The organism is Conexibacter arvalis, from assembly GCF_014199525.1.
Classification (GTDB): domain Bacteria; phylum Actinomycetota; class Thermoleophilia; order Solirubrobacterales; family Solirubrobacteraceae; genus Conexibacter; species Conexibacter arvalis.
On sequence record NZ_JACHNU010000001.1, the window covers coordinates 1,294,414 to 1,405,499 of the forward strand.

The following is a 111,086-nucleotide window of genomic DNA, read 5'->3' on the forward strand; positions in this document are numbered from 1 at the left end:
CGAGAGGTAGGCGAGCGCCGTGCCGGTGCCGGAGGTGACCACCTGCCGGGTGAGGTCGCGCAGCTGGTCGACGATCGCCGGCTGCAGCGGCGTCCCGTCGCTTCTGGGGGCGTCGGAGACCAGCCGCGGCGCCCGCCAGCTGCCGTCGGCGACGGTCGCGATCACGCCGGCCATCCCGAGCGGGCTGGCGAGGATCCGGTCCTGGCCGATCATCGCCGCCGCCGTCGCCGCGGTGTCGCGCGGCTCCGGCACCTGGCCGCCGTAGGCGGGGACCGGCAGGTCGAGTCTCTCGCCGAGGCCGAACAGCCTTCCGGCCTCGGGCAGCGCGTTCGGCGCCAGCCTGTCGGCGAAGGAGACGAAGGCGGTGTTGCACGACTCCGCGAAGGCGTCGGCGAACGGCTCCTCGCCACCGCCGCCGCCCTCGAAGTTCTTGAACTCCCGCCCGCCGACGTTGATCGTCGTCGGGCAGTCGACGGTCGTCTCGGGCGTCACGAGCCTGCCGGCGAGCAGCGCCTGCGTCGTGACGATCTTGAAGGTCGAGCCGGGCGCGTACTGGCCGTCGAAGGCGCGGTTGAAGCTGTCGTCGATCGGCCGGTTGGCGACCGCGAGCACGTCGCCGCTCGACGGCTGGACCGCGACGAGCGCCGCTCTCTGGTCGTCCTCGAGTGTGCCGAGCGCCGTCTCGGCGGCTGCCTGCACGTTGGCGTCGAGCGTCGTTCTGAGGTTCCTCGATCTCTCGCCGGCGACCGACAGCAGCTCGTCGGTCGGGGCGCCGTCGACGCGGATCACGACGGCGCGGCTGGGCGTGCCGGCGAGCTGTCGCTCGAACGCCGCCTCCAGGCCCCACTGGCCGCCCGCGTCGCCGACGGCGTAGTCGCCACCGAGTCTTCTCAGCTGCTCGGCCGACAGCTCGCGCACGTCGCCGAGCAGCGCGCGGCCGAAGGCGCGCGTCGGCGCCAGCTGCGCGGTCGCGTCGAGCACCTTGATCCCGGGGATCGCGCTGAGGGTCGCCGCGACCGCGTCGTAGTCCTCGGGCCGCAGCGTGATCGCCTCGACGAACTGCTGTCTGCCGCCTCCGCGGATCGCGCGCTCGAACGGTCTCGGGTCGATGTCGACGGCGGCGGCGATCGCCTGCGCCGTCGCGGCCGGGTCGCTGATCTCGCCGGCGATCACGCCGACGCGCTTCACGTCGCGCTCCTCGACGAGCGCGGCGCCGTTGCGGTCGAGGACCTTGCCGCGCCGCTGCGTCTCGCGCACGGTGCCGAGACGGGCGCCGGTTCTCAGCCGCGGGTGGACGACGGTCGGCGCCCATCGCACCGTCCAGCCCTGGCCGGGCAGATCGGTCAGTGTGACGGTCGTGGCGTATCTGAACGGGCCGATGCTCGGGATCCGCCACTGCATCGTCACGCGCGCTCTCGCCTCGCCGCCGGACTCGCTCACGTCGCCGGCCCGCGCGGCCGTCAGCCGCGCGCCGTCGAGCCCGGCGCGGTTCGCTCTCAGCGCGCCGATGGCGCGGGTCGGCGAGTCGGTCAGTCTCGCCGCCTCCTCGTCGTCGCCGCCGCTCCAGGCCGCGAGGAAGGCGTCGAGCCGCTTGTCGGGCGTGTCCTCGTCACCACCGCCGCCGAACAGCGCCAGCCCGGCGAGCACGACGATCAGGACGACGCCCAGCCCGAGCGCGCCGAGCGCCAGCATCCGGGCCTGTCTCGACGGCGGCTGCGGCTCGCGCGAGCGCGGGCGCGCCGGCGGGCGCCGGGGCGGCTGGTGCGGGAGATGGCTGCGTCTCGGTCGGCGCTCGTCCACGTCAGCAGGCTAGATGATCGATTCCGCCTGGCGCCGTCCGCGCGCTGCTGCGGGCCGGGCTCGCCCGCTACTCGCCGAGCGACTCGCGCAGCGTCGCCAGCTCGCCGCGCAGCTCCGCGAGCTCGCGCTCGAGCGCCTCGATCCGGCTGACGAGCGCGGGATCGGGCGGCGCGGGGGCTGCCAGCGCGGCCGGCGCGGCCGGGGCCGCGGCGGCCGGCTGCGGGGTCGCGGCCTCGGCCGTTTCGGGCGCGGCGGCGCTCGCGGCAGCGTCGTCCTGGTCGCCGCCGAGCAGCTGCTGGAAGCGCTCCTCCTTCTGCCCCGGCCGGCGGGCGAGGCGGGCGACGAGCTCGCGCTCGATCAGACGGTCGAGCGTCTCCTGCACCGCGGCGAGGTCGCCGAACGGGTGGAGCCGCTCGCTGCGCTGCTTGAGCTCGCCGGGCGTCTGGGGTCCGCGCAGCATCAGCACCGCCAGCAGCGCGATCTCGTCGGGCGCGAGAGCGAGCGCCTCGTCGAGCAGGTGGCGGTACTTCGCGGCGCGGCTGCCGTGACCGCTCGCCAGCCGCGTCCACCCGCGCCGGTAGGTCCGCTGCAGCGCGTCGCGGATGACCGCCTCGTCGTATTGCACGACCGGGTCGCGGTTGGTCGACTGGTTGCACGCGAGGCGCAGCGCGTTGAGCGAGAGGGGATAGGCGTCCGGCGTGGTGCGCTGCTTCTCGATCAGGCAGCCGAGCACGCGGATCTCGACGGCATCCGGTTCCATGCGCGGGAGACTACGGCAGCGGTGCGCCGCCCGAGCGCGGACGTCGCGCCGTCGCAGGCTCCGGATCGGTAGCGTTCCGGGAAATGGCTCGACGTGCGCTCCCACTTCTCCTGATCGCGGCGCTCGCGATCGGCGGCTGCGCCTCCGGGACGCCCGCCGACCTCGACGCCGACCAGAAGCAGGCGCGCGTCGAGCTGCTGAGAGCGGCCGGCGAGTTCGACGACCACGAGCTGGCCCGGTTCTGTCCCGGCCTCTACCCGAGAGACTTCCTCACCAACGAGGACGACTACCCGAGAGAGGACGAGGACCACAGAAACCCCAGAATCACGCCCGAGCTGAGAGCGCTCGCCGGGCAGGCCGGCTGCGACGTCCCCAGTCCCGAGTAGCCGGCCCGACGCGCCCGCCCCGATGGACGACGCCACGACGCTCGAACGGCTCGCGGACCTGCTCGTCGGCTTCGGGGCGAACGTCCAGGAGGGGCAGATCGTCGCGGTCAGCTCGGAGATCGGCAAGGAGCCGCTGACGCGCGCGATCGCCGCCAGCGCCTACCGCCACGGCGCGACCTTCGTCGACGTCGCGTACGCCGACCCGTACGTCCGCCGCGCTCGGATCGAGCACGGCAGCGACGCCGCGCTCGGCACCGTTCCGTCGTGGTACGGCGAGCGGATCCTGAGACTGGGCGAGCAGCGCTGCGCGCGGATCGCGCTGACCGGTCCGGTCGCGCCGGGGCTGCTGGAGGACCTCGACCCGGGGCGGGTCGGGCGCGACAGATCGCAGGCGCTGCGCGAGGCCGGCAAGGTCATCAACGACCGGACGACCAACTGGACGATCGGGCCGTGCCCGACGCCGGGGTGGGCGACGCTGGTCCATCCCGAGCTGGAGCCCGACGCGGCGCTCGCGAAGCTGTGGGAGGAGATCGTCCACGTCTGCCGGCTCGACGAGGACGATCCGGTCGCGGCCTGGAGAGCGCGGATGGCGACGCTGGTCGGCGTCGCCCAGCGGCTGACGGACGCGCGCTTCGACGCGCTGCGCTTCGAGGGGCCGGGGACCGATCTGACCGTCGGCCTGCTGCCGAGCTCGAGCTGGATCAGCGCGGCGTTCGAGACGGTCGACGGGATCGCCCACGCGCCGAACCTGCCCTCCGAGGAGGTCTTCACGACGCCCGACCCGCTGCGGACCGAGGGCACCGTGCGCGCGACCAAGCCGCTGCTGGTCGGCGGCGCGACGATCAAGGGGCTGACGGTCCGGTTCGAGGGCGGGCGCGCGGTCGCGATCGACGCCGAGCAGGGCGCCGACACGCTGCGCGAGCTGACGCGCCACGACGAAGGCGGCGCCCGCCTCGGCGAGGTCGCGCTGGTCGACCGCGAGGGGCGGATCGGCCCGCTCGGCACCGTCTTCTACGACACGCTGCTCGACGAGAACGCGGCCAGCCACGTCGCGCTCGGCCGCGGCTTCGACTTCGCCGTCGAGGAGGGTGACCTCGAGCGCGTCAACGACAGCCTCGTCCACATCGATTTCATGATCGGCGGCGACGACGTCGACGTCACGGGCGTGACCGCCGACGGCGCGCGCGTCCCGGTGTTGCGCGGCGGCGCCTGGCAGCTGTGAGCCTTGGGCCCGTCGCGCCGCTCGCGCTCGCCCGCCGGTCCTCGTTCCACGCGCATCGCCGAGCGCGGCGAGCGCAGGGCCTGTACCCTTCCCTGGCCGCACATGCACGGAGAGGTGCCGGAGCGGTTGAACGGGCGCGACTGGAAATCGCGTAACGGGGGTCAACCTCGTTCGAGGGTTCGAATCCCTCCCTCTCCGCTCAGCGCGTTACGGGGCGTCTCGCGTCGGAAGGCGATCTGAGGCCGCGCCCGCGGGATCCCCGAGGCGACCGCGACGGAACCGGCCGGCGCGACCGCTCGTGAGGCCGCGCCGGCGTCGGTCCGTAGGGCAGCCGCGGGCGCCCCGGTCCGCAAAGGGGAGATCGAACCAGGGCGCCCGGTCGCGGCTCGTCGGCGCGCCCGCGTGCGTCCCGCCGTGGGGGACCCGGCGGGAGCTGTGGCGGCGCCGTTCGCTCGCCTCCTGAGCGCACCGACGCCAGCGAAGCTACCTGAGATCCGGAGCGTCGCCAATGGCGATGGCGCCGGCGGCACCGGGGCCGATATCGGTCAACGAGGGATGCGGCGCTGCAACAGCCGCTCCATCCGCTCGACCCGGACGCGCAGCTCGCCGAGCTCGCGCTCGAGCCGGTCGACCTGCGGGATCTGGGTGCTCTGCGCGAGGCGGGCGATCGTCGCCTCGCGGATGTACTGCGCGGTCGCGATCCCGTCCCGCTCGCAGACCTCCTTGAGGTCCCGCCAGGTCTCACCGGAGAAGCGGACGGTCGTCGTGTGCACGCGCCCACGCTAGAGCGTGGATCGCGCTTTCACGAGCGAAATGGCAACCGATGGCGCCTGTCGTACGACAGACGCTATCGGTCGTCGCTGACCCTGCGCGAACCGGTCGACGCGGTGCCGAAGACGTGGTCCCAGAACGGCGCGCTGACGCCGTAGGCCTTGTCGTGCTCCTTGAAGTGGTGGCGCATGTGCAGCTCGTGCAGCTTGCGCGGGATCCACGCTCTCGGCTTGCGGCCGCCGGGCAGGTGGTGGACGTAGTAGTGGAGCATGTCGTAGGCGAGGTAGCCGGCCCAGAAGCCGGCCGACGCGGCGTACGCGGCCGGCGTCCCCAGCACGAGCACGAACAGCCCGAGGAACAGGGCCGCCAGCGGGATGCTGACCGACGGCGGCATCACGAGCCGCAGTGGGTCGTTCGGGTGGTCGTGGTGGACGCCGTGGATGATCCAGTGGAGCCGCGCTCCGATGCCCTGGTCGGGCTCGAAGTGGAAGACGATCCGGTGGAGCCAGTACTCCGTCAGCGTCCAGAAGAGGTAGCCGCCGACCGCGAACAGCGGGACCTCCCACCACGCCATCTCTCCGAACGAGACGACGAGCGCGACCACGATCGCCGGTCCGAAGATGAACGCCGGGACGCTCCAGTGGACGCGCGAGAGCTTGTCGAGCAGGTTCGATTCGAACATCCGCGGCGACGCTTTCAGGACCTCGGACCGTCTCATGCCGGTCAGCTCGTCGCGCGTCGGGTAGCTGGCCATCAGTCGCGCTCCTTTCGTGGTCGCCGGTCAGCTGTGCCGATGAGGGCGCCCTTACGATACTCCTCTGCCACGCGGCTCCCCCGCTTCGCGTCGGTCGGGCCGCGCAGGCGCGCGCCGGGCGAGGTTCGCTCCCGACGTCCGACGGCGAAGAATTCGCCACGGGGCGGCCGGTCGCGGGTAGAGTTGGTACATGCGTGTTTTTCAACCGGTCCGCATCGTCGCGTTGGCGCTCGTCGCCGCCGGATGCGGCCTGCTCGCCCACGCAGGGGCGGCGAGCGCCAGAACCCAGGTCGCCATAACCGGCGGCGTGACCCCGACGATCACCGGCTTCCCGACCAAGCCCAAGAACGTGAAGCTGACGATCGCGGGGCGCATGATCGGCGACGACGTCGAGGGCGTCTTCCCCGCGACGACGACGAAGATCGTCTGGTGGTTCACGCATGGCGCGCGCGTCAACGGCCGGTACTTCAGACATTGCGACCCGCGGCGGCTCGCGGCCGCGCGCGGCAACCCGTCGGCCTGCCCGAGAGCGTCGCGGATCGGCGGCGGCTGGGTCGTCGCGACCGCGATCAGCGTCACCGCGAGAGTCAGAATCGACATCTACAACGGCAAAGGCGGGAAGTCGATGATCTTCTACTTCCAGACCCTGCGGCCGGTCGTCGTCAACGACATGCTGGTCGCGCCGTTCCAGACGCTGAAGGGTGGCAGGCACGGCTTCAAGCTGACGATGAGAATCCCCGACGGCCTGCAGGAGCTGGCGCCGGGAATGGTCACCTCCGTCAGAGAGTTCACCGCGACCGTCGGCGGCATGACGACGACCGCGCGGATCGGGAGACGACGGGAGAAGCGCGGCTTCATCGAGACGATGGCCTGCCCGCCCGGCGCGCTCGTGACGGCGAGAGGCGAGTTCAGCTTCCGCACGATCTCGCCGATCACCGTCGACTCCTACCTTGGCTGCGGGCAGGCGCCGCCGTTCCCGCCGGAGTTCCCGCGCTCGCAGCTCGGCTCCTCCTGAGCCGACGGCGTGCGGCCGGCACCCGTGAGGGCGCCGGCCGCCGCGAGCGCCGCGCCGCCGAGCAGCGCCGCGGCGACCCACGCGGTCGTCCCGTCTCCGCGGGCGTCCTCGTAGCCGGTCAGGAAGCCGAGCAGCTGGACGAGCGCGAGCAGGCCGAAGCAGCCGGCGCCGAGCCGCGGCCACCAGGTCACGCCGGTGCGCGCGAGCAGGTCGCCGGCCAGCACCGGCGTGAACGCGAGCAGCGCGAGCGCGTGGCGCGCGTACGGCGTCTCGCCGGCGGCCGCGCGCGCCGGGCCGTACAGCAGCAGCGCCGCGACCGCGGTCACGAGCGCGCCGCTCCACAGCAGGCGGCGGCCGGCGTCGTCGGTGAAGCGGTCGGCGGCGAGCACGAGCGCGAGCAGCGCGAGCGCCCAGATCACGAGCCCCAGCGGCGGCAGCCGCGAGCCGGCGCCGAAGCCGCCGACGGCGGTCGCGAGCCCGGATCCGAGCGCCTCCCACGCCTCGCCGGGCCCGCCGACGCCGGCGAGCTCAGGGGCGCCGAGCCCCAGCAGCACGGCGGCGAGCGCCGTCGCCGCGAACGTCCACGGCGCCCGCCGCTCGTCGCCTGCGATCCGCGCCGCACCTGCCAGGACGGCGATGCCGGCCGCGAAGACGAGCCCGTCGCCGCCCGCCGCGCCGCCGAGGAAGACGACGCCCGGTGTCAGCGCGACCGCGATGCCGGCGAGCGACAGCGATCCCGCCGCCGGTCGCCAGGCGAGCGCGGTCGCGAGTGCGACGGCGAGCAGCCACAGCGCGAGGTCGTCGAGCCGGTCGGCGCGCAGCGCGCCGTCGGGCGGGCGGCCGCTGAGCGGGTCGGGCTGCGCCATCGCCCACGCCAGCGCGAGCAGCCCGTAGGCGACGACGAAGAGGAGCGGCGCGAGCAGGCGCCGCGACGGCGGATCCGTGCGCACGCGGCGGATCGTAGAGCGCGCGCCGCGGACGGGGCGGAGCCGGCCCCGGAGACACCGACTCCGCCGCGTCGCGCGCATCCCTCCGGCACGCCGCGGCGGAGCTCGCCGCGAGAAGGGCGAAGGGCCGGGCCTCGTTTCCGTGACCCGGCCCTTCAGAGGAGGAGATGGTCGAGATGATGCGGCAGCGCGGCGCCGCGTTCGTTGGCCGCATGGAGAAGGTTTCGCCGCGATCGTGCTCCCGTCGGCCGCCCGGCGCGGCGCGCGGTCCGTGCTCACACGGTTCCGCAGGCGGCCGCTCGGCTCGGCGGTGCGCGCTCAGGCCCGCAGGGGCCGCTCGTCGGCGGCCAGCGGTGCGCGCGCGAGCAGCAGCAGCGCCAGCAGCCATGCACCCGAGCCGACCATCTCGAGCGCCTCCTCGGGAACGATCATCCACGCGTGGACCAGCACGCCGGTGCGGTCGTCCCACTGGAGGTCCTCCAGCAGCTGGGAGATCGCCACGCGCCGGCGCCGGCGAGCCACAGCAGCTTCTCGACCCGCCGGCGGAGCGTCCGCGCCAGGATCCACACCCAGGCGGCGCCGCAGACGGCGAACAGCGGCAGGTAGAGCAGCTGCCAGTCGACGGACGTCAGCTCCTCGGCGCGCTCGTGGAAGCTGAACGCCTCGTCGGCGGCCATGAACAGCGCCAGCAGCGCGAACAGCAGCAGCGGCAGCCCTCGCTGCGGTGACCGTGCGAGGCCGTTGACGACGGCGAGCGCGGCGGTTCCGAGCAGCAGCGACGCCGAGAAGACAGGAGCCGGCGTCCGCTCGGCGTCGAGGCCCCATTTCCACTGCGCCGGCTGCCCGTCGGTCAGGTCGAGCAGCACGAGCGCGACGATCCCGACGGCGATCAGCGCGCCGACGAGCTCGGGTCGCAGCGCCCGCGAGCTTCCGATCCACGCGATCGCCGCAGCAGCGCGTCGACGCGCCGACGCGGCCCGTTCCTCCTCGGCGACCGGCTGAGACACGGCGCGCATCTTCGCAAATCGTTCACAACTGCGAGCCGTCTGCTGGTGCACCCGGAGGGGTGGATGCCGGACGACGAGGCGGACAGATCGCGGCTTACGGGTCCGGCACGCTGTCGGCCAGAGGCGCGTCCGGGCGGCGGGGAAGCTCCCCGCCGTTCCGAGCGGAGATCTCGAACGTGATCGTGCGCAACAGCTTGCTCGTGTCGCCTGCGAGATAGGCCTGCGCGACTCTCGCGAGCTCGTCGGCCGCGGAGACCGGCAGGACGTAGTCGAACACGTGGGCCAGCGCCAGCTTCGAATGCTGCGACCACTCGCCGTCGATGACCAACACCCCGATCAGGTCGCTGTGCCGCCCCTTCCAATTGATCGCCGAGAACATCTTGTCCTTGGCGTAGAGGCTCGAGTGCCGAGCCGAGCTGCGGCGCACCTCGACGAACAGCTTCGGAGCGGTCGCATCCGGTACGACGAAGTCGGCGCGGTGGTCGTACACGACCCCCGCGAGCGCCTTGTACTCCGTCTCGCGCTGGAACGCTACGCCATGACGTCTGAAGGCCGCTTCCACCACCGCCTCGAGGAGGTAGCGGCCGAGCAGGTCGCGCGCCTGGCCCTCGAGCGTCGAGCCAAGGCGCTCGACGAGGCGCTTGGGATCGACGTCGCCCGTGAGACGCGGGAGGAGGAAGTCCACGGCACGAGCGGCGGCACGCGGCGACATGCCGGTATCGGAGATGGTCCCGACCGCCTTCCGCAGCACAGACATGCTGAACACGCCCGCGGCATGCATGTAGATCGGAAGCAGCTCCGGCTCGTCGTGGAGCACATCGGCCTCGAGCGTCGTGAACCCGTCGGAGAGCACCGCCGCGCGTCGGGCGAGCGAGAGCGCATGCGCTTGCATCTCGATGTAGAGCGGTCCGGCCACGGCCGACTGGATGTCGTGGTCGATGGCGCGTCGTCCGCTGTGGAGCGCATGGGCGGCTTGGGCGGTCTCGGGCATCTCGTGCGCTTGAACGCCTTTGCCGCCGAGGAGGAACAACCGCCACTCCCGCTTCTCGAAGTGCGAGGGCCCGACGTCGTCGAGACCGCGCGTTGCTTCGAGCAGCTCCAGGTAGTCGCCGATCAGGCGCAGCGTGGCATCCTTGCCGAACTGGTAGAGCGTCTGCATCAGCGGCGGTTCCGCGGGACGTGCGGCGCCTCTGCTCCGGTGACGGTCAGCGGATGGTGCCTGTCGACGCTGCGCCACTTCGGGATCGGAACCCTGAAGTACGCTCCGCGTTCGTCGCGAACGACCGAGCGGGCAAAGCCGTCCAAGAGCGACTGCGTGCTCTTCGCCCGGCGAAGGCGGAGATAGGCGCGGACGATCATCGGATAGCGGATGACGAGGAGTGGTTCCACGAGGAATCCCTGCGTCATCGCCTGGGACGCGAGCTCGCCCAGCATGAACCGAGGCATCTCCTCGAGCGCCTCCGCATTCGACGCTTCGGGCAGATGGATGCGATAGCGCTTCGCCAGGGACTTCCGGTTGCTGCCGATGAAGCACCGGCGGTACTCGCCTCCGAAGGTCACGAACATCATGGCGTTGTCCTGCGCCATCTCGAGTGCCGGTCCGATCGTGTCGGCGCACGTCACGAACGGGTCGAGGTCGATCAGATCGAACTTCTCGTCGGGCCGCTCCAGGAGTCGGCGCAGCAGCGCACGTCGCGCGGTGTCGATCTCGATCTCAACCCGGCCGGGCTCCGTGATCGCCCCGGCCAATCTGCTGGCCGTCTCGGCGTTCTCCTCGACGGCGACGAACGTCGCCTGCGGGAGCACGTCCATGTACTGGACCGTGCTGATTCCCTCGCCGGCGTATCCGTCGAAGACGCGCTTCGCATGCGTCGCCGTCGCCTGGACGACGGCGACGTTCACGGCGCGCTTGTGGTCGGTGCAGATGGCGAACGGGTTCTTCTTCCGGTGGCCGTAGTCTCTGCGTGCTGCGTACAGGCGCTTCTCGCAGTGCTCGAAGTCGACCTCGAAGATGAGCGCGATCTTCCACGCTGGCAGCCCGGCCGCGAACAGCTCATTGGCGCACGCTTCCGCTTCAGGGGTCCAGTTCGCGGATCCAAGGCTGCGCCCCGCCTGCGTGAAGATCTCGCCGCGTTCTCTGCAGAGCTCGAGGAGCTTGAAGATGATGTCCTGCGGATTGCGGTTGAGCGCAGCGGTGATCGCGTTGAACGTCGCACCGTCGCGCCACTGTTCGAACGCCCACTCCAGCTCGTGCTCCGACCAGCGCCGGGGCTTCGTGTAGCGGCCGCGCAGCGGAACGGGCAGGGGACGGTCGCGGAAACCGTGCCGCTCCAGGATCTCCAGAAACGCCGCGTCGTGAGAGCTGGCCGCTGCACGCTCGAACAGCGCGCCCTGTGACAGGGAGTCAATCACCCTCGGCAGGGTATCCCCGCACACGGTCGGACGGTCTGACGGAGGAGGGAGACGGGTACGGCCGGTCTCGAACCAGCACGTCCCCGGGATCGGTCTCGCCGCAGGAACGCGAAAGGCCCGCCTGAGCGGGCCTCCGGAGGATGGGCGCGGGTGGTTTCGAACCACCGACCTCTCGCGTGTGAAGCGAGCGCTCTCCCACTGAGCTACGCGCCCTCGGCGGACGATTGTACGCGGAACCGCCGCGCGGGGGCCGAAGGGTGGCCGCAACCGCGCCGCGGCGCCGGGCCGACGCGTATGCTTCCGCGCCGATGCAGGCACAAGGAGGTGCAGCGTGAAGCGAGCGATCGTTCTCGCAGGCGGACTGGGCACGCGGCTGCGCCCGTTCACGACGGTCCTGCCGAAGCCGCTGATGCCGATCGGGGACCGACCCGTGCTCGACATCATCATGCGCCAGCTGAAGGGCTCCGGCTTCGAGCGCGTGACGATCGCGACCGGCTACCTCGCCGAGCTGCTGGAGGCGTTCTTCCGCGACGGCGAGGCCTACGACCTGCCGGTCGACTACTACCGCGAGGGCGCGCCGCTCGGGACGGTCGGCGCGCTGGCGCTGATCGACGGCATCGACGACGACGTGCTCGTGATGAACGGCGACGTGCTGACCGACATGGACTTCGGCGCGCTGCTGGAGCGCCACAGAGCGAGCGACGCCGCGGCGACGATCGCGACGAAGAAGCGCGAGATCCAGATCTCGCTCGGCGTGCTCAAGTTCGGCGACGACGGCGACCCGACCCGCCTGACCGACTACGACGAGAAGCCGACGATCGACTTCGAGGCGAGCATGGGCGTCTACTGCTTCTCGCCGCGCGCGCTCAGATACATCGAGCCCGGCGAGCGGCTCGACTTCCCGGACCTCGCGCTGCGGCTTGTCGCGGCCGGCGAGGTCGTGCGGGCGTGGAGATGCGACGACTTCTGGCTCGACATCGGCCGCCACGAGGACTACGAGCAGGCGCAGGAGGAGTTCGAGCGCCTGCGCGACCGCCTCATCCCGTCCGCGTGAGCGCCTGCTCGACGGCGTCGAGCAGGAACCCCATCCCGTCGTCGCCGAGCGCCGCGTAGAGCGGCAGCAGGCAGGTCCGCGCCGCGGCCGCCTCGGCCTGCGGGCGGGCGCCGCCGGGCACCTCGCGGTAGGCGCTGAAGGCGTGCAGCGCCGGCAGCGTCTCGCTCGGCACGCCGAGCTCGTCCAGCGCGGCGGCGAAGCGGTCGCGCCGGGCGCCGTCGGGGAGCGCGAGCGGCAGCGCCGCCGGACTGGCCGCCTCGACCGACAGCGCGTTGAAGACGAGCGCGACGTCGTCGCGCCCCCGCAGGCGCTCGCGAGCGCGGGCGAGCAGCGCCCGCCGGCCGTCGACCTCGCCCGCCAGCCGCTCCAGGCGCGTCAGCGCGAGCGCCGCGCGCGGCTCGTCGAGGCGGAAGTTGTAGCCGGCGTCGACGACGTCGTAGCGCGGGTCGTGGCCGCGGTGGCGGTCCCACGTGCCGCTCGTCATCGCGTGCGAGCGCAGCGATCTCACTCGGGCGGCGTGCGACTCGTCCGCGGCGACGACGAGGCCGCCTTCGCCGATCGCGAGCTGGCGGCCGGCGGCGAAGCTGAAGACGCCGAGCGCGCCCGCGACGCCGGCGCCCGGTGCGCCGAGCGCGCTCGAGCAGTCCTCGACCAGCACGAGCCCGCGCGCGTCGGCCAGCTCCCGCAGCGCGGCGGCGTCGGCGAGGTGGCCGTGGAGGTGGACCGCGACGATCGCGCGCGTGCGCGGCCCGATCGCCGGCTCGACCTGCTTGGGGCCGGCGTGCGGCGCGAGCGGGTCGGCGACGTCGCACAGCACCGGGACGGCGCCGAGCGCGGCGACCGCCGCGGCCGCCGAGACCGGCGCGAGCGCCGGCACGACGACCTCGTCGCCGCGGCCGACCCCGGCCGCCTGCAGCGCCAGCTGGAGTCCCGCCGTGCCGGAGGAGACGGCGAGCGCGTGGGCGGCGCCGGTCAGCTCGCCGAGCCGCTGCTCGAGCGCCTGCGTCCGCGGCCCCATCGTCAGCCAGCCGGAGCGCAGGCAGTCGAGCACCGCCTCGACGTCGGCCTCGCAGCTCGTCTCGTCGACGAGCGAGATCCGCGTCGGCGCGCTCATGCGGCCACCGCCTCGGCGAGCGCGCCGACGACGCGGTCCTGCTCGGCCTCGGTCATCGTCGGGAACAGCGGCAGCGTCAGCTCGGTCCGCGCCGCGTGCTCGGTGCGCGGCAGCGACACGTCCGGGAAGCGCTCGCGGTACGCGGTGAAGCCGTGCACCGCGGCGTAGAGGATGCTCGTCTGGATCCCCTGCTCGCGCAGCCGGCGGCTGACCTCCACCTGTCTGTCCTCCTCGAGCATCACCGGCATCACGTACGCCGAGCAGGTCGCGACGTCGGCGTCGTCGTAGGGGACGAGCACGCCGTCGAGGCCCGCGAGCAGCTCGCGGTAGCGCAGCGTCAGCTCCCGCCGCCGCTCGACGTCGGCGCGCAGCCGTCTCATCCGCGACAGCAGCAGCGCCGCGTGCGGCTCGTCCATCCGGTAGTTGAAGCCGACCCCTTCGACGTCGCGCGAGCCGTCGGCCCCCCGCACCACGCCGAGCGAGCGACGCGAGCGCGCGAAGGCGGCGACGTCGTCGTCGTCGGTGCAGAGCAGCCCGCCCTCGCCGGCCGACAGCACCTTGTTGGAGAAGAAGCTGAAGGCGCCGGCCAGGCCGAACGTGCCCAACGCCCGCCCGCCGAGCGACGCGTCCGGCGCGTGGGCGGCATCCTCGATCAGCGCCAGCCCGCGCTCGTCGCAGAGCGCGGCGAGCCGGTCGGCGGCGGCGGCGTAGCCGGCGAAGTGGACGACCGCGACCGCCTTCGTGCGCTCCGTGATGCGGCGCGCGACGTCGTCGGGGTCGAGGCTCGGGCGCTCGCGGCCGACGATCTCCGCGAAGACCGGCGTCGCGCCGCACTGGAGCACCGCGCTCGCCGTCGCGGCCATCGTGTACGAGGGGACGATCACCTCGTCGCCGGGCCCGACGCCGGCCGCCAGGTAGGCGAGGTGGAGCGCGGCGGTGCAGCTGGAGAGCGCGATCGCGTGGCGGGCGCCGAGGTGGGCGGCGAACGCCTGCTCGAAGCGCTCGGTCCGCTCGCCGAGCGCGAGACGTCCCGAGCGGATCGTCTCGGCGACCGCGGCGAGGTCGTCGTCCTCGATCCGCAGGTCGAACAGCGGGATGCTGGGATTGCCGGTTCCGGAGCTCATCGCGAGGCGCGGAACGCTACCGTCCCTGAGCCGGAGCCGCGTCGCCCGATGATCGATCTGCACTGCCACATCCTCGCCGGACTGGACGACGGGCCCGCCGATCTGGAGGCCAGCGTCGCGCTCGCCCGCCGCCAGGTCGCCGCCGGCGTGGACACGGTCGTCGCCACGCCGCACGTCTCGGCCGCCTACCCCGACGTCGACGCCGCGGCGGCGGACGCCGCGGCCGAGCGGCTGCGCGAGCGGCTCGCCGCGGAGCGGATCGAGCTGCGGCTGCTGACCGCCGGCGAGCTGGCGGCCGATCGCGCCGTGCGGCTCGAGGACGGCGAGCTGGAGCGGCTGCGGCTCGGCGACGGCCCGTGGCTGCTGGTCGAGGCGCCGCTCGGCGTCCGCGAGGTCGGCTTCGACGTCCTCATGCGCCAGCTGCGCGCGCGCGGGCACGAGATCCTGATCGCCCATCCCGAGCGCTCCCCGGACTTCCGCCGGCGGCCGGAGGTGCTGCGCGGGCTGGTCGCGGACGGCATGCGCGTCCAGGCGACCGCCGGCGCCTTCGACGGGCGCTTCGGCGGGCTCGTCCAGCGCACGGCGCGCGGCCTGCTGGAGGCGGGTCTCGTCCACGTCGTCGCCTCCGACGCCCACGACGACCGCGTGCGCGCCCCCGGCCTGGCGAGCGCGCTGGAGGCGGTCGGCGCCGATCCCGACCAGGTGCGATCGCTGACCGAGACCGCGCCGGCGGCGATCCTCGCCGGGACGGAGCTGCCGGCGGCGCCGCGGCTGGCCGCCCGGCGCCTGCGCCGGCCGGGCTGGCTGCGGCGCGGCTGACTCAGCGCAGCGCGGCGCCGAGCGCGAACGGGCCGCCGCGTCTCAGCGGCGCCCCGAAGTAGTCGGCCGGGCCCGGGGCGCCTGCGTCGACCCCGGCGCCGCGGATCGGCGACTCGGGGCGCGGCCGGTAGGCGTCGAGCTGCGTCAGCCGGCGCGGGTCGTCGATCGTCGGGCCGCCCCCGGCGTCGACGAGCAGCGGGTCGGCGAAGCGGCCGACCGCGCGCCCGTCGACCCGCTCCTGCCCGGTCGCGGCGCGCCACGCCTCCAGCGACCCGTGGCGGCGGCCGGCATCGGTGACCGAGAACGGCTCCCCGGCGGTCCAGTAGAGGTTGCCGCGGAAGCGCAGCCCGGGCTGGTCGGCGGCGGCGTCGACCAGCGGCAGCCCGCCGGTCGTGTAGAGCACGTTGTTGGCGACCAGCGCGCTCGTCGTGCCGTAGACCCCGATCGCGGCCGGTCTGCCGCCGGGCGGCGGCGACAGGTAGACGGTGTTGTTGTGAACGCGCGTGCCGGCGTTGGAGCTGCCGTCGTTGCCGACGAGGATCGCCGGCAGCCCGCCGCGCCGCGAGTCGTCCTGGCTGATGTTGAAGCGCACGACGTTGCCGCGGACCTCGTGCGGCGCGCCGGTCCAGTTGTAGACCATGAAGCCGGCGCCGTCGTTGTCGTGGCTGTAGTTGTGCTGGACGACGCAGCCGATCGTGCCGCCGTCGAGGTCGAAGCCGTCGCCGTCGCGGCCGCCCGGCCCCGATCTGTTGCGGTAGGACTCGTTGCGCTCGATCGTCACGTCGCGCGCGATCGCGGCCCAGATCCCGACCGGCCCGCAGTTGCGGCAGGCGTTGAGCGAGCCGTTGTCGTGCGCGACCGAGTGGGTGATCGCGCCGCCGTCGACGTTGCTGAGGAAGATCCCGCTGCCCGAGTGGTTGGCGGTGAAGCGGGGATCGCCGTGGTTGTCGTACGCGCGGCAGCGGTCGATGCGCGCGTCGGCGTTGGCGAACCGTCTCGTGCGGCGGTCCTCGATCCCGCCGACGTAGACGCCGTAGCGGCGGTTGTCGTGCGCGACGCAGTCGGAGATGCGGATCGTGCGGAAGCCGCTCTGGGAGCGGTCGGCCGGCCGACCGTGGACGGCGATGCCGGCGACGCCGAAGCCGCTCGCCTCGACGCGCGCGATCGAGATCCCGGTCAGGCGTCTCGCGCGCGGGAGCGTGTTGCGGAACTCGACGCCGCTGCCGCGGTTGTCGAGCGGTCCGGAGCCGACCAGCCGCAGGTCGCTCACGCGCACCCGTCCGGCGTTGAGCACGAGCACGGCGGAGGCGCGGCCGGAGCGGATCGTCGCGCGCCCGCCGCCGTAGGAGCCGATCGCGACCGCTCTGCCGCGCGCGCCGGCGTCGTCGGGCCCGAGTCGCAGCTGTCCGCGGAACTCGGCTCCGCCGCGCAGCAGCACGCGGTCGCCGGGGCGCAGGCGCGCGCGGTTGACGCGCGCGAGCGAGCGCCACGGCTCGCTCGCGGTCCCGGCGGCGCGGTCGTCGCCGTCGGGGCTGACGTGGAAGGTGCGAGCGGCGAGGGCGCCGTCGCAGCTCACGAGCGCGACCACCGCCGCGAGCGCGGCCAGCGCGGCGACGACCAGCGGGACCGCGAGACGGCGCGGGGGAAGGGCGACGCGCATGCGGGGAGGATCGCAGGTGTCGCGCTCGCGCTCGACCGGCGCTCAAGGCGACCGGCCCCGACGGCCGATAGCATCCCCAGGCGCGGCTGCGGCGGCGCCACGCTCGCACCCGACCGGAGTCGATCCCGTGCCCTCACCCAGAATCAGCATCCTGCCGGACGGCACAGGGTTCGCCGGCTTCGACGCCCGTCCGCTGCTCGCGGGCCCCGCGACGGCGGCCGAGCGTGACGCGACCGTCGCGCACGGCGCGCTTCCCGCCGGCGACCTGCCCCGCGTCGTCGTGCTCGCGGCCGAGCAGCTGGCCGCGCCGCCGCTGGGCGCCGATCTGTACGTCGTGCCGGCGGCCGCGCTGCCGCCGCACGCGCCGATGGCGGCGCTGAAGCGGCTCAAGCGTGCGGTCGCGCCGGCGCCGGTGGCCGGTCCGCCGTCGGTCGACGGCGCCTACGACCGCTCGCCGGTCGACGCGCTCCTGTTCGAGCCGGCGTCAGACGCGGAGGCGACCGCGTGGGCGGCGCTGCGCGCCGGCGTGCGCGCCGAGGGCCGGCCGGTCGTCCTCCACGTCACGGCGCCCTGCGACGCCGACACCGTCGTCGCCGCCGTCGACGCCGGCGCCGCGGCGGCCGTCTTCGACTCCGGCGAGGCGGAGCGCGACGCCGCGCTGCTCGCAGACGTGCTCGAGGCCGAGCGCCGGCGGCTCGACGACGCGCCGCTGATCACCGTCGCCGTCTGCAACCGCAACGGCGCCCGCGATCTGGAGGAGTGCTTCTCGTCGCTGACCGCGGTCGAATACCCCCGCTTCGAGACGCTGCTGCTCGACGACGGCAGCACCGACGACTCGGTCGCGGTCGGTCGCCGCCACGGCGTCGAGGTGGTCGAGCTCGGAACGGTCGGTCTCGGGGGAGCGCGCAACGCCGCGATCGAGCACGCGCGCGGCGAGGTGATCGCCTTCCTCGACGGCGACGCGATGGGCGAGCCGCAGTGGCTGACGCGCCTGTGGCGGCTGCACGACCGCCTGCGCCCGGGCGCGGTCGGCGGCCCCAACCTGCCGGTCGCGAACCCGAACTGGCAGGAGCGCGCGATCGCCGGCGGCCCCGGGACCGCGATGCCGATCGTGCGCGCCGACGGGCGCTGCACCCACATCGCCGGCTGCAACCTGTCGGTGCGGACCGACGTCGCGCGCGCGACGATGTTCGATCCCGACATCGTCTACGGCGACGACCTGATCTTCTGCTATCGGATCCTCGACGCCGGCCACGACCTGCTGCTCCATCCGACGGCGATCATCCGCCACCATCGCCGCCGCAGCTTCAAGGCGTACGTCCGCCAGATGCGCAACTACGGACGCTGGGCCGACATCGTCCACGAGGGCTACGGCAACCGGCTCGTCGACATCCCGATCGAGCTGACGGTGCTGGAGCGGCTCGACCCGCGCCGGCCGCATCCCTGCTTCGTCGGCCCGCAGGCGGAGCAGCGCTACAGCCTCGCGGCCGCGCCGCTCGCCAACGGCTTCCCCGGGAAGGTGCTGGCGCTGACGCTCGCGCTCGGCGTCGCGCTGGCGCCGCTCGCGCTGCTCGGCCGGCGCGGCAGAGCGTGGGCGCTGACGGTCGCCGCGGCGCTGCTCGGCCAGTTCGCGTACGTCGCGGCGCGCACGCCGGCGCAGCAGGAGGGGGCGTCGCTCCCGGGCCGGGTCGCGAACCGGCTGCTGACCGCGGCGACGTGGTACGGCGGCCCGTTCGCGGTCGCCGTCGGCCGGCGGATGCCGCCGCCCGACACGGCCCCTGCCGCGCCGCCCGCGCCCGCGACGGCCGAGGAACCCGCCGCCGTTGACTGATCGGCCCGTCGCCGGCGAGCCGGAGCAGGAGCGCCGGTCGACGGTCGGCACGCGCGCGCTGCGCGGCGTGCCGTGGACGCTCGCCTCCTTCGGCGGCAGCCGGCTGATCTCGCTGGCGGCGACGCTGATCGTCGCGCGGCTGGTCGCGCCGTCGGAGATCGGCGTCGTCGCGACCGCGCTGATCGTCGTCTACTCGCTCAACCTGCTGGCCGACAACGGCCTCTCGATCTCGCTGGTCGTGCGCGAGACGATCGACCAGCCGCTGGTCGACACGGTCTTCACGTGCATGGTCGCGATGGCGGTCGTGCTGGCCGGCGCGGCGGCGGCGCTGGCGGGGCCGATCGCCGCCGCCTTCGGCGAGCCGCGGCTGGCGAGCGCGCTGCCGGTGCTCGCGATCACGGTCGTCTTCAGCACGATCACCTGGCTGATCTCGAACCTGATGCAGCGCGAGATGCAGTTCAGACACCGCTTCTACGGGCAGCTCGTGCTCGCCGCGACCTACACCGCGATCGCGATTCCCTGCGCGATCGCCGACCTCGGGCTGTGGGCGCTGGTCGCCGGCCAGGTCGGCTCGACCGCGGCCAGCGCGCTGACGCTCTACCTGCTCTACCCGCGCCGGCTGCGCTTCCGCTGGGATCCGCCGCGGGCGCGGATCGCCTTCCGCGAGTCGCGCGCCTTCGTCTCGCAGTCGGTCACCTCGTTCTTCAGCGAGAACCTCCACATGATCGCGGTCTCGGGCATCCTTGGCGCCCGCGCGATGGCGCTCTACTCGACCTCCTACCGGCTCGCCGTGATGCCCTCGCAGGCGCTCTCCGGGCCGGTCTCGGAGGCGACCTTCCCCGCCTACGCGGCGCTGCGCGACGACCACGACGCCCGCGCCCGCGCGCTGCTGACCGCGACGACGTTCGTGCTGATCCCGGCGCTGGCGCCGCTCGCCGCCCTCGGCGTGCTCGCGCCGGCGTTCGTCGACGCGGTGCTCGGGCCGCAGTGGCACGGGATGGCGCTGATCCTCTCGATCCTCTGCGTCTGGGGCGCGCTGTCGGTCACCGCCGAGACGGTCGGCTGGTTCACGAACGCGACCGGCGGGGCGAGCTTCATGGCGCGCGTCAACCTCGTGCGGCTGTTCGTCTTCGCGCCGCTGATCTTCGCGGCGGCGGCGCTGTTCGACTCGCTGACGATCGTCGGCCTGCTGCTCGTCGGCGACATCGCCTACGAGAGCGCGATGCTGTTCTGGAACGCGCACGCGAAGCTGCACGTCTCCTTCGCCCAGGTCGCCCGCGCGGTCGCGGCGCCGTTCGCCGCGGCGGTCGCGCTGGCCGCCATCGCGCTGCTGGTGCGGCTGGGCTGCGAGGCGGCCGGGCTGGGGCCTTGGCCCGAGCTGATCGCCGGCAGCGTCCTCGGCGTCGCCGCCTACGGCGGCGTGCTGCTGCTCGTCGACCGCTCGCTGCTGGAGCGGGCGAAGGCGCTCGCGAGCCGCGCGAAGGGGTCGGCGTGAGCGGCGCGCGCCCGCCGCTCGTCGCGGCGCTGCGGCGTCGCCTGCGGCCGGTGAAGCGCGCGCTCGTCGGGCCGGCCGGCCTGCTGCTCGGCCTGCTGCTGCGGGCGACGTCGCGCAAGCTCGGCGTCGCGCTCGTCTTCCATCGGGTCGGCGACCCGCCGGGCGATCCCGCCGTCGAGCTGGTGCCGGCGCAGGCGACCGCGCTCGTGCGCGGCCAGCTGGCGCTGCTCGCCCGCCACTATCGCGTCGTGCCGGCGAGCGAGCTGCGCGCGGCCGCCGCGCGGCGCCGGCGCTTCGAGCGCTTCCCGGTCGCGCTGACCTTCGACGACGACTGGGCCGGCCACGCCGCCGTCGCGCTGCCGCTGCTGCGCGCGGCGGGCATGCGGGCGACCTTCTTCCTGTCGGGCGCGACGCTCGAGCGGCCGTTCGACTTCTGGTACGAGCGGCTGCAGCAGGCGGTCGACGCCGGCATCGCCGTCCCGCCGCACGTGCCGTCGACCGCGCGCGAGCGGATCCACGCGCTGGCGGCGGAGGTCGAGCGGCTGCCGGCGGCCGAGCGCGACGCGCTCGTCGCCGCGATCGCCGAGCGGCTCGGGCCGCCGCCCGCGGAGGGGCTGCCGGCCGCGGCGGTCGCCGCGCTGGTCGCCGACGGGCACGAGATCGGCTTCCACACGCGCCGGCACGACACGCTGCCGTTCCTCGACGACGACGGTCTCGCCGCCGCGTTGCGCGACGGGCGGGAGGCGCTCGCCGCGGCCGTCGGCCGGCCTGTCGACACGATCGCGTACCCGTCGGGCAAGGCCGACGCCCGGGTCGTCGCGGCGGCCGCCGACGCCGGCTTCCGCGAGGCGTGGACGACGATGCCGACCGCCGTCGGGCCCGACAGCCCGCCGCTGTGGCTCGGCCGCGTCTATCCGCCGCAGGAGGAGCGCGGGCGGCTCGCGCTCGTGCTCGCGCGGGCGCTGCTCGACGCGCGAGGCGCCTCCGCGACGCCGCCCGCCCCGACCGCTCAGCTGACGACGGCGGCGTAGTCGACGAGCCAGTCGGGCGCCGGCGGAGCGGCCGCGGCGGTCGGCTCGGCGGCCGGCGCGCGGCGGCCGGCGAGCAGCGCGAGGCCGTTGCGCAGCAGCGCCGGATCGAGGTAGCGCGCGCCGGCGTACAGCGAGGCCTGCGCGGCGGCGCGGCGCTCGCCGGCCTTCTCGAAGCGGTTGGCGACCCAGAAGCCGAACATGCGGTCGTCGAAGCGGCAGCCGGCCGCGTGCGCCAGCGCCCGGTTCTTGCGCCGCAGCAGCGCCCACTCCTTGAAGATGCTCTCGCGATGGGTCAGCAGCATGCTGCCCGGGTGCTCGACGTAGGCGACCGCGACCCGCTCGACGACGACGGCGCGGCGACGAGCCGCGAGCCGCAGCCAGATGTCCCAGTCGACGAGCTGGTGGAACTGCTCGTCGAAGCCGCCGATCGCGAGGATCTCCTCGCGCCGGGCGAGGACGTTGGAGCAGCCGGCGGGAACGGCCTGGTAGGCGAACATCCGCGCGGCGATGTCGTCGGCGGAGGGGGTGGGGATCGCGGCGAACGGGCGCAGCTCGGGGTCGACGTGGACGGCCTCGGCATAGCACCAGCCCGCCTGCGCCGCGGTCGCCGCACGCAGCTGCTCGGCGAGCTTCCACGGCGCCCACAGGTCGTCGTCGTCGAGGAACGCGACCCACTCGCCGGCGGCCTGCTCGACGCCGAGGTTGCGCGCGGCCGCCACGCCTCTGCGGCCGCCGCGGAGGTGGCGCACGGCCGGCCGCCCGGTCAGCCACTCCGGCGGCTCCTCGTCGCCGTCGTCGACGACGACGACCTCCAGCTCGACGTCGCGCTGCGCGAGCGCTCCCTCGAGCGTCCGGCGCACGAGCGGCCAGCGGCCGATCGTCGGCATCACGACTGTCACGGCGGGGGAGGTGTTCACCTTGCGCAGGCTCCGGGGTGGGTTGCGACTGCCGCCGATGGGCCTTTCGGCTGCTTTCCCGACTAGACTACGGGACGTGTCGCAAAGACGCTCCTCTTCGCAGGCCGCCGACGCGCTCCCGGAGGCCTCCCGCGGACCCGTGCGCGCCCTCGTCGGCGGCGCCGGTCCGCTCGCCGCCCCGCTCGGCTCGGTGCGCAGACGGCTGCGGCCGCTGCGGCTGCGCCGTCGCATGCTGCTCGGCGCCGCGCAGCGCCATCCGGTCAGCCGGACGTGGGGCTTCGAGCGCGGGACGCCGATCGACCGCGTGCTGATCGAGCGCTTCCTCGCCGAGCACGCCGCCGACGTGCGCGGCACGGTGCTGGAGATCGGCGATCCCGACTACACGCGCAGATACGGCGGCGAGCGCGTCACCCGCAGCGAGGTCCTGCATGCGGTCGAGGGCAACCCGCTGGCGACGTTCGTCGGCGACCTCGAGCAGGGCACGAACGTGCCGAGATCGCACTACGACTGCATCATCCTGACCGAGACGCTGCCGACGATGTTCGACCTGCACGCGGCCGTCCGCAACGTCCACGACGCGCTCGCGCCGGGCGGCGTCGTGCTCGCGACGATGGGCGGGCTGTGCCCCGTCGACCGCGAGGGGCGCGACTCGTGGGGCGACTACTGGCGCTTCACCGACAGAGCCGCCGCGCGCCTGTTCGCGACCGTCTTCGACCCGGCCGACGTCGAGGTGCGCGCCTACGGCAACGTGCTGCTGGCGAGCGCCTTCCTCTACGGCCTCGCCGCCGAGGACATGACGCCGGCGGACTTCGCCGCCGACGACGAGGACTTCCAGATCACCGTCGCGGTCCGCGCGCGCAAGCGCTGAGGCGTCCGCGCGGCCGACGCCCACCAACGAGAAGGAGCGCTGACGTTGCCCACGACCCTGGTCACCGGCGGAGCCGGCTACATCGGCTGCTGCCTCGTCGAGCAGCTGCTCGCCACGGGACGCGGCGTGCGCGTCCTCGACATCCTGCTGCACGGGCAGGAGGACCTCGCCCGGGGGCTGGAGGAGCAGGGCGCCGAGGTGATCCGCGGCGACGTCCGCGACGCCTCCGTGCGCGCACGCGCGCTCGACGGCGTCGACGAGGTCGTCCACCTCGCGGCGATCGTCGGCGATCCGGCCTGCGCGCGCGACCCGGAGGGCTCGCAGGCGCTCAACGTCGACGCCGCGCTGGCGCTCGCGCGCGAGGCCCGCGACGGCGGCGTGCGCCGGTTCGTGTTCGCGTCGACCTGCTCCAACTACGGGCGCATGGCCGATCCGACCGTCCCGATCACCGAGGAGGGCGAGCTCGCGCCGGTCTCGCTCTACGCGACCCAGAAGGTCGAGGTCGAGAGAGCGCTGCTCGGCGGCGTCGTCGAGGGCCTGCCGGCGACCTGCCTGCGCTTCGCGACCGTCTACGGCGTCGCGCCGCGGATGCGCTTCGACCTGACCGTCAACGAGTTCACGCGCGATCTCTGGGCCGACCGCGAGCTGGAGGTCTTCGGCGAGCAGTTCTGGCGCCCGTACGTCCACACGCGCGACGCGGCGCGGGCGATCCGCACCGTGCTCGACGCTCCCGACGCCGACGTCGTCGGCGAGGTCTACAACGTCGGCCGCTCGGGCGAGAACTACCGCAAGCTCGACCTCGTCGAGGCGATCCAGGCGCAGACGAGCAGGGGCAAGGTCACCTACGTGCGCCGCGACGAGGACCCGCGCGACTACAAGGTCTCGTTCGACAAGGTCCGCGCCCGGCTCGGCTTCGAGACCGAGTCGACCGTCCCGGAAGGGATCGGGGAGCTGCTGGAGGCGCTCGACGCCGGCGCCTACCCCGACCCGTGGGACGGCCGCTACCGCAACATCCCCTAGCGCGCGCGACGCCGGCCCGGCGCTGAACGGGCCGGCGTTCGACCATCTGTCCAAGCCGCCGCAAGCACGCTTGCGCCGCGGCTCTCCGCACCCGAAGCAGGGTATGGAACGAAGGGGCGCATCGGCGCCTGACAGCGACAACGGCAAACCCGTCGTGAGGCGGGGACGCAAAGCCACGGGACCTCCCCCGAGAGGTCAGCCGGGTTACCGAAAGGCAGGCTCTCGATGCGCAAAGCGCTCATCTGCGCGATCTTCCTCGCCGTGACGTGCGGCATCTCGGCGCAGGCCTCGGCGGCGGAGTCGGTCGCGGGCCATCTGCGGCTCGCGCTCGAGACGCCGCCGCCGTTCAAGAACGTGCAGCAGTCGGCTCAGCGCCAGTCGACGATCGTGATGCAGGCGTGGGAGATCGACCGGGCGCGCTCGCTCAAGGCGGCCAACCCGAACATCCGGGTGCTCGCGTACCAGAACCTGACGGCGATGATCAGAGGGACGTCGACGAGCGGCATCCGCTCGACCGGCGTCGGCTACGAGGAGGCCGACAGCGCGCATCCCGACTGGTTCCTGCTCAACACCTCCGGGCAGCGCCTCACGCACGCCTCGTGGAACTACCTGTACATGGCCGATCCGGCCAACGCCGGCTACCAGCAGCGCTGGATCGAGAACGTCCAGAAGACGCTCGCGAAGGGCCCGTGGGACGGCGTCATGCTCGACGACACCAACCTGACCGCGAAGTACCACACGGACGCCTCGAAGATCGCGCGCTACCCGACCGACCGCGCCTACCAGCAGGCGGTCCGCTCGATGCTCGAGTACGTCTACCCCCGCCTGAAGGCGAGCGGGAAGCTCGTCTACGCGAACATCGGCGCATGGGTCGAGTACCCCGCGGTCGCCGAGCAGTGGCTGCAGTACCTCGACGGCGGGCTGGAGGAGATGTTCCTCAAGTGGTCGACGACGAAGGGCGAGGGCTACCGCGACGCTGGCCAGTGGAGAGTGCAGCTCGACCAGATCGCCACCGCGCAGCGGCTCGGCAAGCGGTTCCTCGCCGTCACCCAGGCGTCCGCATCCGACGCGCAGGCGATCCGCTACGGCTGGGCCTCGACGCTGCTGGTCGGCGAGGGCCGCGTCGACTACTTCGCCGCCGAGAACTATCGCGACGACACCTGGCATGCCGACTTCGACGTCGACCTGGGCGCCGCGACCGGCGCGGCCCGCTCGGTCTCCGGCGGGGCGTGGACGCGCAGCTTCCAGCGCGGTCTCGTCGTCGTCAACCCGTCGACCAGCACCGTGCGCGTCTCCTTCGGCGGGGCGTACAGCGGCTCCGGCCTGCAGGGCGCGACCGCGGCCTCCGTCGCGCCGAAGAGTGCGCTGATCCTGACCCGCGACGCCGCGCCCGAGCCGGAGCCCAGACCGGAGCCCGAGCCGACGCCGGAGCCGAACCCGACGCCGGAGCCGACGCCCGAGCCGGAGCCGACGCCGACGCCGAACCCGACGCCCGAGCCGACGCCGAACCCGACGCCGACGCCCGAGCCGGAGCCGACGCCCGAGCCGAACCCGACGCCGACGCCCGAGCCGACCCCGACGCCGACGCCCGAGCCGAACCCGACGCCGACGCCCGAGCCGAACCCCACCCCGACGCCGACGCCGGAGCCTACGCCGGAACCCACGCCGCAGCCCAACCCGACGCCGAAGCCGAAGCCGAGCGGGAGACAGCAGAGAAGAGCGTCGAAGCAGCCGAGCCGCACCGCCAAGCAGCAGCGCGGCAACGCGAAGAAGGCGCGCTCCGCCGCCACCCGCCGCGTGCGCGTCACGCGCAGCGCGCGGGTCGTCGTGCGCACGGCGAACGTCGCACAGTGCACGGCCACCCCGCGCCTCGGCGTCACCGACGGGCGGCGCGTGCTCGCCAAGCGCACGCTGCGCAAGCGCGGCTCCTGGGTCCAGACGCAGGTGCGGCTCGGTCGCGGCGCCTACGAGCTGAACGTCTCCGCGCCGGGCGGCTCGGCCCGCTGCGCGAAGGCGCTGCGCGCGTCGATCGCGGTCGACGTCCGCGGCAGCTGACGCGCCCCTCCGCGAACCGAGATCGCCCGACCGCGCCCGTGGCGCGGTCCGGCGATCGGCGCGCGGCGGGTCGCCTGACGGCGCGCCCGGCGCGCGATCAGGCGGTCAGCGCGCGGTAGCGCTCCTCGTAGGCGGAGACCATTCCGTCGAGCGAGAACTCCCGCGCGATCAGCGCGACGCCCTCACGGCCCATCGCCGCGCGTTCGTCCGGCGCCGCGAGCAGCTCGCCGACCCGCTCGCCGAGCGCCCGCCCGTCGTCGAGCGCGACGATCGCGCCGGCGCCGCCGGCGAGCAGCTCGCGCATCCCCTGGACGTCGGTCGAGACGACCGGGGTCCCGGCGGCGAGCGACTCCAGCGCGGCGATCGACAGCCCCTCCCACTCGGAGGAGAAGACGACGAGGTCGGCGCGCGCGATCAGGTCGCGCGCGTCGTCGCGGGCGCCGAGCATCAGCACCCGCCCGGTCAGCCCGTCGGCCTTCACCTGCCGCTCGAGCCGCTCGCGCAGCGGGCCGTCGCCGACGACGAGGAAGCGCGTCGACGGCTCGCGCTGCAAGACCAACCTCGCCGCGGCGAGGAAGCGTCCGTGGGCCTTCTGCGGGACGAGCCGGCCGACGATCGCGACGACCGGCGCCTCCGCGGGCAGGCCCAGCTCCTCGTCGAGCGCCGCGCGGCGCGCCGCCGTCAGCGGCGGGACGACGTCGACGGCGTTGCGGATCACGCTCGTGCGCTCCGCCGCCAGCCCGGCGGCGGTGATCTGGTCCCGCAGGTCGGAGGAGACGCAGGCGACGTGCCGCGGCAGGCGCAGCAGCCGCGCGGCGGTGCGGTACTCGTCGGGAAGGACGCCGTGGAAGGTCGCGAGCACCGGCGGCGGCGCGTCAGGCCGCGCGAGCCGGGCGGCGATCGCGGCGGCCGCGCCCGACTTGACGTTCTGGGCGTGGACGACGTCGGGCGCCAGCCGGCGAATCGCGCGCGCCAGCTCCCAGGTCGCCTGGGCGGCGCCGCGCGGTCCGCGGCCTTCGTCGGTCAGCGGCAGGCGCAGGTGCGGGACGGCGGCGATCTCGGCGTCGCGCATCCCCGGCGGCGCGATCAGCGCGACCTCGTGGCCGCGCGCGGCCAGCTCGGCCACCAGCAGCGCGACGACGCGCTCGGCGCCGCCGACGCCCATCGCGGGGCTCGTCAGCACGATCCTCATCGCGACGCCTCCCCGCGCAGCAGCCGCTCGTAAAGCGCGCCGATCGCCTCCGCGTTGCGCTCGGCGGTGTAGCGCTCCTCGACCCGTCTGCGCGCCGCCGCGACGCGCGCCGCCGTCCCGGCCTGGTCTCCGACGGCCTGCTCGATCGCCGCCGCCAGCGCGGCCGGGTCGCCGGACGGGACCATCCGCGCCGTCGTCTCGTCGACGATCTCGGGGACGCCGTCGACCGCGGTGGCGACGACCGGAACGCCGTCGGCCATCGCCTCCAGCAGCGCCATCGGCGCGTTCTCCCAGTACGACGAGAGGACGTAGACGCGCAGGCGGGCGCGCGCCTGCGGCCCCGGCACGAAGCCGGGCCACTCGATCCGCTCGGCGATCCCCAGCTCGGCGGCGAGCGCCCGCAGCCGCTCGGCGTCGGAGCCGACGCCGAAGGAGGCGAAGCGCCATTCGGGGCGCTCCGGCGCAAGCCGCGCGACGGCGCGCAGGAAGACGTCGATCCCCTTGAACTGCTCGAGCACCGAGAAGGTGCCGATCAGCTCGCCGTCGTGCTCGCGCGGCGACGGCAGCTCGATGCCGTTGGGGATCACGTGCAGCAGCCGGCGCGGGTAGCCGAGCCGCGCGACGAGGTCGTCGGCGACCGCCCGGGAGGGGACGACGATCGCGTCGGCGCGCCGGCAGAGCCCGCCGTCGAGGCCGCGGTAGAGCAGCGTCGCCTTCCAGCCCGGCCGCTCCGGGCCGACCGGCGGGGGATGGTAGGGCTCGGGAATGCCGTGGGCGGTGTAGACGCGCAGCCCGCGCCGACGCGGTCGCGGGCCGATCCGCGTCCACAGCCCGGCGCGGCGGTCGTGGGCGTGGATCACGTCGGCGCCGCGCGCCAGCCGCCAGACGCGCGCGGCGCCGGCGACGTCGCCCTGGTGGCGCAGCGGCACGACCGCGGCCCGCACGCCGTCGACGGCGAACCGCTCGGCGAGCTGCACGTTCGCGCAGGTGACGAGCACCGACGCGCCCTGGCGCGCCAGCCCGCGCGCCAGCAGCAGCGCCTGCTCGATCGGGCCGCCGCGCTCGATCGTGGTGACGAGGACGACTCTCATGCCGCAGGTGCCGAGATCGACGGGAAGGCGCGCCCGAATCCGCGCCGCGGACGGCGCGCGGCGACGGCCGGCTCGAAGGCGGCCGCGGGACGGGCGAGCACGACGGCGAGCGCGCCGAACAGCCAGAACGGCGCCGACAGCTGCACGCTGATGAAGGTCGCGGCGACGACGGCGAACAGGAGCGCGGCCTGCAGCGCCGTCGCGAGCCGCCGTTCGTCGGCGTCTCCGTCGGCTGCGGCCCGGTTCTGGACCCGCCGCAGCAGGCCCCAGGCGCCCGCCAGGAACGCGATCAGCAGCCCCAGCGCCGGAACGCCGCCCTCCGACAGCGTCTCCAGGTAGCTGTTGTGCGTGACCGGATGCGCGAGCGCGATCGGGTTGTTGCGCAGCAGCGGCAGCGCTTCGACCGGATAGCGGCCGGGCCCCACGCCGACGATCGGCCGCTCCGCGGTCAGCAGGAGCGCCGTCTCCCACAGCGACGTCCGCGACGAGGTGTTCGCGGCGGCGATGTGGCGCTTCTGGCCGAAGGCGACGTCGAACAGCGGCCGCCAGACGGTGAGGGCGAGCGCGAGCACGGTCAGACCGGCCGCGAGCGCGGCGCCGAGTACCCACAGCGGCACGCGGCGCGTGCAGACGCCCCACAGCGCGACGACGCCGACGCCGACGAGCGCGCCGCGCGAGAAGGTCGCCAGCATCGCGGCGGCGATCACGACGAAGGCGGCGATCCAGAGGGGGCGGCGCAGCCGGTCCCTGCCGATCAGGTACGCCGCGAGCGGCAGCGTCGAGCCGAGCAGGAAGGCGAAGTCGTTGGGGTCCTCGACCGGGCCCGCGACGCGGTAGTCGGTGCGCGTGACGAGGAACAGCCACAGCGCGTACAGCGCGGCGAGCGCGACCGACGCCGTGAACCAGCGCAGCACCCGGCGCAGCGCCTCACGGTCGTCGACGAGCTGGACGAGCAGGAAGAAGAAGACGAAGAAGAGCGCGTAGCGCAGCGACCCGGCGATCGACTCGGCCGGGTTGGGCGCGACGACGAGCGACAGACCGACCCACAGCCCGAGCAGCGTCACGATCAGCAGCAGCGGCTCCATCCGGATGACGGTGCCGCGGTTGCCGATCAGCCGCAGGACGTACGCGAGCACGAGCACCGCGCCGAGCGCCTTCGTGATCGACAGCGTCTCGCTCGGGAAGCCGAGCATGTTCTCCCACGGCAGCGCCGCGACCATCACCAGCAGCACGAGGTCGGCGCGGGTCACGACGACGACGAAGCCGACGACCATCAGCAGTCCGAGCGCGGCCGCCAGCGGCGCGAACGCCGCGGCCGCCGCCAGCAGCGCGCCGATCGCCACCGCGGCGACGGCTGCTCCGCGATCGCGCTGCAGCGTGCCGAGGCGCATGCTCAGGGTGCGTAGACCGGCCCGGAAGCGGCCCGGGTCGAGGCGTAGCCGGCGTCGCCGGGCTCGTCGTCGTCGGTGAAGTTGAGGACCGTCCCGATCACGCGGCCGTTCGCGAAGCGCAGCTTCTCGAGCGCGGCGCCGACGGTCGAGGCGCGCGTTCTGTGCGCGGCGATCACGAACAGCGTCCCGTCGACGTGCGGCGCGATCAGGCGCGCGTCGCTGACCGGCAGCACCGGCGGCGAGTCGATCAGCACCAGCGCCCCGCTCGCCTGCAGCTCCCGGATCACGTGGCGGAAGCGCACGTGCAGCATCTCCGTCGCGTTCGGCAGCGCCGGACCGCTCGGCAGGACGGAGAGGCCTTCGTAGTCGGTCTCCTGCAGCACCTCGGCGGGATCGGTGTCGGAGACGAGCAGCAGCGTCGAGACGCCGACCTCGTTGGCGACGCCGAAGACGTCGTGCTGGCGCGGGCGCCGCAGGTCGGCGTCGACGATCACGGTCGGTATCCCGAGCTGGCTGAAGGCGATGCCGAGGTTCGCGACGACCGTCGACTTGCCCTGCCCCTGCTCGGCGCTGGTGACCTGGATGATCGACGCCTTCTCGTCGAGCAGCAGCTCGATGTTGGTCCGCAGCGCGCGGAACTCCTCTTGGAGCCTGTCGAGCCGCGGGTCCTCCCAGACGATCGTCGTGCGGCCGCGGTGGAGCGCGCGGCTGCGCTCGATCCGCCCGATCACCGGCGTCTCGGTCACCTCGGCGAGGTCGCGCGAGGAGTCGATCGTCGCGCGGAAGGTCTCCAGCAGCAGCGCGAGCAGGACGGCCGCGATCGCGGCGAGCACCGCGGCGAGCGTGATGATCAGCGGCGGCCGCGGCTGCAGCGGCGTCGAGGAGGGAGCGGGCTCGTTGACGATCGACGCGACGAGCAGGTCGTTGTCGTCGAGCGAGGCGATGAACGCTCTCGCCGTCGCGGTCGCCGTCTCCGCGGCGCCCTCGGGCGAGGTGTCCTTGGCGATGATGTCGAGGATGCCGCTGCCGGCCGCGGTCGAGGTGCTGACCTCGCCCGGGAGCGGCCCGCCGTAGAGCAGCTCGGCCGCTCTCTCGACCCGCTCGGAGGTCGCGATCGTCGCGTAGGTCGACAGCAGCGCCGAGAGGTTGTCCGACGGCAGGTAGTTCTGGCCCTGTCTCGGGCTGGGCGTGAAGGCGATCGTCGCGGTCGACTCGTAGCGCTTCGGCTGCGAGAAGGCGAACGCGGAGGCGAGCCCGACGCAGACGACGAAGAGCAGGGTGACGACCAGGCGCCGCTTCCAGACGACGGCGAGGAACTCTCGGAATTGCATCGGTCGGCGAAGTCTAGGGTCAGTGGGCGACGAGCTCGCCCGTCTCCTCGCGGGAATCGGCGGCGGCCGCGCCGGCGAGCCGGACGTAGATCGCCTCCCAGTCGCGCGCCATGCGGTCGGCGGAGAAGCGCCCGCGGCGCTCCCGCTGCCGCTCCAGCATGCGCTCGCGCAGCGCCGGATCGAGCAGGACGCCGCGCAGCAGCGCGACCGCGTCCTCCTCTGCGCTGCAGACCTGACGCGCCCCGACGATCTCGCGGTTGGCCGGGATGTCGGAGGCGACGACGACGACGTCGGCGGCCAGCGCCTCGAGCACGGCGAGCGGCTGCGCGTCCCACGCCGACCAGTGCAGCAGCGCGGTCGCCGCGGCCAGCTCCGCCGCGGCGTCGGCGTGCGACAGCCAGCCGGTCGCCGGAACGCCGTGGGCGGCGAGCGCGCGCAGGCCCGCGTCGCTGTCGGTGCCTCCGCCGATCCAGCGCACGTCGGCGACGTCCGTCAGGCGCGCGAGGATGCGGCCGGCCGCGTCGGGCTGGCGCGAGGCGTCGGCGCGGCCCATCGCGACGACGCGCGGCCGCTCGCGGTCGGGAGCCGGGCCCGGGGCGTCGAGCGCCGGGATGCCGTTGGCGACGACCGCCACGCGCGGCGCTCGGGCGACGTCGCGGGCCTGGGCGGCCTCGCTCTCGGAGACGGCGCCGACGAGCGTCGCGCGCCGCGCGACGAACCGCTCTATCGCGGCGTACAGGCGGCGCTTGGCGCGCGCGTCGGAGGAGCGGGCGAACGAGTAGCCGTGCGGGGTGTAGACGATCGGCGCGCGGTCGCCGACGGAGAGCACCCCGACGACGCCGGTGAACGACGAGTGGAGGTGGACGACGTCCGGTCTCCAGTCGTCGACGACCTGGCGCAGCATCCGCGCGGCCGCGACGTGCTCGCGCGGCGTGCGCCGGCGCCACGGCAGCGCGAACAGCTCGATCCCCGGCCCGACGACCGCCTCGACGTCGGGCGGGGTCTCCGGCCGCTCGCCGTACGCGAGCGCGACGGCGTGGCCGGCGGCGGCGAGCCGCTGCGACAGCGGCGTGACGACGCCGAGGACCCCCGAGCCGAGCGACTCGGCCACTTCGAGGATGCGCAATTGGCTCACGGATGATCTATCGGCAGCGGGCTGCTGGGGCATGAACCGCCCTCCATGGCGGCGCGACCGGCACGACCTTCATCCCGAAATCGTACGCCGGACGCCGACAGAAAGCACCCCGGGCGACGGTCGATCACCTACCATTACGCGGTGTGTTGGCGTGGTCGCGGCGTGTGGCGCGGGCCTGCGAAGACGGAGGGATGAGCGCATGACGATCGGAGTCGTCGGGCTGGGCTACGTCGGGCTGCCGCTGGCGGTCGCCTTCGCGGAGGCCGGGGAGCGGGTGATCGCGGTCGACGCGAGCACGGTGCGGGTGGCGGCCGTCGCCGCGGGCCTGTCGGAGATCGAGGACGTCCCCTCCGCGCGGCTCGCCGCCGTCGGCGATGCGATCGCGGCGACGACCGACTACGGCGAGCTGACCGCGGCGGACGCGGTCCTGATCTGCGTCCCGACGCCGCTGACGCCCAACCGCGAGCCCGACCTCGGCGCGCTGCGCGCCGCCGGCGCGGCGCTCGCGCCCGTGCTGCGCCCCGGCCAGCTCGTGGTGCTGGAGTCGACGACCTTCCCCGGTACCACGCGCGACCATCTGCGCCCGCTGCTCGAGGAGGGCTCGGGGCTGGTCGCCGGGCGCGACTTCCATCTCGCCTTCTCGCCCGAGCGGGTCGACCCCGGCCGCACCGACCACACGCTGCGGACGACGCCGAAGGTGCTCGGCGGGCTGACGCCGGGCTGCGCGGCGCGGACGCGCGCCGTCTACGAGCTGGTCTGCGACGAGCTCGTCGAGGTCTCCTCGCCGGAGGCGGCCGAGCTGGCGAAGCTGCTGGAGAACATCTTCCGCTCGGTCAACATCGCGCTCGTCAACGAGCTGGCGATCCTCACCGACAGGATGGGCATCGACGTCTGGGAGGTGATCGACGCCGCCGCGACCAAGCCGTACGGCTTCATGCGCTTCGACCCCGGGCCCGGGATGGGCGGCCACTGCCTGCCGGTCGATCCCTTCTACCTGACGTGGAGGGCGCGCGAGTTCGACTTCCAGACCGAGTTCATCGAGCTGGCCGGCAAGATCAACCAGGCGATGCCCTACCACTGCCTCGAACGGGTCGAGCGGATCCTCAACGACGACGGCAGAGCGGTCAACGGCGCCCGGATCGCGATCCTTGGCGTCAGCTACAAGCCGGGGATCGGCGACGTGCGCGAGTCGCCGGCGCTGAAGCTGATCGACCTGCTGCTGCGGCGCGGCGCACGGCTCGGGTACCACGACCCGCACGTGCCCGAGCTCGAGCACGCCGGGCTCGTCTCGCAGCCGCTCGGCGAGCTGCTCGACGACGCCGACCTGGCGGTGATCGTCACCGCCCACCCCGGCGTCGACCACGGCCTCGCGCTCGAGCGCGCGCGCCAGGTGCTCGACCTGCGGGGCGTCACGCGGCGCGGCGCGCTCGCCGGCGCGGCGGTGCTGCTGTAGGGCGGGTCCCGGCACGCGCCGGTAGGGTGTCCGCCGTGCGCGCGCTCGTCACCGGCGGTGCCGGCTTCATCGGGTCGAATCTCGTCGACGCGCTCCAGGCGCGCGGCGCCGACGTGACCGTGCTCGACGACCTCTCGACCGGCCGCCGCGCGAACCTCGACGACGCGCTCGCGCGCGGGGCCCGGCTGATCGAGGCCGACGTCGTCGACGGCGAGGCGGTCACAGCCGCCTTCGCCGCGGCGCGCCCGGAGGTCGTCTTCCACCTCGCCGCCCAGATCGACGTCCGCCGCTCGGTCGCCGACCCGGCGCGCGACGCGCGCATCAACGTCGAGGGGACGGTCAACGTGCTCGCCGCCGCCCATGCCGCGGGCGCGCGGCGGCTGGTCTTCTCCTCGACCGGCGGGGCGATCTACGGCGAGGCCGACGTCGTCCCGACGCCGGAGGAGGCGCCGGTCCGCGCGATCTCGCCCTACGGCCGCGCCAAGCACGCGGCCGAGGGCTACTGCGCGCTCTACGAGCAGCTCCACGGCCTCTCGACGATCGCGCTCCGCTACAGCAACGTCTACGGCCCCCGGCAGGACCCGCTCGGCGAGGGCGGCGTGGTGGCGATCTTCAGCGGCCGGCGGCTTGCCGGCGAGGCGCCGGTCGTCTACGGCGACGGCCTGCAGACGCGCGACTACCTCCACGTCGACGACGTCGTGCGCGCCAACCTGCTGGCCGCCGAGCGCGAGGCGACCGGCGTGGCGAACGTCGGCAGCGGCGTCGAGACGACGGTGCTCGACCTCGTCGATGTCTTCGCGCAGCTCGGCGGCGACGACCCGTTCGAGCCGCGCTTCGAGCCGCCGCGGCCTGGCGAGGTCAGGCGCAGCTGCCTCGACGCGGCCCGTGCTGCGGAGCTGCTCGGCTGGGAGCCGCGGATCGACCTCGCCGTGGGCGTGCGCGACACGCTCGCGACGCTCGCCGCCGCCTGAGCTCCTCCGCGCGCGTCGGCGTCCCGGCCATCCGCCGGCACGGCGGGCGCATCGGCGCTCTTCTCTGGCGGCAGCCGTTCGTCTAGGATCGGGTCGGATGATCGTCCTGATCGTGGCAGAGGAGGCCGCAGGCGTTCAGGCGTTGCGATGCGTCGGGGGCCGCGACGACGTGCGGATCGCGGCGGTGCTGACCTCGCAGGACGACCGTCGCGGCGCCTCCGTCGCCGGCGCGGCCGCGCGGCTCGGGCTGCCGCTGCGCGATCCGCGGCTTGTCCGCTCGCCCGACTTCGCCGGCTGGATCGAGGAGGCCGGCGTCGACCTGCTGCTGAACGTCCACTCGCTCGAGATCGCCGACGCCGCCGTCGCCGCCGCGCCGCGGATCGGCAGCTTCAACCTCCATCCGGGCCCGCTGCCGGAGCTCGCCGGCCTCAACGCCCCGAGCTGGGCGATCTGCGCGGGGCGCGACCGCCACGCGGTCACCCTCCACTGGATGATGGCCGGCGTCGACACCGGCCCGATCGCCTACGAGGCGTGGTTCGACGTCGCCCCCTCGGACACCGGCCTGCGCGTCAGCGCCAACTGCGTCCGGCACGGGATCCCGCTGCTGGAGCGGCTGCTCGCCGACGCCCGCCGCGGCGCCGACGCGATCCCGGCGCGCGAGCAGGACCTCGCACGCCGCCGCTGGCACGGGCGGGAGGCGCCCTACGAGGGGCGGGTGCCGTGGGGGCTGCCGGCCCGCGCCGTCGTCGACTTCGTGCGCGCGAGCGACTACGCGCCGTTCCCGTCGCCGTGGGGGCGTCCCCGCGCGACGCTCGACGGCGTCGAGCTCGAGGTCGTCGGCGCGGCGCGCAGCGGCGAGCGGGCCGACGCGCCGCCCGGGACGATCGGCGCCGCGCGCGACGACGGCGTCCCCGTCGCCGCCGCCGACGAGTGGGTGCTGGTGCAGCGACTGCGACGCGACGGCGAGCGCGCCGCGCCGGCGGAAGCGCTGCCGGCCGGGCGGCGCTTCGCCGTCGAGGACCACCGATCGGTTGACCGCACGAGCGAGGAGGTTGGGCTCCCGTGAGCACGCTTGGGACGAACTCCGGCACGAGAGGGGACGCGGCGCTGCGCGTCTTCTCGACGACCCCGCAGTCGAAGGACCTCGGCCCGGAGGAGTACGCGCGGCGCGTCGCCGACGTGGCGCGCTGGAGCGAGGAGGCCGGCTGCGAGGGGATCCTCGTCTACACCGACAACGGCATCGTCGATCCGTGGCTCGTCTCGCAGCTGATCCTCCAGAGCACCGAGCGGCTCTGCCCGCTCGTCGCCGTGCAGCCGGTCTACATGCACCCCTACAGCGTCGCGAAGATGGTCACGTCGCTGGCCTACCTGCACAACCGCAGGGTGTGGCTCAACATGCTCGCGGGCGGCTTCAAGAACGACCTCGTCGCGCTCGGCGACGAGACGCCCCACGACGAGCGCTACGCGCGCACGACCGAGTACACGCGGATCGTGCTGGAGCTGCTGCGCGGCGAGCGGCCGGTCTCGCTCGACGGCGCCTATTACCACGTCTCCAACCTCAAGCTGACGCCGCCGCTGCCGCCCGAGCTGATGCCGGGCGTGCTCGTCTCGGGCTCCTCCCCGGCGGGGCTGGCGGCGGCCGAGGCGCTCGACGCGACGCCGGTCAAGTATCCGCACCCGCCCGGCGAGGAGGAGCCGTCCGACGGGCGCGAGTTCGGCGTGCGGATCGGGATCGTCGCGCGCGACAGCGAGGAGGAGGCGTGGCGGGTCGCGCTCGAGCGCTTCCCGGAGGATCGCGCCGGCCAGATCACGCAGAAGCTGGCGATGCAGGTCTCCGACTCCCACTGGCACAAGCAGCTGTCGCAGCGGCTCGACGGCGACGGCGCAAGACGCAGCCCCTACTGGCTCGGCCCGTTCCAGAACTACAGAACCTTCTGCCCCTACCTCGTCGGCGACCACGGGACCGTCGCCGACCTCGTCGCCGGCTACCGCGCGATCGGCGCGAGCACGATCATCCTCGACATCCCGCCCTCGCGCGAGGAGCTGGAGCAGATCGAGCACGTGCTCGCGCTCGCGCAGGCCAGGGAAAGGAGCTGAGATGCTGCTCCAGGACCACGCGGCGCGCGCCGCCGAGGCGCGCGGGGAGGCGGTCGCGCTCGCGATGGGCGACGAGCGCCTCGCCTACGCCGAGCTCGAGACGCTCAGCGACCGCCTCGCCGCCCAGCTCGCCGACCGCGGCGTCGCGCGCGGCGACCGCGTCGGGCTGCTGATCCCGAAGCGGCCGTCCGCGATCGTCGCGATGCACGCCGTGCTCAAGGCCGGCGCCGCCTACGTGCCGCTCGACGCCGAGAGCCCGCCGCAGCGGCTCGCGCGGATCGTCTCCGCGGCCGAGCCGAGCATGCTGCTGGCGGTCCCGGAGGCGGCCGGGCGGCTGGAGGGGCTCGCCGGGGAGCTGGCGCTGCCGCCGGTCGGCTCGGTCGAGGCCGATCGGATCGTCGGCGCCGACGGCGCGCCGCTCGGCGTCTTCGCGCGCGGCGACTGGGACAGCCCGGCGGCCGTCGCGCCGGGCGTCCGCGTCGACCCGAGCGAGCCGGCCCACCTGCTGTTCACCTCCGGCTCGACCGGCGCGCCGAAGGGCGTCGTCATCACGCACGCGATGGTGCTCGCCTTCGTCGACTGGGCGGTGCGCGAGTTCGGCACCAAGCCCTCCGACCGCATCTCCGGCCATCCGCCGCTCCACTTCGACCTGTCGACCTTCGACATCTACGCGACCTTCGCGGCCGGCGCCGAGCTGCACCTCGTGCCGCCGTCGCTGAGCGTCGACCCGCGCGCGCTCGCGCGCTTCATCCGCGAGCGCGAGCTGACGCAGTGGTTCTCGGTCCCGTCGGTGCTGACCTACATGGCGAAGTTCGACGCCGTCGAGCAGGACGACTTCCCGGCGCTCGAGCGGCTGCTGTGGTGCGGCGAGGTGCTGCCGACGCCGGTCCTCTGCCACTGGATGCGGAAGCTGCCGCACGTCCGCTTCACCAACCTCTACGGCCCGACCGAGGCGACGATCGCCAGCAGCCACCACACGCTGCCGTCGATCCCGGCCGACGAGACGCTGCCGGTCCCGATCGGCGTCGCCTGCGACGGCGAGGAGCTGCTCGTGCTCGACGAGCGGCTGGCGCCCGTCCCGCCCGGCGAGATCGGCGACCTCTACATCGCCGGCGTCGGCCTCAGCCCCGGCTACTGGCGCGACGAGGAGAAGACGCGCGCCGCCTTCCTGCCCGACCCGCGCACGCCCGGCGGCGAGGGGCGGATCTACCGCACCGGCGATCTCGCCCGCGTCGACGACGACGGGGTCGTCCACTTCCTCGGCCGCGCCGACTCGCAGATCAAGAGCCGCGGCTACCGGATCGAGCTGGGCGAGATCGAGAGCGCGCTGAACGCCGTCGCGGGCGTGCGCGAGTGCGCGATCGTCGGCGTCGACGCCGGCGGCTTCGAGGGCACGGCGATCTGCGCGGCGTACGTGGGCTCCGACGGGCTGGGGCCGCCGCAGCTGCGCGGCGCGCTCGCCAGCGCGCTGCCGTCGTACATGCTGCCGGCGCGCTGGCTGGCGCTCGACGTGCTGCCGAAGAACCAGAACGGCAAGATCGACCGGCCGGCGCTGCGCGAGCGGTTCGTCGCGCAGCAGGCCGAGCAGGCAGCGGCGCGGGCGGCGCGCGCCGGCGGCCGGGAGCGGTCGCGATGAGCGGCCCCCAGGCGCTGGAGCCGATCGTCGGCGACCTGATCCGCGAGGCGATCCAGGTCGACGTCCCGGCAGTCGACACCGACCTGATCGAGACCGGCCTGCTCGACTCGCTCGCGCTCGTCACGCTGATCACCGAGCTGGAGCGGGAATTCGGCTTCCAGCTGCCGCTCGACGACTTCGACGTCGAGCGGTTCCGGACGGTCGAGCGGATCGCCGCGTTCGTCGCCGAGCATCGGCCGGAGGCCGAGGGGAGCGCAGCATGACGCCGATCCGCCCGCTGGAGCGCGACGACCTGCCGGCCGTCGCGCGCCTCTACGAGCTGGTGATCCGCTCGGGCACCGAGCAGCCGCCGGCGGGGCTCGCCGGCTACTTCGAGCAGACGGTGCTCGACCAGCCGTTCGCCGACCCGGAGCTGCCGTCGCTCGTCTACGACGACCCGCGGCTCGGCGTCGTCGGCTTCATCGCCTCCTACCCGCGGCGGTTCGCGCTCGGCGAGCGGACGGTGCGGCTCGCCTGCAGCGGCCAGCTCGTCGCCCATCCCGAGGTGCGCTCGCGCGGCGTCGGGGCGCTGCTGATGCGCGCGTACATGAACGGCCCGCAGGCGCTGACGCTGACCGACGGCGCGACCGACGAGGTGCGCGCGATGTGGGAGCGGCTCGGCGGCGTCACGAACGCGATCGCCTCGCTCAGCTGGACGCGCGTGATCGGTCCGGCCGGCTACGCCGCCGGGATCGCGCGCAAGCGGCGGGGGCGCGACGGCAACCCGGCCGGGCAGGCGCCGGCGGCCGGCGTCTGGTCGGCGGTCGACGAGCTCGTCGGGCGTCCGCTGCGGCCGGCCGCGCCCGCGGCGCGCTCGCAGCCGCTGAGCGCCGACGCGCTGCTGGAGCTGCTCGAGCGGCTGAAGCGCTCGTTCCCGCTGCGCCCGGCCTACGACGCCGCGGCGCTGACGTGGCTGTTCCGGCAGATGGAGCGCGTGACGGCGCGCGGCGAGCTGGTGCGGCGGCTGGTGCGCGCGGCCGACGACCGGCCGCTCGGCTGGTACGTCGCCTACGTGCCCGCCGGCGGTGTCGCCCAGGCGCTGCAGGTCGTCGCCGGCCGCGGCGACGTCGGGCCGGTGCTCGACGCGCTCGTGCACGACGCCGGCGCGCGCGGCGCCGTCGCCGTCTCCGGACGGGTCGACCCGTGGCTCTACCCGGAGCTGGTCGAGCGCCGCTGCATCTTCCGCCGCGCCGCGTGGGCGCTGCTGCACAGCGGCGACGACGAGCTGCTCGCCGCCGTCGGCTTCGGCAGAGGGCTGCTGACGCGGATGGACGGCGAGTGGTGGATGGGCCCGCACGTGCTCGACGCCGGCGCGCTCGAGCAGGCGGCCGCCGGCTGAGCATGCGGCGTCCGCCGGCGCGTCGACGGCGGCTCGCGGCGAGCGCGGCCGCCGTCAGTCGGCCGGCGCCGGCGCGTCGGCGCCGCGCCGCAGGCGGGCGAGCGCGCCGCGCACCTGCGCCCGCCGCTCGTCCGGCAGCCGCTCGAGCCCGTCGCGCGCGAGCCCGCCGAGCTGGCGGGGCAGCAGCAGCGCGCGGTTGAGCGGGTAGCGGCGGTCGCGCGGGACCAGCCCGGCCCAGACGAGCGGTCGGTCGGCGTCGGCGAGGCGCAGCTTGTAGTCGTGGGCACCGCCGCCGAGGTCGATCGACCGCTCGCCCCGCCGGAAGCAGTCCTCGACGCCCGCGAGGATTCCCAGCAGCGACGGCTGCAGGTCGGTCGCGTCGGGGTCGAAGCCGCCGTTCCACGACAGCGCCCGGCCGCCTGCGGCGAGGAACAGCTGCGAGCTGATCGCCCTGCCGTCGACCTCGATCGTCCACAGCCGGAAGCGCTCGGAGGGCAGGAGCGCGCGGCCGGCGTCGCGCAGCAGCTCGCCGACGCGCGGGTCGACCGACGAGCCGCCGCGCCCCCGCCAGCGCGCGTGGTGGAGGCGGACGAAGGCGTCGACGTCGCGGTCGAGCTCGTCCGCGGTGCGGGTCATCCGCACGACGCCGTCGGCCTCGCCGAGCTTGCGCCGGAAGCGGCGCACCTGCTTGCGGAAGTTCTTGCTCTTGCGCATCAGCCAGGCGTCGAAGTCGTCGTCGGACAGCTCCATCACCGGCGCGGGCGCCCGCTTCTGCGCCAGCAGCCACGGCGGGCGGCGTCCGGGCCAGCCGGCGCGCAGCCGCGCGAGGCCGCCGTCGCCGGCGTCGGTGGCGTCGAAGGCGACGTAGCCGGCGGCCGGGCGCAGGCCGGCGAGCGCGGCGGCGGTGAGCGACGCGACGGCGTCGGCGTGCTCGGGCAGCGCCAGCGGCGCGACGCGGTGGGTCGCCGGGGCCCCGAGCAGGCGCAGCTGCGGCTGGCCGCCGCGTGCGCGCAGCGCGAGGAACGGCGCAAGGCCGACGAGCTTGCGGCCCTCGCGGACGGCGACGATCCGCAGCGCGGCGCCGGGCGGCGCGAGCCGTCGCCACCAGGCGGCGTGCCAGCCGCCAAGGGTCGCCGGTGCGCCCGTCGCCTCCGCCAGCTCGTCCCACGCCGGCACGAGCGCTTCGAGCTGCTCGCCGGTCGTCGCGATCTCGCAGCGGAGCGCCATCGCGGAGAGCCTACCCGCGATCGTCCGCGAAGTGGTGCGACGTCGTGTCGGAAGGGGACAAGCGGTGCCGAGTTGGCGCCGCTATGATTGCCGACGGACCGTGCTAGGCGGGGAGGTAGCGGTGCCCTGAACCTGCAATCCGCTCTAGCAGGGCTGAATTCCCTCCCAAGGGTCGCCGGCTCTCGAGGCCAGCGTGCTGTACGGAGGCGTTGATGGTCAGGTCCCGCGCGATGACGACCCGCGAACCAGGTCAGGTCCGGAAGGAAGCAGCCTTAAACGGTCCTCGTCATGCGTAGCGGGAGTGCCTGGCCGGAGTCGATCGGCAGAGGCGCGCTCGGGAACCCGTCTCGACGGAGGGTGCACGGTCCGTTTTTCTGGTCGATTCGGTCGCGATCTGCGATGCTCGGCCGATGCCGAGGCGTTCGCTCGTCGTCGTGCTCGACGGCCCTCCGACGCCGGCCTGGCAGGCGCGCGCGCTGGAGCTGCTCGATCGCTCCCCGCGGCTGACCGTCGCGACGGTCCGCCCGCTCGGCCCCTGCCGCCTGCCCGCCGCCGTGCGGCTGCGCGACCGCGTCGAGCAGCGGCTCTTCGGCGCGGGCGAGGAGGCGCTCGCGCCGGTGCGCGTCGCGGCGCGCGACGGCGGCGAGGCCGAGCTGACCGTGTGGCTGGCCGAGCGGACCGCGCCGCCTGACGGCGCCGCGACCCTGCTGTTCCGCCACGGCGGCCGGATCGAGCCGGCGGAGGAGGCCGTGCGGCGGGCGCTTGGAGACGGCGCGGCGGTGCTCGACAGCGAGCTGCTGCTGCGGCGGGCCGACGGGACGGACGAGGTCGTCGAGGTGACGGTCTCGGGGCTGCGACCGTTCTCGGCGACGCTCACCCGCGATCTGCTGCTGTGGAAGCTGGCCGCCGTAGCCGCCCGCGGCGCCGAGCGGGCGCCGGCGCGCGCCTCCGGCGTCGGCGCGGCGCGCGCCGGCGCGCCGGGTTCGCGCGCGTCCGCGCCGCCGCCCGTGTCGTCCACGCCGCCCGATTCGCCCCCGCCGAGCGACGCCGCGCCCGCCCCGCCGCCGATCGTCCCGGCGACGCTCGGCGCGTGGCTGCGCGGACCCGCGACGCGGCTGCTGTGCGTGCGGCCGTGGTCGATCCGCCTGCGCGAGCGGGGGCCGGAGCCGACGGCCGGCTGGGCGGCCGCGGGCGACGGGCTGGTCTGCTGGGGCGACTCGCCGGTCTACGCCGACCCGTTCCTGTTCGAGCGCGACGGGCGCCATCACCTCTTCTGCGAGGAGGTCCCGGCCGGCGCCGCGCGCGGCGTCATCTCCCACACGGAGCTGCGCTCGGACGGGCGCCCCGCGGAGCCGCCGACGCCGGTGCTCGCGGCGCCGCACCACCTCTCCTACCCGTTCGTCTTCGCCTACGGCGGCGAGCTGTGGATGCTGCCCGAGACCTCCGCCGCCCGCCGCGTCGAGCTCTATCGCGCCACCGCCTTCCCGTACGCCTGGGAGCGCGCGGCGGTCCTGCTCGACGACGTCGACGCGACCGACCCGACGCTGCTCGTCCACGACGGCCTGCTGTGGCTGTTCGCCGGCGTCGCGGCGCGCGGCGCGAGCTCGCTCGACGAGCTGCACCTGTGGTGGTCGGAGCGGCTCTCCGGCCCGTGGCGCCCGCATCCGCGCAACCCGGTCGTCGCCGACGTCCGCGGCGCGCGGCCGGCCGGACCGGTGCAGCGGTGGGGCGAGCGGCTCGTGCGGCCGGGGCAGGACGGAAGCCGACGCTACGGCGGCGCGCTCTCGTTCCGCGCGATCGAGACGCTGACGCGGAGCGACTACGCCGAGCGGGAGGTGGCGCGGCTCGATCCCGCCGACCTCGGCGACGCGCGCGCCATCCACCACTACAGCGCCGACAGCCGCTTCGAGGCGGTCGACCTGCGCCGGCGCGAGCTGCGGGTCGTCCGTCGCGCCCGCGCCGTCGCGCTACCGTTGAGGGGACGGAGCCTCCGGCCGCCGCTCGTCTTCGCCGGCAGGCCCGTCGACCGGAAGGGAGCTGACGGCCGCTGACCCGGATCGTCGTCGTGATCGCCGCGCTCGTCGCGATCGCCTCCGGGCGCGCGGATGCGCCGGGCACGCTGCCCGAGCGGCCGCCGTTCGTCGGCGCCGCCGCGATCGCGCGCAGCGGGGCCGCGGGCGCGGCGGCCTGCGACAGGACGCTCACCGTGCGCGCGGCGCGCCGCCTCGCGCGGATGCGCTCGACCCACGGCGGTCGCGCGGTCGAGCGGTTCGTCAACGCGATGCGACCGGGGCAGACGGCCTGCCTGCGGCGGGGCATCTACCGCGGCGACGTGGCGATCTGGCGCAGCGGCGTCACGCTCCGCTCGTGGCCCGGCGAGCGGGTGCGGATCGTCGGTCGCATCTGGATCAAGCGCCGCGCGCGCGACGTCGAGCTGCACGCGCTCGAGCTCGACGGGCGCAACCGCGCGCGGCTGCCGTCGCCGACCGTCAACGGCGACGGCGCCCGCTTCGTCGGCGTCGACGTCACCACCCGCAACGCCGGCATCTGCTTCATCATCGGCTCGACGCGCTACGGGCGCGCCGTCGGGACGGCGATCGAGGGCAGCCGCATCCACCACTGCGGCCGGCTGCCCGCGCGCAACACCGAGCACGGGATCTACGTCGCCGAGGCCGATGACACGCTGATCGCGGGCAACGTGATCCACGACAACGCGGACCGCGGCATCCAGCTCTACCCGAACGCCCAGCGGACGGTGATCGAGCGCAACGTGATCGACCGCAACGGGCAGGGAATCATCTTCTCCGGCGCCGACGGCCACGCCTCCAGCGGCAACGTCGTGCGCAACAACGTCATCTCCAACGCGCGCATCCGCGCCGACGTCGAGTCGTGGTACCCGGCCGGGAATCCGCGCGGGGTCGGCAACGTCGTCGTGCGCAACTGCGTCTTCGGCGGGCGCACCGGGACGATCGACCTCTCCGGCGGCGGCTTCGTCGCGATCGACAACGTCGTCGCCGATCCCGGCTACGCCGACCCGGCGGCCGGCGACTACCGCCTCGCGCCGACCAGCCCGTGCGCGCCGGTGCTCGCCGGCTCCTAGTCAGCCGCGTTCCAGGAAGCCGGCGAGCCGCTCCGTCTCGGCCTCGAGCGTGTGCGCGGCGACGCGGTCGAGCCCGGCGCGGACAAGCCGTGCTCGCAGCGCCGGGTCGCCGGCGACCCGCTCGACGGCCGCGACGGCCGCGCCGGCGTCCCCGGGCGCGATCAGCAGCGCGGCGTCGCCGACCGCCTCCGGGACGCCGCCGACGGCGGTCGCGACGACCGGGAGCCCGGCGGCGAACGCCTCGAACAGGACCTGGGGCACCCCCTCGGTCCAGGAGACGTGGAGGAAGGCGTCGGCGGCGCGGTACAGCTCGGGCAGGCCGCCGTCGTGCGGGACGTAGCCGCGCAAGTCGACCGCCTGCCCGAGCCCGCGCGCGGCGATCTCCCGTTCGAGCTCGCCGCGCATCGGCCCGTCGCCGACGACGGTCAACCGCCATGCCGGGTCGGCCGCGTGGAGCGCCGCGATCGCGTCGAGCAGCAGCAGCGGGTTCTTCTCGCGATCGAGCCGGCCGACGCTGAGCAGCCGCCGCGGCGGCTCCTGCGCGCGTGCGAGCGCGGCGTCGGCGGAGACGACGCTCGCGCCGGGCACGAGCGAGACGGCGATCTCCAGCACGCTGCCGGCGCGGCGGTAGCGGCGCGCGAGGTCGGGGCCGACGACGACGACCGGGAAGCGGCGCGCGAGCCCCCGGAAGGCGGCCTCCATCGCGTCGGCGGCGACGTGGATCCAGCGCTTGCCGGGATGGCGCGAGCGGACGTAGGTGGGGAAGTCCTGGCGCACGCCCAGCACGACCCGGCGGCGCCGCGCCGCCGCCAGCAGCGCGAAGCCGATCGCGTGGACGTACGGGCCCAGCAGCCAGACCGTGTCGACGTCGTCGAGCAGCCGCCAGAAGCGACGGGCCGAGCCGCCGAGCGAGCGCGCAACGGCGAGCGGGTCGGTCAGGCTCGCGTAGAAGGGGAGGCCGACGAAGCCGATCCCCGGGTCGAGCGGGTAGTGGGAGCGGCCCGGGCGCGCGTCGAGCCGCCCGACGAGCACGAGCGCCTCGACATGCGGTTGCAGCCCCGTCATGAAGCGGACGAAGGCGCGCTCGCCGGAGACGCCGCGGGTGTCGCGCCGGTAGGTGTAGTCGGTGTAGACGGCGAGCCGCATCAGCGGTCGCCCGCGTGCAGGCTCGGCGCCTCGACCGGCCCGGCGTACGGAGCGATCGCGGTGGCGCCGCGGCGGCGCGCCACGTTCGCCAGCGCCGGCCACGGCGTGCCCCATCTGCGGCAGCCGCCGTAGAAGCCGGTGCCATGCGCGAGATGCATCGTCGCCAGCGCGACCGGCACGAGCAGCGCATCCGAGCCGTGCCCGGAGCGGGCGGCGTCGGCGGCGGCCGCGGCGAGCGCGCCGCCGTAGGCGAGCATGCCGAGCCGCGCCAGCCGGCGGGCGCGGCGCGTCGGCGCGGCGACGCTCGCGAGCGCGTCGGCGACGACCAGCGGCGGCAGCAGCCCGGAGCGGCGCAGGCTCGTCGGGTGCCTGACGGCCGTCTTCACCCGGTAGCTGCCGTAGGCGCGGTACTGCCGCCACAGGGCGCGGAGCGAGTTGCGCGGGATGTACTGCGCGGCCATCGCCGGCAGGCAGACGATCCGCTCGCCGGCCGCGAGGAACCGCGCCGCCAGCTCGGAGTCCTGGTTGCGCGGCCAGGCCTCGTCCCAGCCGCCGTGCGCGAGCACGTCGGCGCGGCGCCAGACGCCGCAGAAGACGCCGGTGTCGAGCTCGTACTCGGCCTCCGGCGCGTCGTTGCGCGACCACCGCCGCGAGGCGCCGCGGCCGAGCCGGCTGGAGAGCGCCGCGACGACCGCCCGCGCGACGACGCCGCGCGCGAGCGGCTGCTGGGGGCCGGCGACCCAGGCTGCGCCGCCGTCGCGGAGCCGGTCGACGCCCGCCTGCACGTAGCAGGCGGGGTAGAGCGTGTGCGCATCCATCCGCACGACGTAGGTGCCGCGCGCCTCGCGCAGGCAGACGTTGAGGCCGCTCGCCGTTCCGCGGCGGGGGTTGTCGAAGACGCGGATGCGCGGGTCGTGCGCCGCCAGCGCCTCCAGCTTCGCGCGGGTGTCGTCGGTCGAGCGGCCGTCGGCGAAGAGGAATTCGATCGTGCCGTCGAACTCCTGCGCGGTCATCGACGCGACGGCGTCGGCGATGTCGCGACTCTCGTCCAGGACGGGGACGAGAACGCTGACATCGACGTTGGCGGGTCCTTGACGCGCTGACATGATGGCAATCGATGCACAGGTGGCAAGGCCCCCCGGCCGCCCGTAGTATGCATCAAATAGGGAAACCTGGAGGAACGTTGAACCGCCAACATGATGATTGGCTGCGTCCCAGGGACGACGGGCAGGGAAGTCTGCGATACGGCGCCACGCTGAGACGGTGGTGGTGGCTGATCGCGTTGACGACCCTCGTTGCGCTCATGGCCGCGGCGATCTACGTCACTGCTGCGCCGAAGGTCTACACCGCCGACGCCGAGCTGCTCGTGACGCCGGTCTCCGCCGGCGATCCGGCGACCTCGGGGCTCGGCCTCCTGACCGACTCGACAGACCCGACGCAGGTCGTCTCGACCGCGGCGCGGCTCGTCTCCTCGCCGGCCGTCGCGCTCGCGACCAGAGAACGGCTCGGCCTCTCCGAGTCGCCGCAGGAGCTGCTCGACGACGTGATCGTCGAGCCGGTCGCGCAGAGCAACCTGCTGGCGATCTCGGCCCGGCGCGGCGACGCCGCGGAGGCTGCGCGGCTCGCCAACGCCTACGCCGCCTCCGCCGTCGAGGTCCGCACCGAGCAGCTGCATCAGGAGGTCGCATCTCAGCTTCCGCAGCTGCAGCAGCAGCTCGACGCGGTCCCGCCCGGGGAGCGGACCGGACCCGGGACGCTCGGCGAGCGCGTCAGCGCGCTGCAGGCGCTCGCCGCGGCCCCCGACCCGACGGTGCGCGTCGCGACGCGGGCGCTCCCGCCCTTGGGCCCCTCCTCGCCGCAGCGCAAGCTGGCGCTCGGCGCCGGGCTGCTGTGCGGCCTGATCGTCGGCATCGGCGCCGCCTTCGCCGCGCAGGCGCTCGACCCGCGCCTGCGCCAGGAGGACCAGCTGCGGGCGCTCTTCCGGCTGCCGATCCTGGCGCGGATCCCGCGGCTGCGCAACGTCCAGCGGGGCCCGCTCACGCCGGGCGAGCTGACGCCGGCGGCGATCGAGTCGTACCGCACGCTGCGGGCGACGCTCGCCGCCGCGCTCGACCGCCGTTCGCGCTCGGTGCTGATCACCAGCTCGTCGCCGGGCGAGGGCAAGACGACGACCGCGATCGGCTTCGCGGAGGCGCTCGCGGTCAGCGGCCACCGCGTGCTGCTGATCGAGGGAGACCTGCGGCGGCCGTCGATCGGCGAGGCGCTCGGGATCGAGCCGACGGCGGGCATCGGCGCCGTGCTGCTCAACCGCGCGACGATCGAGCAGGCGGTCGTGACGAGCCCCGAGTACGGCGACAGGCTCGGCTTCCTGCTGGCGGAGCGGACATCGTCCTCCCTCGCCGACCGGCTGTCGCTGCCGACGGCGAGGGCGCTGGTCGCCGAGGCCGAGGCGGTCGCCGACTTCGTCGTGATCGACTCGCCGCCGCTGACCGAGGTGATCGACGCCCTGCCGCTCGCGCAGGAGGTCGACGCCGTCGTGATCATGACGCGGATCGGGACGAGCCGGCTCAACCGCCTGCGCGAGCTGGGCGAGCTGCTGGCGCAGGGCGGCGTGACGCCGGCGGGCGTCGTCGTGCTCGGGCGTGAGCGGTCGGCCGAGACCGTCTACGAGGCCGGCCGGGACGTTGCGGGCGCCCCGGCCTGAGACGACCGCCGCCTGGGATCGGCTCGCCGGCGCGACCGGGCCGGCGATCGTCGGCGCCGCGGCGGTCGCCGCGGTGCTCGCCGGCGCCGCCAGCGGCGCCGATCCGCGGCTCGCCGTGCTGCTGACGGTCGGCGTCGTGTTCGCGGCGGTCGTCTTCGCCGACCTCTTCGCCGGCTTCGCGGTGATGGTCCTGTTCGCCTTCCTGGAGACGCTCTCGATGCTCGGCGGCGTCAGCCTCGCGAAGATGGCCGGGGCGCTGCTGCTGCTCGCGTGGCTGGCGGCGATGACGACGCGCGGCCGCCGCTCGCGCAACTTCTTCGTCGAGCGGCCGGGGCTGGCCTACCTCGTGCTCGCGTTCGTCGGGCTCAACGCGGTCTCGCTCGCGTGGTCGGAGGACGTCGGCGTCGGCATGTCGAGCGTCATGCGCTACGCGCTCAACGTCGCGCTGCTGCCGATCGCCTACACCGCGATCGACGACCGCCGCGACGCCGTCGGCATCCTCGCGACGATCGTCGTCGGCGCGGCGATCGCGGCCGTCTCGGGGATCCTCACCGCGCCCGACGCCTCGGCCGGCAGCTACGTCCGCGCCGCCGGCAGCGTCGGCGACCCCAACGAGCTGGCCGCGGCGCTGGTCGTCGGGCTGGCGCTCGCGGTCGCCTTCGCCGTCAACCGCGGCTTCGCGCCGCTCTGGCGCATCGCCGCCGCGGCCGTGGCGGGGCTGTGCATGCTCGGGGTGCTGCTGTCGCTGTCGCGCGGCGGCCTGCTCGGCGTCTGCGCGCTGGTCGTGATCGCCGTCGCGATCGGCGGCCGCTGGCGCGGCCGACTGCTCGCCGGCGCGCTCGCGCTCGCCCTCGCCGGGGTCGGCTACTTCGCCTTCGTCGCGTCGCTGCCGGCGACCGAGCGCGTGCTGAACGTGGGCGGCGGGACCGGCCGCCTCGACCTCTGGACGGTCGGCGGGCGGATGGTCGAGGCCCAGCCGCTGACCGGCGTCGGCACCGGTCAGTTCCAGGTCGCCTCGATCCACTACCTGCTGCGGCCGGGAGCGCTGGAGCGCGGCGACCTGATCATCTCGACGCCGAAGGTGGCGCACAACACCTACCTCGAGGTCGTCGCGGAGGTCGGCATCGGCGGCGGGATCCTGTTCGGCGCGATCGCGCTCTTCTGCTTCGGCTGCGCCTGCGCCTCGATCGGCCGCTTCCGCGCGGCCGGCGACGAGCGGCTGGAGATCCTCGCGCGCGGGCTCGTCGCCGGGCTCGGCGCCTACTTCGTGACGATCCTGTTCATCTCCGAGAACTACTCGAAGCTGCTGTGGGCGCTGCTCAGCATCGGCCCGGCGCTGCTGGCGGTCGCGACCGCGGCGCGACGCGAACGGGAGGGACCGGCATGAGCGAGCGGTCGCTCGTCCAGGTGACGCTGTGGAACAGCCCGTATCTGGGCAACGTGATGACGAGCCAGCTCGCGCTCGCCGCGACCGTGCGGCGGGAGCTGGGTCTCGGCACGCACTTCGTCCTCGCCGACGGCGCCGCCGGACAGCCGTGGCTGGCGGACCTGGAGGCGGCCGGGACCACCTGGTCGGTGCTGCCGCCGCGCCGCGGCTGGAAGGCGCACCTCGCCCGCGCGGTGCGCGACCACGACGCCGCGCTCGTGCACACGCACTTCACCGCCGCCGACCTGGCAGGGGCGCGCGTCGCCACCGCCGCGGGGATCCCGTGCGTCTGGCACGTGCGCACCGGCTTCAACGGCTACCCGCCGCGCCAGCGGGCGAAGGACCTCGTGAAGATGCGGCTCGTCGCCCGCCGCGACGTGGCGCGGATCGTCGCCGTCTCGCCGTGGCTCGGAGAGCTGGTGAGACGGCGCGGCGCGCCCGCGGAGCGGGTCGAGGTGGTGCCGAACGCGATCGTCCTCTCGCGCTTCGACCGGATGCCGTCGCGCGCGGCCGCGCGCGAGCGGTTCGGCCTCTCGGAGGAGGCGTCGGTCGTCGTCGCGCTCGGCTGGTGGCCGGAGGTGAAGGGGGTCGACGTCCTGCTCGACGCGCTCGACGAGGTGCTCGCGCGGCGCGCCGACGTCGAGCTGCTGCTGGTCGGCGAGCAGCGGATGCGCGACTTCCTCGCGGCGCGCTCGCCGCGCGACCCGTCGTGGCTGCGCCGGTCGGGCTTCGTCGAGGACTCGGCGTGGCTGTTCGCCGCGGGCGACCTGTTCGTCAGCGCGTCGCGCCACGAGGGCCAGTCGTCGGCGATCGGCGAGGCGATCGGCTGCGGCCTGCCGGTCGTGATGTCCGACATCCCCGGGACGGCCGGGTGGGCCGCGGCGCCCGGCGTCGAGATCTTCCCGAGCGAGGACGCCGAGCTGCTCGCCACGCGGCTGGAGGAGCAGCTCGCGACGCCGCCGCCGGAGCGCGCCGCGATCGCGGACGCCAACCGCCGCTGGGCGCGCGAGACGGTCGGGATCGAGACGTGGTGCGAGCGCCTGTGCGGGCTCTACCGCGAGCTGCTGTGGAGCGGCCGGCGGCCGCCGATCAGCCGCCGGCGCGGCGGGCGATCGCCGCGCGCACGACGGCGATGTCGGCGCGCGTGAGCTCGCGCAGCAGGAACAGCGCGGCGACGTAGACCGCCGGTCCGACGACGGCGCCGAGCGCCATCACCTGCAGCGACACGTCGCCGGTCCCCAGCAGCGCCAGCGCGCCGACCATCGCGGCGCCGGCGACGCACGCCCGCACCGTCGTCGTCAGCAGCGGCCGCAGCGGCAGGTCGACGCGCCTGTGCATGATCCAGACGTGCGCCGGCACCCAGATCGCGTACGCGACGCTGGTGCCGATCGCGGCGCCGACGATCCCGATCCGCGGCAGCAGCACGAGGTTGAGCGCGACGTTGACGCTCAGCATCGCGAAGGCGATCGGGACGCGGCGGCGGGCCTCGCCGAGGTAGTTGACCGACAGCGTCGTGATCTGCGCGATGCCGCTGAGGAAGACGTACGGGACGAGCGCCAGCAGCACGTCGGGCGCCTCCGGGTAGCCGTGGCCGAACAGCAGCTCGACGATCGCCTCGGGCCAGATCACCAGCGGCGCGGTGAACAGCATCTGCAGCGCGATCAGGTAGCGGGTGCTCTGCTCGAACAGCCGCACGTCCGATCTGCCCGCGCCGGCGAGCCGCGGCGCGACCGCCGAGGAGAGCGCCGCCGCGGGGTAGTCGAGGAAGACCGCCAGCTGCATCGCGAGGCCGTAGGCCGCGACCGGCGAGCCGGCGCCGACGATCGCCGAGATCAGCAGCACGTCGATGCTGGCGAAGACGCGGAAGGCGGCGTCGACGAGCAGCAGCGGGCCGGCGTAGGAGAGGATCCGCCGCTCGCTGACGGGGGGATGGCGGTGGGAGCGGTGGGCGCTGCGCGTGCGGATCCGCCCGATCACGTTCGAGGCGACGAGGAGGCCGACCGCGAGGCCGGCCGCGTAGCCGATCGCGCGCCCGAACGCCGCGCCGGTCGCGGCCGCGCCGAGCAGCACGAGCACGATCGCCGAGGCGACCTCGACGACGCTCTCGGCGGTCGCGAGGACGACGTTGTAGCGGATCACGCCGAGCGCGATGAAGGAGCCGAGCAGCAGCAGGAAGACGCTCTGCCCGAACAGCGCCAGCGACAGCCCGCGCAGCACCCACTCGGCGCCGCCGGCGCCGAACAGGTCGCAGATCGGGCCGGCGAGCCCGAACAGCGCGGCCGACGCGATCAGGCTGACGCGCAGCTTCAGCCGCAGCGCCGTGCGGAAGACCGCGGCGGCGCCCTCGGGGTCGTCGCGCCGCTCGGCGAGGAAGCGCCCGGTCGAGGAGGTGATGCCGAGGTCGGCGAACAGCGACGCGATCGTCAGCACGCTCATCCCGAAGGTGAAGAAGCCGTACTGCTCCGGGGTCAGCGCGCGGGCGAGGAAGATCGTCAGCCCCGCCGTCAGGACCGCGCCGATCATCTGCGCGGCGAACGCGAAGGTGGCGTTGCGGCTGACGCGCTCGCGGCTCATCGCCTCGCCTCGCCGGTGCCCGGCGCCCTCCGCTCACCGCTCCGCATTTCGGTAGCGTACGTGCTCGCCCGCCGGAGCGGGCGAGATGCGATGCGCGACCTGCTCGTCCTCTGCTACCACGCGGTCAGCCCGCGCTGGCCGGCGGCGCTGTCGGTGACCCCGGCGGCGCTCGACGCGCAGCTCGGTGAGCTGGTGCGCCGCGGCTACCGCGGCGCCCGCTTCACCGACGCGCTCGCGGCGACGCCGCAGGGGCCGACGGTCGTCGTCACCTTCGACGACGGCTACCGCTCGGTGCTCGAGCTGGCCAAGCCGATCCTCGACCGCCACGGGCTCCCCGGCACCCTCTACGTCCCGAGCGACTGGCCGGATGCCGGCCGGCCGATGCGTTGGCCGGGGATCGACCGCTGGCTCGGGACCGAGCACGAGCCGGAGCTGGAGTGCCTGGGCTGGGAGGAGCTGCGCGGCCTCGCGGCCGACGGCTGGGAGATCGGCTCCCACACCTGCTCCCATCCGAGACTGCCGCAGGTGCGCGACGACGCCGAGCTGGCGCGCGAGCTGCGCGCGTCGAAGGCGCGGATCGAGGCCGAGCTGGGCCGTCCGTGCAGCTCGCTCGCCTACCCGTACGGCGCCGTCGACGGGCGCGTCGAGGCGGCGACCGCGGCCGCCGGCTACACGGCGGCGTGCACGATCCCGCGCGTGCTGGCGTCGCCGCGTCCGCTGAGCTGGCCGCGCACGCCGATCTTCCACGTCGACGACCGGCGGCGCTTCGGCCGCAAGGTCTCGCCGCGGATCCGGCGCCTGCGGGCGTCGGCGGCGGGGAGGCGGCTGGACCGCCTCCGCGTCGCGCGTTCCGAGCGCCGGTAGCGAGCGCGCGCCAAGTCGGTCGTACAGCCGTCCACCGCTTCGACGGGCGGCTAACAGCGGCTTTCCGGAGCGACGAGGGACGGGCAGACGCCCCCGACGCCCGAGGTGCTGGTGCCCCGCTTCCCCCGCCATCGCCGTTCCCGCCGCTCCGTGCCCGCGTCGCCGGCCCTCCGGCTCGGCGCGGCCGCGCTGCTGCTCGGCGCCGTCGCCGCCGCGCCCACCGGAGCCGCGGCTGCGGCTGCCGGCGTCCCGGCGACCGCGGCCGGGGAGAGCTGCACCCGCTACGCGGCGCCGAGCGGCAGCGACGGCGCCGCCGGCAGCGCCGCGGCGCCGTTTCGCACGGCGCAGAAGCTGGTCGACTCGCTCGCGGCCGGCCAGGTCGGCTGCCTGCGGGCCGGCACCTACGTCCAGGACGTCGCGATCGCCCGGGCGCGCGTGACGCTGACGGCTGCCGCCGGCGAGCAGGCGACGCTGGTCGGCCGCCTCTGGGTCAAGCGCGGCGCCGACGGGGTGCTCGTCACCGGGCTGCGGCTGAACGGCCGCAACGCCGCGCTGCTGCCGTCGCCGACCGTCAACGGCAACGACGCGCGCTTCGTCGGCAACGACGTCACCAACGACAACAGCGAGATCTGCTTCCTGATCGGATCGAGCTGGGGGCGCGCGCAGCGCACGGTGCTGAGCGGCAACCGGATCCATCACTGCGGCAAGCTGCCCTCCTCCAACCAGGACCACGGCATCTACGTCGCCGAGGCCGACGACACGCAGATCGTCGACAACGTCATCTACGCCAACGTCGACCGCGGGATCCAGCTCTACCCCGACGCGCAGCGGACGGTCGTGCGCGGCAACGTGATCGACGGCAACGGCGTCGGGATCATCTTCTCCGGCGCCGACGGCGCCGCTTCCAGCCACACCGTCGTCGAGCAGAACGTGATCGCCAACTCGGCGATCCGCGCGAACGTCGAGTCGTGGTACCCGTCCGGCAACCCGATCGGCGTCGGCAACGTCGTGCGCGGCAACTGCATCTCGACGGCGTCGGCCGCGCGCGCGTCGGTCGACGGCTCCGGCCACGGCTTCACCGCGACCGGCAACACGATGGCCTCGTCGCTCGGCTACGCCGACCGCGCCGCCGCCGACTTCCGCCTCTCCCCGTCGAGCCCGTGCGCCGCCGCGCTCGCCGCCAGCCGGGCACCGGCCGGCCCCGGCTGGGAGCCCCCGATCGCCGCCGCGACCCCGCCGCCGACCGAGCCCGGCCCGAGTGAGCCGGCGCCGAGCGAGCCGCCGCCGACCGAGCCGGCGCCGACCGGGCCGGGGCCGAGCGAGCCGCCGCCGAGCGAGCCGGCGCCGCAGGAGCCGAGCCCGACGCAGCCGGGTCCGACCGCGCCTGCTCCGGCTCCGACCGCGCCTGCTCCGGCTCCGACCGCGCCTGCTCCGGCTCCGACCGCGCCCGCCCCGGCTCCGACCGCGCCCGCCCCCGCCCCCGCGCCGACCCCGCCCGCTCCGGCGCCCGCGCCGAGCGCTCCCGCGCCCGCCCCTGGCGGCGGCGCGACCACGGGCGGAGGGGCGAGAGCCCCGCGCAAGCCGTCGGGCGACAGGCAGCGGACCCGCAGCGCGCCCGCCACGCGCGCGGCCGTCCGGCGCTGCGTGCGGGCGGCGGCGAAGCGGGCGCGTGCGGGCGGCAAGCGCGCCCGGGCGGCGAGCAGACGGGCGCGCAAGCGGTGCGCCGCCGCAGCGGCGAAGCCGGCGCGCCGGCGCTGATCCCGCCGGCCTGACAGGTCGGAAAGCGGTACGACGACGCACCGAACCCAGGTCGACGAGGTACGATCACGGCGGTCGGCCGGCTCCGAGCACCATGGCGCGCCAATCCGAACGCATCAACGTCGCCGTCTTCATCGACTACGCGGGCGAGACCGGCGGCGCCGAGACGCTCGCCGTGCAGCTCGTCGAGCGGCTCGACCCCGCGCGCTTCGGCCGCACGCTCGTCGTCTTCAGACGGATCGAGCGCGACGACCCGCTCGCCGACGAGCACGCGGCGGTCGCCGCGCGGCTGCGGCGCGGCGGCGTCGACGTGCTCGCGCTCGACCGCGACGGCCGCCTCGACCTCGCCGCGTGGCGGCCGTTCCTGCGCCGCCTGCGGGCGGGCGAGATCGACGTGCTCCACTCGCACAAGTTCGGCCCCAACGTGTGGGCGTCGCTGTTGGCCCGCCTCGCCGACGTGCCGGTCGTCGTCGCCCACGAGCACACGTGGTCGTTCGTCGGCGAGCCGCTGCGCAAGCTGCTCGACCGCTTCCTGATCGCCACCGGCGCCGACCTCGTCGTGGCCGTCTCCGAGCAGGATCGCGAGCGGATGGCGCGGATCGAGCGGATCCCGGCCGGCCGGATCCGCGTCCTCCCCAACGGCATCCCGCCGCCGGCGGTCGAGCGCGACGCCGCCGCGGTGCGGGCGGAGCTCGGCATCCCGGCCGGGGCGCCGCTGATCGGGACGATCGGGGTGCTGCGGCCGCAGAAGGACTTCGGCACGCTCGTCGCAGCCCATGCGCGGCTCCTGCGCTCTCGACCGGACGCCCGTCTCGCGATCGTCGGCGGCGGGCCGCTGCACGACGAGCTGGCGGCGCTGATCGCGCGCGAGGGCGTCGGCGAGCGGGTCCGCCTGCTCGGCCCGCGCGGCGACGCCGTCGAGCTGGCGGCGGCCTTCGACGTCGCCGTCAACAGCTCGCTGTACGAGGGCTCCTCGCTCGCGGTGATCGAGTACATGGCGCTCGGCCTGCCGATCGTCGCGACCGCGGTCGGCGGCAACCCCGACCTGCTCGACGGCGGCGGCGCCGGCCTGCTCGTCGAGCCGGGCGATCCGGCGGCGCTCGCCGAGGCGATCGGCTCGCTGCTCGCCGACCCTGCGCGGGCGCGCGCGCTGGGCGAGCGGGCCCGCGCCCGCCAGCGGCAGCGGTACGACCTCGACCTGCAGGTCCGCCGCCTCGAGCAGCTCTACGAGCAGCTGTTCGCGGCTGCCACCTCGGCGGCGCCGCGCTCGCGGCTGAGCCGGGCGAGGCGCCCGCTGCCGCGGCTGCCGACCTCCTGAGCGACCGCTACTCGGCCGACGTCAGCCCCAGCACCGCGGGGATCGTCAGGAGCAGGATCTTCAGGTCGAACCAGAGGCTCCAGTTCTCGATGTAGTAGTTGTCCCACTCGACGCGGTCGGCGAGCGAGGTCTGGCCGCGCAGGCCCTGCACCTGAGCCCAGCCGGTCAGTCCGGACTTGACGCGGTGCCGGTCGCCGTAGCGGTAGACGTCCTGCTCGAAGGTGCGCGCGTAGCTCGTCCGCTCCGGGCGCGGGCCGACGAGCGACATGTCGCCCTTCAGCACGTTCAGCAGCTGCGGCAGCTCGTCGAGCGAGGTGCGGCGCAGGAACTCGCCGACGCGCGTGCGCCGGTCGTCGCCCTCGACGCCGCCCGGCGCCATCCCGGCGGCGGGGACGAACTCGGGGACGTTCTCGGCCACCCGCATCGAGCGGAACTTGAGCATGTCGAACTCGCGGTCGTCGAGGCCGACGCGCCGCTGGCGGTAGAGGATCGGGCCGGGCGAGCTGAGCCGGACCGCGATCGCGAGCGCGAGCATCAGCGGGGAGATCACGAGCAGCCCGATCGCCGCGACGATCCGGTCTATCGCGTACTTGACGGAGAACTGCCAGCCCTTCGGGTCGATGATCGGCGCGCGCAGCAGCGGCAGGCCGCCAAGGTGCTCGATCTCGACGCGGCTGTTGACCTCCTCGAACAGGCGCGGCACGACCGTCACCTCGACGCCGAGCTTGCGGCAGCGCCGGATCATGCTCAGCAGGACCGCATGCGGCGCGGTCGAGAAGGTGACGACGACCTGCGAGACGTCGTATCTCGCGACGACCTCCTCGAGGTCCCAGCTCGCGCCGAGGACCGGCAGGCCCTCGCCCTCCGCGTCCTGCTCGATCAGCGGGTCCTTGTCGAGGAAGCCGATCGGCCGCAGCCCCATCTCGGGTCTGTCGAGGAGGCGCTGCGCGACGAGATGGCCGACGCTGCCCGAGCCGATGACCAGCGTGTTCAGCCCGGTCATGCCGCGGCGCAGGGCGCGCTGGCGGTCGAGCGTGATGCCGAGCCGGCCGGCGCCGAGGAAGACGAGCGCGAAGGCCCACAGCCGCAGCGTCTGCTGCATCAGCTCGGGGTCGTCGTAGAGGAGCGAGCGGGCGAAGGTCAGGACCATCGCGGCGATCGACGTCGCCGCGAAGATCCGGGCGACCATGTCGACGGCCGCCTCGTGCAGTCGCGGCCGGTAGAAGCCGCGCACCTGCAGGATCACGATCGTCAGCAGCGCGTAGACGAGGCCCCAGACGACGTTGCGGACGGTCGTCGGCGCCGGCGCCGCGATCACGGCGGTCGTCGACGCGAGCAGCAGCATCGCCGTGTCGGCGATCCGGTACGTGCGCGTGCGCTGCTGGCTGATCAGCTTGCGCCGCTGCGACGCAGCGGCGGAGGGGACCAGCTTCAGGTGCGCTTCGCGAAGGGTGTCGGCGAGAAGAGAAGACACGGGCCTGTGATGCTTCTCGGCAGGTCGATCCTGGAGGTTGAGCATTTCGCCGGGCGAATCGCCCTCGAACGCGCCGAGCGGGACGCTCGGTGCGGATGAGGGCAGCAGTCACCGAGCCCGTCTCGAGACGGACCCGGTGCTATGCCGGTGCGTCCTTCGGCGTTGGGCTAGCTGAGCGGCCGCGCGAAGCGCCGCAGGCCCACGCCGACGCCGACGAGCACGATGCCGCCGACGGCAAGCAGGCCGAGGTCGAGGCCGGTGAACGGAAGCGAGCCGCTCTCCGACGCGACCTGCACCTGAGCGGCCGGGGCGGGCGCCGAGACGGGGACGTTGCCGCCGCCGTTGCCACCGCCGCCGTTGCCGCCACCGCCGTTGTTGACCGTGCCGAGAATGCCGCCACCGTTGCCGCCGTATGCGTCACCGACGGCGCTCTGTCCATAAGCGGGCGCCCCCGAGAAGCAAGCAACTGCGACCACAGCCAAAAGCAAGGCGAGTCGCTTCATCGAACCAATCCTTCCCATCCTTGTACTGGCCGGCTCGAAACGCCCCGAAAGCGCCTCAAACCTGATTATCACGAGCAATAGTGGCGAATTGCGCCTCAAAGTAGCATCAACAGGCCGGACCCACAACCGGCGTGCGGTCGCTCATACCTGGCGCCTACGCGGTTTCGGCGCTGTTCGCGTCAGCCGGTCAGCTCGTCGACGTGCTCGCGCAGGCGGGCGAACGCCGTCGCCGCAGACAGCGGTCTGCGGCCGTCGACACGGCGCAGCGCCTCCCGCACGAGCGGGTCGTGGGGGCTCAGGCGGCGGGCCTCGACGTAGTCGGCGCGAGCCGCCGCGGCATCGCCGAGCGCCGACTCGGCGAGGCCCCGTCCGAAGTGGCCGAACCAGTCGTCGGGATCGCGCTCGATCGCGCGGTCGAAGCGCAGCCTGGCGAGCTCGGGGCCGTTCAGCTCGAGCGCGATCACGCCGGCGGTCAGGTCGGCTCTGGCGCTCAGCGGGTTGAGGTCGGCGGCGCGGTTGAGGCGGCTCAGCGCGCCGGCCGGGTCCTCGTGCCAGCTCTGCGCCGCCGCGATCGTGTCGCGCTCGGCGAGCCACGGCAGCGCGAGCGCCAACGCGGCGAGCAGCCCCACCCCGCCGGCTGCCACCGCCAGCAGCGGCCGCCAGCTCTGGCGCGCGGCCGCGGCCGGTCTCGCGCCCGGAGCGGGTGGCACCGCGGCGCCCTCCGCGGCCGGAGGAGCGCCGGCGGGAGAGGCCTCCGACGGGGGCCCGACGGGGGAGGTCTCCGACGGGCGCGTCCCGCCGGCGACCACGGACGCGCGGGCCGGGGCGGGGCCGCGCGAGAGCGCGGTCGCGAGGCCGGCGAAGGCGAACGCCGACCCGCTCAGCGCGGGGACCTCCCAGAACCAGTCGATCGAGCCGTGCACGAACCAGACGACGAGCGGCAGCAGCGCGATCGCGGCGAGCGCCTGCGCGAGCGGGGAGGGGGACGCGACCGGCGATCGGCCGCGGCCGCCGCGTCCCCGCAGCGCCGCCGCGACGACGGCGGCGAGGAAGGCGGCGATCAGCAGGAAGCCGACGGCGCCGGTGTGCGCGAGCAGGCGCAGCTGGAGGCTGTGGGTCCAGCGCGGCTGCTCGGTGCTGTCGCGCTCGCGCAGGTAGTAGTCGCCCCAGTTGTCCTGGCCGAGGCCGCCGATCGGACGGTCGGCGAAGGCGCTCAGCGAGACCTTCCAGAAGTCGGGCCGGTTGCTGCCGACCGAGCCGAAGCGCGACGAGCCGACCTCGGCCTGCTCGTAGCCCTGCGACCGATCCCAGTAGTCGGCGATCTTGCGGTCCGGGCGGCCGTCGGTGGCGGCGAAGCCGACGACGACGCCGCCGACCAGCGCAAGCGCCGTCAGCGCCGCGGCGGCCCTCCCCGCGCGCCGGGAGACCTGCGCCGGGACCGCGACGCGACGGTCGAGCAGCGCCAGGCCGACGCCGACGGCGAGCGCGACGGCGACGAGCGGGAGCGCGACGCTCCCGGCGTGGGCGGCGGCGTCGATCAGCGCCTGCCTCGCCGCCTCCGGCGACTCGAGGCCGGCCTCGTCCCGGCGCTCGAAGACGTCGAGCAGCGGGCGCAGCGCGGCGGCGCCGAGCACGGCGACCGGCAGCGTCCAGAGCGCCAGCCGCAGCCGTCCCGGGATCAGCGCGACGGCGACGGCGAGCACGATCGGCAGCGCGAACAGCCAGCCGCGGCTCTCGGCGAGGACCGAGACGAACAGCCCCGCGGTCGCGCCGGCCAGCAGCAGTCCGCGGACGACGGCCGGCAGCTCGCGGCGGGCGGCCAGCGCGATCGAGAGCGTCGTCCCGACGAAGAAGGCGGCGGCGGTCGCGTTGACGTAGCCGAGCGGCGTCTCCAGGCGGCCGCCGTTGAACATCGACGGGACCGCGTCGGCCGAGCCGAGCCGCGCCAGCAGGACGACGGCGATCACACCGAGCGCGAGCGCGAAGACGGTCAGCGCGGCGAGCGCCGTCCACTCGCGCCACGGCAGCAGCGCGAACAGCGCGAACGCCAGCAGGTAGAGGAGCGTGCGGTTGCTGCCGTCGAGCGCGTCGCCCGGCGACGCCGACCACGCGATCGAGAGGTACGACCAGGCGGTGTAGGCGGTCAGGGCGCCGAGCGCGATCGCTCCCGCGCGCGTCAGCCGCAGCCGGTCGAAGCCGATGCCGACGACGGTCGCGGCCAGCAGGCCGAGCACGACGAGCGACGACGGGCCCCAGGTCGTCAGCAGGTAGCCGCCCTCGTCGGCGGTCCACCAGACGAGCAACGCGACCGCCGCCAGGGCGGGCACGAGCACGATCCCACCCTCTCGGAGGCGCTCCGGCACGGCGCAAGCATACGGCGAGGGGCGGCCCCTTCCGCGCCGTACCCGTGGGTAGACTGAGACGTCCCGTGTCCGCCGGCCCCTCGCTCTACCGTCGCCACCGTCCGCGCACCTTCGCCGACGTGGTGGGACAGACCCACGTCGTCCGCACGCTGCGCAACGCGGTCGAGCGTGACAAGGTCCACCACGCGTACCTGTTCGTCGGCACGCGCGGGACCGGCAAGACCTCGATGGCGAAGATCCTCGCCGCCTGCCTCAACTGCGAGCAGGGCCCGACGACCTCGCCTTGCGGCGTCTGCGAGTCGTGCGTCTCGATCGCGAACGCGACCTCGCTCGACGTGATCGAGATGGATGCGGCGTCGAACAACTCCGTCGACGACATCCGCGAGCTGCGCGACAAGGTCGCCTACGCGCCGGTCTCCGGGCGCAGCAAGGTCTACATCCTGGACGAGGCGCACATGCTCTCGTCGGCGGCCTGGAACGCCTTCCTGAAGACGCTCGAGGAGCCGCCGCCGCACACGATCTTCGTGCTCGCGACGACCGAGGCCAACAAGGTCCTGCCGACGGTCGTCGACCGCTGCCACCGCTTCGACTTCACGCGCCCGAACGTCGAGGAGATCGCCGGCGTCCTGCGCCGCGTCGCGGACAAGGAGGGGATCGAGATCCCCGACCAGGCGCTCGCGCTCGTCGCCCGCCACGCGACCGGCTCGTTCCGCGACGCGCTCGGCACGCTCGAGCAGCTGACGACCTACGGCGGCGCGACCGCCGACGGCCGCCCGGAGATCACGGTCGAGGACGTGCTCGCCGTGCTCGGCGTCGCCGACGCGGAGGCGCTCTTCGGCGCCGTCGACGCGGTCGCCGCGCACGATGCGCGCGCGGCGCTGCTGGCGGTGGCGCGGCTGGTCGACTCCGGCCGCGACGCCGGCGGGCTGGTGCGCGAGCTGGAGGCGCATGCGCGCGAGCTGCTCGCCGTCCAGGTGCTCGGCGAGGTGCCCGCGGAGCTGCGGCTGACGCCCGAGCGCGACGAGCGGCTGGCGGCGCAGGCGGCGCAGCTCGGCCGCCAGGACGTCGTGCGCCTGCTCGACCTGCTCTCCGACGCGCTCGACGCGCTCGCCAACGGCGCGCAGGCGCGGATCCAGCTGGAGCTTGCGCTGGTGAAGGCGGCGGCCCCCGAGATCGACCCCTCCACGCGCGCCCTGCTCGCCCGCATCGACCGCCTCGAGCAGCAGCTCGCCGCCGGCCGCCCGGCCGCGGCTCCGGCCCAGCCGGCCGCCCCGGCCCAGCCGGCCGCGCCGCAGCCGCACGCCGCCGCGCCCGCGCAGTCCGCCGCCCCCGCCCAGCCGGCCGCGCCGCAGCCGCACGCCGCCGCGCCCGCGCAGCCGGCCGCCCCGGCCCAGCCGGCCGCGCCGCAGCCGCACGCCGCCGCGCCCGCGTCGCAGTCGCCTGCCGCCGCGCCCGCGCAGCCCGCACCGCCGCAGGCGGCGCACGAGCCGTCTGCGCCCGCTGCTGCGCCGCCCGTCCAGGAGACGTCGCCGTCGGGCGACGTCGGCGGGCCGCCGCCGGCGACCGCCGCCGCCCGCCCCGTCGAGCCGATCGCGCCGCCGCCCGCGCCGGCCGCGAACGGGCTGCCGGCGCCGACGACCGCCGCGGCCGTCGCCCAGCACGCGCCGCAGGGCGCGCAGGCCGTCGCCGAGCCGCCCGCCGTCGCTCCGGCGCCTTCCGCGTTCGAGCAGCCCGCGGCCGCCGCTCCGATGCCGGCCGCCGTCGAGCCGCCGGCGCCGCCCGCGCCGGCGGTCGAGCAGCCGGCCGTGCCCGCGCCGCCGCCCGCCGTCGAGCCCGCGCCGCCGGCGCCCGAGCCGGCGTTCGCGCCGGCCGGCGGCACGCTCGACGCGCAGGGGCTGCGCGAGCTGTGGCCGGCCGTCATAGACGCGGTTCGCTCCGAGAACGCGATGCTCGCCGCCGCGCTCGGCGAGGCGCGTCCGGTCGACGCGACCGCGACCGAGGCCGTCCTCGCCTTCCCGCCGAGCGCCGCCTTCTTCAAGCGCAAGGCCGAGGGCGAGGAGTGCAGGCGGCTGGTCGCGCAGGCGCTGCGCGAGCTCGGCGGCGTCGCGCTGAAGCCGGTCTACGAGCTGCGCGAGGTCGTCGCCGAGGAGCCGGCGGCCTCCGGCGCGGCGCCGGTCGCGCTGACCGACGAGGAACTGGTCTCCCGCTTCGTGGCAGAGTTCGACGCCGAGGAGCTGATCGACGAAGACGACGAGGAAGGCGGCGCCTGATGCCCCAGCCGAACATGCAGAAGATGCTCAAGCAGGTCCAGAGAATGCAGGCCGACATGATGGCCGCGCAGGAGAGACTCAAGGACGAGGTCGTCGAGGCGACCGCGGGCGGCGGCATGGTGACGGTGAAGATCAGCGGCGACCTCGACGTCAAGTCGATCACGATCGATCCCGAGGCGGTCGACCCCGAGGACGTCGACATGCTGCAGGACACGATCCTCGTCGCCGTCAACGAGGCGATCCGCAGCGCCCAGGAGATGGCCGAGAGAAGACTCGGCAGCGTCACCGGCGGCCTCGGCGGCCCGGGCGGCCTCGGCGGCCTGGGGCTCCCCGGCTTCTAGGCGAGCACCGACGACCGGAGCGAGCGCGCACCGCCGATGTCCACCTTCGCGCCACCCGTCCAGCGGCTGATCACCGAGCTCGGCAAGCTGCCGGGCATCGGCGGGCGCACGGCGCAGCGGCTCGCCTTCCACCTGCTGCGCGCCTCCGAGGAGGACGCGCTCGCGCTCGCCGACGCGATCCGCGAGGTGAAGTCGCGGATCGGGCTGTGCGAGGTCTGCTTCAACCTCGCCGACGGCCCCCGCTGCCGGATCTGCTCCGACGAGCGCCGCGACGCCGCCGTCGTCTGCGTCGTCGAGGAGCCCTCCGACATCATCCCGATCGAGCGCACCCACGAGTTCCACGGCCGCTACCACGTCCTCGGCGGCGCGCTGTCGCCGATCGACGGGGTCGACCCCGAGGATCTGCGGATCGCCGAGCTGTACCGACGCGTCACCGGCGAGCCGGAGGAGGGACGCGATCCGATCCGCGAGGTCGTGCTCGCGACCAACCCGACGACGACCGGCGAGGCGACCGCGCTCCACATCGCCGAGCAGCTGCGCGAGAAGGCTCCGCAGGTGACCGTCACGCGCCTGGCGAGCGGCCTGCCGGTCGGCGCCGACCTGGAGTACGCCGACGAGCTGACGCTCGGCCGTGCGCTTGCAGGCCGCCGCGCGCTGTCGTAGCCGGTTACCCTAGACCCGTGTCAGGAACCGTGGTCATGAAGTTCGGCGGGACCTCCGTCGCCGACGCCGAACGGCTCAAGCGCGCCGCGCGGCGGATCGTCGCCGCGCGCGAGGAGGGCAACAACGTCGTCGCCGTGCTGTCGGCGCGCGGGAAGACGACCGACGAGCTGGTCGGCCTCGCCGCCGAGATGTCGGACAATCCCGACCCGCGCGAGATGGACATGCTGCTGTCGACGGGCGAGCGGATCTCGTGCGCGCTGTGCGCGATGGCGATCAACGACCTCGGCCACAGGGCGATCTCGCTGACCGGCTCGCAGGCCGGCATCGTGACCGACACCTCCCACACGAAGGCGCGGATCCTCGACGTGAGGGCCGAGCGCATCAAGACCGCGCTCGACGAGGGCCTGATCGTGCTCGTCGCCGGCTTCCAGGGCGTCTCGACCGCCCAGGACGTGACGACGCTCGGCCGCGGCGGCTCCGACACGACCGCGGTCGCGCTCGCCGCCGCCGTCGGCGCCGACGTCTGCGAGATCTACACCGACGTGCCCGGCGTCTTCAGCGCCGACCCGCGGATCGTCTCCGACGCGCGGAAGCTCGACGTCGTCTCGTTCGAGGAGATGCTGGAGATGGCCTCCTCGGGCGCGAAGGTCCTCCAGCTGCGGTCGGTCGAGTACGCGCGCAACCACGGCGTCCGCATCCACTGCCGGTCGAGCTTCGACGACTCCACCGGTACCTTTGTCGTCGGAGAGCAGGAGACCATGGAGCACCCCCTCATCACCGCCGTCGCCCACTCGACAGACGAGGCCCGTCTGTCGCTCGTCGGCGTCCCGGACGAGCCGGGCGCCGCCGCCAAGATCTTCTCCGCGCTGGCCGACGCCAACTGCAACGTCGACATGATCATCCAGAACGAGCCGCTCGAGGAGGGCCGCAAGGCCGAGGTCTCGTTCACCGTCCCGCGCGGCGACCTGCGCGCCGCCCAGGAGGCGCTGCAGCCGATCGCCGCCGAGCTCGGCGTCGAGTCGATCGACGCCGTCCCGGAGATGGGCAAGGTCTCGATCATCGGCGCCGGCATGAAGTCCCATCCCGGCGTCGCCGCGAAGGTCTTCCAGGTGCTCGCCGAGGAGCGGATCAACATCGAGATGATCTCGACCTCGCCGATCAAGATCTCGTGCGTGATCGCCGCCGGCCAGGTGCCGACCGCCGTCAGGGCGCTGCACGGCGCCTTCGAGCTCGGCGCCGACGGCATCGTCGCCGAGGCTCCGATCGGGGAGCAGGCGCGATGAGCTGCGGCCTGCGGCCTTGCTCATCGCCGCGAGAACTCGCCTGCGGCTCCTTCTCGCCTGTGGAGGTGACTCGATGAGCTGCGGCCTGCGGCCTTGCTCATCGCCGCGAGAACTCGCCTGCGGCTCCTTCTCGCCTGTGGAGGTGACTCGATGAGCTCGGGCTACCGCGTCGCCGTCGTCGGCGCGACCGGGCAGGTCGGCACCGTCATGCTGGAGCTGCTGAGAGAGCGCGGCTTCCCGGCCGCCGAGATCGTCCCGTTCGCCTCGGCGCGCTCGGCCGGCAAGGTGCTCGACGGCGGCCTGACCGTCCAGCCGCTGACCGACGAGACGATCAAGGGCTTCGACGTCGCGATCTTCTCGGCCGGCGGCTCCACCTCCGGCGAATGGGCGCCGAAGTTCGCCGCGGCCGGCGCGGTCGTGGTCGACAATTCGTCGAAGTGGCGGATGCAGGAGGACGTGCCGCTGGTCGTCTCCGAGGTCAACCCGGATGCGCTCGACGGCCACCGCGGCATCGTCGCCAACCCCAACTGCTCGACGATGCAGCTGATGGTCGCGCTCAAGCCGATCCACGACGCGGCTGGGATCGAGCGGCTCGTGATCTCGACCTACCAGGCCGTCTCGGGCACCGGCAAGGTCGGCGTCGACGAGCTGCTCGGTCAGGCGAAGGCGATCGTCGACGGCGGGACGGTCCCGGCGCCGCAGGCCTACAAGCACCAGATCGCCTTCAACGCGCTGCCCCATGCCGGCAACTTCGCGCCGGGCGACGACCACACCGACGAGGAGCGCAAGCTCATCAACGAGACGCGCAAGATCCTTGGCGACCCGTCGATCCGGATCAGCGCGACCTGCGTGCGCGTGCCGGTCGTCAACGGCCACTCGGAGGCGGTCAACGTCGAGACGCGCGAGCCGCTGTCGCCCGAGGCGGCGCGCGAGCTGCTGCGCAGCGCCCCCGGCGTGACGGTGCTCGACGAACCCGACGCGAACCGCTACCCGCTCGCGATCGACGCCTCCGGCCAGGACGACGTCTTCGTCGGCCGGATCCGCCGCGACCCGGGCAACGACAAGGCGCTCGACATGTGGGTCGTCGCCGACAACCTGCGCAAGGGCGCGGCGCTCAACGCCGTCCAGCTCGTCGAGCTGCTGCACGAGCGCGGCCTGATCGGCAGCGGCGCCCCCGCCGCGTAGGCGCGGCGACCCGTCGCGGAACCCCGCCGCGCCGGCCGCTCAGGCCGGCGCGGGCGCGGCGACGACCGCCGCCGACCAGTCGATCACCGCGGTCGGCTTGACGACGTGCTTGGACATCCCGAGCTGCTTCGGCTCCAGGCCCAGTGCGAGGCCGAGCAGCTGCGGGAGGTGCAGGACCGGCATCGCCAGCGGCCGGCCGACGACCTTGGCCGCCTGCGGCTGCTGCAGGTCGAGGTTGAGGTGGCAGAGGGGGCAGGGGACGACGAGGCAGTCGGCCTCCGCGTCGGTCGCGTCGCCGAGGTGGGTGCCGGCCTGCCGCAGCGACGCCGTCTTGTTCATCGTCACGATCGGAAAGCCGCAGCACTTGTACGTGCCGGCGTAGTCGATCACGGTGCCGCCGAGCGTTTCGATCACCTGGTGCAGGTAGCGGTCGCGCGGGTGCTCGGCGTCGATGCCGAGGCGCGCCCGCGGGCGCACGATGTAGCAGCCGTAGAACGGCCCGACGCGCAGGTTGGTCAGCGGCCGGCGCACCTTCGCCCGCAGCGCGTCGAGCCCGAGCTCCTCGACCAGCAGCCACAGCAGGTTCTTGTTCGTCAGCCCCTTCTCGTAGCGGAGCCCGGGCTCGGCGTCGTCGAGCGTCGCGTTGACCCGCGCGCGGTAGGCCGAATTGGCGTCGAGCCGCTCCTGGCATTCGCTCTGGGCCCCCTGGCAGGTCGAGCAGATGTTCATCATCAGCTCGGCGCCGTCGACCTGCTGGGCGAGCGCGAAGGTGCGCGCGTTGAGCGTGTCGGCCAGCTCCTGGTTGTGCTCGGCGATCACGCCGGCACCGCAGCAGGCGGCGCGGTCGAGCGGGACCAGCTCGAGGCCGAGCAGCGGCGCGACCGCCTCCATCGAGCCGTGCAGCTCGGGGGTGAAGCCGCGGCTGACGCAGCCCGGCCAGTAGGCGACCCTCATGGTGCCGGAGCCTCCTCCTCGACGCCTGACAGGTACAGGTTGAGCTCGTGTCGTCTCGCGTCGCCCTCGACGCGCTCGAAGATCGCGTGCACGGCGTCGAGGTCTCTTCTCGCCAGTCTGTGGCCGCGCAGCGCCTGCGTCGGCTTGACCTTGCGGCGCGCGACCGCCCGCGCGATCGACGGCAGCGAGTCGACCAGCTCCAGCCCTGCCGCCGGGTGGAACTTGCCGAACCACGAGTTGCCGCCGTAGGAGCGCGGCAGCAGCTCGGCCTCGTGCAGCAGGCCGTAGTCGCGCACGAGCGTCGTGAACGCCTCCTCGTGGCGCTCGCCGTTGTTGCGGTCGACGATCTGGTGGTCGCTGCCGGAGATCCGCCGCAGCCGCATGATCTGGCTCATCGGCGCGACCCCCTTCGGGCAGGCGTCGATGCACATGAAGCAGTGGGTGCAGTCGTAGATCCCGTGGGGGTCCTCGGCGAGGTCGCGCAGCCGCTGCCGCTGCTCCGCGTCGCGCGGGTCGCCGACGAAGCGGTATGCCTTCGCCGCGGCGGCCGGGCCGACGAACTCGGGGTCGACCTCCATCGAGAGGCAGTCCGAGACGCAGGCGCCGCACTGGATGCACGCCATCGTCTGCGTGACGTCGACCATGTCCTCGTGGGGGACGACGTACTCCCGCTCGGGCACCGGTCTGCGGTTGAGCAGCCACGGCGTGACGCGGTGGATCTTCTTCCAGTGGACCGCGTCCATGTCGACGATCAGGTCCTTCAGCACCGGCATGTTGCCCATCGGCTCGACCGTCACGGTGGCGGTGGAGCCGTCGGCGGCGGGGCCGGCGTCGGTCGCGTCGCGCAGGTGGGTGTTGCACGCGAGCGCCGGTCTGCCGTTGACGCGCACGCCGCAGGAGCCGCAGATCGCGGCGCGGCAGGAGCAGCGGATCCCGAGCGAGCCGTCGAGCTCCTCCTTGGCGGTCAGGATCGCGTCGAGCACCGAGCGGTGCGGCTCCAGCTCGACCGCGAACTCCTGCCAGTACGGTCCGCTCGTCTGCTCGGGGTCGAAGCGGCGCACTCTCAGCGTGTAGTCGGCCATCAGTACGTCCTCTCCTGCGGTTGCCAGCGCGTGATCGCGACCGGTTCGGTCCCGGTCCGCGGCACCTCCTGGCCGTTGCGCGAGACCGTGATGTGGTGCAGCCAGCCGGCGTCGTCGCGTCTCGGGTAGTCGACGCGGAACTGGGCGCCGCGCGACTCGCGCCGCTCCTGGGCGGCGAGCACGATCGCCTCGGCGACGTCGAGCATGTAGCCGAGCTCGAAGGCGGCGAGCACGTCCTGGTTGAAGACCGCGCCGCGATCGTCGATCGCCGCCCGCGGCGCCTCCTCCTTCAGCCGCCGCACGACCTCGTGGGCGGTCGCGAGGCCGGCGGCGTCGCGGTAGACCGCGACGTATCTGTTCATCGTCTCGCCCAGCTCGCGCTTCAGGTGCGAGATGCGGCGAGACCCCGGCGCCGGCACGCGCGCGACCAGCGCGTCGATCTCGGCCTGCGCGTCGCGCAGCCGCGCCGCTTCGATCCGCGGCATCGGCAGGCCGACGGCGTGGTGGGCGGCGTGCTCGCCGGCGCGGCGGCCGAAGATCAGCGTGTCGAGCAGCGAGTTGGCGCCGAGCCGGTTGCCGCCGTGGACCGAGACGCAGGCGACCTCGCCGACGGCGTACAGCCCCGGCACGGGCGTGCGGCCGTCGGTCCCGGCCCGCACGCCGCCCATGATGTAGTGCATCCCCGGCTTGATGTGGATCGGCTCGCGCGTGATGTCGACGCCGGCGAAGTCGCGGCCGATGTTGACGATCTCGCGCAGCGCCTCGAGCGTGCGCTTGCGCGGCACCTTCGTGATGTCGAGCGCGATCGTGCCGTCCGGGAAGCCCCGCCCCTCGTCGATCTCGGTCTGCTCGGCGCGGCAGACGACGTCGCGCGAGGCCAGCTCCAGCTTGTTGGGCGCGTACCGCTCCATGAACCGCTCGCCGCGGGCGTTGAACAGCTGCGCGCCCTCGCCGCGCGCCCCCTCGGTGATCAGGAAGCCGTTCTCGGCGAGCGTCGTCGGGTGGTACTGGATCATCTCCATGTCCATCAGCGGCGCGCCGATCCGGTACGCCTGCGCCATCCCGTCGCCGGTGCAGATCAGCGCGTTGGTCGTCGGGCGGAAGACCTGCCCGGCGCCGCCGGAGGCGAGGACCACCGCCTTCGCGCGGAACGCGTCGAGGTGGCCGCTGCGGACGTCGCGCGCGATCGCCCCGCAGCAGCGGCCGCCGTCGTCCTGCACCAGCTCGGTCGTGAACCACTCCTCGAAGCGGTCGACGCGCTCGTGGTGCTTCATCAGCTGCTCGTAGAGCACGTGCAGGATCGCCTGGCCGGTGATGTCGGCGACGTAGTACGTGCGCGCCGCCGAGGCGCCGCCGAAGGCGCGCGTGCCGAGCCGGCCGGCCTCGTCGCGGTGGAAGGTGACGCCGGCGTGCTCGAGCCACAGGATCTCGTCGGGCGCCGCGCGGCACATGATCTCGATCGCGTCCTGGTCGCCGAGGTAGTCGGAGCCCTTGACGGTGTCGAAGGCGTGCGACTCCCACGAGTCGCCGGGGTTGAGCGCCGCGTTGATGCCGCCGGCGGCGGCGACCGAGTGGGAGCGCACGGGATGGACCTTGCTCACGATCGCGACCGACGCGCCCGCCTGCGCGGCGGCGAGCGCGGCACGCTGGCCGGCCAGGCCAGCGCCGATGATCAGCACGTCATGAGCTGGCATGGCGGCTAGCCTAGTCCGGCGTTGGTGGCATATGCCACATGATGTCACCGCAAAGTGGTAACGGGTTTCGCCGTCGCCTGTGACGGGGAAACCGGCTGGTCGCGCTACGGCCGCGTCGCGACGGCGGCCTGGACGGCGCGGCGCAGCCGGCCGACCGTCACGACGCCGCGCAGCACTCCGGCGCGGTCGACCGCCATGATCGCGCCGAGCGTGCGCAGGCCGTCGGCCTCCAGCAGCTCGCGCAGCGACCGGTCCTCGTCGATCTGCCAGGCGTCGCGCTCGTCGCGTTCCATCAGCTCGGCGACGGGAATCACCGGGCGGCCCGACTCGATCGCGTCGCGGGCGCCCTCCTCGCGCAGGACGCCGACGAAGCGGCCGGCCCCGTCGACGACCGGGAACCACGGCCAGCGGTAGCGCAGGAAGAACTCGTCGAGCGCGCGGTCGGCGCTCAGCGCCTCGGGCACGCTCACCGGCTGCTCGTCCATGATGTCGGCGACCCGCACGTCCTCGAGGCGCTCGGTGAAGACCGTCTGCGCCAGCAGCGCCCGCGCCGAGCCGCTGATCATGAAGCCGACCAGCAGGCACCAGATGCCGATGAAGGGGTCGAAGTCGATCAGCGCCCAGAGGCCGAGGCCCATCAGCACGATCCCGAAGCCCTGGCCGAGCCGCGCCGCCGCGCGCGAGCCGCGCTCGCGGTCGCCGGTCAGCTTCCACACCAGCCCGCGCGCGATCCGCCCGCCGTCGAGCGGGAAGGCCGGGATCAGGTTGAAGACGAGCACGATCGCGTTCATCGTGAACAGCCAGCCGAGCGTCAGCGAGACCGGCGTCGTGTCGTCGAGACCGCTCCGGAGCGTGGCGGCGTCGACGAAGGCGCCCGGGCCGTAGACGGCCATCCCGACCAGCACGCACAGCACGAGGATCGCGGCGGTCGCGAGCGGGCCGGCGCCGGCGACCTCGAGCTCCTCGCGCGGGGTGCGGCTCTCGCGGCTCATCATCGCGAAGCCGCCGAGCGGCGAGAGCGTGATCCCCGACACCTCGATCCCGTGGCGGCGGGCGGTCAGCGCGTGGCCGAGCTCGTGGACGATCACCGACCCGAACAGCAGCAGCGCGCTCACGACCGCGGTCACGTACGCCTCCGTCTGGGTGCCGCCGAGCGAGCGCTGGAACTCGTCGGAGAGCCAGAAGATGACGATGAAGAGGACGACGAACCAGCTGAAGTCGACCCCAACGCGGATGCCGAAGAGGCGGGCGAGCTGGATCGAGCCGGAGCGGCCGAACATGCTGGAATGGTGGCACAGCACGTCGCCGCGCTCCGGGCGCGCGCGAACCGACCGAGGAGGCCCATGACCCAGGCACTGCCGGAGCTGCGCCAGCGGCTCGCCGAGATCGCCGACCTCAGCAGCGCCGCGGGGCTGCTCGGCTGGGACCAGCAGACGATGATGCCCGCGGGCGCGAACGAGATCCGCGCCGAGCAGATGGGGACGCTGTCGGGGATCGTCCACGAGCGCTTCACCGACGACGCGATCGGCCGCCTGCTCGGCGAGCTGGAGGGCGAGGAGGAGCGTCTGCGCGACGCCGATCCGGACTCCGACGACGCCGCGCTGATCCGCGTCGCGCGGCGCGACTACGAGAAGGCGAAGCGGGTCCCGGGCGAGCTGGCGGTCGAGATCGCGCGCGCGGGCGCGCTCGGCCACCAGGCATGGGTCCTCGCGCGCGAGAGATCGGACTTCGCCTCGTTCCTGCCGTACCTGGAGAAGAACGTCGAGCTGAAGCGGCGCTACGTCGCGCTGTTCGAGGACGACGGCTTCGACGATCCCTACGACGTGCTGCTCGACGACTACGAGGAGGGGATGAAGACGGCGGAGGTCGCCGCCCTCTTCGCCGACCTGCGCGCCGAGCTGGTGCCGCTGATCGCCGCGATCGCCGAGCGCGCCGACGCCGTCGACGCCGCGCCGCTGCACGGCGACTTCGACCCGGCCGGGCAGCAGCGGGTCGTGCGCGCGGTGCTGGAGCGGCTCGGCTGGTCGCCCGACGGCTGGCGCCTCGACGAGGCCGAGCATCCCTTCGCGACCAGCTTCGGCCCGACCGACGTGCGGCTGACGACCCGCTACGACCGCTCCTACGTCGGCACGGCGCTGTACGGCGCGATCCACGAGATGGGCCACGGCCTCTACGAGGCCGGCGTCGCGCGGTCGCTCGCGCGCACGCCGCTGGGCTCCGGTGCCTCGCTCGGCCTGCACGAGTCCCAGAGCCGCCTGTGGGAGAACGTCGTCGGCCGCGGCCGGCCGTTCGCCGGCTTCCTCCACGGCCGCCTGCGGGAGGCCTTCCCCGACCGGTTCGGCTCGGTCGACGCCGAGGCCTTCTACCGCGCCGTGAACAAGGTCGAGCCGTCGCTGATCCGCGTCGAGGCCGACGAGGCGACCTACGGCCTCCACATCATCCTGCGCTTCGAGCTGGAGCGCGAGATGATCGCCGGCACGCTGGCGCTGCGCGACCTGCCGGAGGCGTGGAACGCGCGCATGCGGGAGTACCTCGGCGTCGAGGTGCCCGACGACGCCCGCGGCGTGCTGCAGGACGTCCACTGGGCGGCCGGCGAGATCGGCTACTTCTCGACCTACGCGCTCGGCAATTTGATCGCCGCGCAGCTGTGGGAGCGAGCGCGCGCCGAGCTGCCCGACCTCGAGGCGTCGCTGGCGGTCGGCGACGGCGCCCCGCTGCGCGACTGGCTCGGCGAGCGCCTCCACCGCCACGGCCGCAAGTTCCCGCCGAAGGAGCTGGTCGAGCGGATCGTCGGCGGCCCGATCGCCGTGCGGCCGTTCGCCGACTACCTGCGCGGGAAGCTGACGCCGCTCTACGGGCTCGACTGAGGCGGGCGAGGAGGCGACGGCCGGGCGCCGCGGCGAGGCGCGATTGTCTGACCGGCAGACGCGTCGGCCGCCGCCCGGCGATAGCATCGCCGCCGGTCCTCCGGGGCCGCCATCCGTTTCGACGACTCTGACATGACCAACACTCCGAGCAGAAAGGTCGACGTTCCGTGAGCGAGAAGACCCCCGTACGCGTCGCCGTCACCGGCGCCGCCGGCCAGATCGGCTACGCCCTCCTGTTCCGCATCGCCAGCGGCGCGCTGCTCGGCCCCGACCAGCCGGTCTCGCTGCGGCTGCTCGAGATCACCCCCGCGCTGAAGGCCGTCGAGGGCGTGATCATGGAGCTCGACGACTGCGCCTTCCCGCTGCTCCACAGCATCGAGGCGACCGACGACGCCAACGTCGCCTTCGACGGCGCGAGCGTCGCGCTGCTGGTCGGCGCCCGCCCGCGCTCCAGAGGGATGGAGCGCGCCGACCTGCTGGAGGCCAACGGCGGCATCTTCAAGCCGCAGGGCCAGGCGATCAACGCCCACGCCGCCGACGACATCAAGGTGCTCGTCGTCGGCAACCCGGCCAACACGAACGCGCTGATCGCGGCCAGCAACGCGCCCGACGTGCCGAACGACCGCTTCCACGCGATGACGCGTCTCGACCACAACCGCGCGATCGCGCAGCTGGCGAAGAAGACCGGCACGGCGGTGAGCGACATCACCAACATGACGATCTGGGGCAACCACTCCGCCAGCCAGTACCCCGATCTCTTCCACACGAAGGTGAAGGGTCAGAACGCCGCCGAGCTGGTGAACGACCAGGCGTGGCTGGAGAACGAGTTCATCCCGACGGTCGCAAAGCGCGGCGCGGCGATCATCGACGCGCGCGGCGCCTCCAGCGCGGCGTCGGCGGCGAACGCGGCGATCGACCACGTCCACGACTGGGCGCTCGGCACCCCCGACGGCGACTGGGTCTCGATGTCGGTCCCCTCCGACGGCTCCTACGGCGTGCCGGAGGGCATCATCAGCTCGTTCCCGTGCGTCTGCAAGGGCGACGGCACCTACGAGATCGTCCAGGGCCTGGAGATCGACGAGTTCTCGCGCGGCCGCATCGACGCCAGCGCCAACGAGCTGGTCGAGGAGCGCGAGGCGATCAAGCAGCTCGGCCTGATCTGAGCCGGAGCAGTCGCGGTCGGACGCGGCCCCGGGGCGGGCCGCTCGACCGTGCTCGCCGCCGGCAGGGAGCATCGGCGCGGAGGGGGCGCGCCGATGCGCCGCGGGGCCTGCGGCGTGGGGCGTCGGCCGTCAGGCCGGCAGCCACCCCTTGTCCTCGCGCCGGACCTTGCCCTCCTCCTCGAGCTGGGGGAGGATCCGGTAGAGGTAGTTGGGCTTGATGCCCATGTGCTCGGCGAGCTCCGGGATCGTGATGCCGGGGCGGGCGCGCACCAGCTCGACCGCCTGCGCCGCGCGCGTGTTCTCGCCGCGCGCGCCGCGCGGCCTGCCGCGCCGGCTCCCGTTCGCGCGCGCCCCCGCGCCCCGGCCGCGCCCGCGCGTGCCATGTCCATCGACGCCGTTGAGCGCGGCGGCGGCCGCCTCCAGGCGGTGGTACTCCTCCAGGAGCGGGCGCAGCTCCTTCAGGCGCCCTTCGATCTCCTTCACCTTTGCATCGAGAAAGTCAGCCACGTCGTATCCGGTCCTTTCTCCTGTCGACTCGGCGGAGGGTGGAAAAACACAAACGTCCACGATTCGGCGCGCTGGCCTCGAGCCGCATCGCGAGCCCCCTGAATTCCCCCTACGTTATGTGTTCAAAAGCGGCCGGACCGCGTGGTTCAGCCGGCTGATCCGGATCTTAGCGCGGCGCCGCGTCACCGGGTTCACCCACTGACGTGAAATGGCGCGGTCGGCCTGCCGGGGCGCCCGCGCGTCACTCAAAGTTGACGGATCGCGCCGTGTCGTCTCACCTCGGCGCCGGTCCGCCGCCGCTCACTGTCAGCGAGCCTCCACCAGCGCCTTCAACCGCTCCAGCGACCGCTGCGCCTCCCGCTCGGAGAGGCCGCCGACGAGCACGCGTCCGGCGACGGCGCCGAGCGGGCCGCCGGGCGCCTTGAACTCGTTGACGTAGTCGAAGCGCGTCGCCGCGCCGCCGTCGCGCTCCTCCAGCTCGTAGACGATCGAGGCGTGCGAGTGGACCGGTCCGCGACCGTGCCAGACGGCGCGCCGCGGCGGGTCGATCTCGACGATCGTCCACTCGACGTGGAGGTGGGCGCCGCGCAGGGTCAGGACCTGCTCGAAGGTCGAGCCGCGCTGCAGGCGGGCCGGCGCGTCGCCGAGCGAGCGGTGGATCGTCACCCAGTCGGCGAGCCGGCGCGGGTCCATCACGACCTCCCACACGCGCTCCGGCGAGGCGGCGATCTCGATCCCCGAGCGGACGACCGTCATGGCCGGCACCCTACCCGCCGCGGACGGCGCGCGGGCCCGGCGGAGGCGGCGGGGCGGCGCGCGCGGCTCACCGCGCCGCCAGCGGCTCGTCGCGCTCCCATTCGGCGAGCGCGTGCTCGATCGCCGCGTCGAGGCGGTGGAGGCGGACGCCGAGCAGCTCGGCCGTGTCGCCGCCGCGCGGCAGCAGGTCGGTCCCGAGGCCGGCCATCAGCGGCCCGACGAGCGCGTGCTGCTCGCCGGCGATCGCGGCGGCGAGGCGGCTGGTGACGCTGAGCGGGGCCGGCGGGTCGAGCGCGACCACCGGGCGGTCGAGCATCAGCAGGTCGCGGATCCGCTCGATCAGCTCGCGATAGGTGACGACGTCGGGGCCGGCGACGTCGAGCGAGCGCTCGCGGCCGGACGGCAGCCGCGCGGTCGCCGCGGCGGCGAGCAGCTCGACGACGTCGCGCTCGTCGACCGGCTGGGTGCGGTGGTCGCGCCATGCCGGCAGCGCCAGCACGGGCAGCCGCTCGATCAGGCGCACGAGGAAGCGGAACGAGCGCGAACGGGCGCCGATCACGATCGAGGCGCGCAGCGCGATCGCGTCGGGGACGGCGTCGAGCAGGACGCGCTCGACGGCGAGCCGGCTGGAGAGGTGCGGCGACGGCGGCGCGTCGGCCGGCACGAAGCCGCCAAGGTAGACGATCCGGCGCACGCCGGCCGCCCGTGCGGCGTCGGCGAAGCGCTCGGCGGCCGCCAGCTCGCGCGCCGGGAAGCCCGCGTCGGTCCCGTCCGCCCCCTCCGGCGGCGGCTCCATCGAGTGGATCAGGTAGTAGGCGACGTCGATCCCCGCGAGCGCCGCGTCGAGCCCCTCGCCGGTGACGGCGTCGCCGAGCGCGAGCGGCACGTCGACCTCGACACGGCCCGCGTCGCGCGCGAAGCCGCGCAGCTCGTGACCCTCGCGCCGGAGCCGCGGGACGAGCCGCGACCCGACGAATCCGCTGACGCCCGTTATCAGGATTCGCATCGTCTGAGAAGCATGACGGGCGCCCGATCGCGAAACGTCCGCAAAGAGCGGGGAGTTCCTTCTCCCCATAGCATTTTTCCGCGGATTTGCAGGAGTTCCTCGACGGAAGAGAAAGTTCCTGCGTTTTGCGAGATTCGGCGTTGAGCCCCCTCCGCGCATTTGTTTCACTGCGCGCCTCCCAGTTGTCAGCAAGCGGTCGAGAGGCCGAGCGAAGGAGGTCGACGGGCAGGATGGCGAAGGGTCGTGGGAACGGGCGGAGAGTCGGATGCGATGACTGCTTCTTCCGCCAGAACCTGCTCTGCGCGCTCGCGGACGCCGAGCCGTGCGCGACCTTCCGGCCAGCCCATCCCGACGGCCTGCGCCCGCCCCGCCAGCTGCGCTTCCAGTTCCGTCAGGAGCGCCGCACGCATGCCGTCTGGGCGATGCCCTCGGCGCAGGAGCAGGCCGCCCTCCACGCCTGACCGGGCGCCCCGCGAGCGTCCCCTCCGGGAACGGCCCGGAGGGGAGGTGAGCGCCGAGAGCTGGCCGCACGGCTAGAGTGTCCCACCCAGGTGGGAAGGCCCCAGGCGTGAAGATCACCGTGCTCGGCAAGTCGCCGGCCTGGCAAGACCCGGGCGGCGCATGCAGCGGCTACCTCGTCGAAGAGGAGGACTGCTGTCTGCTGCTCGACTGCGGCAACGGCGTCTTCGGCAAGCTGCGCGAGCGGCGCGACTACGAGGAGGTCGACGCGGTCGTCGTCTCCCATCTCCACTCCGACCACTGCTTCGACCTGATCCCGTACGCGTACGCGCTGTCGTACTCGCCGCGGGCGAGAGAGTTCCCCAACCCGCGCCCGACGCTGTACGCGCCGCCCGGCGGCCAGGAGTCGTTCCGTGCCGTCACCGGCACGTGGGGGCTCGCGGAGCTGGTCGAGCAGGCCTTCTGCCTGATCGAGTACGAGCCGGAGACGACGATCGACCTCGGCCCGCTGCAGATCCGCTTCCACGAGGTCCCGCACTTCATCCGCACCTTCGCCGTCCAGGTCACCAGCAGAGCGGGGAGCTTCACCTTCGGCGCCGACTGCTGCCCCAACGACGCGCTCGTCGAGTTCGCGCGCGGGACCGACCTGCTGATGCTCGAGGCGACGCTCGAGCACCCGGAGCCGGACGGCCAGCGCGGCCACCTCACCGCCGCCGAGGCGGGCGCCCACGGCCGCCGCGCCGGCGCCGGGCAGCTGGTGCTGACCCACTTCGAGCAGGGCGACCACGCCGAGCGCTTCCGCGCGCAGGCGGCGGCCGAGTTCGGCGGCCCGGTCGAGCTCGCCGTCGAGGGCGCGGTCTACACTGTCTGAGCCGCGCTCGCGCCGACGCGCCAATCACACCGGCTGTCAGCTCGCCGCGCAGATGGGTAGATTCCGGCACATGGCGCCGGAACGCGACCTCTTCGCGAACTTCGAGCGGATGCGGCGAGAGATGGACGAGCTGTTCGGAGACGTGCTCCAACGGCCGGGCATCGCGCCGCGCAAGCGCGGCGGCTTCTCGCCCGCGGTCGACGTCTACTACGCCGACGACCCGGCTCGTGCCGTCGTGACCGCCGAGCTGCCGGGGATCGACGCCGACAGACTGTCGCTGGAGATCCAGGGGCGCGAGCTGGTGCTCTCCGGCCACCGCCACCCGAACGAGGCCGAGGGCCGCGTCTACCAGCAGGTCGAGATCGAGCACGGCCCCTTCCGGCGCGTCGTGCAGCTCGGCGCCGAGGTGCGCGGCGAGGAGGCCAAGGCGATCTACGAGGACGGGCTGCTGCGCGTCGAGCTGCCGCTCGCGCAGCCCGAGCCGCGGCGCCGCAGCGTCCCGATCGAGGTGCCACACCCCTCGTCGAAGCCGACCCCGCGCCGCGGCCCCGATCCGGACGGCGGCTCGGCATGATCGAGATCGGCACGCCCGGGCAGGCCCGCGAGATCGAGGTTCCGACTCAGCGCGCGCTGCCGGCGGCGCTGCCGGTCCTGCCGCTGCGCGACAGCGTCACCTTCCCGGAGACGCTCGTGCCGCTCGCCGTCGGCCAGGAGCGCAGCATGGCGCTCGTCAACGACGTGCTCGGCGGCGACCGCATGATCGCGCTCGTCGCCAGCCGCAAGCCGGAGCTGGAGGCGCCGGGCCCCGACGACCTCTACGAGATCGGCGTCGCGGGCGTCGTCGCGCGGATGCTGAAGGTGCCCGACGGCACGCTGCGGATCCTCGTCCAGGCGACCCAGCGGATACGCGTCGCCGGCTGGGAGCGGACCGAGCCCTACCTCGTCGCCCAGGTCGAGGAGGCGCCGGACGTCAACGGCGAGGAGACGCCCGAGCTGGTCGCCCTGATGCGCAACGTGCAGGCGACCTTCTCGAACATCGTCGAGGAGGTCCCCTACCTGCCCGAGGAGCTCCACGTCGCGATCGCCAACCTCGACGACCCGGGTGCGCTCAGCCACCTGATCGCGAGCGCGCTGCGGATCAGAACCGAGGAGAAGCAGGCGCTGCTGGAGGAGCGCGACGTCGCCAAGCGGCTGCGGCGCCTGTCGGAGATCCTCGCGCGCGAGCTGGAGGTCGTCGCGCTCGGCTCCAAGATCCAGTCGCAGGTCCAGTCCGAGCTCGACAGAACCCAGCGCGAGTACTTCCTGCGCCAGCAGCTGAAGGCGATCCAGGAGGAGCTCGGCGAGGGTGACGAGATGGCGGCCGAGGCCGAGGAGCTGCGCGAGCAGCTCGACGAGCTGGAGCTGCCGCCGGAGGTCCGCAAGCAGGTCGACCGCGAGCTGGCGCGGCTGGAGCGGATCCCGCCGGCCTCCGCCGAGCACGGCGTGATCCGCGGATACCTGGAGTGGATCGCGGCGCTGCCGTGGAGCGCCCGCACCGTCGACAACCTCGATCTCAGACACGCGCGCGGCGTGCTCGACGAGGACCACTACGACATCGAGCAGGTGAAGGACCGCATCCTCGAGTTCCTCGCGGTGCGCAAGCTCAAGCCGGACGCGCGCGGGTCGATCCTCTGCCTCGTCGGCCCGCCCGGCGTCGGCAAGACCTCGCTCGGCCGCTCGATCGCGAGAGCGCTCGGACGGAGATTCGAGCGGATCTCGGTCGGCGGCGTCCGCGACGAGTCGGAGATCCGCGGCCACCGGCGCACCTACATCGGGGCGATGCCGGGCGTGATCATCCGCGCGCTGCGCGACGCCGAGTCGAAGAACCCGCTGTTCATGATCGACGAGATCGACAAGATGGGCTCCGACTTCCGCGGCGACCCGGCGAGCGCGATGCTGGAGGTGCTCGACCCCGAGCAGAACACGGCCTTCCGCGACCACTACCTCGACCTGCCGTTCGACCTCTCCGACGTGATGTTCGTGACGACGGCGAACACGCTCGACACGATCCCGGGGCCGCTGCGCGACCGCATGGAGACGATCCAGCTCGCCGGCTACACGGAGGAGGAGAAGCTCGAGATCGCGCGCCGCTACCTCGTCCCGCGCCAGATCGAGCGCAACGGCCTGCGCAGATCGCAGATCGCCTTCAGCGACGCCGCGCTGAAGGCGATCATCGCCGACTACACGCGCGAGGCCGGCGTGCGCAACCTCGAGCGCGAGATCGGCACCGTCTGCCGCAAGATCGCCCGCCAGGTCGCCGAGGGCAGAGCGCCGAGACGGCAGACGGTCAGCGCCCCGAGAGCGCGCGAGCTGCTCGGCAAGCGGCGCTTCTTCAGCGAGACGCGCAGACGCACCGCCGAGCCCGGCGTCGCGACCGGGCTGGCGTGGACGCCGGTCGGCGGCGACGTGCTGTTCGTCGAGGCGACGGCGATGAGCGGCGGCGGCAAGCTGACGATCACCGGGCAGCTCGGCGACGTGATGCGCGAATCGGCGCAGGCGGCGCTGTCGTGGGTCCGCAGCCACCCGCCGCTCGGCGTCGAGGACGACTGGTTCGCCGAGCACGACGTCCACGTCCACGTGCCGGCCGGCGCGATCCCGAAGGACGGGCCGAGCGCCGGCATCACGATCGCGACCGCGCTCGTCTCCCTGCTGACGCGCAGAGCGGTCCGGGCCGACGTCGCGATGACCGGCGAGATCACGCTGACCGGCCAGGTGCTGCCGATCGGCGGGCTCAAGGAGAAGGCGCTCGCCGCGCAGCGCAGCGGGATCCGCACCGTGATCGCCCCGGCGCTCAACGCGCAGGACGTCGACGACATCCCCGAGCACCTGCGCAAGGACCTCGACTTCCACTTCGTCTCGCGGATCGAGGAGGTGCTCGCGATCGCGCTCGCCCCGAGAGCGGCGCGACGCCGTCCGGCGCGCCGCGCGGCCGACTCGCTTGCGGCCGCCTGAGCGCCAGCGTGGCGGTGCGGGGCAGGGGGTATGCTCGGATCGCACCAGAGCAAGCGGACCAAGGGAGCACCTCGCATGGCAGCACGCAGCAAGAAGGCGAAGAAGGCGGCGACCGCGGCGGCTGCGACGACGAGCCCGTGGGTGCAGCGCCTCGTCGACGACGAAGACCTCCGCGACAACTTCCGCGTCGCCTTCGAGGCGGCGAAGGACGCCTACGAGCGGATCTCCTCCGACGGCAAGAGCCCGAAGGCGCTCGTCGAGGACAAGAAGCTGAAGAAGGATCTGAACAAGGCCGCCGACGCGCTCAAGGACGCCGGCGCCGCCCTCAAGGAGGGCCCCAAGCCGAAGAAGAAGAAGGGCGGCTTCGGCAAGAAGCTGATGCTCCTCGTCGTCGGCGCGGCCATCGCGCTCGCCGTCAGCGAGGACCTGCGCACGAAGGTGCTCGACCTCCTGTTCGGCAAGGAGGAGGAGTTCGAGTACACCTCCACCACCTCGCCGGGCACGCCGCCCGCGGCGTAGCCGGCGCCAGCGACGACGCGATGCCGAGAGGGCGCCCGGTCGGGCGCCCTCTCTGCGTTCTGCAGGCCTTTGGCCGTCGGGCCAGCTACGATCGGGGCATGTCCGCAGCCGATGCGATCACCGCCGGTGCCGAGGCGCCGACGCGCGCGCTCGAGAGCGACAAGGCCAAGCGGATCGTCGACGCGATGCGCGCGAGCGTCGCCGCCCGCGGCGCCGCCGGCTCGACCTTCGACCACGTCGCGCGCGAGGCCGGCGTCTCGCGCGGGCTGCTGCACTACTACTTCGGCACGAAGGAGCGGCTGCTCGTCGAGGTCGTGCGGCGCGACTGCGACATCCGCATCGCGGCCCTCGCCGCCTCGCTCCAGGACGCCCACACCGCGGACGATTTCATCGACGGCCTCGTGCGCGGCCTCGACGACCTCGTGCGCGGCGACTCGGCGCTCGTCACGCTGATGTTCGAGCTGTTCACGCTCTCGCGCCGCAACGAGGAGATCGCCGGCGCGCTGGCCGAGCTGTGCCGGCAGATGCGCGGCCACCTCGCCGCCTCGCTGCAGGCGAAGCAGGACGAGGGCGTGGTGCGGCTCGGCGCCGAGCCCGACGCCGTCGCCGGCGTCCTGCTGGCGCTCGCCGACGGGCTGGCGCTGCGCTTCCTGACCGAGCCCGACCGCGACCAGCGCCCGACCGTCGGCGCCGCGGTCGCCGCCGCGCGCACGCTGATCGCCGACCCGGCGTAGCCGACAGCGCACGGCGACGCCGCGCTCGCCCAGCCGCGGCGAGAGGCGCTCGGCGAGCGTCGTGCCGACGCTGGATCGGCGCGGTCGCTGGCGGCTTCGCCGCTCCGCCCGCCTGCGCCGGGACGCTCGAGCTCGACCGCCGCTGAACGTCGTGGGCGCCGCCGCGGCTGCGCTCGCGCGCGCGGCGGGATGGCGCCCGCCCGCGGCGACCCGGCCGGCGCCCTACGACGCGGGAGCGAGCTTCGGGCTGGTCCAGGGCGCCGCGAGGCGGCGCTCCAGCTCCGGCGCCAGCTCGTCGATCGCGATCCGCACCTGCTCGAGCGTGTCGCGGTCGCGCAGCGTGACGGTGCGGTCCTCGAGCGTCTGGTGGTCGACCGTCACGCCCCACGGCGTGCCGATCTCGTCCTGGCGGCGGTAGCGCTTGCCGATCGAGCCGCCCTCGTCGTACTCGGCCTGCATCCGCCGGCGGAGGTCGTCGAAGATCTCTCTGGCGACCTCGGGGTGGCCGGCCTTCTTCAGCAGCGGCATCACCGCGACCTTGACCGGCGCGAGCTTCGGGTGCAGCCGCAGGACCGTGCGCGTCTCGCCCTCGACCTCCTCCTCGTCGTAGGCGTCGACGAGGAAGGCGAGCGTCGCGCGGTCGGCGCCGGCGGCCGGCTCGATCACGTGCGGCGTGTAGCGCTCGCCCGTGCCCGGGTCGAGGTACTCGAGCTTCTCGCCGGAGGCGTTTCTGTGCGCCGTCAGGTCGTAGTCGCCGCGGTTCGCTATCCCCTCCAGCTCCGACCAGCCGATCGGGAAGAGGTACTCGACGTCGCTCGTGCCGGAGGAGTAGTGCGACAGCTCGTCCTGCTCGTGGGGGCGCAGCCGCAGGTGGTCGGGCCGGATGCCGAGGTCGGTGTACCAGCGCTCGCGGGCGGCGAGCCAGTGGGCGAACCAGCGGTCGGCCTCGGCCGGCGGGACGAAGAACTCCATCTCCATCTGCTCGAACTCGCGCGTGCGGAAGATGAAGTTGCCGGGCGTGATCTCGTTGCGGAACGACTTGCCGATCTGCGCGATCCCGAACGGCGGCTTTCTGCGCGCGAACTGGAGCACGTTCTTGAAGTTGATGAAGATGCCCTGGGCCGTCTCGGGGCGCAGGTAGACGGTCGAGCCGGCCTCTCTGACGGGGCCGACGGTCGTCTCGAACATCAGGTTGAAGGCGCGCGGCTCGCTCAGCTCGCCGCCGCAGGTCGGACAGCGCACGAGCGCCGGGTCCTCGCCGTTCTCGACGGCGGCCTCCTGCAGGTGGTCGAGCCGCCACCGTCTCTTGCACTCGCCGAGGCACTGGACGAGCGGGTCGCTGAAGCCGGCGAGGTGGCCGCTCGCCTCCCACACGCGGGGGCTCTGGATGATCGCCGAGTCGATCGCGACGACGTCGTCGCGCTCCTGCAGCATCGAGCGCCACCACTCGTTCTTGACGTTCGTCTTGAGCAGCACGCCGTAGTGGCCGAAGTCGTAGGTCGACCCGACTCCGCCGTAGATCTCGGAGGAGGGGAAGATGAAGCCGCGCCGCTTGCAGAGCGCGACGATCTTGTCCATGGTCACGATGTCGCTCGTCATCCGGCCCGTGATGCTAGCCGGGCGCGCCCGGTCGGCGCTGAGAGAGCCGTTTTGGCACTCTCGCGCCGAGAGTGCCAAGCAACTGCCTATACTCTCCCGGACCATGCCGATCTACGAGTACCGCTGCGAGAACGGACACACCTTCGAGACGCTTCAGCGGATGGTTGACGACCCGCTCGACGCGTGCGAGATCTGCGACGCGCCCGCCCAGCGCGTCCTTCACGCTCCCGCGGTTCACTTCAAGGGCTCTGGCTTCTATAACACCGACTACGGCACGAAGAAGCGTGCCCGTGAGCTGAAGAGCGCGGGTGAGGGCAAGAGCGGCAGCGATGGCACGAGCAGCGACAGCAAGAGCAACGGCGACGGCAAGCCGTCCTCCGACGGCGCCTCGGCCGCCAAGAGCGGCGGCGACACCGCCGCCAAGAGCGGCACGGCGTCGTCGTAGCGCCGTGCGCGCGGCGGCGCTGACCGCCGCGCTCGCCGTGCTGGCCCCGGCCGCGCCCGCGGCCGCCGCCGACCGCTTCGCCGGCCAGGTCACCGACGCGCTGCGCACGCCGGTCAGAAAGCTCGCCGCCGGCCCCTCGGGCCGCGCCGTCGCCGACCTGGTCTTCCTCGACCGCGAGCGCGCCGGCACCACCTACCGCACCTGCGTCGTGCGGCGGGCCGCGCGCGGCGCGAGAGGCGCGAGAGACGCCCGCGGGATCCGCGGCGCCCGCGGCGCGAGAGCGGTCAGGACCTGCTTCAAGGCGACCAGCGGGGCGGCCGGCGCGGCGACCGTCACGCCGCTGCGCTTCAAGCGCGGCCGCTACGTCGTCCGCTGGATGGTCGCCGGCGAGGTCGTCGCCCGCTGGCGGTTCGCCGTCGTCTGAGCGGCGCGCCGCCGACGGCGCTCAGCCGTCCATGAACGCCTGGACGGCCGCCTGCTTGTCGGCGTCGGAGACGACGAGGCCCGAGCCGCCGTCGGGCAGCGTCTCCGCGCCCGACGGTCTCAGCACCCGCACCGGCGGCGTGCCGCCGATCGCGCTGGCGGCGAAGAAGCCGAGCAGCGTCGGGCCGCCCATGTCGGTGCGGATCGCCTTCGGCGCCGCCCACGACACCCACGGCAGGCGGAAGAAGGTCCCCGGCGAGGTCAGCTGGTCCTTGATCCCGCTGAGGATCTCCTGCTGGCGTCTGGCGCGGGTGAGGTCGTCCTCGGCCGGGTTGCAGTCGTTCTTGCGCGTGCGCGCCAGCGTCAGGGCGTCCTCGCCGTTCAAGTGGTGGGTCCCTCTTCTCAGCCGCAGCGTCCAACCGCCGTTGGACTTGCCGCCGCTGATCTCCGAGCAGACCCGTCCGGTCGTGACGTCGATGCCGCCGAGCGCGTCGATCAGCTTCGGGAAGTTCTCGAAGTCGACCTCGATCAGGTGGTTGACCGGGATGCCGAGGTACTGCTCGATCGTGTCGATCGACAGCGCGGCGCCGCCGTAGGCGTAGGCGGCGTTGATCTTCTGGCGCCCGTGGCCGGGGATGTCGACGACCGTGTCGCGCGGGATCGACAGCCGCGCCGACTCGCCCCCGCCGACGCGCCACAGCATGATCGTGTCCGAGCGGCTCGGCCCGCTCGTGCTCGCGCCGGGCTCCTTCGTCCCCGCGGGGCGCTGGTCGGAGCCAAGGATCAGCACGTTGTTGGGCGAGGTGAGCGGGTAGCCGGCATCGGTCAGCGCCGCCTTCGCCTCGTCGGAGACCTTGCCCTTCTGGATCTGCGCGCTGACCAGGAACAGCGCGAGCGACAGCACCAGCCAGCCGCCGACCGCCAGCAGCAGCCACTTGACGACCCGCCCCGGCGTGATCCCGCTGCCGCCGCGCCGCCGGCCGGGCAGGCGCAGGCCGCGGCGGGCGCGCTGACCGGGCTCGAAGCGGTCGCCGCCGGGCGCGGCGCCCGGGGCGCCGAGGTCGTCGCCGCCGCGCCCGAAGCGCTCGCGCAGTCCGCGCGGCTTCGAGCGGTAGCGCGTGTACTCGGGCTCGCCGTCGCCGGGCGCGCGGCCGCCGGAGCCGGCTCCGTCGGCGTCGCGCCCGCCGCGCTCCCCGCGGCGTCCGGCGTACCGGTCCTCGCCGGCGCGGTAGATGCGGTAGGAGGGCTCCCCGCCGGGCCGGTCGGGCTCGTCTGGGTGATCGGGCATGCCGCGGTCTATAGTGCCGACGATGTCGCCCGAGTGCGTTATCGGCGTCGACCTCGGCGGCACGAAGGTGCTCGCCGGGGCGCTCGACGACGACCTGACCGTCCATCACCGCGTCTACAAGACGGTCCACGGCCTGCCGCAGCGCGAGCTGATCGACGTGATCGTCGCCGCGGTCGAGGAGGTGCGCGCCACGGCGCCGCACGAGGTCGCCGCGGTCGGCTTCGGCATCCCCTGCCTGATCGACCAGCGGACCGGCGTCGCGACGATGGCCGTCAACCTGCCGATCAGAGACATGCCGTTCCGCGACGTGATGGCCGAGCGGCTCGGGCTGCCCGTCCACGTCGACAACGACGCCAACGTCGCCGCGCTCGCCGAGTTCAAGGCCGGCGCCGCGCAGGGCGTCACCGACGCGGTCGTGCTGACGCTCGGGACCGGGATCGGCGGCGGGCTGATCCTCGACGGGAAGGTCTACCGCGGCGCGATCGGCTCCGGCGCCGAGCTGGGCCACATGGTGATCGACCGCGACGGGCCCCGCTGCCAGGGCAACTGCCCCAACCACGGCTGCCTGGAGGTGATGGCCTCCGGCACCGCGCTGATGCGCGAGGGGACGCGGATCGCGACCGAGCGGCCCGGCTCGCTGCTGGGCAGAGCGCTCGCCGGCGGCCGCGAGGTGACCGGCGCGCTGATCACCGAGCTGGCCCACGACGGCGACGAGGCGGCGATCGACACGCTGGCGCTGATCGGGAGCAACCTCGGCGTCGGGATCGCCAACTACCTCAACATCTTCAACCCCGACGTCGTCGTGATCGGCGGCGGCGTCGTCGCGGCCGGCGACCTGCTGCTGGAGCCGGCGCGCAGGGAGGTCGCCGCGCGCGCGCTGCCGACGATGCGCGACCACGCGCGGATCGTCGTCGCCAGCTTCGGCCCGGAGGCCGGCATGGTCGGCGCCGGCGCGCTCGCGCTCGACGAGCTCCGCCGCGAGGTCGCGTGAGAATGCTCGCGCAGAGCGCTCGATTCCCATGCGAGAGCTCGCCAGAGGCTCCCTCTCGCGCGGAGCGGACGAACCGGAGCGGGGCATGGCCGGGCGCCTGATCGTCTGCCCGACGCCGATCGGCAACCTCGAGGACGTCACGCTGCGCGTCCTCTCGGCGCTGCGCGAGGCCGACCTGATCGCCTGCGAGGACACCCGCCGCACGCGCGTGCTGCTCGACCGCTACGGCGTCGGCGGCGAGCTGCTCAGCTACCACGAGCACAACGAGCGCGACCGCGCCGCCGAGCTGGTGAGACGGATGCAGGCGGGCGCGAACGTCGCGCTCGTCTCCGACGCCGGCATGCCGCTCGTCTCCGATCCCGGCTTCGTGCTGGTGCAGGCGTGCGTCGCCGCCGGCCTCGCCGTCGAGGTGCTGCCGGGCCCGAGCGCGGCGCTGGCGGCGCTGGTCGCCTCGGCGCTGCCGTCGGAGCGGTGGCGCTTCGCCGGCTTCCTGCCGCGCAAGCGCGGCGAGCTGCGGGCGGCCTTCGAGACCGACGAGACGCTCGTCGCGTTCGAGTCGCCCAACCGCCTCGCCGCCTCGCTGGCGGTCCTCGCCGAGCTCGATCCCGAGCGGCCGGTCGCGGTCTGCCGCGAGCTGACGAAGCTGCACGAGGAGGTCGTCCGCGGCAGCGCGTCGGAGCTGGCCGAGCGGTACGCTGCCCAGGAGCCGCGGGGAGAGGTCGTGCTCGTCGTCGGCGCCGCGACGCCGGTCGCCCCGGAGCTGGGGCCGGCGCTGGCGGCGCTGCGGAGCGTGGTCGAGGCCGGCGCGAAGCCGCGACCCGCGGCGGCCGCGATCGCCGAGCTGACCGGGGTCGGCGCCAACGCGCTTTACCGGGCGCTTACCGAGCAGGGGTAGTCATCGGCGCTGAGAACGCGCTATTGTCTGACCATCGGACGATCCGAGTCCGATAGGGCCGGGCGCGAGGCCCCGAAACGGCGCCCCTGACTTTTCTCGGAGAATGCTCGTCACCGACAGCAAACGCGCGCGACGGACGGGTCTGCGCGAACTGTGGGACTCGTCGATCGGCAAGAAGATCGCCGTGGCGGTCTCCGGCGCGATCCTCGTCGCCTACGTGGTCCTCCACATGCTGGGGAACCTCAACTCGCTCTACGGTCCCGGCGGCGGCGACGCCCGCGTCGACGACTACTCCCACTGGCTGCGCGACTTCGGCGAGCCGCTGCTGCCCCACGCCTTCGTGCTGTGGGCGATCCGCGTCCTGCTGCTGGCCGCGCTCGTCATCCACGTCACCGCGATCGTCCAGCTGAGAGCGCGCAACCGGGCCGCCCGCGGCGGTCACCAGGCGCGCCGCATCGGCCGCACCTTCTCCTCCGCGACGACGATGGTCACCGGCACGCTGCTGCTGGCCTTCGTCGTCTTCCACATCATGCAGTTCACGACGTTGACGATCGACGTCACGCCGCTGGAGGAGGGCGCCGTCTACGCCAACCTCTACCACGCCTTCCAGGAGTGGTACTTCGTGCTGCTCTACGTCGCAGCCGTCGGCGCGCTCGGCTTCCATCTGCGCCACGGCGTCTGGAGCGCCTTCCAGACGCTCGGCCTCGACCGGCCGGAGCGCAACCAGCAGCTGCGCCGCGGCGCCGGCGCGCTCGCCGTGATCGTCGTGCTCGGCTTCATCCTCGTGCCGATCTGCTTCTGGACCGGCGTCCTCGACGCGCCCGCCGAGGCGAGCGCGCAGGCCTCTGCTGTGGTGGTGAACCGATGAGCAGCATCACGCTCGACGCGAAGATCCCTGCCGGTCCGATCGAGGACAAGTGGCAGACCTGGCTCGACGCCCACAGACTGGTCGGGCCGCGCAACCGCCCGGCGCACACCGTGATCGTCGTCGGCACCGGCCTCGCCGGCGCCAGCGCGGCGGCCTCGCTCGCCGCGCAGGGCTACCACGTCAAGTCGTTCTGCTTCCAGGACACCGCGCGCCGCGCCCACTCGATCGCGGCCCAGGGCGGCATCAACGCCGCGAAGGACTTCGCCAACGAGGGCGACTCGGCGCGGCGCCTGTTCGTCGACACGATCAGAGGCGGCGACTTCCGCGCCCGCGAGGCGAACGTCTGGCGACTGGCGCAGCTGTCGGCCAACATCGTCGACCAGGCGGTCGCGCAGGGCGTGCCGTTCAACCGCGAGTACGGCGGCGCGCTCGCCACCCGCTCGTTCGGCGGCGTGCTCGTGCAGCGCACCTTCTACTCGCGCGGCCAGACCGGCCAGCAGCTGCTGCTCGGCGCCTACAGCGCCCTCCAGCACCAGGTCGCCAGCGGCAACGCGAGAATCTACAACCGCCACGAGATGCTCGACGTCGTGCTCGTCGACGGCGAGGCGCGCGGCATCATCGCCCGCAACCTCGTGACCGGTGAGCTGGAGCGCCACGCCGCCGACGCGGTCGTGCTTGCCTCCGGCGGCTACACGAACGTCTACTACCTGTCGACGAACGCGATGAACTCCAACGTCACCGCCGCGTGGCGTGCGCACAAGCGCGGAGCGCTCTTCGCCAACCCCTGCTACACGCAGATCCACCCGACCTGCATCCCGCAGAGCGGCGAGTACCAGAGCAAGCTCACGCTGATGTCGGAGTCGCTGCGCAACGACGGCCGCGTCTGGGTCCCGCGCAGACCGAGAGATCCGCGCAAGCCCAACGACATCCCCGAGGCGGAGCGGTTCTACTTCCTCGAGGAGCGCTATCCGTCGTTCGGCAATCTCGTGCCGCGCGACGTCGCCTCGCGCGCCGCGAAGGTCGTCTGCGACGAGGGGCTCGGCGTCGGCGGCACCGGCCGCGGCGTCTACCTCGACTTCCGCGACGCGATCCGCGAGAGAGGCAGAGCGGTCGTCCAGGGCAAGTACGGCAACCTGTTCGACATGTACCACCGCATCACGGCGGACGACCCGTACACGACGCCGATGATGATCTACCCCGCGCCGCACTACGCGATGGGCGGCCTGTGGGTCGACTACGAGCTGCAGACGACGATCAAGGGCCTGTTCGCGATCGGCGAGGCGAACTTCTCCGACCACGGCGCCAACCGCCTCGGCGCCAGCGCGATGATGCAGTGCCTCGCCGACGGCTACTTCATCGTCCCGCACACGGTCACCGACCACCTCGCCAGACAGTCGGCGAGAGTCGACGAGAGCCATCCGGCCTTCGACGAGACGCTCGGCGAGGTCCGCGGCCGCATCGACAGACTGATGAACGTCGGCGGCACGATCGCACCGCAGGCGCTCCACCGCGAGCTGGGCGAGGTCATGCTCGACAAGTGCGGCATGTCGCGCGACGCCGAGGGCCTCACCGAGGCGATCTCGACGATCCAGCAGATCAAGGCGAAGTTCTGGAGCGAGCTGAAGGTCGACGGCAAGCCCGACGAGCTCAACCAGAGCCTCGAGCTGGCCGGCCGCGTCGCCGACTTCATCGAGCTCGGCGAGCTGATGTGCCTCGACGCGCTGCGGCGCGAGGAGTCGGCCGGCGGCCACTTCCGCGAGGAGCACCAGACCGGCGACGGCGAGGCGCTGCGCGACGACGACAGATTCGCCGTCGTGACCGCCTGGGAGCACGGCGGCGAGGGCGCGATGCCGATCGCCCACGACGAGCAGCTCACCTTCGAGAACGTCAAGCTCGCGACCCGGAGCTACAAGTGAATTTCACACTGGAGATCTGGCGTCAGGACTATCCGGGCGACGAGGGCCGCTACGAGCGGATCGAGGCGACGGAGATCGACGCCGAGGCCTCGTTCCTGGAGATGCTCGACCAGGTCAACGAGCGCCTGATCGCGCGCGGCGGCCGCGCGGTCGCCTTCGACAGCGACTGCCGCGAGGGCATCTGCGGCGCCTGCTCGCTGACGATCGACGGGCTGCCGCACGGTCCGCAGCAGGTCACCACCTGCCAGACGTACATGCGCGACTTCGAGGACGGCCAGACGATCAGAGTCGAGCCGTTCCGCAACAACTCCTTCCCGGTGCTGAGAGACCTCGTCACCGACCGCTCCGCGCTCGACCGGATCATCGAGGCCGGCGGCTTCATCTCGACGACGACCGGCCCGCAGCCGGACCCGAACTCGATGCCGGTCAACCCGGAGACGCAGCAGAAGGCGATGGACGCCGCGATCTGCATCGGCTGCGGCGCCTGCGTCGCCGCCTGCCCCAACGGCGCGGCGATGCTGTTCACCGGCGCGAAGGTCACCCACCTCAACCTGCTGCCGCAGGGTCAGGCCGAGCGCGGGGAGCGCACCCGCTCGATGGTCCGCCAGATGGACGAGGAGGGCTTCGGCGGCTGCACCAACTTCGGCGAGTGCTCGCGCGCCTGCCCGCAGGAGATCTCGATCGACGTGATCGGGATGCTCAACCGCGAGTACCGCAGAGCCGTGCGCGACGAGAAGAAGGCTCGCGCGAAGATGATCGCGCAGTAGCGCGGCACCCGATCGCTCGGAGCCACGCTGCCGGCCGGCGTTCCGCGATCGCGGCGCGCCGGCCGCTACTGTTCTCGACCGCGTGCCCTACTACGTCACCACCCCGATCTACTACGTCAACGCGCAGCCGCACCTCGGCCACGCGTACACGACGATCGCCGCCGACGTGCTCGCGCGGCACATGCGCCAGCGCGGCGAGGAGGTCTTCTTCCTCACCGGCACCGACGAGCACGGCGAGCCGGTCGCGCTGGCCGCCGAGAGACTCGGCGTCACGCCGAAGGAGCTGGCGGACAGGAACGCCGCCCGCTTCGAGGCGATGATGCCGCGGCTGAACGTCTCCAACGACTTCTTCATCCGCACCTCCGACCCGCGCCACGTCAGACGGGTGCAGGAGGTGATGCAGCGCATCCACGACAACGGCCACACCTACCTCGGCAACTACGAGGGCTGGTACTGCCCCCGCTGCGCCGACTTCAAGGGCGAGAACGAGATCGCCGCCGGCAACACCTGCCCGATCCACAGAATCCCGCTGACGCGCGAGCAGGAGGAGAACTGGTTCTTCCGCCTCTCGACCTTCCAGGAGCCGCTCGAGCGGCTCTACGAGGAGCAGCCCGAGTGGGTCAAGCCCGGCTCGCGCCGCAACGAGGCGCTCGCCTTCATCAGATCGGGGCTGCGCGACGTCTCGCTCTCGCGCGGCACCTTCACCTGGGGCGTGCCGGTCACGTGGGACCCGTCGCACGTCTTCTACGTCTGGTTCGACGCGCTGCTCAACTACTACACGGCGCTCTCGTTCGCCCGCGACGGCGAGGACCTGACCGACACCTTCTGGCCCGCGAACCTGCACCTGATCGGCAAGGACATCCTCAAGTTCCACGCCGTCTACTGGCCGGCGATGCTGATGGCGGCGGGGATCGAGCTGCCGCGCGCCGAGGTGGTCCACGGCTACCTGCTGATGGACGGCGAGAAGATGTCGAAGTCGCTCGGCAACGTGCTCGACCCGTTCGAGGTGATCGACAGATTCGGGACCGACGCGCTGCGCTACTACTGCCTGCGCGAGGTCTCCTTCGGCCAGGACGGCTCGGTCTCGACGACCGGCTTCGAGGGGCGCTACGAGAGCGAGCTGGCCAACGACTACGGCAACCTCGCCAGCCGCACGATCGCGATGATCGGCCGCTACCGCGACGGCGTCGTCCCGGAGGCCGCGACCGACGCCGGGCTGGCGGGCGACTTCGCCGGCCTCTGCGACGAGGTCGGCGGGCTGCTCGACAGAGCCGAGCCGAGCCAGGCGCTCGAGGCGATCTGGCAGCGGGTCCGCCGCCTCAACAGATATGTCGAGGAGCGGACGCCGTGGAAGCTCGCGAAGGACCCGGAGGCGGCCGGCGCGCTCGACGAGACGCTCGCCTCGCTCGCCGAGGGGCTGCGCGTCGTGACCGTCCTGCTGCACCCGTACATGCCGCAGACGACCGAGAAGCTGCTCGCCGCGCTCGGCCGGACGGAGCTGGCGCTCGCCGGCGCCGAGTTCGCGGAGCGGGGATGGGGCGGCCGGGTCGAGGCGATCGAGCCGCTGTTCCCGAAGACGAGATGATCGACAGCCACACCCACCTCACCTCCTGCCGCGAGCCCGAGGCGGAGCTGGTGGCGCAGGCCGAGCGCAACGGCGTGCGGCGGATGCTGACGATCGGCACCGACGCCGACTCCTGTCGCGCCGCGCTGCGGCTGGCGGAGGACTTCCCGCAGGTCTACGTCGGCATCGGCCGCCATCCCAACTCGGCGACCGGCTTCGACGCTGCCGACCTCGCCGACCTGCGCGCGCTCGCCGCCCACCCGCGCTGCCGCGCGATCGGCGAGACCGGCCTCGACTTCTACCGCGACAACGCGCCGGAGGCCGACCAGCGGCGCGCCTTCTCCGCGCACGTTGCGCTGGCGCGGGAGACCGCCAAGCCGCTCGTCATCCACACCCGCGCCGCCGACCAGCAGACGCTCGACCTGCTCGGCGCCGAGGCCGACGGCGTGCGCGTGATCATGCACTGCTTCTCGATGCCCGACCGGCTCGACGAGTGCGTCGAGCGCGGCTACTGGATCTCGTTCGCCGGCAACGTCACCTACCCGGCCAACGCCGAGCTGCGCGCCGCCGCCGCGCGCGTGCCCGAGGACCGCATCCTCGTCGAGACCGACGCGCCGTACCTCAGCCCGCAGCCGGTCCGCAAGGAGCGCAACGTGCCGGCCAACGTCGTGCTGACGGCGGAGGCGATCGCGACCGAGCGCGGCGTCTCCTACGCCGAGCTGGAGCGCGCGGTCGAGCAGAACGCCGCCGAGCTGTTCGGCTGGTAGTGGAATGCTGCGGCCTGCGGCCTTGCATTCCATTGGAAGAACTCGCCGGAGGCTCGTTCTTCCGCGGGGTGGAGGCTCCTTCTGCCGTGACTGAACCGACGCAACCCAGCCTGCGGCGCTTGCGCGCCTTCGGGATCAAGCCCAACCGCGAGCTGGGCCAGAACTTCCTGATCGACTCCAACATCCTCGACGTGATCGAGCGCGCCGCGGAGCTGGAGGCCGACGACGTCGTGCTGGAGATCGGCGGCGGCCTCGGCGTCCTCTCCGAGCACCTCGCGGAGCGCACCGCGCACGTCCACGTCGTCGAGGTCGACCGCGGGCTGGAGGAGCCGCTGCGCGACGCGCTCGACCCGTTCGGCGAGCGCGCGACGCTGCACATGGGCGACGCGATGGCGGTCGACCTGGCGGCGATGGCGCCTGCGCCGACCAAGGTGGTCGCCAACCTCCCGTACGGGATCGCGTCGGGCGCGATCCTGCGCACGATCGAGGAGCTGCCGGAGGCGACGCGCTGGGTCGCGATGGTGCAGAAGGAGGTCGGCGAGCGGCTGGCCGCCAGACCGGCGACCGACGCCTACGGCATCCCGTCGGTGATCGCCCAGCTCGCCTGCGACGTGCGCGTCGTGCGGCCGGTCTCGCGGCGCGTCTTCTTCCCGGTCCCGAACGTCGACTCGGTGCTCGTCGGCCTCTCGCGCATCGGCCCGGCGGCGCCGAAGGCGCTGCGCAGCTTCGTGCAGGGCGCCTTCGCCCATCGCCGCAAGACGCTCGCGAAGTCGGCGGGGATCGCCGGCGTCGCCTCGCCCGAGCGGGTGCGCGCCGCGCTGGAGGCGCTCGGCCACCCGCCCGACGTGCGCGCCGAACGGCTCTCGCCCGAGCAGCTGCGCGAGCTGTGGGCGCGGCTCCAGGAGCCGGCGAGATGACGGAGGTCCTGCGCGCGCTCGCGCCCGGCAAGACCAACCTCTGCCTCTTCCTCGGCCCGACGCGGCCCGACGGCCTGCACGAGCTGGTCTCGGTGATCGAGCCGCTGTCGCTCGCCGACGAGCTGACGCTGGAGCCGCTGGAGGGCGGCGCGCTCGTCGCGGCCGGGCCTCCGCTGGCCGGCGAGACGTGCGCGGCCGGCGCCGACGAGGTCGTCTGCGCCGGCGTCGAGGGGCCCAACCTCGCCGCAGCGGCCCTCGCCCGCTACCGCGCCGCGACCGGCTGGGAGGGCCCGCCGCGCCGGCTGACGATCGTCAAGCGCGTCCCCGTCGCCGCCGGGATGGGCGGCGGCTCGGGCGACGCCGCCGCGACGCTGCGGCTCGCCGCCCACGCCGCCGGGCGGCCGGGCGACCCGGCGATCGCCGCGCTCGCGCCGCAGCTCGGCGCCGACGTGCCGAGCCAGGTCGAGCCGCGGCCGGTGCTCGTCCACGGGGCCGGCGAGCATGTCGAGTCGTTCGCGCCGCCTCCGCCGCATGGCGTGCTCGTGCTGCCCTCGCGCGAGCGGCTGTCGACCCCGGACGTCTTCCGGGAGGCCGACCGCCTCGGGATCGGCCGCGACGCCGGCGAGCTGGCGGCCCTGCGCGAGCGGCTGCGGGACGGCCTGGCGCCGGCGCTGATCGCCAACGACCTGCAGGACGCGGCGCGATCGCTCTGCCCCGCGATCGACGACGCGCTCGCCGCCGCGCGCGACGCCGGCGCCGAGCAGGCGCTCGTCAGCGGGTCGGGGCCGACCGTCGTCGGGCTGTTCTGGGGCGCGGACGGCGAGGAGCGCGCGGCGGCGGCCGCCGCGGCGCTGTCGGGCCGCTTCCCGGGCGCGGTCGCGGCGCGCCCCGTGGGCCCTGATTTCGCGGCCGTCGTCGGAGTACGCGACAATGGTGGCTCGTCATGAGCAACGACGCGATCGTCCAACTCGTCGCGATCTGCGCCGGCGTCGTCGGTCTCGCGGCCTTCGTCAGCCTCGTCACGGTGCCGGTCGTCGCCTCCTACCAGCGGCTGTGGGAGCGCTTCGTCGCCGGGCTCCTGTCGCTCTGGGTGCTGGCCGCGCTGGTCGGCGTCGGGGTCCTCGCCGGCGGCGCCGTCATCTACTACTGGCCGAAGCTCTTCTAGCGCCGCGCCGCAGCCAGGGTCGCGTCGCCTCGTAGAATCGAATCTCCGATGACGCCCGGCGAGACGACCGCTCCCGACTTCCGCGCGCTGGATGCGATCACGGAGGCGATCGCAGGCGGCGCCGGCCTGCCGGAGATCGTCCGCGCCGCCGCCAGAGCGCTCGACGCCAGCCTCGTGCTGATCGACCGCACGAGCGTCGTGCTCGCCGTCGCGGCCCGCTCGCCGGCGGAGGAGCGCGCGCTGCTGCGGGAGGCCGAGGGCGTCGAGCGGATCGAGCTGCGCGTCGCCGACGCGATCGTCGGCCAGCTGAGGCTGCGCGCTCGCGACGGGCGGGCGGGGCCCGATCCGGCGATGCTGCGGCTGGTGACGACGCTGATCGCCTCCGAGGTCGAGCGCGTGCGCGGCCCCGAGCGCGCCTCCAAGGAGGCGGCCGCGGCCTTCGTCCACGCCGTCCTGGCGCGCGAGATCCAGGACCGCGACGACCTCGTCGCGCGCGGCAAGGAGCTCGGGATCTCGCTCGAGCGCGGGGGCAGCGTGATCGTCGCGCGCGCCCATCCCCGCTCGCCGACCGACGACGACTGGCGCTCGCGCCTGCTCGCGCTGGCGGAGCGCGGCGCCCGCTCGATCGCCCCGGGGGCGATCGCGGCGCCGGCGAGCGCGGGCGACGGCGACGAGGTCGTCGTGCTGGTCGCTGACGCCGACGGCGACGCCGGCAGGCGCGTCGGCGCGACGGTCCTGCGCGAGCTGGAGGCCAACCTCAGCGGCTTCGCCTTCGCCGTCGGCCGCAGCCGCGTCGCGAGAGATCCGGGCGACCTCCATCGCGCCGGCAACGAGGCGCTGCTGGCGGCCAACGTCGTCGAGGGCGATCCCGACGAGTCGCTGCTCGCCTACGACGAGACCGGCACCTACCAGCTGCTGCTGCCGCACATGAGCGATCCGGCCGAGCTGCGCAGGTTCTACGACGAGACGGTCAGCAGGATCGTCGCCTACGACGAGCAGTACGAGACCTCCGACCTCGTCGGCACGCTCGAGACCTTCCTCGAGTGCGACGGCAACGTCAACGCGACGGCGGCGCGGCTGATCACCCACCGCCACACCGTTCGCTATCGCTTCGAGCGCGTGCGCGAGATCACGGGCCTCGACGTCGGCTCGACCGACGGCCGCGAGAGACTGTCGTTCGGCCTCAAGGCGATGCGCGTGCTCGGCATCGCGGCGCCGCGCGGGCCCGCGACCGAGCGCGGCTCCGAGGGCGGTCGCGTGCGTCGCGAGGCGCCGGACCGCTCGTCGCGCTGAGCGGCGCGGCCGCGCCCTCTGATCTGACGCGCGCGCTTGCCGCAGCCGCGATCTTGTGCCACCCGGAGGTGGTCAGAGCACGCGGCACTCGGACAGCCGTCCTATGCCTACGATTAGGCGCGTGGCGGGAATCGACGGAGCGGGGAGAAGGCCGGTCGAAAGCGACGCCGACGCGGTCGCGATCTCCCACCTGATCGATCGGCGCGGCCGCTGCCGGCTCGCCTTCGAGCCGATCGCCGACCTCGCGCGCGGGGTCGTCTGCGGCTACGAGGCGCAGGCGCGCTTCCCGCAGGCGATGAGCCGCGAGCGGTGGGCGCGCGAGGCGGGGGAGCACGGGCTGGAGCGCGATCTCGACGCCTTCGTCGTCGGGTCGGTGATCGCGGCGCGGGAGATGCTGCCCGACGACTGCTTCCTCTCGTTCGACCTGCCGATCGACCGGCTGCTGGGCGAGCGCGTCCAGCGGGTCCTGCGCGACGCCGGCCGGCTCGACCGGCTCGTCGTCGAGTTGGCGGCCGGCAGCGCGGCGGTCGAGGAGCGCGACCTGCTCGAGGCGATCCGCCGCCTGCGCGACGACGGCGCGACGATCGCCGTCGACGGCGTCGGCAACGGCCACGCGACGCTGCGCCAGATCGCGGTCCTGCGCCCCGAGTTCGTGAAGCTCGACCCGCGGCTCGTCGACGACATGCACCGCGACGACGCCAAGTTCGTGATCGTCGACACGCTCGGCCATCTCGCCAGCCAGCTCGACGCGTGGGTCGTCGCCCAGGGCGTGACGCGGATCGAGGAGCTCGACGCGCTGATGCGCCTGCGCACGCCGCTCGCCCAGGGCTCGCTGATCGGGGTCAGAGCGAAGACGCTGACGAGCGTCGGCTTCCCGCTCGCCTCCTACGTGCGCGAGCGCGGCGGCGCCGCGACCGAGCCGGGCGTGCTCGTCGCGCTGCTGGAGCGGCCGCGCGCGGTCGAGGCGGAGACGGAGCGCGCGCAGCTGGCGGCGCTGTTCGCGGGCGATCCCGGGCTGCTCCACCTGCCGCTGGTCGACGCCCGGCGCCGCCCGGTCGGCCTGCTCAGCCGCGCCGCCTTCGAGCGCGGCGAGCGTCCGGTCGGCGAGCTGCTCGTCGTCTCGCCCGCGGCGCGCGTCCCCGAGGTCGCGCAGCGGGCGGTGCTGCGGCCGCCCGCGACCCGCTTCGACCCGGCCGTCTGCTGCGACGGACGGGGGCGCTACATCGGCCTCGTGCGGATCGAGCGGCTGGTCGCGGCGCTCGCGCTCGCGCACGAGGCCGAGCCGGTCGCGGCCGGGTGAGCGGCCACCGGGGTCGCTACTCCACGTCGCGAATCTGGGCGCGCACCGCCTCGACCACGCTGTCGGGCACGTGCTCCATGCCGTGGTCGTCGTGCGCGTGGGTGGCGACCTGGGTCAGGATCGCCTCCTCCGTCTCCCCTTCGAAGCGGGCCGTGCAGTCAGGCACGACCGCTCCGCAGAAGAACTCCTTCATCGACGCCTCCCCTCTCGCTTGGGCCTGGGAGAGGCGATCCTACGCGCGTTCGGGGTCGCGCTGCGCGGGTTCGCCCGGCTGCGGTTCAGCGTCGCCGACGGCAGCTCGCCGAAGCGGCGGGCGTAGCTGCTCGAGAAGCGGCCGAGGTGGGAGAAGCCCCAGCGCAGCGCGACGTCGGTCACGTGCACGCCGAGCGCGGGGTCTGCGGCCGACAGCTCGGCGTGGACCCGGTCGAGCCGCAGGTCCCGCACGTACGCGGACGGCGAGCAGCCGAGCTCGCGGGCGAAGCCGGCCTGCAGCGTCCGCACGCTGACGCCGACCGCGGCGGCGAGCGAGGCGACCGTCAGCGGCGCGGCGAGGTTGGCGCGGGCGTGCTCCAGCGCGCGCCGCACGTACGGGCTGGGCGCCGGCGCGACCGGGTTGCCGAGCGCGGCCGAGTGGCTGCCCGGGTGCCACAGCAGCAGCGCGTTGAGCACCAGCTCCTCGATCGTCGCGGCGCTCGGTGCGAGCGGGTCCTCAGCGGCCGCCGGCGTGTCGCGCCGCTGCTCGATCTCGGCCTGCAGCAGGTCGATGATCGGGAACCAGCGCCGGCCGGGCCGGTCGGTCAGGTCGCGGCCGATCTCGAGCGTCAGCGGACCGCTCGGCGGCGCGCCGGTGAGCGCGGCGAAGTGGCGCTCGAGCACGGCCTGCTCGACGCAGACGACCAGGTAGGCCGCCTCGGCGGTCCAGCGCAGCGCCATCGGCTCGCCCGGCGAGGTGACGGCGGCCATGCGGCGGTTGGCGAAGACGGTGCGGGGACCGCTGCGCGCCTGGCCGTGGCCGGCGAGCGGGAGGTGGAGGCAGAAGCACGTGGCGTCGGTCGCGGTGATCTCGACCGCGGCGCCGTAGCTGAGGTATGAGAGCGTCACCTCGCCGACGCGCGCGGCGAACTGGCGCACGTCGAGGTCGGTGCCGCCGTCGCGCACGCGCAGCGTGTGCGGGTTGATGACGCTGCTGACCGCCTCGCGCGTGTCGTCGACGTCGCGCCCGGCGAAGACGAGGTGCTCGGCGAGCGAAGGCGGGACGCCGTCGGTCGGCACGCGCGCATCGTCGATCAGCGGGCGCACGCCATGCGCAAAGTGGATAGCGACCGATTGAGGTGACACATAGCCTCGCTTTACGAGAGGAAAGTGTATTCAGTCGTCTGCCTCCAGGCAGATGCGAGAGGAAGGATCTCACGTCCGATGTGCTTCGTCACGGGTCTTCCGGTCCGATGAGCCCCGTCGCCATCGTCACGGGCGCCGGGCGCGGCATCGGCCGCGCGATCGCGCAGCGGCTGGCGCGCGACGGGTTCGCCGTCGCGGTCGCCGATCTCGACGCCGCCGCCGGCGAGGCGGTCGCCGCGGCGATCGCGGCTGGCGGCGGTCGGGCGCTCGCCCATCCGGTCGACGTCGCCGACGCCGACTCCGTCCGCGCACTGGTCGCGGCGACGACCGAGCGGCTCGGCCCGCTCGACGCGATGGTCGCCAACGCCGGGATCGCGCATGTCGCGCCCCTGGCCGAGGCGACCGCCGCCGACCTCGAGGCGCTCTTCCGCGTCAACGTGGTCGGCACGCTCCATTCGATCCAGCAGGCCGCGGCGGCGATGGGCGAGCACGGCAGGGGCGGGCGGATCGTCGTCGCCTCCAGCGTCACCGGCCGGCAGGGGATGCCGCTGTTGGGACTCTATTCGGCGACGAAGTTCGCGATCGTCGGGCTGGTGCAGGCGGCCGCGAGGGAGCTGGCGCCGGCCGGGATCACGGTGAACGCCTACTGCCCGGGGGTCGTCGAAACGCCGATGAACGACGGCGTCAGCGCCGGCCTCGACGCCCAGCTCGGCGTCGCGCCCGGCGTCGCGGTGAGCGAGTTCGCCAAGACGATCGCGCTCGGCCGGCTCGCGCAGCCGGACGAGATCGCGGGCCTGGCCGCCTTCCTCGCCTCCAACGACGCCCGCTACATGACCGGGCAGTCGATCGCGATCGACGGCGGGCTGGTGTTCGTCTGATGGAGCCGACCGTCCCGTTCGCGTCACTGGAGCCGGGCAGCTGCGTCGTGCACCAGATCGGCGCGGCGAAGGTGCTGATCGCCCGCATCGGCGACACCGTCCACGCGACCAGCGCGATCTGCACCCACGCGCGCGTCGAGCTGGCCGCCGGGCCGCTCGCGCCCGGCTGCCTCGTCGAGTGCCCGATGCACGGGGCGCTGTTCTCGCCGGTCGACGGCTCCGTCCACGAGGGGCCGGCGGTCACCGCGCTCAAGACCTACCCGGCGCGGGTCGTCGACGGCGTCGTCCACGTCGACGTCGGCGAGGACGGCGCAGCCAGACCGGCAACGCCGAGCCCCTCGACGCCCGGCGCCCGCCCGTCGCTCGCAAGCTGGGGTCGGCCCGCGCGCTGAGCCGCGCGCGGACGTCAACGAAACCAAGGAGAGAGGACCACCATGGCTGTGAACCCGGCAGGACTGCTCGACCTCTCGCTCGCCGACGGCGTCGAGCTGACGCAGCTGATCGACGAGCCCGGCGCGCACATCTCGCGCCGCATCTACGGCAACGACGAGATCTTCGAGCTGGAGCAGGACCGGATCTTCCGCCGCGCCTGGAACTTCCTCGGCCACGTCAGCGAGCTGCCGAACCCCGGCGACTACGTCACGCGCGACCTCGCCGGCGAGCCGGTCGTGCTGATCCGCGGCGACGACGGCGAGATCCGCGCCTTCCTCAACTCCTGCCGCCACCGGGGCATGCGCGTCTGCCGCGCCGACCGCGACAACGTCTCCTACATGCGCTGCGTCTACCACGGGTGGTCGTACTCGCGCTCGGGCGACCTCGTCACCGCCTTCGCCGAGGAGCTGTACGACCCCGGCCGGCTCAGAAAGGAGGAGCTCGGGCTGATCCCGGTCACGCAGGTCGCGATCTACCGCGGCGTGATCTTCGGCACGTGGGACGCGGAGGCGCCGCCGCTGGAGGAGTACCTCGGCGACATGCGCTTCTACCTCGACCTGTTCCTCGGCCGCACCGACGGCGGGACCGAGGTCGTCGGCGCGCCGCAGGTGTGGGACGTCAGCACCGACTGGAAGTTCTGCGCCGACAACTTCACCGGCGACAACTTCCACCTCTACACCGCCCACGGCTCGGTCGTCGACCTCGGGATGCTCCCGCCCGACCCGATGTCGCTCTCCTACGGCTACCTCGTGCGGGCGCAGGGCGGCCACGTGCTCCACCTCGTCCCCGGCCCGCCCGACCCGTCGTTCGAGTACTTCGGGCTGCCGCGCGACCTCGTCCCGCAGTTCGAGCGCAACCTCGACTCCGTCCAGCTGGGCCTGCTGAAGGACCACGCCTGGAGCGTCGGCACCGTCTTCCCGAACCTCTCCTTCATGCAGGTGATGGTGCAGGGCGACATCGGCGGCCCGAACGTCACCTTCCTGTCGCTGCGCGCGTGGATGCCGACGAGCGCGACGACGACGCGCGTCTTCTCCTACCTGCTGCTCGACCGCGACGCGCCCGAGCAGTTCCGCAGAGACAGCTACGAGGCGTACGTCCGCACCTTCGGCCCCTCGGGGATCTTCGAGCAGGACGACATGGAGAACTGGGAGGACTGCACGCGCGTCAACAAGGGCAAGATCGCGCAGCGCCACGGCCTCCACCACGGGATGGGCCTCCACCTCGAGCCCGACCCGAGCTTCCCCGGGCCGGGGCAGGCATGGCCCGGCAGCTACGGCGAGCGCACCCAGCTGTCGTTCTACGGCGAATGGCTCAAGTGGATGACCCACGAGCGTCCGTGGGCGAGCTGAGAGGAGCAGCAGAGATGTCCGAGACCACCACCGCCGCCGAGCTGCTGCCCGTCGGCAGCGACGACTACTCGCGTGCCGCGCTGTTCCTCTACCGCGAGGCGCAGCTGCTCGACGACGCCCGCTTCGAGGACTGGCTGGAGACGCTCCACGACGAGCTGGTCTACGAGATGCCGGTGCGCCAGTCGGTGATGCCGAAGGACGGCACCGGCTTCGTCGACGGGATGACCTTCCTGACCGAGACGCGCAACTCGCTGCTGACGCGCGTGCGGCGGCTGCAGACCGAGCAGGCGTGGGCCGAGCAGCCGGGGTCGCGCACCCGCCACCTCGTCGCCAACGTGCTGGTCGAGCGGGGCGCGGCGGAGGGGGAGCTGAACGTCACGAGCGCCTTCCTCGTCACGCGCACGCGCGCCGACCTGCCCTACGACTTCTTCAGCGGGGAGCGCCGCGACGTGCTCGCCCGCGACGGCGAGCGGCTGCTGCTGAAGCGGCGGCAGATCCTGTTCGACCAGACGGTGATGAAGTCCTACAACCTCAGCATCTTCCTCTGATGGTCGTCCTGCTGACGGGCAGCCGCGGGCGGCTCGGCCGGCGGATCGGACCGGCGCTGGAGGCGGCCGGCCACGAGGTCGTGCCGTTCGACCTCGCGCACGGCGACGACGTGACCGACGCGGCGGCGGTCGCCGCCGCCGCGCGCGGGGTCGACGCGATCGTCAACGCGGCGGGGATCCCCGACGACGACGCCGACTGGGAGCTGGCGCCGGTGACGATGCCGGTCAACCTCCTTGGCACCTGGAACGTGCTGCTGGCGGCGCGCGCCCACGGCGTCGGCCGCGTCGTCCACCTCTCCTCGGGCAAGGCGCTCGGCATGCTCGAGCGCGACCCCGACCAGCTGCCCGTCGACGACCGCCACCGCGGCCTGCCGTCGCTGCCGTACGCGCTGTCGAAGTGGCTGGCGGAGGAGATGTGCGAGGCGTTCACGCGCGAGACGGGCGTCTCGACGATCTGCCTGCGGCCGGTGCTCGTGCTCGATTCGACCCGCTACCCGGCGCTCGCCGCCGGTCCCGAGCTGCCGCCGGTGCCCGGGATGAGATGGCACCTCGGCGTGTGGGTCGACGTCGACGACGTGGCCCGCGCCGCGGTCGCCGCCGTCGACTGCCCGGATCCCGGCCATGCGCGGCTGCTGCTGTGCGCCGACGAGATCGCCGCCGAGCGCCCGACCGCCGAGCTGGTCGCCGAGCACCTGCCCGACGTGCCGTGGGTCGGCCCGCCGCTGGAGCCCGGGTCGCGGCGGGCGCTGGTCGACTGCACGCCGGCGCGGGAGCTGCTCGGGTGGGAGCCGCGCGTGCGCTGGGCCGACCGCGCCAGGCTGGTCGCCGAGGCGGCGCGATGAGCGGCCGCGAGCGGATCGTCGTCGTCGGCGCGTCGCTGGCCGGCTACCACGCGGCCCGCGAGCTGCGCGCGCTCGGCTTCGACGGCGAGGTGACCGTGGTCGGCGCCGAGCCCCATCGGCCCTACGACCGACCGCCGCTGTCGAAGGAGCTGCTCGCGGGCAGGCGGACGGCGGCGGAGATCGCGCTGGCGCTCGACGACGCCCCCGACGTCGAGTGGCTGCTCGGGACCGCGGCGACCGGCCTCGACCTCGATCGCCGCGTCGTGCTCGCCGGGGCGCGCGAGGTCGCCTTCGACGGACTCGTGATCGCGACCGGCGCGCGGCCGGCGACGCTGCCCGGCCTGCCGGAGCTGGCGCCCGGCCGTCCCGGCGTCCACGCGCTGCGCTCGCTCGACGACGCGCAGCGGCTGCGCGGCGACCTGCGGCCGGGGGCGCGGCTGCTGATCGTCGGCGCCGGCTTCGTCGGCGTCGAGGTCGCGACCGTCGCCGCGGCGGCCGGCTGCGAGGTGGCGATCGTGACGCTCGATCCGCCGCTCGCGGTCGCGGGGCCGCAGGCGAGCGCCGTCTGTCGCGGGCTGCTGGAGGAGGCAGGCGTGCGCCTGCTGAGCGGACGGACGGTCGCCTCCGTGGAGGAGCGCGGCGGCGAGCGCGTCGCGCTGCTCGACGACGGCGCGCCGGTCGCCTTCGACGCGGCGCTCGTCGCGATCGGCGCGCGGCCGGCGGTCGACTGGCTGGAGGGCTCGGGGCTCGTGCTCGAGGACGGCGTCGTCTGCGACGCCTCGCTGGCGGCGGTCGGCGCCGTCGCGGTCGTCGCCGCCGGCGACGTCGCGCGCTGGCCGAACGCCGCGACCGGCGGCGCGCTGACGCGCGTCGAGCACTGGGGCAACGCCGTCGAGCAGGGGGCGGCGGCGGCGCGCACGCTGCTGGAGGGGCCCGGGCCGCACACCGCGCACGCCGCGGTGCCGGAGGTCTGGTCCGACCACCTCGGCGCGCGCCTGCAGACGGTCGGCGAGCTGCGCGGGGCCGCCCGTTTCGAGGTCGTCGCGGGCGCCGTCGAGGAGCGGCGCTTCGCGGCGGCCGCCTACGACGCCGGCGAGCGGCTCGTCGGTGCGGTCGCCTACGACATGCCGCGCGAGCTGACCCGCTGGCGCGAGCAGCTGACGGAGCCGGTCGCGGCGGTGGGGCGATGAGCCCGCTCGACGCGATGACGGGCTCGGAGCCGGCGGTTCGCCGCGGAGGTGCGTCGTGAAGCCCAGCCCGGTCACCTACCACGCGCCCGCGACGGTCGCCGAGGCGGTCGGCCTGCTGGCCGAGCACGGCGACGACGCGAAGGTGCTCGGCGGTGGGCAGAGCCTCCTGCCGCTGATGAACCTGCGGCTCGCCGCGCCCGCTCGCCTCGTCGACGTGACGCGGATCGACGGGCTCGGCGCGATCGAGCGGCGCGACGGCGCCTTCGAGCTGGGCGCCGCGGTCCGCCAGGCGCAAGCCGAGGACGACGCGGCGCTCGCCGCCGCCTGCCCGCTGCTGGCGGCGGCGCTGCCGCACATCGCCCATCGCGAGATCCGCAACGCCGGGACGGTCTGCGGCAGTCTCGCCCACGGCGACGCGGCGGCGGAGCTGCCGGCGGTCGCGCTGGCGCTCGACGCCGAGCTGGTCGTCCACGGCCCGCGGGGGGTTCGCACGGTCGCGGCCGACGGCTTCTTCCGCTCGTTCCTGGAGACGGCGCTGGAGCCCGACGAGCTGCTCGCGGTGGTGCGCCTGCCGGTCGCTCCGCCCGGCAGCGGCGCTGCCTTCCACGAGCTGGCGCGGCGTGCCGGCGACTTCGCGATCGCCGGGGTCGGCGCGCAGCTGACGATGCGCGACGGCACGGTGACCGAGGCGCGCGTCGCCTGCATCGGCGTCGGCGCGGCGCCGGTGCGCGCTCGCGCCGCCGAGCAGGCGCTCGCCGGCGGTCGCGCCGACGAGCGCACGATCGCGCAGGCGGCGCGCGCCGCGGCGGCCGAGCTGGAGCCGTCCGAGGACCTGCACGCGAGCGCGGCGTTCCGCCGGCACGCGGCCGAGACGCTGATGCGCCGCGCGCTGCACGAGGCTGCGGCGCGCGCCGAGAGCAACGGAAGGGAGGCATCGTGAAGATCACGCTGACCGTCAACGGCAGCCGGCGCGAGCTGGAGGTCGACGACCGCCGGCTGCTCGCCGACGTGCTGCGCGAGGAGCTCGGCCTGACCGGCACGAAGGTCGGCTGCTCCCACGGCGTCTGCGGCAGCTGCACGGTCCATGTCGACGGCCGCGCCGTCCGCTCCTGCATCATGCTGGCCGTCCAGGCCGACGGGCGGGCGGTTCGGACGGTCGAGGACCTGGCGGCGCCCGACGGGACGCTCCACCCGCTGCAGCAGGCGTTCTCGGAGGAGCATGCGCTTCAGTGCGGCTTCTGCACGCCGGGGTTCCTGATGACGGCGCTGCCGGCGGTCGAGGCCGGCGCGCCGCTCGACGCCGGGCAGGCGCGCGAGCTGGTCTCCGGCAACATCTGCCGCTGCACCGGCTACGACGGGATCGTCGGCGCGGTCGTGCGGGCGTCGGCGATCTGCGCCGGCGCGGCGGCCTCCGGCGCGGAGGCCGAGCGATGAGCGTCGTCGAGCAGGCCCCCGAGCGGGGTGAGGAGGCGCAGGGCCTGATCGGCGCGCGCGTCCGCCGGCGCGAGGACGGGCGGATGGTCACCGGCGCCGCCCGCTACGTCGCCGACGTCGAGCTGCCGCGCTGCTGCGAGGCGGCCTTCGTCCGCTCGACCGTCGCGCACGCGCGGATCGCCGCCGTCGACGTCGAGGCGGCCCGCGCGGCGCCGGGCGTGCTGGCGGTGCTGACGGCCGCGGAGCTGGCGGCGGTCAGACCGCTCGCCGACCTGCTGGAGATCGAGTCGATCAAGACGCCGCGTCCGCCGCTGGCGACCGACCGGGTCCGCTACGTCGGCGAGCCGATCGTCGCCGTGATCGCCGAGGATCGCTATGCGGCCGAGGACGCCGCCGAGCTGGTCGTCGTCGACTACGAGGAGCTGGAGCCGGTGCTCGACGTCGACGTCGCGATCGCGCGCGGGCCGCTGCTGCACGACCACGTGCCGGAGAACGTCTACTTCCGCAGCGAGTTCCGCAGCGGCGGCGCCGAGGAGGCGTTCGCCGGCGCCGACCTCGTCGTCGCGCGCACGCTGCGCGTCAACCGCCAGCTCGCCTCCTCGATGGAGACGCGCGGCGTCGTCGCGCAGGCCGAGCCCGACGGCCTGCTGACCGTGTGGCTCTCCTCGCAGGCGCCCTTCCAGCAGCGCTACCTGTTCGCGCTGGCGCTCGGCCTGCCGGAGTCGCGCATCCGCGTCGTCGTGCCCGACGTCGGCGGCGCGTTCGGCCCGAAGGACTTCGTCTTCCCGGAGGACCTCTGCGTCGCCCACGCGGCGTTGACGCTCGGCCGGCCGGTGCGCTGGATCGAGGATCGGCAGGAGAACCTGATGGCCGGCTCGCATTCCAAGGAGCAGAAGCTGACGGTCGAGCTGGCCTTCGCCGACGACGGCAGGTTGCTGGCGATGCGCGGGCGGTTCGTCGGCGACACCGGCGCCTTCGCCTATTCGGCGCCGGCCGGGCTCGTCGACGTGATGTTCACCGCCCAGTCGCTGCCCGGGCCCTACGTCGTGCCCGCCTACGACTACGACGTGCTCGGCGTGCTGACGAACAAGACGCCGGTCGCGCCCTACCGCGGCGTCGGCATCACCGCCGCGCAGACGGCGCGCGAGCTGCTGCTCGACGAGGCGGCGGAGCGGCTCGGGATCGACCGCGTCGAGCTGCGGCGGCGCAATCTGCTCGGCGACGAGCCGACGAGGTCGATCACCGGCCAGGAGTACGACGGCGGCAGCTACCGGACGTCGCTGGAGCGGGCGCTGGAGCGGATCGACTGGGGAGGCTTCCCGGCCCGCCAGGCGGCGGCCCGCGCCGAGGGCCGCCATCTCGGGATCGGCGTCAGCCCGTTCATCGAGGGCACCTCGCTCGGGACGATGGCGCAACTGCAGAGCGGCTTCCCGATGCCGTCCCACGACCACGCCTGGGCGGCCGTCGACCTGACCGGGACGGTCGCCGTCGGCGTGCCGACCTGCAACCACGGCCAGGGCCACGCGACCGCCTTCGCGCAGGTCGCCGCCGAGGTGCTCGGCGTGGGCGTCGACGACGTGCGCGTCGTCGAGCGCGACACCGAGTCCTCGCCGTGGGGGATGGGCACCTACGCCAGCCGCAGCGCGGTCTTCGGCGGCGGCGCCGTGCTGAAGGCGGCGCGGCTGCTGCGCGAGCGGATCCTGCGGGTGGCGAGCCTGCTGCTGGAGGCGCCGCCGGAGGCGCTCGCGCTGGAGGACGGCTTCGTCGGGATCGCCGGCGTGCCGGACGCCAGGATCCCGTTGGCCGGGATCGCCGGGGCCGCACATTTCGATCCCGGCGTGCGCGCGGCGCTGGGCGACGCGGGCCTGCGCGTCGGCGTCTTCCACGACGCGCCGCCGGCCTACTCGAACGGCTGCATCGCCGTCGAGGTCGAGGTCGACGTCGAGCTGGGGACGGTGCGGCTGCTGCGGACGGTCGCCGTCGAGGACTGCGGCACGATGCTCAACCCGACGATCGTCGAGGGCCAGGTCCGCGGCGGGCTCGTGCAGGGGATCGGGGCGGCGCTGCTGGAGCACGCCGTCTACGACGACGACGGCCAGCCGCTGACGACGACCTACATGGACTACCTCGTGCCGCGCTCCAGCGACGTCTCCGCGATCGAGGTCGACCACGTCGTCACGCCCTCGCCGCGCACGCTCGGCGGGATGAAGGGGATGGCCGAGGGCAGCTCGATCGCCACCCCGGCGGCGGTCCTCAACGCCGTCGCCGACGCGCTCTCGCCGTACGGCTTCCGCGTCGAGCGGCTGCCGCTCGGCCCGCACGCCGTCTGGGAGGGCCTCAGGTCGGGGCGCGCCGGCTGACAGGGTCGGCGCGGCGCGCCGCGGAGAGCTGGGGGGCCGGGACTCGAACCCGGATAGCCGGCTCCAAAGGCCGGAGTCTTGCCATTAGACGACCCCCCAAGGCGGTCGACGACGATTGTATGCGGCCGCGGCGGCACGCCGGCTCCGGCCGTCTGGCAGCGCGCCCCGGCCCGACGCGGCTACGATGCACGCTTGTGACCGCGCCGGTCGTCGTCATCCTCGCCGCGGGGCAGGGCACGCGCATGCGCTCCGCCACGCCGAAGCTGCTCCACCCGCTCTGCGGCCGACCGCTGCTCGCATGGACGGTCGATGCCGCCCGGGCGGCGGGGGCGGCGAAGGTCGTCGTCGTCGGCGGTCCCGACCGCGCGCTCGCGCCGGGGCTGCCGGAGGAGGTCGTCCTCGCCGTCCAGCAGGAGCCGCGCGGCACGGCTGACGCCGTCCTCGCGGCGGCCGGGGAGATCGACCGCGCCGCGCCGGTCGTCGTCCTCAACGGCGACGTCCCGCTCGTGACGGGGGAGACCCTGCGCGAGCTGGTCGCGGCGCACGAGCGCGCCGGCGCCGCGGCGACGATGCTGACGACCGTCCTCCCCGACCCGTCCGGCTACGGCCGCGTCGTGCGCGGCGCCGACGGCGCCGTCGAGCGCGTCGTCGAGACGAAGAAGCCCGGCGACGCGACGCCGCAGGAGCTCGAGATCCGCGAGATCAACGGCGGCGTCTACGCCTTCGCCGGCGGCGACCTGCTCGACGCGCTCGGCGAGGTCGGCTGCGACAACGCGCAGGGCGAGCTGTACCTGCCCGACGTGCTGCCGATCCTGCGCGCGAGAGGCCGCACGGTCGCGGCCCACCTGGTCGACGATCCCGCGATCGCGCTCGGCGTCAACGACCGCGGCGACCTCGCGAGGGTGCGCGCCGAGGCCCAGCGGCGGATCCACGCGCGGCTGATGGCGGCCGGCGTGACGATCGTCGACCCCGGCTCGACGGTGATCGACGCCGGCGTCGAGATCGGCGCCGACACCGTCGTCGAGCCGTTCTGCACGCTGCACGGCGCCACGCGCGTCGGCGGCGGCTGCCGGATCGGGCCGCAGACGACGCTGATCGACACGACGCTCGGCGACGGGGTCACCGTTCCTCACTCCTACCTGACCTCCGCCACCGTCCACGACGGCGGGAGCGTCGGACCGTACGCCTATCTGCGCCCGGGGGCGCTGCTGCGCGAGGGCGCGAAGGTCGGCACGTTCGTCGAGGTCAAGAACTCGGACGTCGGCGCGGGCACGAAGGTCCCGCACCTGTCCTACATCGGCGACGCCGACATCGGGCCGGGCTCGAACCTCGGAGCCGGCACGATCACGGCGAACTACGACGGCGCCAGAAAGCACCGCACCGTGATCGGGGCGCGTGTGAAGGGCGGCGTCGACACGGCATTCGTCGCACCGGTGACGGTCGGCGACGACGCGTGGACGGCCGCAGGGTCGGTCATCACGCAGGACGTGCCGGACGGAGCGCTCGGGATCGCCCGGTCGCGCCAGCACACCGTCGAGCGGTACAACGAGCGCAAGAGCAACAAGGAGATCGAGGAACAGTGGCCCCGCAAGTCGTGACCCCGGCACCGTCGTCCGCAGGGCGTAGACTCGTGCACGAGATGAGCTCGGCCGTTCCTCGGGAGAACCCCGACAGCCACCTCGAGATCGGCTACGGCAAGCAGCTGATGCTGTTCAGCGGCCGCGCGCACCAGCAGCTCGGCGCCGACATCGCCGGCAAGCTCGGCGTCGAGCTCGGCGGCGTGACGCTGAAGACCTTCTCCAACGGCGAGGTCTACTGCCGCTACGACGAGTCGATCCGCGGCGCCGACGTCTTCCTCGTCCAGCCGATCTGCGGCAACCCGCGCACCGGCCTCTCCGCCAACGACGCGCTGATGGAGCTGCTGATGATGGTCGACGCCGCCGTCGGCGGCTCGGCCCACCGCGTCGTCGCCGTCTGCCCCTGGTACGGCTACTCGCGCCAGGACAAGAAGTCGGCTCCGCGCGAGCCGATCTCGGCCCGGCTCGTCGCGCGGATGCTGGAGACGGCGGGGATCGACCGCATCCTCACGATGGACCTCCACTCGGGCCAGATCCAGGGCTTCTTCCAGAAGCCGTGCGACCACATGACCGCGATGTGGATGCTGACCAGATACTTCGCCGACCAGAGCCTCGAGGACCTCGTCGTCGTCTCGCCGGACGCCGGCCGGGTGAAGCTGAACAAGAAGTTCGCGGCGACGATCGGCGCCGAGCTGGCGATCCTCAACAAGGAGCGCCCGGCCCAGCAGGTCGCCGAGATCGGCTACGTGATCGGCGACGTGAAGGGCAAGACGGCCGTCATCGTCGACGACATCATCGACACCGCCGGCACGCTGAAGGCGGCCGCCCAGACCGTCCGCGACGCCGGCGCCACGCGCGTGCTGGCCGCCGCGACCCACGGCGTCTTCTCCGGCAACGCGTGGGAGAACCTCGCCGCCGCCGCCTTCGACGAGATCGTCGTGACCGACACGATCCCGCTCGGCGACGGCGCGCCGGACAACATCACGGTGCTGCCGTGCGCCGACCTGCTGACCAGCTCGATCCGCCAGATCTTCACGGACGGCTCGGTCTCCGAGGTCTTCCGCGGCGAGAACCAGCTGTTCTAGGCCGCCTCCGACCGTCGCCAGGGCCGACCGCCAGCCGCGCATGGCACGCGACGCCGCCCACCTGATGGAGCTGCTCGGCCTCTCCGAGGACGAGCTGTGCGCGCTGCTGGCCGTCGATCCGCTGACGCTGCTGTCGGGCCAGCTCGACCATCGGCCGGAGCTGCCGATCCTGCTCGACCTGCTGGCCGAGGCCGAGGAGCGCGCCGGGTCGCCGGTGCTGCGTCGCTGGGTGCGTGCGACGGGGCCGGCCGGTCGCCCGCTCGACGCGCTGCTGGCGCGCGACTTCGGCCGCTTCGAGGACCAGCTCGGCGAGCTG

Annotated in this window: 100 protein-coding genes, 3 tRNA genes, 1 other RNA gene and 1 riboswitch (2 of these 105 only partly in view); of the genes, 67 read left to right on the plus strand and 37 right to left on the minus strand. The window is 74.0% G+C overall.

Going from position 1 to position 111,086, the window contains the following annotated elements:
- Together BDZ31_RS06045 and BDZ31_RS06050 are read right to left on the minus strand one after the other, a co-directional pair.
- A protein-coding gene (locus BDZ31_RS06045; protein WP_183339955.1) for a penicillin-binding transpeptidase domain-containing protein crosses the window boundary here: on the minus strand, positions 1-1,800 show its 5' portion. Its footprint begins 225 nt before the window's first position; only the first 1,800 of its 2,025 coding nucleotides appear in the window; its start codon is at positions 1,798-1,800; its stop codon lies beyond the left edge, outside the window.
- A 67-nt stretch (positions 1,801-1,867) separates the two neighbouring features.
- Positions 1,868-2,560, minus strand: coding sequence for a YceH family protein (locus tag BDZ31_RS06050; RefSeq protein ID WP_183339957.1), 693 nt, complete (start codon positions 2,558-2,560; stop codon positions 1,868-1,870).
- Positions 2,561-2,643: 83 nt separating this feature from the next.
- On the opposite strand from BDZ31_RS06050, the gene BDZ31_RS06055 reads away from it, so the two are divergent.
- The 3 genes from BDZ31_RS06055 (at position 2,644) to BDZ31_RS06065 (ending at position 4,366) form a co-directional block, all read left to right on the plus strand.
- The gene (locus tag BDZ31_RS06055) at positions 2,644-2,946 is read left to right on the plus strand and encodes a hypothetical protein (RefSeq protein WP_183339959.1); all 303 of its coding nucleotides are present in this window, start codon (positions 2,644-2,646) and stop codon (positions 2,944-2,946) included.
- 22 nt (positions 2,947-2,968) lie between these two features.
- Positions 2,969-4,168 carry an aminopeptidase gene (locus tag BDZ31_RS06060; protein ID WP_183339961.1) on the plus strand — a complete coding sequence of 400 codons (1,200 nt, stop codon included), beginning with the start codon at positions 2,969-2,971 and terminating at the stop codon, positions 4,166-4,168.
- Between the two features lie 108 nt (positions 4,169-4,276).
- Positions 4,277-4,366 (plus strand) — tRNA-Ser (locus BDZ31_RS06065).
- 347 nt (positions 4,367-4,713) lie between these two features.
- On the opposite strand, the gene BDZ31_RS06070 is transcribed toward BDZ31_RS06065, so the two are convergent.
- Together BDZ31_RS06070 and BDZ31_RS06075 are read right to left on the minus strand one after the other, a co-directional pair.
- Positions 4,714-4,941, minus strand: a complete 228-nt coding sequence (locus tag BDZ31_RS06070) for a hypothetical protein (protein ID WP_183339963.1) — start codon at positions 4,939-4,941, stop codon at positions 4,714-4,716.
- A gap of 74 nt (positions 4,942-5,015) precedes the next feature.
- Complete coding sequence (locus BDZ31_RS06075) at positions 5,016-5,693, minus strand: sterol desaturase family protein (protein ID WP_183339965.1); 678 nt, start codon at positions 5,691-5,693, stop codon at positions 5,016-5,018.
- 190 nt (positions 5,694-5,883) lie between these two features.
- On the opposite strand from BDZ31_RS06075, the gene BDZ31_RS06080 reads away from it, so the two are divergent.
- Positions 5,884-6,708, plus strand: coding sequence for a hypothetical protein (locus tag BDZ31_RS06080; RefSeq protein WP_183339967.1), 825 nt, complete (start codon positions 5,884-5,886; stop codon positions 6,706-6,708).
- Here BDZ31_RS06080 and BDZ31_RS06085 read toward each other — a convergent pair.
- From BDZ31_RS06085 to BDZ31_RS06105, 5 genes are all read right to left on the minus strand, one after another.
- On the minus strand, positions 6,639-7,658 hold the full coding sequence (locus BDZ31_RS06085) for a hypothetical protein (protein WP_183339969.1): 1,020 nt from the start codon (positions 7,656-7,658) through the stop codon (positions 6,639-6,641). The genes BDZ31_RS06080 and BDZ31_RS06085 overlap by 70 nt on opposite strands.
- 425 nt (positions 7,659-8,083) lie before the next feature.
- Positions 8,084-8,671 carry a hypothetical protein gene (locus BDZ31_RS06090; protein ID WP_183339971.1) on the minus strand — a complete coding sequence of 196 codons (588 nt, stop codon included), beginning with the start codon at positions 8,669-8,671 and terminating at the stop codon, positions 8,084-8,086.
- 85 nt (positions 8,672-8,756) lie between these two features.
- A complete protein-coding gene (locus BDZ31_RS06095; protein WP_183339973.1) occupies positions 8,757-9,821 on the minus strand; it encodes a hypothetical protein in 1,065 nt (354 codons plus the stop codon).
- On the minus strand, positions 9,821-11,074 hold the full coding sequence (locus BDZ31_RS06100) for a hypothetical protein (protein ID WP_183339975.1): 1,254 nt from the start codon (positions 11,072-11,074) through the stop codon (positions 9,821-9,823). The genes BDZ31_RS06095 and BDZ31_RS06100 overlap by 1 nt, the downstream gene beginning before the upstream one ends.
- Before the next feature lie 141 nt (positions 11,075-11,215).
- A tRNA-Val gene (locus BDZ31_RS06105) sits at positions 11,216-11,287 on the minus strand.
- Positions 11,288-11,405: 118 nt separating this feature from the next.
- Between BDZ31_RS06105 and BDZ31_RS06110 the strand changes: the two genes are divergently transcribed.
- On the plus strand, positions 11,406-12,128 hold the full coding sequence (locus tag BDZ31_RS06110; protein ID WP_183339977.1) for a sugar phosphate nucleotidyltransferase: 723 nt from the start codon (positions 11,406-11,408) through the stop codon (positions 12,126-12,128).
- Here BDZ31_RS06110 and BDZ31_RS06115 read toward each other — a convergent pair.
- Complete coding sequence (locus tag BDZ31_RS06115; protein WP_183339979.1) at positions 12,112-13,242, minus strand: DegT/DnrJ/EryC1/StrS family aminotransferase; 1,131 nt, start codon at positions 13,240-13,242, stop codon at positions 12,112-12,114. The two genes, BDZ31_RS06110 and BDZ31_RS06115, sit on opposite strands and share 17 nt — an antisense overlap.
- Positions 13,239-14,366: a DegT/DnrJ/EryC1/StrS family aminotransferase gene (locus BDZ31_RS06120; protein ID WP_183339980.1), complete on the minus strand. Its 1,128-nt coding sequence runs from the start codon at positions 14,364-14,366 to the stop codon at positions 13,239-13,241. The genes BDZ31_RS06115 and BDZ31_RS06120 overlap by 4 nt, the downstream gene beginning before the upstream one ends.
- A 48-nt stretch (positions 14,367-14,414) precedes the next feature.
- On the opposite strand from BDZ31_RS06120, the gene BDZ31_RS06125 reads away from it, so the two are divergent.
- A complete protein-coding gene (locus tag BDZ31_RS06125) occupies positions 14,415-15,185 on the plus strand; it encodes a tyrosine-protein phosphatase (RefSeq protein WP_183339982.1) in 771 nt (256 codons plus the stop codon).
- Between the two features lies 1 nt (position 15,186).
- On the opposite strand, the gene BDZ31_RS06130 is transcribed toward BDZ31_RS06125, so the two are convergent.
- Positions 15,187-16,845: a right-handed parallel beta-helix repeat-containing protein gene (locus tag BDZ31_RS06130; protein WP_183339984.1), complete on the minus strand. Its 1,659-nt coding sequence runs from the start codon at positions 16,843-16,845 to the stop codon at positions 15,187-15,189.
- A 127-nt stretch (positions 16,846-16,972) separates the two neighbouring features.
- On the opposite strand from BDZ31_RS06130, the gene BDZ31_RS06135 reads away from it, so the two are divergent.
- Genes BDZ31_RS06135 through BDZ31_RS24790 form a run of 3 tightly spaced genes read left to right on the plus strand, consistent with a single transcriptional unit; the run spans position 16,973 to position 21,202 of the window.
- Positions 16,973-18,676: a glycosyltransferase gene (locus BDZ31_RS06135; RefSeq protein ID WP_183339987.1), complete on the plus strand. Its 1,704-nt coding sequence runs from the start codon at positions 16,973-16,975 to the stop codon at positions 18,674-18,676.
- The gene (locus BDZ31_RS06140) at positions 18,669-20,171 is read left to right on the plus strand and encodes an oligosaccharide flippase family protein (RefSeq protein ID WP_183339989.1); all 1,503 of its coding nucleotides are present in this window, start codon (positions 18,669-18,671) and stop codon (positions 20,169-20,171) included. The genes BDZ31_RS06135 and BDZ31_RS06140 overlap by 8 nt, the downstream gene beginning before the upstream one ends.
- A complete protein-coding gene (locus BDZ31_RS24790; protein WP_183339991.1) occupies positions 20,168-21,202 on the plus strand; it encodes a polysaccharide deacetylase family protein in 1,035 nt (344 codons plus the stop codon). Before BDZ31_RS06140 ends, BDZ31_RS24790 begins: the two co-directional genes overlap by 4 nt.
- Here BDZ31_RS24790 and BDZ31_RS06150 read toward each other — a convergent pair.
- Entirely contained in the window at positions 21,181-22,119 is a 939-nt protein-coding gene (locus BDZ31_RS06150) for a glycosyltransferase (protein ID WP_183339994.1), read from the minus strand. The two genes, BDZ31_RS24790 and BDZ31_RS06150, sit on opposite strands and share 22 nt — an antisense overlap.
- A 139-nt stretch (positions 22,120-22,258) precedes the next feature.
- On the opposite strand from BDZ31_RS06150, the gene BDZ31_RS06155 reads away from it, so the two are divergent.
- The 3 genes from BDZ31_RS06155 to BDZ31_RS06165 all read left to right on the plus strand — a co-directional run bounded on the left by BDZ31_RS06155 (position 22,259) and on the right by BDZ31_RS06165 (position 26,062).
- Positions 22,259-22,987, plus strand: a complete 729-nt coding sequence (locus BDZ31_RS06155) for a methyltransferase domain-containing protein (protein ID WP_183339995.1) — start codon at positions 22,259-22,261, stop codon at positions 22,985-22,987.
- Between the two features lie 45 nt (positions 22,988-23,032).
- A complete protein-coding gene (locus BDZ31_RS06160) occupies positions 23,033-24,007 on the plus strand; it encodes an NAD-dependent epimerase/dehydratase family protein (RefSeq protein ID WP_183339997.1) in 975 nt (324 codons plus the stop codon).
- A gap of 132 nt (positions 24,008-24,139) precedes the next feature.
- Positions 24,140-24,219, plus strand: a riboswitch (cyclic di-GMP riboswitch).
- A 13-nt stretch (positions 24,220-24,232) separates the two neighbouring features.
- Positions 24,233-26,062, plus strand: coding sequence for a putative glycoside hydrolase (locus tag BDZ31_RS06165; RefSeq protein ID WP_183339999.1), 1,830 nt, complete (start codon positions 24,233-24,235; stop codon positions 26,060-26,062).
- A gap of 97 nt (positions 26,063-26,159) precedes the next feature.
- Here BDZ31_RS06165 and BDZ31_RS06170 read toward each other — a convergent pair whose 3' ends face one another.
- The 5 genes from BDZ31_RS06170 to BDZ31_RS06190 are packed head-to-tail and all read right to left on the minus strand — an operon-like array spanning position 26,160 to position 32,202.
- Positions 26,160-27,254, minus strand: coding sequence for a glycosyltransferase (locus BDZ31_RS06170; protein ID WP_183340000.1), 1,095 nt, complete (start codon positions 27,252-27,254; stop codon positions 26,160-26,162).
- Positions 27,251-28,345, minus strand: coding sequence for a glycosyltransferase (locus tag BDZ31_RS06175; RefSeq protein WP_183340002.1), 1,095 nt, complete (start codon positions 28,343-28,345; stop codon positions 27,251-27,253). Before BDZ31_RS06175 ends, BDZ31_RS06170 begins: the two co-directional genes overlap by 4 nt.
- Entirely contained in the window at positions 28,342-29,736 is a 1,395-nt protein-coding gene (locus BDZ31_RS06180) for an O-antigen ligase family protein (protein WP_183340004.1), read from the minus strand. Before BDZ31_RS06180 ends, BDZ31_RS06175 begins: the two co-directional genes overlap by 4 nt.
- A 2-nt stretch (positions 29,737-29,738) precedes the next feature.
- Positions 29,739-31,067 carry a tyrosine-protein kinase domain-containing protein gene (locus BDZ31_RS06185; RefSeq protein ID WP_183340005.1) on the minus strand — a complete coding sequence of 443 codons (1,329 nt, stop codon included), beginning with the start codon at positions 31,065-31,067 and terminating at the stop codon, positions 29,739-29,741.
- A 19-nt stretch (positions 31,068-31,086) separates the two neighbouring features.
- The gene (locus BDZ31_RS06190; RefSeq protein WP_183340007.1) at positions 31,087-32,202 is read right to left on the minus strand and encodes a glycosyltransferase; all 1,116 of its coding nucleotides are present in this window, start codon (positions 32,200-32,202) and stop codon (positions 31,087-31,089) included.
- A gap of 199 nt (positions 32,203-32,401) precedes the next feature.
- Between BDZ31_RS06190 and BDZ31_RS06195 the strand changes: the two genes are divergently transcribed.
- The 7 genes from BDZ31_RS06195 to BDZ31_RS06225 all read left to right on the plus strand — a co-directional run bounded on the left by BDZ31_RS06195 (position 32,402) and on the right by BDZ31_RS06225 (position 39,737).
- Positions 32,402-33,655 (plus strand): nucleotide sugar dehydrogenase, encoded by a 1,254-nt coding sequence (locus BDZ31_RS06195; protein WP_221242824.1) that lies wholly within the window; start codon positions 32,402-32,404, stop codon positions 33,653-33,655.
- Between the two features lie 35 nt (positions 33,656-33,690).
- On the plus strand, positions 33,691-34,626 hold the full coding sequence (locus tag BDZ31_RS06200; RefSeq protein ID WP_183340011.1) for an NAD-dependent epimerase/dehydratase family protein: 936 nt from the start codon (positions 33,691-33,693) through the stop codon (positions 34,624-34,626).
- A 97-nt stretch (positions 34,627-34,723) separates the two neighbouring features.
- Positions 34,724-35,692 carry a methionyl-tRNA formyltransferase gene (locus BDZ31_RS06205; RefSeq protein ID WP_183340013.1) on the plus strand — a complete coding sequence of 323 codons (969 nt, stop codon included), beginning with the start codon at positions 34,724-34,726 and terminating at the stop codon, positions 35,690-35,692.
- On the plus strand, positions 35,689-36,723 hold the full coding sequence (locus tag BDZ31_RS06210) for an LLM class flavin-dependent oxidoreductase (RefSeq protein ID WP_183340015.1): 1,035 nt from the start codon (positions 35,689-35,691) through the stop codon (positions 36,721-36,723). The genes BDZ31_RS06205 and BDZ31_RS06210 overlap by 4 nt, the downstream gene beginning before the upstream one ends.
- Before the next feature lies 1 nt (position 36,724).
- On the plus strand, positions 36,725-38,359 hold the full coding sequence (locus BDZ31_RS06215; protein ID WP_183340017.1) for an amino acid adenylation domain-containing protein: 1,635 nt from the start codon (positions 36,725-36,727) through the stop codon (positions 38,357-38,359).
- On the plus strand, positions 38,356-38,622 hold the full coding sequence (locus BDZ31_RS06220) for an acyl carrier protein (protein ID WP_183340019.1): 267 nt from the start codon (positions 38,356-38,358) through the stop codon (positions 38,620-38,622). Before BDZ31_RS06215 ends, BDZ31_RS06220 begins: the two co-directional genes overlap by 4 nt.
- Positions 38,619-39,737 (plus strand): GNAT family N-acetyltransferase, encoded by a 1,119-nt coding sequence (locus BDZ31_RS06225; protein WP_183340021.1) that lies wholly within the window; start codon positions 38,619-38,621, stop codon positions 39,735-39,737. The genes BDZ31_RS06220 and BDZ31_RS06225 overlap by 4 nt, the downstream gene beginning before the upstream one ends.
- Before the next feature lie 54 nt (positions 39,738-39,791).
- Here BDZ31_RS06225 and BDZ31_RS06230 read toward each other — a convergent pair whose 3' ends face one another.
- Positions 39,792-40,964 (minus strand): GNAT family N-acetyltransferase, encoded by a 1,173-nt coding sequence (locus BDZ31_RS06230; RefSeq protein ID WP_183340023.1) that lies wholly within the window; start codon positions 40,962-40,964, stop codon positions 39,792-39,794.
- A gap of 98 nt (positions 40,965-41,062) precedes the next feature.
- Here BDZ31_RS06230 and ffs point away from each other — a divergent pair.
- The 3 genes from ffs to BDZ31_RS06245 all read left to right on the plus strand — a co-directional run bounded on the left by ffs (position 41,063) and on the right by BDZ31_RS06245 (position 44,064).
- Positions 41,063-41,329: signal recognition particle sRNA large type (ffs, locus tag BDZ31_RS06235), an RNA gene on the plus strand.
- Positions 41,330-41,374: 45 nt separating this feature from the next.
- Complete coding sequence (locus BDZ31_RS06240; RefSeq protein WP_183340025.1) at positions 41,375-43,015, plus strand: glucosamine inositolphosphorylceramide transferase family protein; 1,641 nt, start codon at positions 41,375-41,377, stop codon at positions 43,013-43,015.
- Between the two features lie 14 nt (positions 43,016-43,029).
- On the plus strand, positions 43,030-44,064 hold the full coding sequence (locus tag BDZ31_RS06245; RefSeq protein ID WP_183340027.1) for a right-handed parallel beta-helix repeat-containing protein: 1,035 nt from the start codon (positions 43,030-43,032) through the stop codon (positions 44,062-44,064).
- Here BDZ31_RS06245 and BDZ31_RS06250 read toward each other — a convergent pair whose 3' ends face one another.
- Positions 44,065-45,210, minus strand: a complete 1,146-nt coding sequence (locus BDZ31_RS06250; RefSeq protein ID WP_183340029.1) for a glycosyltransferase family 4 protein — start codon at positions 45,208-45,210, stop codon at positions 44,065-44,067.
- Positions 45,210-46,316, minus strand: coding sequence for a glycosyltransferase (locus tag BDZ31_RS06255; RefSeq protein WP_183340031.1), 1,107 nt, complete (start codon positions 46,314-46,316; stop codon positions 45,210-45,212). Before BDZ31_RS06255 ends, BDZ31_RS06250 begins: the two co-directional genes overlap by 1 nt.
- Positions 46,317-46,363: 47 nt before the next feature.
- Between BDZ31_RS06255 and BDZ31_RS06260 the strand changes: the two genes are divergently transcribed.
- Genes BDZ31_RS06260 through BDZ31_RS06270 form a run of 3 tightly spaced genes read left to right on the plus strand, consistent with a single transcriptional unit; the run spans position 46,364 to position 50,488 of the window.
- Positions 46,364-47,914 carry a tyrosine-protein kinase domain-containing protein gene (locus BDZ31_RS06260; RefSeq protein ID WP_281381479.1) on the plus strand — a complete coding sequence of 517 codons (1,551 nt, stop codon included), beginning with the start codon at positions 46,364-46,366 and terminating at the stop codon, positions 47,912-47,914.
- Positions 47,895-49,301, plus strand: coding sequence for an O-antigen ligase family protein (locus BDZ31_RS06265; RefSeq protein WP_183340035.1), 1,407 nt, complete (start codon positions 47,895-47,897; stop codon positions 49,299-49,301). The genes BDZ31_RS06260 and BDZ31_RS06265 overlap by 20 nt, the downstream gene beginning before the upstream one ends.
- On the plus strand, positions 49,298-50,488 hold the full coding sequence (locus BDZ31_RS06270) for a glycosyltransferase family 4 protein (protein ID WP_183340037.1): 1,191 nt from the start codon (positions 49,298-49,300) through the stop codon (positions 50,486-50,488). Before BDZ31_RS06265 ends, BDZ31_RS06270 begins: the two co-directional genes overlap by 4 nt.
- Here the strand turns inward: BDZ31_RS06270 and BDZ31_RS06275 are convergent.
- Entirely contained in the window at positions 50,430-51,914 is a 1,485-nt protein-coding gene (locus BDZ31_RS06275) for a flippase (protein WP_183340039.1), read from the minus strand. The genes BDZ31_RS06270 and BDZ31_RS06275 overlap by 59 nt on opposite strands.
- A 90-nt stretch (positions 51,915-52,004) precedes the next feature.
- On the opposite strand from BDZ31_RS06275, the gene BDZ31_RS06280 reads away from it, so the two are divergent.
- The 3 genes from BDZ31_RS06280 to BDZ31_RS06290 all read left to right on the plus strand — a co-directional run bounded on the left by BDZ31_RS06280 (position 52,005) and on the right by BDZ31_RS06290 (position 55,854).
- Complete coding sequence (locus BDZ31_RS06280) at positions 52,005-52,778, plus strand: polysaccharide deacetylase family protein (protein WP_183340041.1); 774 nt, start codon at positions 52,005-52,007, stop codon at positions 52,776-52,778.
- A 150-nt stretch (positions 52,779-52,928) separates the two neighbouring features.
- Positions 52,929-54,536 carry a NosD domain-containing protein gene (locus tag BDZ31_RS06285; RefSeq protein WP_183340043.1) on the plus strand — a complete coding sequence of 536 codons (1,608 nt, stop codon included), beginning with the start codon at positions 52,929-52,931 and terminating at the stop codon, positions 54,534-54,536.
- A 94-nt stretch (positions 54,537-54,630) separates the two neighbouring features.
- Positions 54,631-55,854 (plus strand): glycosyltransferase, encoded by a 1,224-nt coding sequence (locus tag BDZ31_RS06290; protein ID WP_183340045.1) that lies wholly within the window; start codon positions 54,631-54,633, stop codon positions 55,852-55,854.
- 7 nt (positions 55,855-55,861) lie between these two features.
- Here BDZ31_RS06290 and BDZ31_RS06295 read toward each other — a convergent pair whose 3' ends face one another.
- The 3 genes from BDZ31_RS06295 to BDZ31_RS06305 all read right to left on the minus strand — a co-directional run bounded on the left by BDZ31_RS06295 (position 55,862) and on the right by BDZ31_RS06305 (position 60,164).
- Positions 55,862-57,328, minus strand: a complete 1,467-nt coding sequence (locus tag BDZ31_RS06295) for an exopolysaccharide biosynthesis polyprenyl glycosylphosphotransferase (protein WP_183340052.1) — start codon at positions 57,326-57,328, stop codon at positions 55,862-55,864.
- Between the two features lie 167 nt (positions 57,329-57,495).
- A complete protein-coding gene (locus BDZ31_RS06300; RefSeq protein ID WP_183340055.1) occupies positions 57,496-57,831 on the minus strand; it encodes a hypothetical protein in 336 nt (111 codons plus the stop codon).
- Between the two features lie 179 nt (positions 57,832-58,010).
- Positions 58,011-60,164: an O-antigen ligase family protein gene (locus tag BDZ31_RS06305; protein WP_183340056.1), complete on the minus strand. Its 2,154-nt coding sequence runs from the start codon at positions 60,162-60,164 to the stop codon at positions 58,011-58,013.
- Positions 60,165-60,259: 95 nt separating this feature from the next.
- On the opposite strand from BDZ31_RS06305, the gene dnaX reads away from it, so the two are divergent.
- The 5 genes from dnaX to BDZ31_RS06330 all read left to right on the plus strand — a co-directional run bounded on the left by dnaX (position 60,260) and on the right by BDZ31_RS06330 (position 65,936).
- On the plus strand, positions 60,260-62,464 hold the full coding sequence (gene dnaX / locus BDZ31_RS06310) for a DNA polymerase III subunit gamma/tau (RefSeq protein ID WP_183340058.1): 2,205 nt from the start codon (positions 60,260-60,262) through the stop codon (positions 62,462-62,464).
- On the plus strand, positions 62,464-62,805 hold the full coding sequence (locus BDZ31_RS06315) for a YbaB/EbfC family nucleoid-associated protein (RefSeq protein WP_183340060.1): 342 nt from the start codon (positions 62,464-62,466) through the stop codon (positions 62,803-62,805). Before dnaX ends, BDZ31_RS06315 begins: the two co-directional genes overlap by 1 nt.
- A 36-nt stretch (positions 62,806-62,841) precedes the next feature.
- Entirely contained in the window at positions 62,842-63,468 is a 627-nt protein-coding gene (recR, locus tag BDZ31_RS06320) for a recombination mediator RecR (RefSeq protein ID WP_183340062.1), read from the plus strand.
- Positions 63,469-63,503: 35 nt separating this feature from the next.
- Positions 63,504-64,751: an aspartate kinase gene (locus BDZ31_RS06325; RefSeq protein ID WP_183341036.1), complete on the plus strand. Its 1,248-nt coding sequence runs from the start codon at positions 63,504-63,506 to the stop codon at positions 64,749-64,751.
- 150 nt (positions 64,752-64,901) lie between these two features.
- Positions 64,902-65,936, plus strand: a complete 1,035-nt coding sequence (locus BDZ31_RS06330) for an aspartate-semialdehyde dehydrogenase (RefSeq protein ID WP_183340070.1) — start codon at positions 64,902-64,904, stop codon at positions 65,934-65,936.
- A gap of 39 nt (positions 65,937-65,975) precedes the next feature.
- On the opposite strand, the gene BDZ31_RS06335 is transcribed toward BDZ31_RS06330, so the two are convergent.
- The 4 genes from BDZ31_RS06335 to BDZ31_RS06350 all read right to left on the minus strand — a co-directional run bounded on the left by BDZ31_RS06335 (position 65,976) and on the right by BDZ31_RS06350 (position 70,946).
- Positions 65,976-66,890 (minus strand): CoB--CoM heterodisulfide reductase iron-sulfur subunit B family protein, encoded by a 915-nt coding sequence (locus BDZ31_RS06335; protein ID WP_183340072.1) that lies wholly within the window; start codon positions 66,888-66,890, stop codon positions 65,976-65,978.
- The gene (locus tag BDZ31_RS06340) at positions 66,887-67,972 is read right to left on the minus strand and encodes a succinate dehydrogenase/fumarate reductase iron-sulfur subunit (protein WP_183340074.1); all 1,086 of its coding nucleotides are present in this window, start codon (positions 67,970-67,972) and stop codon (positions 66,887-66,889) included. Before BDZ31_RS06340 ends, BDZ31_RS06335 begins: the two co-directional genes overlap by 4 nt.
- Positions 67,972-69,666, minus strand: a complete 1,695-nt coding sequence (locus BDZ31_RS06345; protein ID WP_183340076.1) for an FAD-binding protein — start codon at positions 69,664-69,666, stop codon at positions 67,972-67,974. The genes BDZ31_RS06340 and BDZ31_RS06345 overlap by 1 nt, the downstream gene beginning before the upstream one ends.
- 104 nt (positions 69,667-69,770) lie before the next feature.
- Entirely contained in the window at positions 69,771-70,946 is a 1,176-nt protein-coding gene (locus tag BDZ31_RS06350; protein WP_183340078.1) for a site-2 protease family protein, read from the minus strand.
- Positions 70,947-71,009: 63 nt separating this feature from the next.
- Between BDZ31_RS06350 and BDZ31_RS06355 the strand changes: the two genes are divergently transcribed.
- Together BDZ31_RS06355 and BDZ31_RS06360 are read left to right on the plus strand one after the other, a co-directional pair.
- The gene (locus tag BDZ31_RS06355; protein WP_183340080.1) at positions 71,010-72,533 is read left to right on the plus strand and encodes a carboxypeptidase M32; all 1,524 of its coding nucleotides are present in this window, start codon (positions 71,010-71,012) and stop codon (positions 72,531-72,533) included.
- Positions 72,534-72,700: 167 nt separating this feature from the next.
- Positions 72,701-73,696 (plus strand): malate dehydrogenase, encoded by a 996-nt coding sequence (locus tag BDZ31_RS06360; protein ID WP_183340082.1) that lies wholly within the window; start codon positions 72,701-72,703, stop codon positions 73,694-73,696.
- Positions 73,697-73,825: 129 nt separating this feature from the next.
- Here the strand turns inward: BDZ31_RS06360 and BDZ31_RS25850 are convergent, their stop codons facing one another.
- The 3 genes from BDZ31_RS25850 to BDZ31_RS06375 all read right to left on the minus strand — a co-directional run bounded on the left by BDZ31_RS25850 (position 73,826) and on the right by BDZ31_RS06375 (position 75,965).
- Entirely contained in the window at positions 73,826-74,203 is a 378-nt protein-coding gene (locus tag BDZ31_RS25850) for a winged helix-turn-helix transcriptional regulator (RefSeq protein WP_183340084.1), read from the minus strand.
- 306 nt (positions 74,204-74,509) lie between these two features.
- A complete protein-coding gene (locus BDZ31_RS06370; protein ID WP_183340085.1) occupies positions 74,510-74,959 on the minus strand; it encodes an SRPBCC family protein in 450 nt (149 codons plus the stop codon).
- 67 nt (positions 74,960-75,026) lie between these two features.
- Positions 75,027-75,965, minus strand: coding sequence for an NAD(P)H-binding protein (locus BDZ31_RS06375; protein ID WP_183340087.1), 939 nt, complete (start codon positions 75,963-75,965; stop codon positions 75,027-75,029).
- Between the two features lie 230 nt (positions 75,966-76,195).
- Here BDZ31_RS06375 and BDZ31_RS06380 point away from each other — a divergent pair, with 230 nt between their 5' ends.
- From BDZ31_RS06380 to BDZ31_RS06405, 6 genes are all read left to right on the plus strand, one after another.
- Entirely contained in the window at positions 76,196-76,426 is a 231-nt protein-coding gene (locus BDZ31_RS06380) for a hypothetical protein (protein ID WP_183340089.1), read from the plus strand.
- Between the two features lie 107 nt (positions 76,427-76,533).
- A complete protein-coding gene (locus BDZ31_RS06385) occupies positions 76,534-77,295 on the plus strand; it encodes an MBL fold metallo-hydrolase (RefSeq protein WP_183340091.1) in 762 nt (253 codons plus the stop codon).
- A gap of 70 nt (positions 77,296-77,365) precedes the next feature.
- Positions 77,366-77,869, plus strand: coding sequence for an Hsp20/alpha crystallin family protein (locus BDZ31_RS06390; protein WP_183340093.1), 504 nt, complete (start codon positions 77,366-77,368; stop codon positions 77,867-77,869).
- The gene (gene lon, locus BDZ31_RS06395) at positions 77,866-80,286 is read left to right on the plus strand and encodes an endopeptidase La (protein ID WP_183340095.1); all 2,421 of its coding nucleotides are present in this window, start codon (positions 77,866-77,868) and stop codon (positions 80,284-80,286) included. The genes BDZ31_RS06390 and lon overlap by 4 nt, the downstream gene beginning before the upstream one ends.
- 75 nt (positions 80,287-80,361) lie before the next feature.
- The gene (locus BDZ31_RS06400; RefSeq protein ID WP_183340097.1) at positions 80,362-80,805 is read left to right on the plus strand and encodes a hypothetical protein; all 444 of its coding nucleotides are present in this window, start codon (positions 80,362-80,364) and stop codon (positions 80,803-80,805) included.
- A gap of 98 nt (positions 80,806-80,903) precedes the next feature.
- Entirely contained in the window at positions 80,904-81,539 is a 636-nt protein-coding gene (locus BDZ31_RS06405) for a TetR/AcrR family transcriptional regulator (RefSeq protein ID WP_183340098.1), read from the plus strand.
- 222 nt (positions 81,540-81,761) lie between these two features.
- Here BDZ31_RS06405 and BDZ31_RS06410 read toward each other — a convergent pair whose 3' ends face one another.
- Positions 81,762-83,117, minus strand: coding sequence for a glycine--tRNA ligase (locus BDZ31_RS06410; RefSeq protein ID WP_246344448.1), 1,356 nt, complete (start codon positions 83,115-83,117; stop codon positions 81,762-81,764).
- A 124-nt stretch (positions 83,118-83,241) separates the two neighbouring features.
- Between BDZ31_RS06410 and BDZ31_RS06415 the strand changes: the two genes are divergently transcribed.
- Together BDZ31_RS06415 and BDZ31_RS06420 are read left to right on the plus strand one after the other, a co-directional pair.
- Positions 83,242-83,583 (plus strand): FmdB family zinc ribbon protein, encoded by a 342-nt coding sequence (locus BDZ31_RS06415; protein WP_183340100.1) that lies wholly within the window; start codon positions 83,242-83,244, stop codon positions 83,581-83,583.
- Between the two features lie 4 nt (positions 83,584-83,587).
- Positions 83,588-84,007, plus strand: a complete 420-nt coding sequence (locus tag BDZ31_RS06420; RefSeq protein ID WP_183340102.1) for a hypothetical protein — start codon at positions 83,588-83,590, stop codon at positions 84,005-84,007.
- Positions 84,008-84,028: 21 nt separating this feature from the next.
- On the opposite strand, the gene BDZ31_RS06425 is transcribed toward BDZ31_RS06420, so the two are convergent.
- Entirely contained in the window at positions 84,029-85,294 is a 1,266-nt protein-coding gene (locus tag BDZ31_RS06425) for an LCP family protein (protein ID WP_183340104.1), read from the minus strand.
- Positions 85,295-85,316: 22 nt separating this feature from the next.
- On the opposite strand from BDZ31_RS06425, the gene BDZ31_RS06430 reads away from it, so the two are divergent.
- From BDZ31_RS06430 to BDZ31_RS06485, 12 genes are all read left to right on the plus strand, one after another.
- Entirely contained in the window at positions 85,317-86,285 is a 969-nt protein-coding gene (locus tag BDZ31_RS06430; RefSeq protein WP_221242826.1) for an ROK family protein, read from the plus strand.
- A gap of 85 nt (positions 86,286-86,370) precedes the next feature.
- Positions 86,371-87,180, plus strand: a complete 810-nt coding sequence (gene rsmI, locus BDZ31_RS06435) for a 16S rRNA (cytidine(1402)-2'-O)-methyltransferase (protein WP_183340106.1) — start codon at positions 86,371-86,373, stop codon at positions 87,178-87,180.
- Between the two features lie 103 nt (positions 87,181-87,283).
- Positions 87,284-88,048 (plus strand): succinate dehydrogenase cytochrome b subunit, encoded by a 765-nt coding sequence (locus BDZ31_RS06440; protein ID WP_183340108.1) that lies wholly within the window; start codon positions 87,284-87,286, stop codon positions 88,046-88,048.
- The gene (locus BDZ31_RS06445) at positions 88,045-89,964 is read left to right on the plus strand and encodes a fumarate reductase/succinate dehydrogenase flavoprotein subunit (protein WP_183340109.1); all 1,920 of its coding nucleotides are present in this window, start codon (positions 88,045-88,047) and stop codon (positions 89,962-89,964) included. The genes BDZ31_RS06440 and BDZ31_RS06445 overlap by 4 nt, the downstream gene beginning before the upstream one ends.
- The gene (locus BDZ31_RS06450) at positions 89,961-90,731 is read left to right on the plus strand and encodes a succinate dehydrogenase/fumarate reductase iron-sulfur subunit (RefSeq protein ID WP_183340111.1); all 771 of its coding nucleotides are present in this window, start codon (positions 89,961-89,963) and stop codon (positions 90,729-90,731) included. Before BDZ31_RS06445 ends, BDZ31_RS06450 begins: the two co-directional genes overlap by 4 nt.
- A gap of 82 nt (positions 90,732-90,813) precedes the next feature.
- The gene (metG, locus tag BDZ31_RS06455; RefSeq protein WP_183340113.1) at positions 90,814-92,316 is read left to right on the plus strand and encodes a methionine--tRNA ligase; all 1,503 of its coding nucleotides are present in this window, start codon (positions 90,814-90,816) and stop codon (positions 92,314-92,316) included.
- Positions 92,313-93,062, plus strand: a complete 750-nt coding sequence (locus BDZ31_RS06460) for a TatD family hydrolase (RefSeq protein ID WP_183340115.1) — start codon at positions 92,313-92,315, stop codon at positions 93,060-93,062. Before metG ends, BDZ31_RS06460 begins: the two co-directional genes overlap by 4 nt.
- Positions 93,063-93,148: 86 nt before the next feature.
- Entirely contained in the window at positions 93,149-93,979 is an 831-nt protein-coding gene (rsmA, locus tag BDZ31_RS06465; RefSeq protein WP_183340117.1) for a 16S rRNA (adenine(1518)-N(6)/adenine(1519)-N(6))-dimethyltransferase RsmA, read from the plus strand.
- Positions 93,976-94,926 (plus strand): 4-(cytidine 5'-diphospho)-2-C-methyl-D-erythritol kinase, encoded by a 951-nt coding sequence (locus BDZ31_RS06470; protein ID WP_183340118.1) that lies wholly within the window; start codon positions 93,976-93,978, stop codon positions 94,924-94,926. Before rsmA ends, BDZ31_RS06470 begins: the two co-directional genes overlap by 4 nt.
- The gene (locus BDZ31_RS06475) at positions 94,923-95,144 is read left to right on the plus strand and encodes a hypothetical protein (protein ID WP_183340120.1); all 222 of its coding nucleotides are present in this window, start codon (positions 94,923-94,925) and stop codon (positions 95,142-95,144) included. The genes BDZ31_RS06470 and BDZ31_RS06475 overlap by 4 nt, the downstream gene beginning before the upstream one ends.
- Before the next feature lie 48 nt (positions 95,145-95,192).
- Entirely contained in the window at positions 95,193-96,437 is a 1,245-nt protein-coding gene (locus BDZ31_RS06480) for a PucR family transcriptional regulator (RefSeq protein ID WP_183340122.1), read from the plus strand.
- A 121-nt stretch (positions 96,438-96,558) separates the two neighbouring features.
- Positions 96,559-97,737, plus strand: a complete 1,179-nt coding sequence (locus BDZ31_RS06485; RefSeq protein WP_183340124.1) for an EAL domain-containing protein — start codon at positions 96,559-96,561, stop codon at positions 97,735-97,737.
- A 16-nt stretch (positions 97,738-97,753) separates the two neighbouring features.
- Here the strand turns inward: BDZ31_RS06485 and BDZ31_RS06490 are convergent, their stop codons facing one another.
- Positions 97,754-97,930 (minus strand): DUF1059 domain-containing protein, encoded by a 177-nt coding sequence (locus BDZ31_RS06490; RefSeq protein WP_183340126.1) that lies wholly within the window; start codon positions 97,928-97,930, stop codon positions 97,754-97,756.
- Positions 97,927-99,009, minus strand: a complete 1,083-nt coding sequence (locus tag BDZ31_RS06495) for an AraC-like ligand-binding domain-containing protein (RefSeq protein WP_183340128.1) — start codon at positions 99,007-99,009, stop codon at positions 97,927-97,929. Before BDZ31_RS06495 ends, BDZ31_RS06490 begins: the two co-directional genes overlap by 4 nt.
- A 173-nt stretch (positions 99,010-99,182) precedes the next feature.
- On the opposite strand from BDZ31_RS06495, the gene BDZ31_RS06500 reads away from it, so the two are divergent.
- From BDZ31_RS06500 to BDZ31_RS06540, 9 genes are read left to right on the plus strand one after another with little or no spacing between them, the layout of a single operon-like run.
- Positions 99,183-99,953 (plus strand): SDR family oxidoreductase, encoded by a 771-nt coding sequence (locus BDZ31_RS06500; protein WP_183340130.1) that lies wholly within the window; start codon positions 99,183-99,185, stop codon positions 99,951-99,953.
- Positions 99,953-100,345 carry a Rieske (2Fe-2S) protein gene (locus BDZ31_RS06505; RefSeq protein ID WP_183340132.1) on the plus strand — a complete coding sequence of 131 codons (393 nt, stop codon included), beginning with the start codon at positions 99,953-99,955 and terminating at the stop codon, positions 100,343-100,345. The genes BDZ31_RS06500 and BDZ31_RS06505 overlap by 1 nt, the downstream gene beginning before the upstream one ends.
- A 42-nt stretch (positions 100,346-100,387) precedes the next feature.
- Entirely contained in the window at positions 100,388-101,734 is a 1,347-nt protein-coding gene (locus tag BDZ31_RS06510; RefSeq protein WP_183340134.1) for an aromatic ring-hydroxylating oxygenase subunit alpha, read from the plus strand.
- A 14-nt stretch (positions 101,735-101,748) separates the two neighbouring features.
- The gene (locus tag BDZ31_RS06515; RefSeq protein WP_183340135.1) at positions 101,749-102,282 is read left to right on the plus strand and encodes an aromatic-ring-hydroxylating dioxygenase subunit beta; all 534 of its coding nucleotides are present in this window, start codon (positions 101,749-101,751) and stop codon (positions 102,280-102,282) included.
- Entirely contained in the window at positions 102,282-103,124 is an 843-nt protein-coding gene (locus BDZ31_RS06520) for an NAD-dependent epimerase/dehydratase family protein (RefSeq protein ID WP_183340137.1), read from the plus strand. The genes BDZ31_RS06515 and BDZ31_RS06520 overlap by 1 nt, the downstream gene beginning before the upstream one ends.
- Positions 103,121-104,314 carry an NAD(P)/FAD-dependent oxidoreductase gene (locus BDZ31_RS06525; RefSeq protein WP_183340139.1) on the plus strand — a complete coding sequence of 398 codons (1,194 nt, stop codon included), beginning with the start codon at positions 103,121-103,123 and terminating at the stop codon, positions 104,312-104,314. The genes BDZ31_RS06520 and BDZ31_RS06525 overlap by 4 nt, the downstream gene beginning before the upstream one ends.
- A gap of 55 nt (positions 104,315-104,369) precedes the next feature.
- Positions 104,370-105,254: an FAD binding domain-containing protein gene (locus BDZ31_RS25855; RefSeq protein WP_183340141.1), complete on the plus strand. Its 885-nt coding sequence runs from the start codon at positions 104,370-104,372 to the stop codon at positions 105,252-105,254.
- The gene (locus tag BDZ31_RS06535; protein ID WP_183340143.1) at positions 105,251-105,748 is read left to right on the plus strand and encodes a 2Fe-2S iron-sulfur cluster-binding protein; all 498 of its coding nucleotides are present in this window, start codon (positions 105,251-105,253) and stop codon (positions 105,746-105,748) included. The genes BDZ31_RS25855 and BDZ31_RS06535 overlap by 4 nt, the downstream gene beginning before the upstream one ends.
- Positions 105,745-108,108: a xanthine dehydrogenase family protein molybdopterin-binding subunit gene (locus BDZ31_RS06540; protein WP_183340145.1), complete on the plus strand. Its 2,364-nt coding sequence runs from the start codon at positions 105,745-105,747 to the stop codon at positions 108,106-108,108. The genes BDZ31_RS06535 and BDZ31_RS06540 overlap by 4 nt, the downstream gene beginning before the upstream one ends.
- Before the next feature lie 28 nt (positions 108,109-108,136).
- Here BDZ31_RS06540 and BDZ31_RS06545 read toward each other — a convergent pair.
- A tRNA-Gln gene (locus BDZ31_RS06545) sits at positions 108,137-108,207 on the minus strand.
- Positions 108,208-108,302: 95 nt separating this feature from the next.
- On the opposite strand from BDZ31_RS06545, the gene glmU reads away from it, so the two are divergent.
- The 3 genes in view from glmU to BDZ31_RS06560 are tightly spaced (at most 41 nt apart) and all read left to right on the plus strand, a layout consistent with a single transcriptional unit that may run on beyond the window.
- Complete coding sequence (gene glmU, locus BDZ31_RS06550; protein WP_183340147.1) at positions 108,303-109,706, plus strand: bifunctional UDP-N-acetylglucosamine diphosphorylase/glucosamine-1-phosphate N-acetyltransferase GlmU; 1,404 nt, start codon at positions 108,303-108,305, stop codon at positions 109,704-109,706.
- Positions 109,707-109,747: 41 nt separating this feature from the next.
- A complete protein-coding gene (locus BDZ31_RS06555) occupies positions 109,748-110,770 on the plus strand; it encodes a ribose-phosphate diphosphokinase (protein WP_221242829.1) in 1,023 nt (340 codons plus the stop codon).
- Positions 110,771-110,810: 40 nt separating this feature from the next.
- Positions 110,811-111,086, plus strand: partial view of a hypothetical protein gene (locus BDZ31_RS06560; protein ID WP_246344452.1) — the 5' portion only. 39 nt of this gene lie beyond the right edge of the window; only the first 276 of its 315 coding nucleotides appear in the window; the start codon lies at positions 110,811-110,813; its stop codon lies off the right edge, out of view.

Bases quoted from the DNA above. Each gene is read 5' to 3' on its own strand.
- BDZ31_RS06270 (WP_183340037.1), top strand. From the start codon at position 49,298: ATGAGCGAGCGGTCGCTCGTCCAGGTGACGCTGTGGAACAGCCCGTAT.
- BDZ31_RS06335 (WP_183340072.1), bottom strand. From the start codon at position 66,890: ATGAGGGTCGCCTACTGGCCGGGCTGCGTCAGCCGCGGCTTCACCCCC.
- BDZ31_RS06405 (WP_183340098.1), top strand. From the start codon at position 80,904: ATGTCCGCAGCCGATGCGATCACCGCCGGTGCCGAGGCGCCGACGCGC.
- BDZ31_RS06555 (WP_221242829.1), top strand. From the start codon at position 109,748: ATGAGCTCGGCCGTTCCTCGGGAGAACCCCGACAGCCACCTCGAGATC.
- BDZ31_RS06445 (WP_183340109.1), top strand. From the start codon at position 88,045: ATGAGCAGCATCACGCTCGACGCGAAGATCCCTGCCGGTCCGATCGAG.
- BDZ31_RS06225 (WP_183340021.1), top strand. From the start codon at position 38,619: ATGACGCCGATCCGCCCGCTGGAGCGCGACGACCTGCCGGCCGTCGCG.
- BDZ31_RS06480 (WP_183340122.1), top strand. From the start codon at position 95,193: ATGACGCCCGGCGAGACGACCGCTCCCGACTTCCGCGCGCTGGATGCG.
- BDZ31_RS06290 (WP_183340045.1), top strand. From the start codon at position 54,631: ATGGCGCGCCAATCCGAACGCATCAACGTCGCCGTCTTCATCGACTAC.
- BDZ31_RS06260 (WP_281381479.1), top strand. From the start codon at position 46,364: ATGCATCAAATAGGGAAACCTGGAGGAACGTTGAACCGCCAACATGAT.
- BDZ31_RS06250 (WP_183340029.1), bottom strand. From the start codon at position 45,210: ATGCGGCTCGCCGTCTACACCGACTACACCTACCGGCGCGACACCCGC.
- BDZ31_RS06510 (WP_183340134.1), top strand. From the start codon at position 100,388: ATGGCTGTGAACCCGGCAGGACTGCTCGACCTCTCGCTCGCCGACGGC.
- BDZ31_RS06130 (WP_183339984.1), bottom strand. From the start codon at position 16,845: ATGCGCGTCGCCCTTCCCCCGCGCCGTCTCGCGGTCCCGCTGGTCGTC.
- BDZ31_RS06205 (WP_183340013.1), top strand. From the start codon at position 34,724: ATGATCGTCCTGATCGTGGCAGAGGAGGCCGCAGGCGTTCAGGCGTTG.
- BDZ31_RS06410 (WP_246344448.1), bottom strand. From the start codon at position 83,117: ATGGACAAGATCGTCGCGCTCTGCAAGCGGCGCGGCTTCATCTTCCCC.
- BDZ31_RS06175 (WP_183340002.1), bottom strand. From the start codon at position 28,345: ATGAGAGTCGTCCTCGTCACCACGATCGAGCGCGGCGGCCCGATCGAG.
- BDZ31_RS06525 (WP_183340139.1), top strand. From the start codon at position 103,121: ATGAGCGGCCGCGAGCGGATCGTCGTCGTCGGCGCGTCGCTGGCCGGC.
- BDZ31_RS06490 (WP_183340126.1), bottom strand. From the start codon at position 97,930: ATGAAGGAGTTCTTCTGCGGAGCGGTCGTGCCTGACTGCACGGCCCGC.
- BDZ31_RS06440 (WP_183340108.1), top strand. From the start codon at position 87,284: ATGCTCGTCACCGACAGCAAACGCGCGCGACGGACGGGTCTGCGCGAA.
- BDZ31_RS06080 (WP_183339967.1), top strand. From the start codon at position 5,884: ATGCGTGTTTTTCAACCGGTCCGCATCGTCGCGTTGGCGCTCGTCGCC.
- BDZ31_RS06095 (WP_183339973.1), bottom strand. From the start codon at position 9,821: ATGCAGACGCTCTACCAGTTCGGCAAGGATGCCACGCTGCGCCTGATC.
- BDZ31_RS06050 (WP_183339957.1), bottom strand. From the start codon at position 2,560: ATGGAACCGGATGCCGTCGAGATCCGCGTGCTCGGCTGCCTGATCGAG.
- BDZ31_RS06185 (WP_183340005.1), bottom strand. From the start codon at position 31,067: ATGCAATTCCGAGAGTTCCTCGCCGTCGTCTGGAAGCGGCGCCTGGTC.
- BDZ31_RS06125 (WP_183339982.1), top strand. From the start codon at position 14,415: ATGATCGATCTGCACTGCCACATCCTCGCCGGACTGGACGACGGGCCC.
- BDZ31_RS06315 (WP_183340060.1), top strand. From the start codon at position 62,464: ATGCCCCAGCCGAACATGCAGAAGATGCTCAAGCAGGTCCAGAGAATG.
- BDZ31_RS06390 (WP_183340093.1), top strand. From the start codon at position 77,366: ATGGCGCCGGAACGCGACCTCTTCGCGAACTTCGAGCGGATGCGGCGA.
- BDZ31_RS06500 (WP_183340130.1), top strand. From the start codon at position 99,183: ATGAGCCCCGTCGCCATCGTCACGGGCGCCGGGCGCGGCATCGGCCGC.
- BDZ31_RS06505 (WP_183340132.1), top strand. From the start codon at position 99,953: ATGGAGCCGACCGTCCCGTTCGCGTCACTGGAGCCGGGCAGCTGCGTC.
- BDZ31_RS06170 (WP_183340000.1), bottom strand. From the start codon at position 27,254: ATGAGGATCGTGCTGACGAGCCCCGCGATGGGCGTCGGCGGCGCCGAG.
- BDZ31_RS06275 (WP_183340039.1), bottom strand. From the start codon at position 51,914: ATGAGCCGCGAGCGCGTCAGCCGCAACGCCACCTTCGCGTTCGCCGCG.
- BDZ31_RS06520 (WP_183340137.1), top strand. From the start codon at position 102,282: ATGGTCGTCCTGCTGACGGGCAGCCGCGGGCGGCTCGGCCGGCGGATC.
- BDZ31_RS06415 (WP_183340100.1), top strand. From the start codon at position 83,242: ATGCCGATCTACGAGTACCGCTGCGAGAACGGACACACCTTCGAGACG.
- BDZ31_RS06120 (WP_183339980.1), bottom strand. From the start codon at position 14,366: ATGAGCTCCGGAACCGGCAATCCCAGCATCCCGCTGTTCGACCTGCGG.
- rsmI (WP_183340106.1), top strand. From the start codon at position 86,371: ATGGCCGGGCGCCTGATCGTCTGCCCGACGCCGATCGGCAACCTCGAG.
- BDZ31_RS06475 (WP_183340120.1), top strand. From the start codon at position 94,923: ATGAGCAACGACGCGATCGTCCAACTCGTCGCGATCTGCGCCGGCGTC.
- BDZ31_RS06430 (WP_221242826.1), top strand. From the start codon at position 85,317: ATGTCGCCCGAGTGCGTTATCGGCGTCGACCTCGGCGGCACGAAGGTG.
- BDZ31_RS06340 (WP_183340074.1), bottom strand. From the start codon at position 67,972: ATGGCCGACTACACGCTGAGAGTGCGCCGCTTCGACCCCGAGCAGACG.
- recR (WP_183340062.1), top strand. From the start codon at position 62,842: ATGTCCACCTTCGCGCCACCCGTCCAGCGGCTGATCACCGAGCTCGGC.
- BDZ31_RS06370 (WP_183340085.1), bottom strand. From the start codon at position 74,959: ATGACGGTCGTCCGCTCGGGGATCGAGATCGCCGCCTCGCCGGAGCGC.
- BDZ31_RS06195 (WP_221242824.1), top strand. From the start codon at position 32,402: ATGACGATCGGAGTCGTCGGGCTGGGCTACGTCGGGCTGCCGCTGGCG.
- BDZ31_RS06300 (WP_183340055.1), bottom strand. From the start codon at position 57,831: ATGAAGCGACTCGCCTTGCTTTTGGCTGTGGTCGCAGTTGCTTGCTTC.
- BDZ31_RS06350 (WP_183340078.1), bottom strand. From the start codon at position 70,946: ATGTTCGGCCGCTCCGGCTCGATCCAGCTCGCCCGCCTCTTCGGCATC.
- BDZ31_RS06355 (WP_183340080.1), top strand. From the start codon at position 71,010: ATGACCCAGGCACTGCCGGAGCTGCGCCAGCGGCTCGCCGAGATCGCC.
- BDZ31_RS06180 (WP_183340004.1), bottom strand. From the start codon at position 29,736: ATGCGCCTCGGCACGCTGCAGCGCGATCGCGGAGCAGCCGTCGCCGCG.
- lon (WP_183340095.1), top strand. From the start codon at position 77,866: ATGATCGAGATCGGCACGCCCGGGCAGGCCCGCGAGATCGAGGTTCCG.
- BDZ31_RS06470 (WP_183340118.1), top strand. From the start codon at position 93,976: ATGACGGAGGTCCTGCGCGCGCTCGCGCCCGGCAAGACCAACCTCTGC.
- BDZ31_RS06215 (WP_183340017.1), top strand. From the start codon at position 36,725: ATGCTGCTCCAGGACCACGCGGCGCGCGCCGCCGAGGCGCGCGGGGAG.
- BDZ31_RS06230 (WP_183340023.1), bottom strand. From the start codon at position 40,964: ATGGCGCTCCGCTGCGAGATCGCGACGACCGGCGAGCAGCTCGAAGCG.
- BDZ31_RS06380 (WP_183340089.1), top strand. From the start codon at position 76,196: ATGGCGAAGGGTCGTGGGAACGGGCGGAGAGTCGGATGCGATGACTGC.
- BDZ31_RS06090 (WP_183339971.1), bottom strand. From the start codon at position 8,671: ATGCGCGCCGTGTCTCAGCCGGTCGCCGAGGAGGAACGGGCCGCGTCG.
- BDZ31_RS06075 (WP_183339965.1), bottom strand. From the start codon at position 5,693: ATGGCCAGCTACCCGACGCGCGACGAGCTGACCGGCATGAGACGGTCC.
- BDZ31_RS06540 (WP_183340145.1), top strand. From the start codon at position 105,745: ATGAGCGTCGTCGAGCAGGCCCCCGAGCGGGGTGAGGAGGCGCAGGGC.
- BDZ31_RS06055 (WP_183339959.1), top strand. From the start codon at position 2,644: ATGGCTCGACGTGCGCTCCCACTTCTCCTGATCGCGGCGCTCGCGATC.
- BDZ31_RS06220 (WP_183340019.1), top strand. From the start codon at position 38,356: ATGAGCGGCCCCCAGGCGCTGGAGCCGATCGTCGGCGACCTGATCCGC.
- BDZ31_RS06345 (WP_183340076.1), bottom strand. From the start codon at position 69,666: ATGCCAGCTCATGACGTGCTGATCATCGGCGCTGGCCTGGCCGGCCAG.
- BDZ31_RS06400 (WP_183340097.1), top strand. From the start codon at position 80,362: ATGGCAGCACGCAGCAAGAAGGCGAAGAAGGCGGCGACCGCGGCGGCT.
- BDZ31_RS06255 (WP_183340031.1), bottom strand. From the start codon at position 46,316: ATGTCAGCGCGTCAAGGACCCGCCAACGTCGATGTCAGCGTTCTCGTC.
- BDZ31_RS06240 (WP_183340025.1), top strand. From the start codon at position 41,375: ATGCCGAGGCGTTCGCTCGTCGTCGTGCTCGACGGCCCTCCGACGCCG.
- BDZ31_RS06280 (WP_183340041.1), top strand. From the start codon at position 52,005: ATGCGCGACCTGCTCGTCCTCTGCTACCACGCGGTCAGCCCGCGCTGG.
- BDZ31_RS06515 (WP_183340135.1), top strand. From the start codon at position 101,749: ATGTCCGAGACCACCACCGCCGCCGAGCTGCTGCCCGTCGGCAGCGAC.
- BDZ31_RS06460 (WP_183340115.1), top strand. From the start codon at position 92,313: ATGATCGACAGCCACACCCACCTCACCTCCTGCCGCGAGCCCGAGGCG.
- BDZ31_RS06330 (WP_183340070.1), top strand. From the start codon at position 64,902: ATGAGCTCGGGCTACCGCGTCGCCGTCGTCGGCGCGACCGGGCAGGTC.
- BDZ31_RS06115 (WP_183339979.1), bottom strand. From the start codon at position 13,242: ATGAGCGCGCCGACGCGGATCTCGCTCGTCGACGAGACGAGCTGCGAG.
- BDZ31_RS06325 (WP_183341036.1), top strand. From the start codon at position 63,504: ATGAAGTTCGGCGGGACCTCCGTCGCCGACGCCGAACGGCTCAAGCGC.
- BDZ31_RS06375 (WP_183340087.1), bottom strand. From the start codon at position 75,965: ATGCGAATCCTGATAACGGGCGTCAGCGGATTCGTCGGGTCGCGGCTC.
- BDZ31_RS06060 (WP_183339961.1), top strand. From the start codon at position 2,969: ATGGACGACGCCACGACGCTCGAACGGCTCGCGGACCTGCTCGTCGGC.
- BDZ31_RS06425 (WP_183340104.1), bottom strand. From the start codon at position 85,294: ATGCCCGATCACCCAGACGAGCCCGACCGGCCCGGCGGGGAGCCCTCC.
- BDZ31_RS06165 (WP_183339999.1), top strand. From the start codon at position 24,233: ATGCGCAAAGCGCTCATCTGCGCGATCTTCCTCGCCGTGACGTGCGGC.